Raw genomic sequence first — 115,343 nt, forward strand, 5'->3', positions numbered from 1 at the left:
TCTTTAAATAAACACCAGCTGTAAGGTACATCATATTGGAAGTCGTTAACTCACTATTTAAGAATAGTAAATAAACCAATCCCCACGCAAAAATAAACGGGAATAAGAAACGACCAGAACCTGGCAAGAAGGTGTTGAGAAGGTCTGCCCCCACAATCCCTACTGCAGTACTCATTGTCAAAAACGCACCCGCAAACATAGATCGAACCGCATAACGAGCTTTAGAAGCTGTATACAATTCTTCCTTCTTCTGACATGCTGCTTCTACCTTAAGAACAAAATTTGATTCTCCCATCTGAATCTCCTTATATATTGGATTTGTGAACTTCTTCATTATATCATAGAATGGAATTCCTGAAAAGGCTTTCAGAAAATTTAAATAAAAATACTGGGTTCCACAACAAATATAAATAAAACGATTTAAAACGATGAAATAAAAAAACAGACTATGATAGTCTGTTTATAATTCAATTTAATTCATATATTATAAGAAACGATTCGCCCAAGCGATATCCAAGTTCAAGATTTCTTGGGTCGTATATTGTTGGCGATAAGGGTTGTAAACAGTACCTTCATAGCCACCATACACACTAGGTGAATCATACTGAGTAAGGTTGTAAGTTTCAATGATATGGTTCAATTTTGCATAGTAACTAGTGTCAGTAGCATAGACACCGGTTAAAGCAGCTGTTGCATCCTGATAGCTTGTTGTATTGCTCTTCCAAGCTCCTGCAAAATGACCTTGTTTCAAAACCGCAACGTAGTCTTGCAATGATTCATAGTAGCTAGGGTATGAACGGAAAGCATCATTGATTGTATAGGCATTTCCAGCACCGTCATCTTCCCAAGTTTGCATCACTGCAGATTGACCAGCATAGCTCCCTTTAATACCAAAAAGGTTATAGTGTGGATAAGATGACAAACCAGATTGACCAGCTCCACTTTCTAAGATAGCTTGAGCAATCATAACTGATGCATACAGATCATTTTCTTGACCAAGCTGACGAGCAGATTCACCGATTTGTGAGATGAAAGCTTCTGTTGGATCTGCGTATTGAGAATAAGCCTCATCGTTAGCACCAACGTTTCCTACATGCTCGCTCATTGCTGCCGCTACTGTTCCTGCAGCAACCAGAGCCACTAAGGATCCAATCAATTTCGATTTATTTAGTATTTTTTTCAATGTGATAATCTCCTAATGTCTTAATGAAAACTCTTTAAGATGATTATAGCACAGAAAAACCTTAAAATGTTGAGTTGAATATTACATTTTAATTACAATATCGATATAAATCAAACAAAAAAATAACATCTTAGTGACAATACGATTTATTCCGAAAAACTAAAATCAAAAATTGCATTCCAAGCTTCTTCTACTCCCGTTTTATTAACGGATGAGAAGATGATAAAAGTATCTGTTTTATCAAAATCCAACTTCTTCTTGATCATGGATTCATGCTTGTTCCATTTTCCTCTTGGTATTTTGTCAGCTTTCGTGGCAACTAAGATAACAGGAATCTCGTAGTATTTTAAAAATTGGTACATTTGGACATCATCAGCTGAGGGTTCATGACGAAGATCGACTAGGCTGACAACTGCTCTTAGATTATCTCTGGTTGTCAGATACTCCTCGATCATCTTGCCCCATTTCTCACGCTCTTTTTTAGAGACACGAGCATATCCATAGCCAGGTACATCGACAAAACGAAGTTTGTCATCGATATTAAAGAAGTTTAATAACTGTGTTTTCCCTGGTTTTCCAGATGTGCGGGCCAAATTCTTACGATTTAGCATGGTATTAATAAAAGAAGACTTGCCGACATTTGATCGACCGGCAAGTGCAACTTCTGGGATATCATCTTGAGGATAATGACTTTTATTGGTAGCGCTCAACAAGATATCTGCATTATGAGTATTTACTTTCATAGAATTTCTTTCTAGGCAGTTTCTAAAATTGGTTTTTCAGTTCCGTTAACTGCTTCTTTAGTGATTCGAACCAGTTTGACGTCTTCTTGACTTGGAACTTCAAACATAACATCCAACATAGTTTCTTCGATGATAGAACGTAAGCCACGAGCACCTGTCTTGCGTTCGATAGCTTTGCTTGCAATTTCTTCAAGTGCTTCGTCATCAAATTCTAATTCAACATCATCAAAGGATAGGAGAGCTTGGTATTGTTTCACCAAGGCATTTCTTGGTTCTTTCAAAATACGAACCAGATCTTCAACTGTCAGTTGCTCCAAAGCGGCAAGAACCGGAAGACGACCAATTAACTCAGGAATAATACCGAATTTTTGGATATCTTCTGCAATGATTTCTTGCATGTAAGAGCTAGATTCATCAATGGCTTTGTTGTTTTGGCCAAACCCGATGATCTTTTCACCTAGACGTTGCTTCACAATTTCTTCAATCCCATCAAAGGCTCCACCAACGATGAAGAGGATATTTTTGGTGTCAACTTGAATCATCTCTTGTTGAGGATGCTTGCGTCCGCCTTGAGGTGGCACGCTCGCAACAGTTCCCTCGATGATCTTCAAGAGAGCTTGCTGTACTCCTTCACCAGATACATCACGGGTGATCGAGACGTTCTCGCTCTTTTTAGCAATCTTATCAATTTCATCAACATAGATGATGCCACGCTCTGCACGTTCAATATTGAAGTCAGCTGCTTGTAATAGCTTAAGAAGGATATTCTCAACGTCTTCTCCGACGTAACCTGCTTCAGTCAAGGCTGTCGCATCGGCGATAGCAAAAGGCACATTCAAACTCTTAGCAAGCGTTTGAGCCAAGAAAGTTTTTCCTGAACCTGTAGGACCGACCATCAAAATGTTTGATTTTTGTAGATCCACATCGTTGTCATCTTCACGATTTTCATGGAAGTTAATCCGTTTGTAGTGATTGTAGACAGCTACTGCTAGTGCTCGTTTCGCACGATCTTGACCGATGACATAGTGGTTAAGGATATTGAGAAGTTCGATTGGTTTTGGAACCTCTGAAAGGTCTGCCAAGACTTCCTCAGCTAATTCTTCTCGAATGATTTCTTGAGCTAACTCAACACATTCATTACAGATAAAGGCATTGTTCCCAGCGATAATCTTCTGTACTTCGTCCTGATTCTTCCCACAGAAGGAACAATAAACCATCATATCATTAGATTGATTTGTAGGCATTTTCTTCTCCCGATTCTAAATTCTGTTAATAATTTATTTAAATAAAGTCATATAAAAGGCATGAATAGAATTCACAAGATTGGTAAAGGCATTTAGCAAAAATAGAATGGCTAATCCATAGCGCTTTTTCCGAAGGGTCTGAGAAGCACATACTAGGCAAATTACGCATAAAACAGCCGTAAAAAAGCCAAAGATACTACGTTCCATGAACTAGTCTTCCTTCCTTTTAAAATGTCTAATGGTGAAATCGTAAGGGTTTTTTTCATCTTTTTCGATTGTCCGCTCGTCAAGCAACTGAAACAGATCCCAATGGAAGTCTTCTGGGAAATAGGCGTCTCCTTCCAATTCGGCATCGATGACAGTCTGATAAAGCTCCTCTAGATAAGGCTCGAAGAGACGGATGACCTTCTCACCACCGATAATAAAGAGCGACAAATCCTGATCCTTATACCAGTTTAAAACGTCTTCAACTGAGGTTTTTAATAAAACTTTTTCATTCTCTACATCATATTTTTCATCTCTAGAGAGAATGATATTGGTCCGATTTAGGAGGACGCGTTTGTTTAAACCTTCGTAGGTAACTCTTCCCATGAGAATCGCATGGCCTGTAGTCGTTTGTTTAAAGTGCTGCAATTCAGCTGGCAAATGCCAAGGCATCACCTGGTCCTTGCCGATTACCCCATTCTTTGTCTGAGCCCAAATACCAATTACTTTCTTACTCATTTTTACATCCTTTACACTGATACTTCTATTTTATCAAATTTTTCAAGAAAAGACTGTTTCCAACTATTGCTTCCTTGAGCAAAACTTCCTATTTTTTCCGTCAAAAAAACCGCGATTTCTCGCGGTTTTAATGAGGCAAATCCTAGATCTTAGTCTTCTTTTTTGCGTTTAGCAAGTCCAAATAATGAGAGACCTGTTAAAGCACTTAGAAGAGCAAGACCTGTTTTAGAAGTTTCCTCAGTACCAGTTTCAGGAAGAACTGCTGTTTCATCAGAAGGATTGATGAATTTAATTTCCTTAGTTTCTGGAACTGGTTTTGGATCTGGTGTTGGAACTGGATCCGGAGTAGGTGCCGGGGTTGGAACCGGTGTTGGAGTTGGGGTTGGTGTAGGAACCGGATCTGGTGTTGGCACTTTCTCATAAACGTGCTCTGTATCACCATTTGGAAGTTTCTTAGTCTCTACGAAGCGGTAGCCTGGAATATCTCTCTTAGGAGTTTCACCATCCTCGATTGGATAACCAGGAATCTCGTTACCTTCCTTATCCTTGTGACTTGTCTTCACTTTTTCGTAGACATGTTCTGTGTCGCCGTTTGGAAGTTTCTTAGTCTCTACAAAGCGGTAGCCTGGAATCTCTTTCTTAGGTTGTTCATTGTCCTCAGTTGGATATCCCGGAATTGCTTTACCTTCTTTGTCTACAAATGTAGTAACAGGAAGTACAGTTGGTGTGTACGTTGCAGAAGCTTTTGTTCCATTCATATCTTCACGGACAACAGTTACAGATGGTGCTTTTCCAGTAAATTCTGGTTCAGGTTTAAAGGTTACAGTTCCGTCAGGAGCTACTGTATACGTACCAACACCCGGAATTGTCTTCGTTGTTGAACCATCGTCAAATGTAGCCGGAACGGCATCGTTCATTGGAACAATTGGATCACCTTCCTTGAAGTTTGGCTTACCAGATTGTTCTTGACCTTTAGGGCCAATAGTTGTGGCTGGTTCACCTGTTGGTGTTACTGGAGTTACAGTTGGTGTGTATTTAGCTGTTACTGGTGTACCGTTCTTATCTACACGTTTAACAGTCACGCCTGTTCCTGTTCCTGTGAATGATTTTTCTGGTACGAAAGTGACTGTTCCATCTGGGGCTACTGTGTAAGTACCTTCTCCTGGAATTGTCTTCGTTGTTGAGCCATCTTCGAATGTAGCTGGCGTATCATCATCCATTGGAATGTTTGGATTGCCTTCTGTAAACTTAGGCTTACCTGTTTGGGTTTGACCTTGTTTATCTGTTGAAGTTACATCCTCTGCTGTTGGAACAACTGGAGTAATCTTAGGTGTGTATGTTGTTTCAGCTGGGGTACCGTTGGCATCCTTAGCTTGAACCTTAACTGAAACGACATCACCTGAATAGGTCTTATCTGTTGGGGTGAAGGTTACAACACCTGTTGCTTTATCAACTGTGAATGTACCGATAACCTTGCCGTCTGGTGACTTAGCATCTACTGAAGCTGCTGGTTGACCATTTTCGTCAAGAAGGGTAATCGTATCCTTGTCGATTGGCGCAACTGGATCACCTTCTGTGAAGGTTACTGTTCCAGTTTGAACTACACCTTGAGGAGCTACTGATTCAGCAGGTGACGCTGTTGGTGTTACTGGTGTTACGGTTGGTGTGTATTTACCTGTTACTGGTGTACCATTCTTATCCACACGCTTAACTGTTACACCTGTTCCTGTTCCTGTGAATGACTTCTCTGGCACGAAGGTTACACTTCCATCTGGGGCTACTGTGTAAGTACCCTCACCTGGAATTGTCTTCGTTGTTGAACCTTCTTCGAATGTAGCTGGTGTATCATCATCCATTGGAACTACTGGATCACCTTCTATAAACTTAGGCTTACCTGTTTGTGTTTGGCCCTGTTTATCAATTGAAGTCACTTCTTCAGCTGTTGGTGTTACCGGTGTTACGGTTGGTGTGTATTTAGCTGTAACTGGTGTACCATTCTTATCTACACGCTTAACTGTTACACCTGTTCCTGTTCCGATGAATGATTTTTCTGGTACAAAGGTTACACTTCCATCTGGGGCTACTGTGTAAGTACCTTCACCTGGAATTGTCTTCGTTGTTGAGCCATCTTCGAATGTAGCTGGCGTATCATCATCCATTGGAATGTTTGGATTGCCTTCTGTAAACTTAGGCTTACCTGTTTGGGTTTGGCCTTGTTTATCTGTTGAAGTTACATCCTCTGCTGTTGGAACGACTGGAGTAATCTTAGGTGTGTATGTTGTTTCAGCTGGTGTACCGTTGGCATCCTTTGCTTGAACCTTAACTGCAATGACTTCACCTGAGTATGTCTTATCAGTTGGTGTGAAGGTTACAACACCTGTTGCTTTATCAACCGTGAATGTACCGATAACCTTGCCGTCTGGTGACTTAGCATCTACTGAAGCTGCTGGTTGACCATTTTCATCAAGGAGGGTAATCGTATCCTTGTCGATTGGCGCAACTGGATCACCTTCTGTGAAGGTAACAGTACCAGTTTGAACAACACCTTGAGGTGCCACTGATTCAGCAGGTGTCGCTGTCGGTGTTACAGGAGTTACTGTTGGTGTGTACTTACCTGTTACTGGTGTACCATTCTTATCTACACGTTTCACAGTTACGCCTGTTCCTGCTCCTGTGAATGATTTTTCTGGAACAAATGTAACAGTTCCATCTGGAGCTACTGTGTAGGTTCCTTCACCTGGGATAGTCTTAGTTGTTGAACCATCTTCAAAGGTTGCAGGTGTATCATCATCCATTGGAACTACTGGATCACCTTCTGTAAACTTAGGCTTACCTGTTTGGGTTTGACCTTGTTTGTCTTTTGAAGTTACATCCTCTGCTGTTGGAACAACTGGAGTAATCTTAGGTGTGTATGTTGTTTCAGCTGGGGTACCGTTGGCATCCTTCGCTTGAACCTTAACGGCAACGACTTCACCTGAGTATGTCTTATCTGTTGGGGTGAAGGTCACAACACCTGTTGCTTTATCAACTGTAAATGTACCGATAACCTTACCGTCTGGTGACTTAGCATTTACTGAAGCTGCTGGTTGACCATTTTCATCAAGAAGAGTAATGGTATTCTTGTCGATTGGCGCAACTGGATCACCTTCTGTGAAAGTAACAGTACCAGTTTGAACTACACCTTGAGGAGCTACTGATTCAGCTGGAGCTGCTGTAGGAGTTACTGGTGTTACTGTTGGTGTGTACTTACCTGTTACTGGTGTACCATTCTTATCTACACGTTTCACAGTCACGCCTGTTCCTGTTCCTGTGAATGACTTCTCTGGTACGAAGGTTACACTTCCATCTGGGGCTACTGTGTAGGTTCCTTCACCAGGAATTGTTTTCGTTGTTGAGCCATCTTCGAATGTAGCTGGCGTATCATCATCCATTGGAATGTTTGGATTGCCTTCTGTAAACTTAGGTTTACCTGTTTGGGTTTGGCCTTGTTTGTCTTTTGAAGTTACATCTTCTGCTGTTGGAACAACCGGAGTAATCTTAGGTGTGTATGTTGTTTCAGCTGGGGTACCGTTGGCATCCTTCGCTTGAACCTTAACGGCAACAACATCACCTGAATAAGTCTTATCTGTTGGGGTGAAGGTTACAACACCTGTTGCTTTATCAACTGTGAATGTACCGATAACCTTGCCATCTGGTGACTTAGCATCTACTGAAGCTGCTGGTTGACCATTTTCATCAAGAAGGGTAATCGTATCCTTGTCGATTGGCGCAACTGGATCACCTTCTGTGAAAGTAACTGTACCAGTTTGAACTACACCTTGAGGGGCTACTGATTCAGCAGGTGACGCTGTTGGTGTCACAGGTGTTACGGTTGGCGTGTAAGTTGCAGAAGCTTTTGTTCCGTTCATGTCTTCACGAACTACAGTTACTGCAGGTGCTTTACCAACAAATGATTTTTCTGGTACAAATGTAACTGTTCCATCTGGAGCTACTGTGTAAGTACCTACTCCTTCAACCTTCTTACTTGTAGTTCCATCATCAAATTTAGCCGGAACAGCTTCGTTAATGGCTACAGTCTTTTCAACACCATCAATTTCAGCAGTACCACCTTTAAATTCTGGTTTACCTTTTTGAGTCGCACCTTGAACATTTATAGTTTCTGCTGGTGTTGCGGTTGGGGTTACTGGAACGATTTCTGGTGTGTAAGTTGTATCCACCTTGATACCGTTTGAACTTTCAGCTTGAACCTTAGCTGGGGTTACTTTACCAGTGTATGATTTGTCTGTTGGTGTGAAGGTTACTTGCCCTGTTACTGGATCAATAGAGAAAGTACCAATTTCAGTTGTACCATCTTCAGCAAAGGCTGGTGTGCTTGAAACTTCGTTACCATCTTTATCTAGCAATGTGTAGCTATTGTCTTTAATGGTAATAGCTTTATCTTCACCATTTACTTGAACAGTAGTTCCTGCAAAGGTTGGTGTCCCTATTTGTGTTGCACCTTGGATATCTTTAGAAGTTGCAGGGTTTGCAGTTGGAACTGCTGGCACAACAGTTGGTGTGTAGGTCGCATCTGAAGTAATGGTTGCAGTCTTACCATTAGCATTTGTAATAGTAGCAGTTGCCTGAACAGTTACGCCTTTTGCAGTACCAACAAAGTCTTTTTCTGGCGCAAATGTTACTGCTCCAGTCGTTGGGTCGATAGTATAGCTACCTTCACCTGCTACTGTCACTGTTGTTTCATCAGTTGGTTGACCAGTTGCGGGATCCACCAATTTCTTTCTTGTGATTTCAGCAGTCTTGTCGTTGCTCAACTCAAATGTAGGAGTTTGTGTTTGAGGAACGTTTTGAACATCCACAGAAACCTTGTCTGTAGGAGTCACTGTGATTGGAGTAACCGTTGGTGTGTATTTAGCTGTAGCAGTCTTGATGTACTCCTGTTGGATCTTACCATCTTTGTTTCGACCAACTGGCGCTGACAATGTAACATCCACACCTTTAGCTGTACCAGTAAAGCTTGGTTCTGGAGTGAAGGTTACTTCACCTGTTGAAGGATTGATCGTGTATGTCCCTTCCCCTTCAACTGTTACAGATGGCTCATCAATCGTGCGACCTGTAGCTGGATCTACCAACTTAGCAGGATATTCTGCACTTGGAGTGATTGCAATCTTGTCACCATTTGAGTTAGTCGCAGTTGTGTTAAAGGTCGGTGTTTCTTTTTGAGTTGCACCTTGAATATCTTTAGAAGTCTTGTCAACCCCTTCAATGTCAATCGGTGTTACAGTAGGAACATATTGACCATCCATAGTATTTAATTGGCCATTCACATTAGGCTCGCTGTCTGGGAATTTTGTTGACCAACCAGTATCATAGCCATTATTATCTGAACGACGGATAGAGATACCATCAGCTGTTCCTAGGAAGTTATCTTCTGGGATAAACTCAACGTCTACATCTTTGCCCTTAGCAGTAATCTTGTATTTACCTTGTCCTTGAACGACGTAGTAACCGTCTGCGTCAAGGGTTGCGCGGTTGCCATCTTTGTCAACGATGTATGGTTCTACAGTTTCATCAATAACAGCATTAGAATCACGTTCAAACTTGTGTTCTCCACGTGCTGTAAAGGCAACAGTTGCTGATTGTTTCGTACCTTGAGGGCCACTTGTTTCCTTAAATTCTCCTTTTGGTGGGTGGGTGATTTGAGTCTTGAAGTCTTCTACTTCACCTGAGAAGGCCATGCCAGTTGGGCTTTCGATCTCGTTCGCTTTCTTAGCGATACGAACACGAGCACCTAACTCTTTAACGCTTGGGTCGACGTAAGTCTTGCTGTTTGCAAAGGTCAACTCAACAGTACCATCTTGTGTGATTGTAGCGAGATTTGAGCGTTCATCTTCATCGAATTTACCATTTTGGTTAAAGTCTACCCAACCATAGATATGTGCTTCTGAAGCTCCATCCGTATGAGCTTGAATTGACATCTTGTAGTTACCTGGTTTGGTACGGTCCATTTGGATCATCTCATTGGTTGTCCCTTTGAGTTCCTCTGGAAGCAATTGGTTAATTCCTTCATCGGCCGTAGTTGCCTTATCATCACCGAACCAGTCTTGAGTGGTGTTCTCATCCATATCTGGGCTCACGTTACCAATGTACGGTTGATTTACTTTAGCTCCAGTAACACCGTCTACAGTTGCAATGGTATGGACTGCCTTACCATATGACTCAGGAGCATCCCCTTCATCAAGTGGGAAGAATCCTAGCATTGCTGACTGTTTACCAGCTGAAGCGATATAAAGTCCCACTTCAGATGCTCCACGTGTCATAACGAGTGGAACTGTTCTATTTCCTTCAGAAATGTTTGGTCCAAAGATACCGGTTCCTAGACCACCTGTAACTTGGTCAGGATTTCCAAAGTACTTCCATGCTACTGGTTTCTTATCTGGTCCAGCTTGAGTAGAATTATCACGAAGTTGTCTTAGGTTAATGTTATTATATTTAGGTTTAGAACCAAAAAGATTCTCTGTATCTTGTGGTTCATAAGGAACAGAGGTAGCTGGTCTAGTAGTTTTCTTCCATTCCCCAATGTGCTGCCAACCTTGTCCGTTGGTAGTAAACATAACAAATTCACCAGGGTTAGCAGACTCACCATCAGCCATAACAATAGCTGGCTTAACTTTCTTTCCACGGAAGGTTGCAGAGATTTCAAACTGAATTCCAATATTCCCACCATTATATGCAGAACTCATGGTCGTCTTTTTGGCTTTCGTATCAACGTTTTCATGTTTGATTTCAGTCCAACGGTTTTGGGCATCAGCGATAACGTCGGCTTCTTTGCCATCAGCAAAATATTGCCTAGCAATTGGTGAAGTAACACCCTTTACATATCCATTTTTTGCATTTGGATCATAGGTCGCTTTTTCAGCTTCTGTAGCCCCTTGTTCTTCCATCCGTTTTTTATAGATTTCAGTTGCTTGGAATGGTTTCAAAGATTTGACTTTTACAGTAACTACATAACCAGGCATGATTTCCTTGGTATAGGTTGCCCCAACTTGAAGAGCTAAGGCCTCTTCTAGTTCATTTGGTTTAACTTCCTTTTTAGCGACTTGGATTGTTTTTGCTCCTGTCCAGTTAGCTACATCTCCAAAGTCCAACCAAGAGATTTGGCTAGTCATAGATTTAGCATCAAGATCTGTTGTAAAGCCAGGTTTTTCAACTTTTGGAGTTGAAGTTGCATCTTCAACATCATCCGCGATCAAGTTAGGATCGTTGGCGTCACCAAGAGCACGACGGCTACGACGGCGAACATCCGAGGTTGCTACTGGAACAGCTGGTGTTTCTGGCGCAGGTGCTACTACAGCTGCAGAAACTGTTTCTTTATTATCAGTTGCTGTTCCTTCTGTCCCTTTGTTACTTGGGTTTGTTGATCCTTCTGCCACTGCAGGAGTTGCTACTGGAGCCTTTTCTTCAACAGGAGCTGTTGTAGTTGGGGCTGTTTCTGGTGCAGTTACAGGAGCTTCAGCTTGGTATGTTGTAGCTGAAGTTGAAACTTCACTAGTTGTTGAAACGGGTGCTTCCGTTGTAATCGCAGGTTGGCCTGCTTCTTCTTTCGTTGCAACCCCTACTTGGTTCTCTGCGTTTTCATCAGCTGCGACGCTTGAAGCTGTCCCAACCATCACTAGCGTCCCTAAAAGAACCGAGCATACTCCGACATTCAATTTTCGAATTGAAAATCTACTAATACGATCATTGAATAAATCCTTACTCACTTAAATTCCTCCAAAAATTTTAAAACTTATATTTATATTTTACGGCTAATGCCTAACCTTATTAATTCTACCAAATTAATTTAACTATTCAAAATACAATGTCTCAAAAATTGATCAATTTTTTAAAATTTGACGATATTACTAATCATTAAATTTAAAAAATAGGAAGTACGAATCATTATTTAAAAAATAACAAACGGTCTTCCTATTTTTGTCAACTAACAATAATCTCTATATAGCTAAATCAAACTTCAACTGAGGTTTGACAGGATCATAATCCTCTAGTACAAAATCTTCAGGTTTGATAGCAAAGAAATCTGTACCATCTGGCACATTCAAAACCAAACGAGGCTTGCAATCAGAAGGCTCACGCCGAAGCAATTCCTCCGCCTGTTCGAATTGGTTATCATAGATGTGCAGGTTGTTAATAAAGTAAAAGAACTTGCCAACCTTCCAGCCAAAGTGCTTGGCAATCATCATTTGAAGAGCTACGTATTGCATGGCATTGATATGGTGCGCCACCAACATATCATTGGAACGTTGGGTCAAAGTTGCATCCAGATAGATTTCACCATCGACACGACGCACATCAAACATGGTTTGAAAAGCACAAGGCAAGAGCCCTTCCGACTCTTCAAATGCTTGGTAATCCCAGAGAGAAATAATATTGCGTCGATTCCAGGGATTGGCTTCCAGCTGTTTGAGAATCTTGTTGATGATGTCGTGTTTTTTAACGACAGCACCATAGCGTTCACCAATCGTCCCTGTATCTCCCACTTCCCAATCATTCCAGTAGCGTACCTGGTACTTATCATTTAGGAGCTCTAAACTATTAGACTGATCCTGGTAGATCCAGAGCATCTCCTTGATAGCCGACTTGATGGCAATAGGACGAAGGGTCGTAATCGGAAACTCGCCCTTGGCCAGATCAAACTCCATAAAAGCTCCCGTGATGTACTTGGAATTGGCTGTTGTGCCATCCTTGTACTTGGGCCGAGCTTGCTCAGACCAGACGCCTTCTTCCATAATTCTTCGAATATTTTCTTTAAAAAGGATATCTGCTTTTGTCATTCAATCTCCTTAAATACTGTAATACCTACATTATAACACAGGATAAAAGAAAAGAGGTCCAAATGATTCGATTTGGATCTCTTTCAAATAAATTCTATTGTAGGACAAGCGATGCAGCTCCAATAACTCCTGCATCATTTCCAAGATTAGCAAGCACCAATTGGGTTGACGTACGGACTTGTGGGAAGGTATTCTCGTCAAAGACCTTTTGAACCCCATCCAAGAGGAATTGTCCTGCTGCTGATACACCACCACCGATGACAATGTTGGCTGGGTTCAAGACACTAGCGATGTTGGCGCAAGCAATACCCAAGTATTGAGAGAAATGACGGTAGACAATCAAGGCCAACTCATCTCCATCTTTAGCAAGATCAAAGACTGTCTTAGCTGTGACTTCTTCGCCATCATCAATGAGACGTTTCAAGGTCGCATCTCCTGCGTATTCATCTGCATAACGGCGGGTCAAATTGACAATACCAGTCGCTGAAGCTACTGTTTCCAAGCAACCTTTCTTCCCACAGGTACAATCAAATGGACGATCAAAATCAACTGTGATATGGCCAAGTTCACCAGCAACACCACCTGCACCGTGCAAGAGTTTTCCTTCTGCTACGATACCGCCACCAACACCAGTTCCAAGTGTCATGAAGACGACATCCGGTTGGTTTTCACCAGCACCTTTCCAACGTTCACCAAGGGCAGCTACGTTGGCATCATTATCGATGAAGAAAGGAATTCCCAAGGCAGATTCAATATCTTTCTTGATAGGCTGTACAGTTTTCCAGTTGAGGTTGTAGGCTCCAACGACAGTTCCTTCGAAGCGATCCACTGCACCAGGAGAACCCATCCCGATTCCAATAAAATCTTCTGCGGATAAGTTCAACAATTCCAAGCGGTGTTTGATGGAAGCGATGATATCAGGAACGATATGGCTTCCTTCGTCGAGGATATTGGTCTTGATAGACCACTTCTCTTGAATCTCTCCTTCTTGCGTCAAAATGGCAAATTTGACCGATGTTCCACCTAAGTCAATACCAATAATTTTTTTGGACATTTTACACTCCTTTGTTCCTATTCTCTTGACACTAGTATACCAAAATGTGAAAAGGGTTTCAATTGTTTTTCAAGAATTCTCTCAATTTCATTTACAAAAAAAGAACCTGTCTGCAAAAACACAGACAGGAGTTCATTACTCTTCGTTATGAAGTTTTAAAAAGAGCCTCAAGGATTGGACCCCAATCACGAAGAAGAACAATCCCAAAATATGTAACAAGAAGATACTAATAGATAGTGGACTGACAATGAGAAATAAACCTATAAACAGCTCAATCAGTCCCCAAAATGTAAACTTCTTGGATAATTCTTCAGATCGTTTGGATAGGTAATGGGCTTTTTTCAAACTCAAGGCAGACTTATACAAGAGCCAAATTCCAAGTGTAATCGGAAAGACAATCGGCAAGGTCTTATAGCCATATAGCAAGAGATAGACTGCAAAGACTAGCGAGACCACGCTTTGAAATAAATAGGGATCCGACAAGGTCGCTTGGGTCCGTAGACGATAGTAACGCGACAAACGCGAAACTGAAATCAAGAAAAATCCCAGAGAAATCAACCAACTAAAGGTGGCAATTTTTTCGATTGGATTCACAAAGAGAATAAAACCAATGCCACAAAATAAAAATGATGACAATAACAGACTGTATTTGCTAATATGATGCATTCTTCCTCCTTTAGTTTTCTGCCAGCTCACTCAAGTACTCATAGCGTTCGTACTTGGCTAAAAGTCGCTCGTTTTCTTCATCCATCTGACGCTGGAGACTGGACAACTTACCGAAGTCAGAACCATTCTCATTCATCTCAGCCTCGATGGTTACAATCTTGTTTTCAATCTCTTCGATCTCAGTCTCAATGGTCGCCCACTCCTGCTTTTCTTGGTAGCTCATCCGTTTCTTTTCTTCACGGACTTTGACTACCTTTTCTTTTTCAGGCTTGCTGCTTTCAGCAACCATTTCTAACTCAAACTTTTTCTCATCTAGATAGTCCGTATAATTCCCAAAGAATTCTCGAATGCTACCATTTTCAAAAGCTAGAATCTTAGAAGCAACCTTGTCTAGGAAATAACGGTCGTGACTAACCGTAATGACCGGACCGCCGAACCCTTGTAGGAAATTCTCTAACACTGTCAAGGTCGCGATATCCAAATCATTGGTCGGCTCGTCTAAAAGCAAGACATTTGGTTTTTCAATGAGGAGCTTCAAAAGATACAAGCGTTTCTTCTCACCACCAGATAGTTTTTCAATCAAGGTGCCGTGGGTCGAACGAGGGAAGAGAAATTGCTCCAGCAATTCAGCGATTGAGGTAGATCCTGCGCTGGTCTTGACTTCTTCCGCCACTTCTTGCAGGAAGTTGATCATCCGCTTGCTTTCGTCCAAGCCTTCGATCTGTTGCGAGAAGTAGGCAATCCGTACCGTTTCTCCAATAATGACCTTCCCAGCAGTTGGTTGAAGTTTCCCAGCAATGAGGTTGAGCAAGGTTGACTTCCCAACTCCATTATCCCCTACAATTCCAATCCGATCCTTGTTTTGAACCAATAGATTAAACCGCTGCAGAATCGGTCCTTGATCATAGGCGAAATCGACATCTTGAAATTCGATGACTTTCTTACCGATTCGACTGGTTTCAAAGGACATTTCTAGATCTGTTTCTATGGCCTGGTGAGATAGGTCCTTTTTGAGGTCGTGGAAACGATTGATCCGAGCCTGTTGCTTAGTAGCACGCGCCTGCGGTTGGCGACGCATCCAGGTCAATTCTTGCTTATAGAGTTGTTGCTTCTTGTGAAGTAGAGCCGCATCCCGTTCGTCCTGCTCAGCTTTTAAGCGAACGTAATCCTGATAATTTCCTTGGTATTCGATTAGACCGCCACGGTCCAATTCGAAAATACGAGTTGAAATATTGTCCAAGAAATAGCGGTCATGGGTGATAAAAAGAACAGTTTTTTTAGAGTTCTTCAAGAAGTTGGTCAACCATTCGATGGTATCAATATCCAGATGGTTGGTCGGCTCATCTAACAGCAACAAATCATGGTCTCCCAAGAGAACCTGTGCTAGCTGGACACGGCGACGCAGTCCACCAGACAAATTCCCCACCTTAGCAGATAAATCTTGAATCCCCAGCTTGGTCAGGACAGTTTTGACTTGGCTTTCGATTTCCCAAGCATTGAGAGAGTCCATCTCCGCCATGACTTTTTCCAGTTTCGCTTGCTGGCTCTCATCGTACTGGCTCGTCAACAACTCATACTGACGAATCAATCGGAGCTCTTTCACATCTTCTGACAAGACTGTATCAAGGACGGTTTTGCTATCATCAAATTGAGGTTCTTGGGTCAGATAACCAATCTTATAATCATTCTTTGCAGAAAAAGGAGAACGATCTCCATCATAGCCTGCACGACCAGACAAAACATCTAAGAGAGTGGTTTTACCTGTCCCATTGACCCCGATTAGTCCAATCCGATCCAGCTCATGAATGATAAAAGAAATATCTTTAAAGACCGTCTTATCCCCGACGGACTTGGTTAGTTTTTCAACAATAAAATCGCTCATGCTTCCCCCTTCTTGGCTTCAAGATAGCGACTCAAAAAATCACCAATGGCTTGTTTGTCATTCTCTAATTCACCATCTACAATGGCCCATTCAATAGCAGAAAGCACTTGTCCTAGACCTGGACCTGGTTTTAAGCCGTATTCCTTCATCAACATCCCACCGTTGACCACGATTTCGTGCTTATCATGAATAGCTAGAGAATCATACAATTCTTCGATGATTTGGAAATCTACGGGCAATCCATGAGCCTGACGCAGTTCTTCCGCTAACAAGAGAAGTCTACGGTCATAGCGATAGACATCCCGACGATTTAAACTAGCCTTTTCACGTAAAAGGTAGATTTCAACCAACTGCTCCACCTTCTTAGCGAAGTCACGAGAGGTTTTCCATTTCTTGAAGAAAGCAGAGACCTTATTCTCGTCTAGGGTCAAGAGTAAAGCAGCCCAAGCTTGCTCGGAACTCGTAAAGGTATAATCCATGGACAGCTGGAACAGTTTCTCTAGAGACGATTGGCTATTCTGTAAGAGAGGGAGGTACTGATAGCTTTGGCTAGCAATCACACCTTCTAAGCCCTTGCGCCAATAAGGAGCTAAGAGGAGCTTATCCAACTCAATAAAGACTCGTTCGACAGAGATTTTCTCCAACAAGGGAGCGCAATCTGTCATGGCCTTAAAGGTTGCTTCTTCTAGATCAAAACCAAGACTGGCCTGAAAGCGAAAACCACGCATGATCCGAAGGGCATCTTCGTTAAAGCGTTCTGTCGCTACACCAACGGCTCTTAGGATCCGATTCTCCAAATCTTCTAGTCCGTTGAAGAGGTCAATAATTTCCCCTTCTTCACTCAAGGCAAAGGCATTGACGGTAAAATCGCGGCGCTTGAGATCTTCTTCTAAAGAACGGACAAAATTAACCGCACTGGGTCTTCGAAAGTCGACGTAGACATCCTCTGTCCGAAAGGTGGTAATTTCATATTCTTGATGATTCTCAAGAACTAAGACCGTCCCGTGTTCAATCCCGACATCAATGGTCCGCTCGAAAATAGCCTTGGTCTCTTCCGGGTAAGAGGAGGAAGCGATGTCTACATCGTGGATGGGACGACCTAAAATGGCATCCCGTACAGAGCCCCCGACAAAATAAGCTTCATATCCAGCTTTTCGAATCTTTTCTAATATTGGCAAAGCCTCCTGAAATTCAGAAGGCAGTTTTTTTAATCTCATAATAGATGTTCTAAACCATAGACAAGCTCATGACGCTTGACTACTTCTTTTACTCCAAGATTGACCCCTGTCATGAAGGACACCCGATCGTAGGAATCGTGGCGTAAGGTCAATCCTTCTCCTTGACTACCGAAAATAACTTCTTGATGGGCTACCAGACCAGGCAAGCGAACCGAATGGATGTGCATGCCTTGGTAGTTGGCACCGCGAGCACCTGGAAGACTCTCTTCTTCATCTGGCGCTCCCTGCTCTTGTGGTTGACGGACCTGACTGATCAGCTCAGCTGTCTTCACAGCAGTCCCACTCGGTGCATCCTTCTTCTTATCATGATGCAACTCGATGATCTCTACATTCGGGAAATACTTAGCTGCCTGCGCTGCAAATTGCATGAGCAAGACTGCACCAATAGCAAAGTTTGGCGCGATGAGGCCTCCAAGATTCTTCTCACGAGACAATTCAATCAAGTCAGTGATTTCTTCTGTTGTAAATCCAGTTGTCCCAACCACAGGCGCTAGTCCATGCTCCAAAGCAAAGCGGGTATGTTCATACGCCACTTTAGGGATGGTGAAGTCAATCCACACATCCGCATCCAGCGACAAAACACCTTCTTTGTCATGAAAGACCGGAACACCTGCCAGCTCGTTTTCAGACGCATGGGGATCAATCAAGCCAACTAGTTCAAGCTCGGGGTCTTCTAACACCATGTGATAAGCTGCTTGGCCCATCTTCCCTTTAAAACCTGCAATCACTACTTTAATTGGCATGTTGTCTCCTTATACTTTCGGTACAAAACTGATAGCAACACTGTGATTTCCTAAGTGCGTACCAATGACACTGCCAAAGGTCGCAAATGGAAGCTCACCAGCAAAACCGTCTTGATGAAGAATATCGCGAAGCGTTTCTGCTTTATCCAGTGCATTCCCATGGATGATAATGATCTGATAGTCTTTATCTGCAGTTCCTTCTTTGACAATCTCAGCTAAGCGTTTGATGGCTTTTTTCTCAGTCCGGACTTTCTCGTATACCTCAATCACGCCTTCCTCGTTAAAATAGAGGATGGGCTTGATGCTGAGGAGATTCCCTAGAATCGCCGCTCCATTGGAAAGACGACCCCCTTTGACCAAGTGATTGAGATCATCAACCATGATGTAGGCAGAAGTCCCATCGATTTGTGTCTGGATGTTGGCTAGAATTTCATCAAAAGAACGGCCTTCATCAGCCCATTTAACTGCTTCTTCAGCCATCCACCCAAGAGGGGCGCTGGTAATCTTAGAATCTGGAAAAGCGATCGTAAGATTTGGAAATTCATCTTTTATATACTGGATATTGTGATAGAAACCAGAAATACCAGAAGAAAGGAAAATCCCTAAAACATGGGTATAGCCTTTAGCCTCTAGTTGCGGTAAGAGTTCTTCTAATTCCGCGATACTAGGTTGGCTCGTTTTCGGAAGTTCAGAAGAAGCTTCCATTTTTTGATAGAACTCTTCTGCTGTCAGATTTTTACCTTCTACGTAAGATACTCCATCAATGACAACTGGAATATCTAGGACAAATAAATTATCGTGTCCTCTTGATTCATCTGATAGATAGGCAGAAGAATCTGTGATGACTGCTAATTTCATGCATTAAAACTCCAAATTAATCCCTGGTAAATCAAGGGCGATTTCAGTTACCTCATAGGTCAAACGATTCAGCATATTCAAGCAAGGACGAGCTAGTTCTTCCACTTCTTCTTTGCTGAATTCGCTTGGCTCGCTGACCAAACGATTGTGAATGTGGTTGATTTGGGTAATGGTCCCGCTGATGACAAAGCCATCAAAGACAATCATATAGGTCAAAATAACGATTAAAGAGGTTGTCTTCAACTCTGTATCGCGTTGAATTAATTGAAAGTTGACGTCTACTTTTGTCTCGGGAGTTCCATTTTCTTTTTCCCATTCAAAGTTACGAGCATCATAATGATACTGGCTGACGAATTCTTTTTCACGTTGGATATCCATACTTGTTCTCCTAAAAATAAGCGTTATGAAAATTATACCATAAATTAAATCAAGATTCTATTGCAGAACCATGTCTTTTCATACTGTTTTCTATCAAAGAAAGAGAAAAAGGCTGGGGAAATTCCAACCTTTTCGTCATGATTAGTTTTTAGGTTTGCGAAGCAATCCGAACAAGATACCACTTACAACTGCACCGATCAATACGAACAAGATGTAAAGAAGTGGATTTGATGTAAGAGCGATAACGAAGATTCCTCCGTGAGGAGCCATAAGTTTCAAGCCTGCAAGACCAACAAGGGCACCTGTCAATGCAGAACCTGCAATGAAGCTAGGGATGGCACGAGCTGGGTCAGCTGCACCGAATGGAATGGCACCTTCTGTGATGAAGGAAAGACCCATAACGATGTTTGTCAAACCTGAATCACGTTCTTCTTGTGTGAATTTATCTTTGAACAAGACAGTTGCTACGAAGACTGCCAATGGTGGAACCATACCAGCCGCCATAACGGCTGCCATAACAATAGAACCACCTGAAGCAACAGATTCAGCAAGTGTACCTGTAGCGAAGACATAAGCGGCTTTGTTAACTGGTCCACCCATATCGACAGCCATCATACCGCCGACGAGAAGTCCAAGAAGGACAGCTGAGCTACCTGACAAGCTTGAAAGGAAGTTGTTAAGACCAGTATTGATAGCAGCCATTGGAATATTGATGAGGAACATCAAGAACCCTGTCAAACCAACACCAAGTAATGGCAAGAGAAGGATTGAACGGATACCATCAAGAGAGCGTGGAAGACCTGCTAGAGCTTTACGAAGAACAAGAATCACTCCACCTGCAAGGAAACCACCAACTAAGGCACCAAGGAAACCAGATGATACTGCTGCTGGCAACTCACCTTTAGCAGCGCCGTAGGCGATATTTCCAAATGCTGATCCTGAGCTAGCAATAGATCCAGCGATAAACCCTGCTACAAAACCAGGTTTTTCAGCGATTGAGAATCCGATGTACCCTGCAAGTACAGGAAGCATGAAGCCAAAGGCTGCACCACCGATTGTTTTGAATTGAGCTGCTAATTCATGGTATGAACCAAGTTGAGACAATTGATCTTGAGGCACCCCAAGGATTTGGTCGACCAAGAAGGCAAGGGCAATCAAGATACCACCACCGATAACGAATGGAAGCATTTGAGAAACCCCACTCATCAAGTGTTTGTAGAAGGCTCCACCCAAGCTCAATTTTTCTTGGCTTGCGCTAGCTTGTGCAGCATTTTCAGCGAGGAAGACTTCTGCTTTGCCATCCAAGATGGTTTGGATCAATTCTTCTGTCTGACGGATACCAGCTGCGACTGGTTTAGAGATCAATTTTTTGCCATCGAAACGTGCGGTTTCAACTGCCTTATCTGCAGCAATGATGACCCCTTCAGCTTTTGCGATTTCTTCAGCTGTCAAGCGGTTGCCGACACCTGATGCCCCGTTGGTTTCAACACGGACTGTAACACCCATTTCTTCACCTTTTTTGATGAGGGCTTCTTCCGCCATGTAAGTGTGGGCGATACCAGTTGTACATGCTGTAACAGCAACGATGAGCGGTTTGTCAGATGAAGCTGCTTCTTTGACTGATTCTGCTTTTTTCGCTTCTTCAGCTACAGCTTCTTGCTCTTCTGCATCAAAGGCTGCGATCACTTGATCAGGAGTGCTTGCTTGGCGAAGTTTGTCCGCAAATCCTGGTTTCATCAAGTACTTAGACAATTCAGCAAGAGCTGCCAAGTGGGTATCATTTGCCCCTTCTGGAGCTGCGATCATGAAGAACAAGTCTGTTGGTTGACCATCCAGTGAAGCATAGTCAACCCCCTTGTTTGATTTTGCAAACAAGACCGTTGCTTCTTTGACAGCTTCATTTTTGCTGTGGGGCATAGCGATCCCGTCACCCAAACCAGTTGAAGTTTGTGCTTCACGGTTCATGATGCCAGCCTTGAAGGTCTCAAAATCTGTCACCACACCATTGTCGACGAGCGATTGGACCATCTCATTGATCACGCCCTCTTTATCTGTTGCTTGAAGATCAAACAACATCACGTTTTTATTTAAAACGTCTTGAATTTTCATAGTTTTTCTACCTCTACTTTTTCATAAGTTTCTTTAATATATTCAGCTATCGCCAAGTCATCTGAGAAGGTGGTCGCTGTTCCACAAGCTACACCCCATTTGAAGGCTTCGATGACATCTCCTGTTGTTGCGAGTTTCCCAGTGAAACCTGCTACCATGGAATCACCAGCCCCGACAGAGTTCTTCACCTGCCCTTTGATAGGTTTCGCGAAGTAGGTACCACTTGGACTGACAAGAAGAGCTCCATCGCCCGCCATTGAAATAATGACGTTTTGTGCTCCTTTGGCCAAGATTTCTTTGGCATAGCGTTCAATTTCTGGCAACTCCGTCAAGGTCACTCCAAAAATAGCTCCCAATTCATGGTTGTTTGGTTTGACCAATTGGGGATTGAACTCCAAGGAATCAATCAAGGTTTGCCCTTCAAAGTCACAAACCACTTGCGCACCTGTCGCACGAGTTGCTGCGATCAATTGTTTGTAAACGGCATTCCCAAGTGAAGATGGAGCAGACCCTGCAAAAACTACCACATCATCCGCTGTTAAGCTTGAGAGGATGGTGAGCAATTCTTGCAACTGCGCTTCCGTCACTTCTGGGCCGTTCCCATTGATCTCGGTTTCCTCATCGGCCTTGATCTTGACATTGATCCGTGTATCTTGGTCCACTGTCACAAAGTTGGTTGAAATAGCTTCGCTGGTCAGTACGTCTTCAATGAAGCGTCCTGTGAAACCACCGATAAATCCAGTCGCTGTGTTCTCGATATCAAGACGCTTTAAGACACGACTGACATTGATTCCCTTACCACCGGCGAATTTATCTTCCGAAGCCATCCGATTGACCGCCCCTGTCTCTACATGATCGAGACGGACGATGTAATCAATCGCTGGATTTAATGTAACTGTATAAATCAAACCTCAATAACCTCCGTTTTTTCTTTTAATTTAGAAAGGATTTCCGTATCTGAAGCATTGGTAATGATGGTTGCTCTCTTCACTGGAGCTACCTTAACAAAAGATGTCCGCCCAAGTTTTGACGAGTCCAGGAGAATGTAAGTATTCTTTGCATTCTCTAAAATGGCCCGTTTGACTGCCCCCTCTTCAAGATCCGGAGTGCTGTACGACTCTAGGTCGACGCCATTCATCCCAATAAAAGCTCGATCGAAACTTAACTGACCGATTTGATTCAAGGCCATCCCTCCGATGCTAGCGTCAGTCGACGTCTTGACCATCCCTCCGATGATGACCGTCGGAATATCTCTCTCCACTAAACTCGCTGCATGGTGAATGGAATTGGTCACAACTGTAACGGTTGGATTGGCCAATTCATGAACTAATAATTCATTGGTGGTCCCTGCATCGATAAAGACAACTTCAAAATCTTTGATCAATTCTGCTGCTTTTTTTGCAATAGCAGATTTTTCTTGCACGTTTTTGATCGCTTTATCTTTATTGCTTTCTTCTTCCTGCAAGGAATGGAGACTTTCAGCCCCACCATGAATTCGTCTCAGTTTATTCTCAGCTTCTAGCTCATCTAAATCACGCCGAACCGTTGATTCTGAAGAGTTTAACTCTTGAACTAAATCCTCAATAGAGACGATTCGCTCTTTGATAACCTTTTCTAAAATGATATGTTTTCGTTCAGATTTTAACATATAACCTCCTTTCGGAAACGATTACAAGGACTATTATACTCTCTCATCTTTCAAAGTCAAGCATTAAATATCATTTTCTTTCATTTTCTATCAATTTCTTTAAAATCGTCCATTATACTTTCTTTTCATATCGCTACTTAAGTCTTGAACAAAATACCTAAAAACCTCAGCAGTAAATTTCTGACAGAATAAAAAAGAGGCTGGGACAAAAGTCCTAACCTCTCAATTGTCTTTGGATTATCGAGCAAGACTCAGTGGTTGAGTGGGCTCTACTACGCTGATTTCATCAGCTTTTACAGCCCTACTCAACTGTGCGGAGGTGGGACTACGAAATCGAATTCTAACGAATTACCGATTTCTGTCCCACTCTCACTTTAACAACTATTCATCTTTTTTAAACCCAAGCCCTCGGAACCATTTGGATAATCCCTTTTTACTTTTGTGTTCGTCTTTTCCAGTAGGTTTCTCAAGGTTAGCTTCTTCTTGCAAGTGATCTTCTGATTGAGTAACTTCTTCCTCTCCTGCTACTGCAGATTTATTTCCATCCTCATTTGAATGAATTTTCTCTATTCGACTCCTGAACTCACTAGCTTCTTTTTGGTAAGCCATAAAACTTGCAAAGGCTGTTTCAAATTCTACTTTTTTCTTTTCAAGTTCAGTTTTTGCGGAAGCCACCAAGGCTTGGGCATCAACTAGCAGTTCAGATGAATTGGTAAACAGTTTTAGATGACCTTTAGCTTGCGTTAATTGTTTTTGAGCGATTTGAAGTTGGGCATGTGCGCCTTCAAGTTTAGATGCAGTCTCTTTCGCTGCATTCTGTAAAGCTTCTAATTGCTTTTTATCTTCTTCTAATGCCAGAGTAACATTTTTCAAGGCTTCTTCTTTCGGGCTAATACTACCTTGTATACGAGCTCGTGATACTGCCAGTGAGTTTTCGGCTTCCTTGACTTCTATAGACGCAACCTGCCATTTCTTCATCAGTGAAGCTAGGTTACGTTGTGCACGCGCCAATAGTTGCTCATGACTTGCAAGAGAATTCTTAACATCGAATAAATGCCCAGAAAGGATATTGATGCGAGACTCTTGGTTAATCTTTTCAACCTTTAGGCTCTCCAATATATTTTTTACAGCCTTCACATCCGCTTTTGTCGTCCTTGCATTGGCAACTTTTCTCATCCACTTGGTCAGTTCTTCGCTGGTATAAAGCGGGCTTCCTTCTTCAAAGAAAGCTGCTTGAGATACCTCTAAATCTGGATCATAGGCAACTGAAATGGCCTTGTATTGATTTCCCATCATTTGGACATAGTGGCCAACCTTAGCAAATAGCTCCGGTCCCATTTTTCTGGAGATCTGTCTAGGATCTAGCTGACTTTCATCCGTCGGTAAATCGAATTGCTTGGCTAATTGACGATAGTGGTCTTTTTCACTATACCAGAAGGCAACCGCTTCTCTAGGTCGATAGCCCCAGGCAACATTCTCATTCTCTTGGTAACTGGACAAGCCTTTTCGATGGTTTACATAATACTCTGTTTGAAGTTGACTAGCAGGCAATTGATAAGGATCTACCAAGAGCTCCTCTAAACCAGCCTGGCGACGGTACAGATTAATCGTATCTACGATTTCTAACGCTTTTAAGACGTTATCTAATCTAGTGACCTTTCCACCTGCCAGCTGGTCCTCTTCACTCCTACGGCTATAAAGAGACAAGGCTCCGACAGCGCCTTGGTCACCCGCCTTGGCCCACTCTTTAAGTAAGGTCTCATAGCTCGCCTGTTGAAGATTGATGGGACTCAGCATTGCCGCTTCACGGACCTGTTCTAACTCCACTTCTTTTAGAGAAATTTGATGGGCTAATCGCTCAATTTTCTCCTGTGCACCAGCAATCTCACTAGAAACCTGCTTTAAGACCTGAGGCACATTGGCATGAGTTTCTGTCAGATTAACTACTAATGCTTGAGCTATTTTTAATTCGTTTTGCACCTGCTCCTCTTTTTGCTGTGCGTTGGCTAATACTGTCTCATCGTTCTGGATGGGTTGTTTGGCTTTTCTCAATTCATTACCTGCAATATCAACAAGCAACTGTTGGGCAGCAATTTTATTCTCTTGATTCTTTATGGCAGAACGGACTTGGCGATCGGCTTCTGTTGCTTGGCGTACCTTGTCTTCTTCTAAAGTAACAACTGCTTCTGCAACCGCAACTTCATTTTCAGTTTTGCTAATGGAGGTTTGATTGGAGTCTTTAATCCTTGCTTCAGTGGTATGCAAGTTCGCTTCAGCAGCTTCAAGACCAGACTTGGCTACATTGTATTCAGATTGAGCTTGATTTAAGCGCAAACGTTGGTCTTCTACTTTTTTTTCAGCTTTTAACAACTGTTCATTTAAGATATTCATATCCATAAAACTTGAATCCATTCCAGTCACATCCGTCGACTGCTGATCAGCAGCAGCCTCCTGGGAGATCTCCTCTGCTTGCGCCTTATGTCCAGCCAAACCTGAAAAGAGGGTTGTCGCAGCGACACCCGTTGTAAAGACTGATTTTCCTATTTTTTTGCTCATTGCAATCCCCACCAAAACTTTTTCATTTCTCTTCTCTCTTCATAAGAATACCACATTTTGTTACCAATAACTAGTAGGATGGGAAAGAATTTTTCTAATTTTAGAGCAAAAGAAAAACAGCTGTCGCTGTTAGTCTTCCTGTTTAATTTGCTTCAACATTTTTTCTTCTTCTGCTGACAATTCATAGTTTTCTAGCAGATCAGGGCGACGCTCCAAGGTCTTTTTCAAACTCTGATAGAGACGCCATTGACGGATATTTTCATGGTGACCACTCATGAGGACATCTGGAACCGTCATCCCTCGGTATTCATAAGGCCGTGTGTATTGGGGATACTCTAAGAGACCAGACGAAAAACTATCATCCTGGTGGCTGGACTCTTTTCCGATCACCTCTGGAATCAAGCGGACTGTCGCATCAATCATGGTCATGGCTGCTAGCTCACCGCCCGTCAGAACATAATCCCCCAAAGAAATCTCATCTGTCACCAAGGTCTTGATCCGCTCGTCATAACCCTCATAGTGGCCACAGATAAAGATCAATTCCTCTTCCTGAGCTAATTCTTCAGCATAGGCTTGGTCAAAGGTCCGACCAGCAGGATCCAGTAAGATCACGCGCGGATTCTTTTTCTCAATGGCATCAAAGGCATCAAAGATCGGCTGCGCTCGTAGAAGCATACCTTGCCCACCACCATAGGGCTCATCATCGACGTGGCGTGCCTTCTCCGCATATTCACGAAAATTATGGTAGTTTATCTCTAATAGGCCTTTCTCACGCGCTTTGCCGACGATCGAGTGCTCCAAAGGCGAAAACATCTCTGGAAAGAGGGTTAAAATATCAATCTTCATCGTCTAACCCTTCTAAGATGTCCACATCGACCCGATTACCCGGGATATCGATATTGAGCACCACTGGTGGGATATAAGGCAAGAGAAGGTCTCGTTTGCCTTTGCGTTTGACTACCCAGACATCATTAGCACCTGGTTGCAGGATTTCCTTGATCTGACCGATTAGCTGGTCATTTTCATAAACATCAAGGCCGATGATCTCATGGTAATAAAACTCGCCCTCATCCAAATCCGTCAAGTCTTCTTCCGCAACCTTGAGGCTAAAGCCCTTGAATTTTTCGATGGCATTGATATGGTACATATCCTTAAACTTGATGATGTCGAAGTTCTTGTGCTTGCGGTGGCTAGCAATGGTCACTGTTTGGACGAACTGATCCTTCTCATCAAAGAGGGCCAATTCAGCTCCTTTTTTAAAGCGCTCATCCGCAAAGTCTGTCACAGACAAGACCCGCATCTCTCCTTGTAAGCCTTGGGTATTTACAATTTTCCCAACGTTAAAATAATTCATGATTTCACTACATTCCTCTTTTAATTAATTTATCTTTACAGTTCTCTAATAAGAGTTGCAATTTTTTCCGATTCTGACCAGTGTAGATAGTGGTGGTTTCCACCTAGAATGAGTTTCGTATTTGAATTCCAATATTCTGAATCTCTGTACTCTTTTTCTCTGTACGCCTGACAAAATACGAAAACAGGAATATTATCTGCTAAGGTCAAACTATCAAAATCTTCAGCGGTAATATTTACTGATATCTGAAATCCAGGAACTTGCTTTTCCAATTCTAAGCCCTTTTCTTCCATCAATTCCCAAATCAGTCTATCAGTTTCAGGTTCAAATGTTGCATGAGTTAGTCCCTTAAAATAATTTTCCGGACCACATTCTTCAATCATCCTCATTTGCTCTTCCATTTCTGGATAAGGATTTTTTGAAAAATCAGCAAACATTATATTTTTTGTTGTTGGTTCAATTGCTATCAAAGCTTGACACTTAATTGGTTTACTCAGTAACTTTAAAGCCAAAACACCACTTAAACTATGAACACAAAGTATATAATCGGAAATTTCCAACCTTTTCAGGATTTCGAATACTGCTTCAACAAGATTGTCCAAATTAATTCCTGTTTGACTATGAATCGGACTCCTGCCTGTATTCGGAAAATCAATCGTTAAGTAACCTATTGAGGAAGGAAGTTTTTCAAGGATTGGTAGGAAATTTTCATAACTTGGTATCAAACCAGCACCATTTAAACAAACTAGTATTTTATTTCCCTTTTTATAAGTAACAGAGAGACAACCAATCTTTGTAGTTACTTCAAATCGGTTCATATCAAAATAACTCCTTCTAAACAACAATTCACTTAACATTCTTAGGTTTTATTTTATCACGTTCAATAGATTTTCTCAAATGGACTTTCTTGCTAAAAAGCCTTCCAAATCTTGTTCATGCTGATACTTGATGGCTGCCTTCTTGTCTTTTTCAAAAATGGTCTTCGTTAGGTCGATATGGTTGATAGCTGCAATTGCCACTGTGTAATGAATGATATCTGCCAACTCCTTTGCCAATACCTCGTTTGAATCTTGGACACCTTCTTTTCTACCTGAACGTCCATTTAAAACCTCAGCGACTTCTCCAACTTCTTCCACTAGTTTGATAAAAAGTCCTTCTTCTGTTCTAGATTGTTGATAATGATCAAGTAAGTATTCCTCTAGTTGTCTAACTGTTAAATCTCTCATTCCTTCTCCTTGCAACAAAAAAACGGGACAGAGTCCCGCCTTTTATTTTTCGTCAATAACGATTCTTACTTTTTTATCTTCAGTTGGGACAGAGTAGACAATCGTTCTTATCGCAGAAATGGTGCGACCTTTCCGACCGATCACTCGACCAACATCGCTAGGATCAAGGTCAAGGTGGTACTCCAAGAATTCAGGAGTATCTTCGATCTTGATGGTTAAGGCATCCGGTTGTGAAATCAAAGGTTTCACAATTGCAATAATAAGATTTTCAATCGTATCCATACATCAACCTACTTTTTGATTATTTTGAGAATTTAGAATCGTGGAATTTCTTCAAGACACCTTCTTTTGAAAGGATGTTGCGAACTGTATCTGAAGGTTGAGCTCCATCAGCCAACCATGCAAGAACGCGGTCTTCTTTCAAAGTAACTTGGTTTTCTTCAACAAGTGGATTGTAAGTTCCAACTGTTTCGATGAAACGTCCATCACGTGGTGAACGTGAATCTGCTACGTTGATACGGTAGTAAGGTTTTTTCTTAGAACCCATACGAGTCAAACGAATTTTAACTGCCATTTTTATAAGTCTCTTTTCTATATTTTAATTTTCGGTGAAATAGACAAGCTATTTAGCACATGATCTATTATAACACATTTTATAGACCTGTCAAGAAAAAAACTTGACACTATTAAAAATTTTTTAATCGATCTCAAAGTAATAAGATCCTTCATCTTTGGAATCCGATTCAATCACATAGTTCCCAGAAGGAAGACCGGATACATCCAAGTGCTTCCCTTCAAATTCTTTGGCGAGGGAAGTTACCGTAACGGTAAAGGAAAACCCCTTAATTTGGCGGTAGGTAGCATAATCCAAGGTCAGAATCCCTCGAAGATCTGTTTCTCCTATTTTTTCAGCAGCCAGTAAGTCTCTTGCCAATTGATCTTCAAAATCGGGATTTTGGTTTGGTAACTGAAGACGAACCTCGCTTACCTCGAGGCCTTGTTGATGAAATCGCTTTTTTATCTCTTGCTTTAATTGTTGAAATCCTTGAGATTCCGTAAAGGCTCTTTCAAAAAACGGGGCTACTAACCAACTGTTGTAATGTTGAGCCAGTTCTCCTGCCGTGTCATAGTTTTTCCCAGTTTCTTCTTTTGATAGATGAGTCGCATCGGGAAAGTCAAACTGGACCGTCTTTCCCTCAACCCTTTCTTGATAGCTATAGGCATATTCGGTCGACATCCCATGGAGTTTAGCTGCTTTAAAATGTAGGTCTCCTTTAAATCCCGCTTCCTGATAAAAGCCGGAAATTTGCTGTTGGATTTCTTTTTCTTCTTGATTACTAAAATAAAAAAGAAAACAAATCAAGAGAGCGCCCCCTATGAAGTATGCACGAATCAGGTAGCCGATCCATTTCTTGATCCTACCCTTTATTTGTTTTAATTTATTCATTCCTCCATGATAACAAAAAACTAGCCCGAGAGCTAGTTTGTAATGGAATGAAATTTGAACAAAGCTTATTCAGGTTGTTAAAGAGATGCTTATATTTGATGCTCCTCCACATCACCGCTACATTCAATCCAGGGATATTGCTTCATCAGATAGGTCCAAAAATGATGCCACTCCTCTTTCTGATAGCTGATAGCGAGATAGTATTCCTTGTAGTCAAAATCCCTTAACACAAGAAAATACTTAGGAGGAAGAAGTGATTTGTTTCTACCAGAGTACCTACTATAACTATACTTTTGAAATTTCTGAAGTTGGATTTTCCAAATGTCCTCATCTATTCTCAGATAGTCGAAACAAGAGCGATAGGTTATCAAATAACCCTTATATACTAGTAACTTCAACCTCGGTTCACTAAATGTTGATTCCTTCTCTATCTCCAGCAAAGAGATTGATTCGTTCCATTGCTGCGAAAACTCTCTGCCTTTTCTGCTTGTTTTACAAATCAGACGAACAAATTCGAATACTTGCCGAATGAGAATGAAAGAAACCGTGCAGCCTAGCATTATCCACGCTCGAAACCCTTTTCTTTCCTGAACAGTAGCTTGGTCCCAATCCATCCCATTCAATAAGCATAACAAATAGAAAGCTGCACCAGCTAATAGGAGGATATAAGCTAGTTGAATAAGAAATTGAAAAAATAAATTTCTTCTAATCATTTAACCCCGTTTACATCTCCTTCTTTTCAGGTCAATTCCATTTCACCTCTAACTGAAAACAACTGGTATCAGTACTAGGCTAATCTTTTCGCAAGAGAGCCAATAACGCCTCATAAGAATCCACTTCATAAGTCGGCACTGCTGGACTGGTATTTTCTTTATGATTCGGATTGTACCAGACGGTATCAATCCCCGCAGCATTGCCTCCAGCGATGTCCGCCGTCAAAGAATCCCCAATCATGAGAGCTTGTTCCTTAGCAAATCCTGGGATTAGGTTCCCAATTTTTTCGTAAAAGGCCACTTCCGGTTTTTGAGTTCCTAATTGTTCAGAGATGAAGATTTCTTTGAAATAAGGTGTGATGGCTGACTGCTTCAAGCGCCCTTGCTGAATAGCAGTAACGCCGTTGGTAGCACCGTAGATCTGGTAACCTCTTTCTACTAGCTTAGCTAACATGTCTTCTGCTCCTGGGAAAGTCTGTCCCTGTTGACTAATGTAGTCCTGGTAGCGCAAGGCCATCTCTTCACCATCTACTTGTCTTCCAAAATGGGCAAAGGCGATGGCAAACCGGCTGTTAATCAAGTCTTTCTTGCTAATCTTCTTTTGCTCCAAATCCTTCCAGAGCCCTTGGTTCATGGGTTTGTAGTAATCCTTAAAAGCTTGAATATCTTGAACCCCCTGATCTTGAAGAAATTGCGTTAAGGCAACTTCCTCCGCTGTATCAAAGTCCAACAAGGTGTGGTCTAAGTCAAAAAGTAAAAATGTATATGTCATTATAAACGATCCTTCAATTTTTCTACAAATAAATAGGCTGCTGGGCAAGTGAGGGTATTCTTGATAGTCAGATGGTTGATCTGGTAGATTTTCTTGCGATCTGTATGAGGAAATTCTCGGCAAGCCTTGGGACGCACATCGTAGATGGAGCAGAGATTGTCACCTTCAAGGAAGGGGCAAGGCATAGCTTTAAAAACCTTATCCCCATCTTCATCGACTTGAAGAAATTCCGCCTCAAAAGCGGGAAGCTTCATCTTGAAATACTTGGCGATGCGCGTGATATCTGCTTCTTTAAAATCGGGGCCTAGGGTCTTACAGCAGTTGGCGCAGGCGGTACAATCAATTTCTTGAAAGACTTCATCGTGAATCTCTTGGGCTATTTTATCTAGATTTTTAGGCGGCTTCTTTTTCAGATTTGCCAATACCTTGCGGTGCTCCTTTTGCTTTTGAACCGCTAACTGATGGTATTTTTCTAAATCAATTTCTTGAGACATAAACTACTTTCTAATTGCTAAATGAATAAGATCATTATACCATACTCAACAAAAAAGAGCAGGTTAAAACAAATGGAAGACACCACTCATTCTATCCTACCCTCAAGATCTTCGATTAAAAGAAATCAATTTCCCATAGTAGCTACTTTTCCATCGCCTCATGACTTTTATCAGACGCTTTTGAGCTTGGACATATTGGCTTATTCTTCATAAGAACTTAGGCTTTTGGACCTTTCTCATCCAAACTCCAAGTTTCCTCAATGTAAGGAATGAATTGAGCCAAGGTCTTTGGATCCCCTTCAAAAGACATCAAGTATACCTTATCATCCTTTTGGAAGACCCAAGTAATGAGGTACTGTCCAGATTTAAGGATAATATTCAGCTGCAAGGCTTCATTTCCTGAGACAGTGGTCTTCGCTCCCCACATTTTCTCTACTTCTTTATTGTCATTCCAATAGTAAGCAATTCGGTTCGCAATCAACTCTGCGTTGAAGACTTCCCCTTCACCGACATTTGCTTTCTCTTTAGTATACCCGTTCATGGTAACGATGTTGTAGGCACTTCCATCCGTAAATTGAATGCTATCTCCACCATCTATATCTGTAAATTTAATCCACTTGCTTGGGATATCGATATAACCATAATCTGCAGAACCAACCCGCTTGGTTTCGACAGAACTCTTAGTATCATCCGATGATTTTGACTCCACCTTGCTAGAAGTCTTTTTACTAGAGGATTTTTTGCTCTTTTTTACCACCTCAGTGGAACTAGATTCAGATGACAATGGTTTTCTAGACTCTTTTTTAGGTGTGCTACAAGCTACAAGGGCAACAGCTGATAAGACCGAGACAGTCGCTAGTAGGAACTTATTTTTCATCTTTCCTCTCCTTTGTGATGGATTTTGATACCTCTAGTTTATCACGTTCAATGAAGATTTGAAAGCGCTATTTGTCTAGTCCGAAAGAAAAAACGCCCCTATCGGGACGTTTGATTTGTTCGAATATTTCAGAGAGAATCTTACTCCTCATCCATTGACAGAACTGACAAGAAGGCTTCCTGCGGTACTTCTACCGAACCGATAGCTTTCATCCGTTTCTTACCAGCTTTTTGTTTTTCAAGAAGCTTACGTTTCCGTGAGACGTCCCCACCATAACACTTGGCCAAGACGTTCTTACGAAGGGCCTTGATATCTGTACGTGCAACGATCTTATGACCGATGGCTGCTTGGATAGGCACTTCAAACTGTTGCCGAGGGATAATCTTCTTGAGCTTCTCAACGATTAATTTACCACGTTCATAAGCAAAGTCCTTGTGAACGATAAAGCTGAGAGCATCGACGGTATCCCCATTAAGAAGGATATCCATTTTAACCAATTTAGAAGGACGGTATTCAGACAACTCATAGTCAAAGCTTGCATAGCCACGAGTAGAGGATTTCAATTTATCAAAGAAATCAAAGACAATTTCCGCCAGTGGGATTTGATAGATGACATTAACCCGATTTTCATCGATATAGTCCATGGTCACAAAGTCCCCACGTTTGCGTTGAGCCAATTCCATGACAGCTCCGACAAACTCTTGCGGCACCATGATTTGCGCTTTGACATAAGGTTCTTCGATCGAAGCGATCTTGGTTGGATCTGGGAACTCAGATGGGTTGGACACATCTAGCACTTCTCCGTCTGTCAAATTGACCTTATAGATTACAGACGGCGCTGTCATGATCAAGTCAATATTGAACTCGCGCTCCAAGCGTTCCTGGATAACGTCCATATGAAGGAGACCCAAGAAACCACAACGGAAACCAAAACCAAGGGCTTGAGATGTTTCAGGCTCAAATTGAAGACTAGCGTCATTTAATTGCAATTTTTCCAAGGCTTCCCGAAGATCGTTGTATTTGTTTGATTCGATTGGGTAAAGACCGGCAAAGACCATTGGGTTCATTTGCTTGTAACCATGAAGGGGCTCGCTAGCAGGATTGGACGCCAAAGTCACAGTATCACCGACACGAGTGTCCGCAACAGTCTTGATAGATGCTGCAATATAACCAACATCTCCTGTCGCAAGGAAATCACGACCAACCGCTTTAGGAGTAAAAATCCCTACCTCTGTCACATCAAAGGTCTTGCTATTGCTCATCAACTGGATGGTGTCGCCAGGCTTCACCATACCATTAACCACCCGAACTTGAAGGATAACTCCACGATATGGGTCGTATACTGAGTCAAAGATCAAGGCTTGCAATGGAGCAGCAACATCCCCAGTAGGAGCTGGAACTTTCTCGACGATTTGTTCCAAAATCTCTTCAATCCCGATACCAGCCTTGGCTGAAGCTAGGACTGCCTCACTGGCATCCAGACCAATGACGTCTTCTACTTCTGTTCGTACCCGTTCTGGATCTGCAGCTGGCAAGTCGATTTTGTTAATGACTGGAAGAATTTCCAAATCATTATCCAGCGCCAAGTAAACATTGGCTAAAGTCTGGGCTTCAATCCCTTGAGCCGCATCCACTACAAGAATGGCTCCCTCACAGGCAGCCAGCGAACGAGAAACCTCATAAGTAAAGTCCACGTGTCCCGGTGTGTCAATCAAGTGGAAGATATAGGTTTCCCCATCTTTAGCCGTGTAATTCAACTCGATGGCATTAAGCTTGATGGTAATCCCACGTTCCCGTTCTAGGTCCATGCTATCCAAAAGCTGGGCTTGCATTTCCCGACTAGAAACGGTCTCAGTTTTTTCTAAGATTCGGTCCGCCAAGGTTGACTTTCCGTGGTCAATATGGGCGATAATGGAGAAGTTCCGAATCTTCTCTTGTCGTTTCTTTAATTCTTCTAAATTCATTTTTTCATCCTTATAAAACTCTTCAGTATATTATAACAAAAAAGATAGGCCTTTGCCTATCTTAATCCATTATTTTCAAAAATCGCTTCTGTGTTTTATTTCCTTCATAACCTATATGTTCATAAAAAACATGGGCATCTTTACGATGAGAGGCAGAACTCAAACGAATAAAGGAATAGTTATGAGTTCGAGCAAGAGCTTCAACTCGCTCCATCAATTGCCGACCAATCCCACGTCCTTGAGCAGATGGGAAAACAGCAAGTCCTAAAACATTTAAACCCGGATCGCTATATATACTCTCATAGGCTTCTGCTTCGACATAGCCTAAAATATTTCCAGTTTGGTCCTCTTCGTAAACAAAGCAAAAGTGACCCGAATCTGGCTGTTTGAATTTATCGATCTGAGCTGTTACTTTCTCAAGGGTCGAATCATACCCCAATGCCTGGTGGCACAAATCACGAATTTGACCTGCATCTTTAATTTGAACGGTCCGAATCATACTTTTACCTCCATGAAGTCTTTTCCTTTATTTTAGACCTTATACCTAAAAATATCAAGTTTTAAAATATATTAATAGAATATATTGTGTTTCTATTTAATTCGAATTAAAATAATTAATGAACAATAAAGGATTTCTATTTACTTTTTCGATTTAATTCGCTATAATGAATTGTAATGTAAAAAGGAGGTGAAGCTCTTGGCAAGAGGACGTGGAAAAGCAAGCCCACAAGATAAAGAGGCTTTGCGCATTATTTCCGAAAAAATAAGAGAACTATTAAAGGTTCAGAATAAGAAACAGGTCGATTTATCTCGTACTACTGGTATCCCAGCTAGTACCTTGACTGGCTATGTAAAAGGGACTTCTCTCCCAGTCAGTGAAAACTTAGAAAAGATTGCTAGTTTCTTTGAAATCCCCATCTCTGACCTAGATCCTCGTTATGGACAACCAGATACCTTGGAGGATTCTAAGATTGAGTTTATCTATAAGCAACTGGATGAGGATTTTCAAGATTCACTCTTAGAGGAAGCCAATCGCTTGTTGGTTTTACAGGCTGAACGGAAACGTATCGAGAAAAAATACACACCATATACGGTCTTCGATAGTTATGCTGCAAGTCAAAGTGCTTCTAAGGGAGATTTGGTTTGGTTTGATCAAAAACTGGCCTATGATCTAGCACTTTGGATTCATACAGACTCGCTGGAACCTAAATATCCAAAGGGATCTGTTGCCCTAATCAAGCAAACTTTCTACGATACTGCTGGTGCCATCTATGCTATTGAGTACGATGGGCAAACCTTGATCAAGCGTGTCTTTCGTGAAGCACAAGGGATTCGTCTCGTTTCTCTCAATAAAAAGTACAGTGATAAGATTATTCCTTTAGAAGAGGAACCGAGAGTCATCGGAAAAGTCATTGCTAGCTTTCTACCAGCTAAGGAGGATGAGCTATGATTCGATTAGTTGCTATTGATTTAGATGGGACACTTTTATCACCAGACAAAACCATTAGTCCTGCTAATAAGCAGGCTCTTTTGGATGCTGAAGCTGCTGGTGTAAACGTCGTCATCTGTACAGGTCGCCCTCTCTCTGGTGTTCGTCCAATTTTTGAAGAAATCGGCTTCAAAAGTAATCACTCCTACTCTGTGATTAATAATGGTTGTACAACTGTCAAATCATCAGATTGGTCTGTTATCAGTTATGATGCCTTATCTGAAGAAGATTTGGTTTATCTCGATCAACTGACTCAGGAGATCCATCCTCAATTAAGTTTATTCGATTTAAATCGCTATATCATTTTGAATCGAAAACCTTCTGAAATAGCTAAAATGGATGCTAGCATCGTTTCTGCAGTCCCCGTGTCACTTGCCCTAGAAGAAATTCTTGAGGCACAACCGATTTTCCAAGGAATGTTTATCGATCAGAAAGAGCAGATTGATGTCTTTCAAGAAACCTATGAAGAAGTATTAGCCCAGCGCTTCCACACTATTCGCTCCCAACCGATCCTATTTGAGATCCTTCCTAAAGGGGTAAATAAAGCGACCGGCTTAAAGGCACTGGCTGAATACTTGGGAATACCAAGGCAAGAGGTCATGGCTATCGGGGATGAGAACAACGATATTGAAATGATTGAGTACGCGGGTCTTGGAGTTGCTATGGGCAATGCTCCAGCTGCTATCAAAGCCTTGGCTGATGTTACTACAACTTCTTACGAAGAAGACGGTGTCGCTACTGCTATCAAGCGTTATGTTTTACAAGCTCAGAACTAGAAAAGGAAAAACAGATGAAATACCCAACATTATTAGAACGATTTTTAACCTATGTCAAAGTCAATACTCGCTCTGATGAGACTTCAACAACAACTCCTAGTACAGCGTCTCAAGTAGAGTTTGCAAAGAAGGTACTACTCCCTGAAATGGAACGAGTTGGATTACAAAATGTCTATTATCTTCCAAACGGTTTTGCTATTGGAACTCTTCCAGCAAACGATCCAAGTCTCACACGTAAAATTGGCTTTATCTCCCATATGGATACAGCTGATTTCAATGCTGAGAATATCCGCCCACAAGTCATCGAAAACTATGATGGTGGCACTATTGCGCTTGGTGATTCTGGTTATTCGCTAGATCCTGCTGACTTTGCTAACCTTCATAACTACAAAGGTCAAACCTTGATCACTACTGACGGTATGACACTTCTTGGTGCAGATGATAAATCAGGGATTGCTGAGATTATGACAGCCATCGAGTACTTGACTGCTCACCCTGAAATCAAACACTGCGAAATCCGTGTTGGATTTGGACCGGATGAAGAAATTGGAATTGGGGCAGATAAATTTGATGCAGAAGACTTCGATGTAGACTTCGCTTATACAGTGGACGGTGGTCCTCTTGGTGAATTGCAATACGAAACCTTCTCTGCTTCAGGAGCTGAAATTACCTTCAAAGGCCGTAATGTTCACCCAGGAACTGCTAAGAACCAAATGGTGAATGCACTCCAGTTAGCCATTGACTTCCACAATCAACTCCCTGAAGAAGACCGCCCTGAAAAAACGGATGGCTACCAAGGGTTCTACCACTTGATGAATGTGGATGGAACTGTTGAGGAAGCGCATGCTAGCTACATCATTCGTGACTTCGAGACAGAGAATTTCGAAGCTCGTAAAGCCATGATGGAAGACATCGCAAACAAGATGAACCAAGAACTTGGTGCCGAACGTGTTCTTTTGACACTTAAAGACCAGTACTACAACATGAAACAAGTCATCGAGAAAGACATGACACCAGTCAACTTGGCTAAGGAAGTCATGGAAGATTTGGGCATTACGCCGATCATTGAACCTATTCGCGGTGGTACAGACGGTTCTAAGATTTCCTTCATGGGAATTCCAACTCCAAACCTTTTCGCTGGTGGCGAAAATATGCATGGTCGCTTTGAATATGTCAGCCTTCAAACCATGGAACGTGCAGTGGATACCATCATCGGAATTGTTAGCCATTCCTAATCCAGTGTTTTGTTTTTAAAATTTCTTCTGTTAAAATAACCAAAGAATTTCAGATAAAATATTTAATCTACTTGGAAACTTTCCTTAGGTGAGTACGGACGTCAGCGAACTTCCAAGAAGTTCCATGACTTAGTTTTGAGCCTAAGGTCTCAAAACTCCCGAGTGCCTGAAACAAAATTGTTTCAGGCACTTTTCTCACTGCGGAAAGTTTTAGAACTACTTAACTGTATCAAAAAATGAGCTCATGTTTTTAAATAGTCAGCTAACTATTTTATATAATAAACAGTTTGTTTTTATCCTAAAAAAGCTTCGGTTATTTTGACCGAAGCTCTTTTTCTATTCATCTAGATATACTACCTGACTAAACTGGCTGTTAATCTGGTCTTGGTAAGTCTCATAAATTGAAAGAGGGATTCGCAAGCAAGTATCTGCTGCATGTCCTGCAAAAGGACGATGTGTCAGAAGGGCTACTTTTCTTCCCTTTTCATGCTCCTGCTTCAAGCGATCTATCAGTCTAAGAATCTGGCTCGAATCTTCTGGAGCGATTCGATCAACCAATAAGCTCCATTGACTCCAATCTGGTGCCTCATTCTCGCCACAGATAGAAGTATAGTAAGAAACCCTTTCGCCAACTTGACCGAATCCAGCTGTTAAATCCAAAGGACGTAATTTTAGCTCAGGACATAGTTGCTCCTTCTCTTGTCGCTCATACAAGTAAAGATTATATAAAAACTGGAGATAAAAAGGGTCCATACGGCTCAGGTCACTCACTTCTTCCATCTCGAATCCTCTATGAAATGCCTCTAAGATAGATGAGAAACGATATGGCATTCGTTTGGCGATCCGTTGGATCAATTCATCGTCTGAAACTTCCTTCAGAATATGCTTAGGCCATTGATCCGAACCGAAGTTTTCAACAGCTTGCTGATAGGCTTCTTCTAGACTTGTACCAAACCCATGAATTGCACCAACTGAATGAATTTGTGTATTGAGAACTTTTGTCACCTTTTCCATTGGAAAGACGGGTAGTTTAAAGAAAATACGATCTAGAGTGGGTTCAAACAGGGCTGTAAGACCCTTCATCGTAGGATGAGGAAGGTCCAAAAGGTGGTCGCCTAACTTTAAGCATAAGGCTTGGTGGTAAATCGAATAACCTAAGGCCATGGACATGGTCGAGAAGGAATCCGAAGCAAAAGGATTGACCTCAAGAATATAGAATTGGTAACTCTTTGGATCTAGTGCAAACTTAATAGATGTCGCTCCAACCAGTCTCAAGTGCCGGACAATAGACAAGGCTGCCTCTCTCAAGGTCTGATGCTCGGTATCCGTCAGCGTCAGACTTGGGATGACTTGATAAGAATCGCTGGAATGGATCCCCACCGGGTCGACACTCTCAATGTTTCCCGCAAGGTAATAATTATCCTGACGATCTCGGACAACGATGTATTCCAACTCCTTGAAACCAACCGTCGAGAACTCCAACAAACACTGAGCCTGTGGCGATACTTCTAGTCCCTTTTCGACAGCATCACATAAATCATCCAAGTTATTAGCAATCCGACGACCTTGCCCATGCTTGCTGGCAAGCGGCCAAACAACAATAGGGAATTGGATCTGCTCCGAAAACTCAATAGCCTCTCGCACTGTCGAAACCAAGGATGAGGAAGGAACTTGATAACCTAAGTCCTGTAGAAATGACTTTTGGTCTGCCTGGTGGTAAAAGGTACGGTACTGCCTAAGCGAAGTTCCTAAAATACGGATCTTGTGTTCCTTGAGAAACCCAATTTCTTCTAATCGGAATAGTAGCCCAAGGACTTGCTTATCCGCAAAAGACAGCAGTAAATTTTTTGTTTTCGTCGCTAGAAGGGCTTCTTTGAGACTGTCCAACTTTAAACGAATAACCGAAAGAGCATCTCCTGCTTCTTTGGTGATGTCGTTCTCGTCTCCACAATAGAGGACTTCTGTCTGGTAACCACGTTCTTTTAATAAGGGACAAGACGTGAGTGCTCCAAGCAAACTGACATCATTGAAGGATTCTGCACACAACAGCGTTACTTGATTCATGACCATAACTCCTCCCTTCTTTCGTCTAATTTACTTTCAATCAAATCCATAAATTCATCATAGAAATAAAGACTTTCCCTTGGTCCTGGACTGGACTCAATATGGTAGAGGACACCTATCAAGGGAAGATAGCGGTGACGAAAGGCCTCAATCGAGTGATCATGAAGCTCCTCATGGGTGATCAGAAAATCACGTGGAAGAGTATCGCGTTCAATGTTGTACTGGTGATTCTGGCTAGTGATTTCGACTTTTCCGGTAGCCACCTCTTTTACAGGAATGTTAAGTCCTCGATGAGGACTTTTTAGTTTCGCGAGGCTTCCCCCGTGGGCAAGGGCCAGTAATTCCGCCCCCAAGCCGATCCCCATAATCGGAATATGAGGATCGATTTTAGCAATAACCTGGCAAATACCATCGATATGATGAGGATTCCCTGGACCACTGGATAGAATGATGCCATCTGGCTGCAAATCCTTTAATTCCTTCAATTTAACTGAATAAGGAACGACCGTGACGTTACAACCTCGTGCAATCAATTGACGCAAAACGGAATGCCGTAATCCCAAGTCGATCAAGACGATACTCTTCCCAAATCCTGGTGCAGCATAGGGGGTTTTGGTCGACACCTGGCGGACTTGGTCAAAAGGCAAGACAGTTGCCCGGAGCTGGTCTAAGATATGCTCAATCGCATCCCCTTCATTGACCACTGTAGCCTTCATACTTCCATGTTCAGTGACAATTTTAGCCAGCTTTCGAGTATCGACTCCTTGGATCCCTGGAATATTGTGTTTTTTCAGGTAAGCATCTAAGGATAACTGTTTGCGCCAATTACTGGGATGACTCGCTAATTGGTGCACTACCACTGCTAGACACCCAGGAAAAATAGATTCATAATCATCTCGGTTTATCCCAGTTGTACCAATAACTGGAAAAGTAAAGGCTAATATTTGCCCCTTATAGGACTGGTCGGTAATCAACTCCTGATAACCCGTCATGGCAGAATTTAAGACCAATTCCCCACTGACATATGTATCAGCTCCAAAACCAGTTCCTTCAAAAACCGTCCCATCTTCTAATACTAAGAGACGTTTTACCATAAATTCTCCTTACAAACTCCAAAAAGAAAAGTGAGAAAAGACCACCTTTTTGTAGACTCCCTCACTTATCCTTTCTATTTTCTTACTCTATTATTTACGTCCAGCTAAAACCGCTTCGATGATAGCCATGCGGACAAAGACACCATTGGTCATTTGCTCCACGATGCGTGATTTAGGAGCTTCTACCAAGTGGTCAGCAATCTCCACATCACGGTTTACTGGAGCTGGGTGCATCAAGATGGCTGTGTCTTTCATACGATCATAGCGTTCTTGTGTCAAGCCATGCAAACGATGGTAGTTCTCTTTTGAGAAGAGAGACTCATAATCATGACGCTCGTGTTGCACACGGAGGAACATCATAACATCAACTTCTTCGATCACTTCATCAATCGTCACAAAGGTTCCGTATTCTTCAAATTCCGCACTTCTCCATTCGTCTGGGCCTGCAAAGTAGAGGGTTGCTCCCAAACGTTTCAAGATTTGCATATTTGATTTTGCCACCCGTGAGTGATCCAAGTCACCAGCGATACAAACCTTAAGTCCATCAAAGTGACCAAACTCTTGATAGATGGTCATCAAGTCTAGTAAACTTTGGCTTGGGTGTTGACCAGATCCATCTCCCCCGTTGACAATAGAGGCTGTGATAGTTGGACTTTCAATCAATTGCTTGTAGTAGTCTACTTCTGGGTGACGGATGACGCAGATATCAACTCCGAGAGCTGACATGGTCAAAATGGTATCGTACAGAGTTTCACCCTTGTTTACAGAGCTCGTTTTCACATCAAAGTCAAGGAGGTCACAACCTAATTTCAACTCAGCCACTTCAAATGCTTTGTGCGTACGTGTTGATGACTCAAAGAAGAGGTTAGCCACGATATGTTGCTCATCATAATGAGCTTTTGCTCCATTTTTAAACTCAATACCACGCTTAATCAAGGCCATAACTTCTTCGTTTGATAAAGCTTCCATTGAGACAAGGTTTTTAAGTGCGATTTGATTTGTAGACATGTTGTAACTCCATTCCAAAGATATGCATATGTGAAAACAATACAGGAAGCTTCCTCAGTCACTCCTGTATATAGCGACGATTTGAAAACTACCTTATTCACTCACCTCGATCAAGATGCGATCTTGACCATCCAGCTCAGTCATCTCGACAATGATTTCCTCTGATCGACTTGTTGGAATGTTCTTTCCAACATAATCTGGTCGGATCGGTAATTCTCTATGACCACGATCCACTAGGACTGCCAGACTGACACGCGATGGACGTCCACGACTGACAAGATTATCGATGGCTGCTCGAATGGTCCGACCTGTATAAAGGACATCATCAATCAGGATGACATCTTTGCCAGTAATATCTACTGGTAAAACGGTTGAATCTTCTGTTACTTTGATATCATCACGGAAAGGCTTGGTATCCAATTCACAGACTGGAACTTCTATTTGTTCTAGCTGTGCTAACCTTTCTTTGATGCGATTGGCAATGAAAACGCCACGAGTTTTGATCCCTACCAAAACAATTTGGCTCAGATCCTTATTCCGTTCAATGATTTCATAAGTGATGCGTGTAATCGCTCGCTTCATGGTCAAATCATCAACGACTTCTTTGATCTTCATCTTTTCCTCCTAATTGATAGAAAAAAGCCTCCCTTTTCAAGGAGGCTTCAGAAAAATATCAAGAGATAAGACCTAGAACGCATCTAGTTCACCCCTTATTTTGATCAGACTCCTTGCCTGCCTCACGGGACAGGATTAAAGGACTATTTAATTATCCATACTATATCACAGTTTATAGTGGGATGCAAGAAAAAACTCATTATTTTCTACGAATGTTCGGATTTACATCCACAAATCTTTTATTTAATGATGATCTGTTCCTTTTTTCCCAATCTTCTTCAAGGCAAACAAGCCACATCCAGCTAGTAAATATGCAACAAAGATGATGGTCGCCATCTTAACCACATAAAGCCATCCAAAACGATTGACATTGATAAAGAAATAAGGGAAAGGACTGTCTTTGGCACCTGGAACCGGCCATTTAAGGACCAAACCGTTGAGAAGGGCAAAGACCATATAGAGCAAGGGAAGCAGGGTCCAAGCTAATGGATCCGACTTACGGTATTGTTTCGGTTTATCAATCACCAGGGTGTCAAAGAAGAACATCAAGGGAACAATGTAGTGACAGAGGAAGTTTTCCAAGCGGTAAAACTTCTCAGGTGTCGCGATGGGGGCTAGCATAAAGTGGTAGATGACACAGGTGATCATGATAGACATGGTGACACCACCTTTTAAACGAAGATAGCCCTGTGTCTGGGTCGAACGACCACGAAGCATGCGCCAGACCATGTCCCCCATAAAGAACATGACCAACATGTTGGACAAAATGGTGTAATAGAGCATCATCCCAAAGCCACCATGCTTGGTCAGTTGCAGATAAACGCCGATTACACTCAAGATAAACAATAGAAAACGATAGCTAAACAATAGTTTGAATTTCATAGTATTCTCCTGAAAGAAAAGGGCTAGGCCCTTCAGTTTAATCAGGAACTTTCCTTAAGTGAAGACGGACGTCAGCGAACTTCTTCGAAGTTCCATGACTTAGTTTTGAACCCAAAGTTTCAAAACTCCCGAGTACTTGAAACAATACTGTTTCAAGTACTTTTCTCACAGCGGAAAGTTCCTTATAAACTTAAACAACTCTATTAATTTGTATACTTTATATAGAACTATTTCTTCTTTTCTTTAGATCTTCTTCACAAATTCTGATTTGAGTTTCATTGCACCAAAGCCATCAATCTTACAATCGATGTTGTGGTCGCCTTCGACGATACGGATGTTTTTCACGCGCGTTCCTTGTTTCAAATCTTTTGGTGCACCCTTTACTTTCAAGTCTTTGATCAAGGTGACAGTATCGCCATCAGCCAATTTATTTCCATTCGCGTCGATGGCTACAACACCTTCTTCTTCCACAACTTCAGCTGGGTTCCATTCATAAGCACATTCTGGACAGACCAAGAGCGCACCATCTTCATAGACATATTCCGAATTACATTTTGGACAGTTTGGTAAGTTATTCATTTCAATCTCCTTATCAAAATTAACTCCCATAGTATACCATGAAAGGGAAATTTTGACAAATTCTGTTTAACTGTAGCATTGTCAATAAAAGAAGAGGCAACTTGGCCTCCTAAAATTGATGACCACCTTTATCTTCTTGCAATTCCTGAATGTCTTGAATCACGCGCACGCCTGCTTGACTCCTATTCTGTAATTCTTCGTCCGAGTAGGGGAAGGTATTGATCAAGATACTTTGCATGCCGATGCTTTTCGCTACAGCCACATCTGTAGTGAAGTCATTCCCTACCATGACCGTTTTATCCGGATTCAACTGGTGGTCTTTGATGACTTTCATGAGAAATTCGCGCTGAGGTTTGCGAATCCCTGCATCAGACGACAGATAAATGTCGTGGAAAATCTCTCTCAAGCCAACCAAATCAATCTCTGGGTTGGTAAAGTCCGCTTGCGCATTGGATAAGAGATAGATCCGACACCCCGCAGCTTTCATATCTTCTAAGACTTCTTTCGTGTGCGGATAGAGCTCCAATCGTTTGCGAGAGAGGACACGGAAGGTCCGAGCAATCAAGCGTCCCCACTCTTTGAGATGATGAACACTGGCTCCTGTTGGAAGACTCTCTAGATAGAGTTGAACGAAAATAACGGTCAAGTCAATCTCCGGATATGTAACCTGTTTTTCCTGAGCGATACTTTGCTCAGCTTGCTTCACCAACTCCTTATAGCGGACTTGCAAACTTTCCCCTGTATAATGAGCTCCATAGGATTGGTAGATCTGGGCCATGGTCTCCCACAAGACTGGAGTCGACTCATCGGTTTCGATATCGACCAAGGTTCCATAAAAATCAAAAATATAGTTTTTAAATGCGTACTTTTGCTGATTCATCTCTTTCTCCCGTTACAAACATGGTAAAGGTCGCCTTACAGACATTGGCACCTTCCTGATTGGTAATATCGACATCGACAACTCGAGTAGTCCGCCCACTGTGGACACATTCCCCGTGAATCGTTAGGATATCTCCTAGACGCCCTGCTTTCAAGTAATTGATGGAAGACTGCAAGGTCACACCATCTACTCCCTGTGAAATAACCACCAAGCCACTGATCTGGTCACACAGGGTAAAGAGATAGCCTCCATGTGCATTTCCATAATAATTAAGTGACGATTCGACCACCTTAGTTGTCACAATGACATGGCCATCTCTCATAGTTTCGATCTCGTAATTTTCAAATGCTGCAATGGCATCAAAGTGAAAATCCTTCATAATAAATTCTCATCCCCCTAGATCAGGTATTCCTAAACCCTTCCATCATACTACTTTTTTCCACTTCTTACAAGAATAAGAAAAGAGCTGGTCTACCCAACTCCTTAATAGCGAAATTTTTCCCAATCATCGTCTGTCCGTTTACGATAATAGTACTCAGACAAGTCCGGGTCTTCCATCACTTCCAGCAGAGGAAGCATATCGTAGGATAAGTCCAACTGATCTAATTGGTCTTTCTCAACCCAAGAAACTTCTCCTTCTTCAGATGATCTGAGCTTGCCTGTGAATTCTGTCGCTTTGTAGCAAAAGACAATATAGCGGCCTCCCTCGTCTAGTGACCAATCTTTGACTGCGACGAGTTTTGGATCTGCAATTGTCAGTCCTGTCTCTTCGTAGATTTCACGAATGACGGATTCTACAAGGCTTTCTCCTTCTTCGATATGGCCACCTGGAAAAGCATAGCCAGCCCAGTGAGTCTTTTCAGGTGAGCGGTATTGGAGGACTACTTTCCCATTTTCAAGATCTTCGACCATGCAAAGATTGCACAGTATAGTAGGCGTTGTACGTGACATATTTTTCCTTTCTATGATATTGACAATTAATCAATATAAACTTTTTTCTTTATCTCTTTTTTCATGACAAAGGGATTTACTAGCTCATGGTATTCATCGAAGGCATCTAAAAGGGAGCCTCTTTGAAAGACAATTGACTTCTCTTTTAAATAATATTCCGAGTGTATCGTTACTGAACCATGACCATCAAAACTAAAGAAAAACACAATGAATAATACTAGGATCAGGCTAGCAAAGAAACTAAACAGTAGCCCCACTACATTCTTCCAATTGACTGCGTGAGTTAGATAAAAGCGATACCAGATGTGACAAAAAATCGTCACTGCTCCTAGATACAACCAAGGGTTCCACAGGAGCGGAGTAAAGGCGTAACCATAGAAGCCTAATATGAAGTTAGCAATAACAAAAAGTAAAAGAATTAGATACAGGATCCTAAACAGATTCAAATGCTTTCTCATCATTGACCTCTCCTATGTAAACATTGGTTTGAGTTTAAGATAAAACGAATAGCGTGCTCCCCTTAAATAATAATCAACAGAATATGGACTGCTAACCGTAGCCAATGATCAATCAGAGGCGTATCCGGATCACTATTTTTACTATCTAAGAATAGACTGAGCGATAATAAAAGTAAAGCAAGGGCAATGACTATTTTCAGAGACAGCATCATACCACCAATAGCAAGAGCAGCTAGAAAGCCAAAAAATGGCAACGGGCTAAATAAAAATGACAAAAAACTGAAATAGAGCATAAACGAGGAGAGTATCAATAAGCCGTAAACAATCAACTTAGTGAAAATTGAGACTCTTTTACCTTCATTTTTCATTTTTGATAGTGAATAAATGACATAGATCATATAGATAAAAAGTAGCATATTGAATCATTCCTATGTTTTATAGATTATGTTAATAGTTTAACCAAAAGCCAATCAAAATACAACTAAAGACACTAACTTATCAGTAGTCTCCTGTCTCTGATCAAAGTTTCTTGACTTCTGCTGCTACCTTTCGGAGATGCTGTTCCCGCATGCTAGCGGTGTTCACATCCCGGCCGACTTCACCCAAGATGCAGACACGCTTTGTTTTAATCCCACAATGGTTCAAGACCGCATTCTTCAAGACAGAGATACCATAACTATCTGGAATGTTGAGAGGGCCTGAAAAGATTTTGTACCACCAAGTAGGCGCCATGGAGGTCGCATAAATACTGGCTGTTTTTCCTTTGAGTAACTTCTTAAATTGCTTGCCTCTCAGGTAATTCCAGATAAAGCTTCCCTGGTCATTGGCCGAGTAGGCAATCCCAGGTGTGAAGACCCGATCAATCCAACCTTTCATGAGGCTCGGCATACTACTCCACCAGATAGGATAGACAAAGATCAGGTGATCCGCCCACTGGATTAATTCCTGAGAACGAAGGATAAAGGGATCTTCCTCCATCCGCTTTCGATAGCCGTAGCGAAGGACCGGATCAAAGTCCTCTTCATTGAGACTGATCACTTTAAGCTCGTGGTGATTTGAGTCAATAGTTTCGACAATGGTTTGAAAAATAGCCTGACAGTAACTTTCCTTATCTGGATGCCCATTGATGACTAGAATTTTCATACTTTCCCTCCTTTTAATCCAACGCCTTGACTTCCAACATCATATCGCGGATTTGCGCTGCTAACTCAAAGTCAAGCACTTCGACGGCTTCTTGCATTTGTCCTTGCAGTTTCTTGACCAGTTCCTTGCGCTCTTGGCGGTTGAGACTAGTGATATCCACTTCCTTGTCCTCTTCCTTGGCCACCGCCTTGGTAACAGAGATCAGGTCACGGATTTCCTTCTTAATGGTTTGTGGCACAATGCCATGCTCTTCATTATAGGCCATTTGAATCTGACGACGACGGGCTGTTTCATCGATGGCTTTTTGCATAGACTGGGTCATGGTGTCCGCATACATGATGACGTGACCCTCGCTATTACGAGCAGCACGACCAATGGTCTGGATCAGCCCCCGTTCGTTACGGAGGAAACCTTCCTTATCCGCGTCGAGAATGGCAACTAGACTCACTTCCGGTACGTCAATCCCTTCCCGAAGGAGGTTGATTCCGACCAAGACATCAAAGACACCCAAACGCAAATCTCGAATAATCTCCGTCCGCTCCAAGGTCTTAATATCCGAGTGCATGTATTTGACCTTGACCCCCATTTCCTTGAAATAGTCGGTCAAGTCTTCAGCCATCTTCTTGGTCAAGGTGGTGACAAAGGTCCGCTCACCACGTTCTACACGCGCATTGATCTCACCCAAGAGATCGTCCATTTGTCCCATAGTCGGACGCACTTCGACCTCAGGATCGAGTAGACCTGTCGGACGAATGATCTGCTCAATGACAGTATCCGTTTGCTCCATCTCATAGTCGCCTGGTGTCGCAGACACATAGACAATCTGGTGGACATGGCTTTCAAACTCCTCCCGACGCAGTGGACGGTTGTCCAAGGCCGACGGCAAACGGAAGCCATAGTTGACCAACATCTCCTTGCGTGAGCGGTCACCATTGTACATACCCTTGATTTGTCCCATGGTCATGTGGCTTTCATCGATCATGATGAGGAAATCTTCTGGGAAGAAGTCAAGAAGGGTGTAGGGTGGCTCTCCTTCACTCCGTCCGTCCATATGACGAGAGTAGTTTTCCACCCCATTAGTGTAGCCCATCTCTCGCAACATTTCGATGTCATACTCTGTCCGTTGTTTCAAGCGTTGGGCTTCCAAGAGCTTACCTTCTTTTTCAAAGACTTTTAACTGCTCTTCTAGTTCCGCCTGAATCTTGGCGATGGCCACTTCCATATGGTCATCATTGGTCACGAAGTGAGTGGCTGGGAAAATTGCCAAGTGGTCCACATTTCCCAGAACCTGGCCTGTCAAAGCTTCAATCTCCCGAATCCGCTCAATCTCGTCCCCGAAAAACTCCACCCGGAAGGCATGTTCATCACGCGAAGCTGGGAAAATCTCTACCACATCTCCACGAACACGGAATTTCCCCCGTTGAAAGTCGATGTCATTGCGCTCAAACTGGATGTCCACCAGGTCATTGAGCAGTTTATCACGAGAAATCTCCAGACCTGGACGCAGGCTCACCACGCTATCGGCATATTCCTTCGGCGAACCCAAACCGTAAATACATGAAACAGATGCGACAACGATGACATCGTTACGCTCTAACAAAGCTGAGGTTGCTGAGTGACGTAGTTTATCAATCTCATCATTGACCGAGCTATCCTTTTCGATGTAGGTATCGCTAGATGGCACATAAGCCTCAGGCTGATAATAATCATAGTAGGAAACAAAATACTCGACAGCATTTTCAGGAAAAAATTCCTTGAACTCTCCATAGAGCTGCCCTGCTAGTGTCTTATTGTGGGCGATGACCAAGGTCGGTTTATTGACTTGGGCAATGACCTGGCTCATGGTATAGGTCTTCCCCGTACCAGTCGCTCCCATCAGGATTTGCGCCTTCTCACCACCCTCGATGTTATCCACCAACTGTTCAATGGCCTGCGGTTGATCCCCAGACGGTTGGTATTTCGATACTAGTTTAAATTTGTTATCTGTAATTCGATTAATCATACTTTCTTCCTTTGATTATACTTCCCTTATTTTACCATAATAGATGATATTTCTCTGACTTTTGAAGAGAGGAACCTTGTACAGAAAAAAGACAGGCTCAAGAACCTGTCTTCGTATGCATCATTATTACCTTTCAGTGATTTCCCACTTGTTCAGTAACAACTTTTGCTCTTCTTTCCCCTGAGTGTTATAAAGATATTTAGAATTGTTGAATTATCGATAGAGTTGTCACAATTATAGAATCAAAATTTTCGCGTATTTTTTAGTTATCGCTTCCTCCACCTCTTTCTTTTGATATATATATTCAAATCTCTACTTTTTTATCACTTTCATTCTTCTTTAAACTAGTAATCCTTCTAGCTTACATATTTAAGAAAGCTAATTCCTGGATAAAATGATGTTAGTCTACCTACGATAAAACGCATAATATCAATATTTTTGCGATTCTTGATATTATGTGTGTTCTGCTTTTCAAGACATTTTGTACAGACTTATCAAAACATTTTTATGTTGGATATCCAACATAAAAACTAACTTCTTAAAGTTGCCAAATGATATTCTCCATTCAATTTAATTGCTACTTTCTCGTGAATAGACTGATTTTCTAAAGAACAAATTTCTCCATATTTCCAAATTTCGTGCTCCCCTGATAATCTAGTGACTGACTTCACTTGATTATCTAGGTTAGCAACTGTTGTTCTAAGCTCATCTTTTGGAATAATTTCTTCAGTAATTGTAAATATTTGTTCCCCTATCTTAAGCACTCTTGCTTCTTGCTCATTGATAGCAAATCCTCCTACTAAGCGAACATTAAATAAGTCAGAAACTTTTAGGAGTTCTTCTTTAGAAATACTATCAAGTAATCTACATTTATAAAAAGTACTATCAATTTTTATGGCTAATTCTCTATTCTTGGTCTGATATAAGTCACCAATCTCCAACAAATCATTCTTTATACCATTATTACTTTCATCGTAAGATATTTCATAAGTATCATCATGATTGCTTACTTTACTTTCAATTTCTTCATATGTAATTAATTGATTAGTTACACCATAATGCCCTCCTTTATAATCGAATCGATTATAACTTGAGTCGAGAAATTTAACATCATACTTTTCGTATGTACATCCAGTAAATCCAAGTAAACTTAAGAAAAAAATTACGGAAAGATAAATCTTTTTGAATTTCATAGTTTTCCTCCTTGTTTTATACTTTTATGTTACATTTAATTTTTCAAAATTTGTTCAGATTTTCTAATTTTACAAATTAAAAAAATAGACATTCCTCAATTTAGAAGAATATCTATTTTTTATACATAGCTATTTCGTGGAAGCTATCTAATAACTCCCTATAGAATTATTTTTTAATAAGCAACGTCACTTGAGCACCACCACGATCTGGATTTGATAAAATCAATTCTCCAAAATGTTTATTTGCAACCTGTTTAGCAAATGCTAAACCTAAACCATAGTGGTTATTATTCCTACCTTTATTCTCAGTATAAAATAACTTATCTGCATTTAATAACGACTGTTCAGTAAAAGGCAGACCATTATTCCACACTCCAAAATTAATATACTCTGTTTCCTCAATGATAGTAAGCGTAACTTTTTTTTCTCCAGAACTATATCTTGCTGCATTTGCTAAAATGTTAATTAATGCCCGATTTAAATTAAAGCGATTTCCCTTGAAAAACATTAATTTTGTAGTATTAATAATTTTGAAATCAACCATTTCATTATCCATTACAGATTTCGCCTCTACTGATAGCTCACTTAGAAATTCAGGTAAATGTATCTGTTCTCCACAATCTTTATCTTCAATTAGTAATCTTGAATAATCAATCATTGAACTAAAGTATCTTTCAAAAATCACTATACTGTTATTCATTGACTGAGTGTATTCCTTCTGTTGAACAGTCAAGTTAGTTAATTCAAGCAACTCTAAATTTCCCTTTAGTACTGTTAAAGGAGTTTTTACATCATGGGCTAATGCACCAACTTGAAAAGATAAATCTTCCTTCTCCCTTCTCTCTGATTTGAGTAAATTAGTTAACTCGTCGTCCTTTTGATATAATACAGAAAGAATTTCATCGAACTCTTGTATTTGAGCAGGAATATTTTCATCTTTAAATGTTAACTGCCCCATGTTTAAAGCTTTTTTTTGTATAAGGAGAAAGTTTTTTGAAAATTCTTTTATTAATCTTGTAAGTGACCAAATGAGTAAAATCGTTTCGAAAACGAAGAAGAATAAATAAGAAAATAGATTAAATGAAATGTGACGCAAATTCGGATTAACAAACTCAGGTATCATGGGTTGCCTGACAGTAAGTATAATCTCTGAATTAGCGTAATACCCATAATACACTGTCTCATTACTTACAGATTCATTTTTTTCAAAAACTTCTCGATAGGCAGGCAAATCCTCTTTTTGATAATTGCCCTCTTCAATTGTACCTGTCTTGCGATTAAATACAACATAATCAAATATAGAGTTATTCATTGCTTTAACTACATCACTTAAATTGCTAGTATCACTAACTGAAATTTCAATTTTAGAGCCGTATGCATTTAATTGTCCAGTAAAAACAAGTAAATATGTAATTATAAAAAATAAAAGTATACTCAGTAACGTACCTGTTACTAGTTCTAAAACCGTCCTTATTACGCGTCCTCTAATTGTACTCTTCTTCTTAATCATGCCACTTGTATCCCATACCTCTAACTGTTTTTATAGGATTAATTCCATAAGATGAGAATTTTAATCTTATTTGATAAATATACTCAGATATTGAATGAAAGAGGGTTTCAGCATCGTCATCATAAACATTTTCATATATATCTTGTACAGTAAAAATTTTTCTTGGGTTACTAGATAACAGCTCTATGATATCATATTCCCTTCTTGTAAAAGTAAGACTATCTCCATTAATACAAACAATTTTTTCTTGTAAATAAATCGTTATTGGAGATAAGTCTCGAACAACTTGGTTACTCAATTCACCTTGTTTGTATCGTTCTTCTCGTTTTAGATTTGCAGCAACTTTGGCAACTAATTGATTGATGCTAAAAGGTTTTGTAATATAGTCATCTCCTCCTAAATTCAACCCTGATACTATATCTTCTTCAGTATCTTTTGCACTAACAAAAATAATAGGAGAGCTTACTTTATTTCTAATCTGCTTACAAATTTGCATACCATCTATATTAGGCATCATTACATCTAATAAAATCAGATCAAATCCTTTGAAATTATTAATATCGATTGGTACGGTCACTTCTTGATACGTCATTACCTGATAGTTTTTCATCTCTAGAATAGTTCGCATCAGTTTCAAAATTTCAAAATCGTCATCTACAACTAATATCTTATACATTCTATCACCTCAAAATACTTTAGAGAACTAACTGCAAAGCTTCATATTTTTAACAAAAATCAGGCTCAATACATCAATTTGTATTGTTCTTTATTTTTAAAATTAAATTTTTAGAAACTCGTACAGATCTATTTTACACTATCTTGAACAAAATTCGTAATATTAAATTATCTAATTTGAATACCATCAATGTCATTACTTATCCAGCAATTATCATTCAATAATTGAATTGCCTCATTTGATCGATCTTTAAATTGATATTGCTCTTACTTTTGAAGAGAGGATCCTGTCACAGGAAAAAGACAGGCTCAAGAACCTGTCTCCTTATTCATCATTATTTCCTTTCAGCCATTTCTTACTTGTTCAGTAACAACTCTTTCTTTCCTCTCCCCTAAGCGATAAACAATCACTAGGGATACAAGAAGAACCAGAGTGGTGATGATCGATCCTTCTGCACCAAATGCCCCTCCGGTCAGCCAGTCAGGTCCTGATCCCATAGTAAAGCTAAAGATAGACGCATCTGCGCCCGTTCCACTGACTTGAAAACCAAGGAGATTTCCTTGTACATAGTTCCAAGTACCGTGTTGGGCGACCACTAGCCAGATACTATTGGTGTAGATAAGGAGAAGACCAGCTAGCACTCCATCGAGGATGATATTCAGTACGGATAAGAAGGTCACTCCTGAATTTCCCAGATGGAGAAAGCCAAAGAGACTACTAGAAATCGCGATTGCTAAAGGTAGATTAGTTCTTGCTGCAATCCGAGTTAGGAGCCAACCCCGCGTCGCTACTTCTTCAGTCCCTCCTTGAAGAAGCCAAAAAGGGAATAAACCTAGAATAAAGAGGATGGGTTCTAAACTTAATTCATTAAGCTCAAAAGACCCGATTCCCCCCACCTGGTAGACAAGGGCAATCACACCCATTTGAAGCAGGGAGATTAAGACTCCCCAGCTAAGATATTTAAGCCAATTTCTTTTTACAAAACCTAAAGTCGATAAGGGATTCTTCTCAATGAACTTCACCCAAAAAATAAAGAGTAAAAGAATGAATACAAAACTGAAAAGCTCACAATAAAGAAAATAATGGTAGAATAATTCTTGGACACTTGCTCCCCCATTGCCTGGTGAAAAGAGCTCTGTTAAGAACTCTATGACTAGAGAAAATGGTCCAACAAACTCCCTCCCAAACCAAAGTCCACCTTCAACAAATAGGAAGGTTAAAAACACATAGAATAGTGTAGAAACAAGTACTGGCCATGAGGTGTTAGTTTTTATATCTTGAATGATCTTCCCTTTCTTCATGATATTCCTCCTTTTATCTTATAGTTTCATTGTAGCAAAGAAAATCAGAGACTGCAATATTTAATGATGTTAGAAAACCTAACATGGAATGGTTAAAATTCTTGATTTTAGGTTTCATTTGTGGTATGATAAACCTTGTAAAAAATAAATGATTGAAATTCATACTTGTTTCAGTATGAATTCTTTGTTTTTTTAAAGCCCTCTTAGGGTATCCCTTCCATTGCTCTTCTCGAGACCAGTGGATTAGATATAAAGGAGAACGAAATGAAGAAAAAACTAGTAGCATGTTTGCTTTTCTTATTTCCACTATTCGCCTTTGCGAGCCAAGCACAGGCTGAAACTGTTAAGGTCGTTTTCGATACGGCATATGCACCCTTCGAATTTAAAGACTCAGACCAAGTTTATAAAGGAATTGACGTTGAAATTTTGGACAAGGTCGCTGAAATCAACGGTTGGACATTAGACAAGTCTTTCCCAGGCTTTGATGCGGCTGTCAACATGGTCCAATCCGGCCAAGCCGATGCCATTATGGCAGGGATGACCAAGACCAAAGAGCGCGAACAAGTCTTTGCTATGTCTGATACCTACTATGATACAAAAGTCGTGATTGCGACTAAGAAAGCAAATAAAATCACTTCCTATGACCAGCTCAAAGGAAAAACGGTCGGAGTCAAAAACGGAACAGCCGCTCAACGCTTCCTTCAGAAGAACAAAGATCAGTACGGTTATACGATCAAGACATTCGATACCAGTGATTTGATGAACAATAGTTTATCAACCGGTGCAGTGGATGCCATTATGGACGACCAACCTGTTATCGAATATGCCATTAAGCAAGGCCAAGATCTTTCTATTAATATGGAAGGAGAAGCTGTTGGAAGCTTTGCTTTTGGGGTCAAAAAAGATGGGTCCCATGAAAACCTTATTAAACAATTCAATACTGCCCTTGCTCAAATGAAGAAAGATGGTACTCTAGACCAAATTATTGAAAAATGGACTGGAAGCAGCCAATCATCATCTTCAACAACGACTACCGCCAGCACTTCTGCTGTTCCTGAAACGAGCACAAAAGCTGGCCAAAAGGCGACTCCTAAGAAGAAAAAATACAAAATTTCTAGTGATTCCTCTTTTGCTCCCTTCGTCTTCCAAAATGATCAAAGTAAATACACTGGGATTGATATGGAATTGATTAAGGCCATTGCCAAAGACCAAGGCTTTACTCTAGAAATTAGCAATCCAGGTTTTGATGCTGCTGTCAGTGATGTCCAGAATGGTAATGCCGATGGAATGATTGCCGGGATGACTGTTACTGATGCGCGTAAGGCGACTTTTGACTTCTCAGATCCATACTACACAACGAATTCAATCCTAGCAGTTCAAGAAAGTAGTAACATTGCTTCCTACGAAGATCTAAAAGGAAAAACAGTTGGTGTCAAAAATGGTACTGCTTCTCAAACTTTCCTCGAGGAAAACAAGAGCAAGTATGGCTATAAAATCAAAACCTTCTCAGATGGGGCTTCTATGTATGACAGCTTGAACTCTGGTTCTGTAGCTGCTATCATGGATGACGAACCTGTCATCAAATATGCCATTAAACAAGGACGTAAATTCAAAACACCTATCGAAGGAACTCCAAGTGGGCAAGTTGCCTTCGCTGTCCAAAAGGATTCGAACCCTGAATTGATTGAAATGTTCAACAACGGTTTGGCCAACTTAAAAGAAAGTGGCGAATACCAAAAGATCTTGGATAAGTACCTTTCAAGCGATAGCGAAGAATCCACAGAATCTACTTCAGTGGATGAAACGACTATCTGGGGCTTGCTCCAAAACAACTACAAACAATTGTTAAGTGGACTTGGGGTCACTATTGCACTAGCACTTCTATCATTTGCGATCGCTATGGTGATTGGGATCATCTTTGGAATGTTCAGTGTCAGTCCTTATAAATGGCTTCGTTGGACAGCAGAGATCTTCGTCGATGTCATCCGTGGTATCCCACTGATGATCCTTGCTGCCTTCATCTTCTGGGGAATTCCCAATTTGATCGAGTCCATGACGGGTCACCAATCCCCAATCAATGACTTCCTTGCAGGTACCATCGCTCTCTCCCTCAATGCTGCTGCTTATATTGCTGAGATTGTTCGAGGAGGGATTCAAGCAGTCCCTGCCGGACAGATGGAAGCTAGTCGAAGCCTCGGGATTTCTTATAGCAAGACCATGCGCAAGATCATATTGCCTCAAGCGACTAAACTGATGCTTCCAAACTTCGTCAACCAATTCGTTATTGCACTGAAAGATACGACTATCGTGTCTGCGATCGGTTTGGTCGAGCTCTTCCAAACTGGTAAGATTATCATCGCTCGAAACTACCAAAGTTTCAAGATGTATGCAATCCTTGCGGTCTTTTACCTCGTCATCATTACCTTATTGACACGCTTTGCAAAACAATTAGAAAAGAGGGCTAACTAATGGCTAAATTAAAAATTGATGTCCATGACCTCCACAAATATTACGGTGAAAATGAGGTCCTAAAAGGCATCTCAACAAAATTCTACGAAGGAGATGTGGTTTGTATCATCGGACCATCTGGTTCAGGTAAATCAACCTTCCTACGCAGTCTCAATCTTCTCGAAGAAGTAACCAAGGGACAGATTACCGTGAACGGCTATGATCTTACTGATCCAAAAACAAACATTGATATCGTTCGTGAAAATGTCGGGATGGTCTTCCAGCACTTCAACCTTTTCCCTCATATGAGTGTTATCGAAAACATCATGTTTGCTCCTTTAGAGCACAAACGTATGAGTCGGGAAGAAGCTAAGGAATTAGCAATGGAACTCTTGGAAAAGGTTGGACTGGCTGACAAAGCTGATGTCTCTCCTGATAGCTTGTCAGGTGGTCAGAAACAGCGGGTGGCCATTGCGCGTGGTTTGGCAATGAAGCCAGATGTCATGCTCTTTGACGAACCGACTTCTGCCCTTGACCCTGAAATGGTAGGGGACGTACTGAACGTTATGAAGGACTTGGCTAAACAAGGCATGACCATGATTATCGTTACCCACGAGATGGGATTTGCTCGTCAAGTAGCCAATCGTGTCATCTTTACCGCTGATGGGGAATTCCTCGAAGACGGCAAACCAGACCAAATCTTCGACAACCCACAACACCCACGATTGAAAGAATTCTTGGATAAAGTCTTAAACGTTTAATAGAAATAAAAACTGGAGTTAAACCTCCAGTTTTTTTCTTCTTCCAAATATGAAAAATATTAAGAAATTTCATCTAAATAACTTGCTAAATGAATCAAAAAACTATACCATAGTAGAGTGTCAAAAGACGTAATAAAAGAATGTAGGTAAATATGAAAAAATTATTAGAAAAAGTTAGTATCCTTTCTTTATCTCTGGTACTAACAACTTCTTTCTCTATCTCAAGCGCACTTCCTTCCATGTTTAATTATTATAAGGATTTACCTAAAGGCCAGATTGAACTCTTGGTATCTCTTCCATCTGCTGGTATCATGGTCACCTTATTTTTAAATACTCTTATCGAGAAGTTTTTAGATGAAAGAAAGATGATTGTTACCGGTCTCTTGATTCTTTCCTTTTTTGGAATGATTCCCTTCATCAACCAAGCTTATCCGATTCTTTTTCTCTCACGTTTAATTTTTGGGATGGGAGTCGGATTGATCAATGCAAAGGCAATCTCCATCATTAGCGAACGCTACCATGGTCGCGAAAGAATCCAAACACTTGGATTTCGTGGTTCTGCTGAAGTAGTCGGAACTGCCTTAGTCACCTTATTAGTTGGTTTTCTATTACAATTTGGTTGGACTGCAAGTTTCTTAGCTTATGGAGCTGGTTTAATTGTTCTCTTCCTTTTCTTAACCTTCGTTCCTTATGAAAAACACGAAGAAGAACATCATGCTTCTGCTAACCATAAAGAGCCGCTAAAAAAAGAAGAGTGGAAATTAACCATTATCTTAGCTCTTGTAGCCGCAATGATTGTCTTATGTAATGTCGGTGTTACTCTTCGCATACCAAGTATTGTTGCTTATACTTTCAAAGAATCATACAACTCAGCTAGTCTCATCCTAAGCGGTATGCAACTAATTGGTATCCTCGCAGGTCTCACATTCTCTGGACTTGTCCATACCTTTAAGAATAAGCTCATTACATTTGCGGGTATTGCTTTCGGCCTTTCATTAATTGCGATAGCTCTTTCTCCTAGCATTCCTTTACTTGGAATTTCTGCTCTCTTCTCAGGTTATACCTATAGTACATCCCTCACAATGGTTTTTCAGATTATTTCAGAGAAGATCCCTGCTAAACGCTTGAATCATGTTACTTCTGTTGCCGTTTTAGGTTGTAGCTTTGGAGCAGCCATTACACCTTTTGCTCTTAGTACCATCGGATTCATCTCCGAAAGCAATGCTTTTATTTTTACAGTATTAGGTATTGCTATGGCTCTCCTGGCCTTCTCTCTTCTCTATCTTTTAAAAGATCAGCAGGATTAAATACAAAAGACTGGACAAAGATCCAGTCTTTTTCTGTCTTAATTACTAGAAAGTTGGGCAGTTTGCATTTTGTAATATACGCCTTTTTGAGCCATCAACTCCGTATGATTCCCGTATTCGACAATATTTCCATCTACCATAACTAGGATGAGATCCGCATTTTCAATTGTAGATAGACGATGGGCAATCACAAAGCTCGTTCGACCCATCATCAACTTATGAAAGGCCTCCTGAATGAGCAACTCTGTCCGCGTGTCAATGGAAGAGGTCGCCTCATCTAGGATCAGAATCTTAGGTACTGCAAGAAAGACCCGAGCAATGGTCAGAAGCTGTCTTTGTCCTTGAGAGAGGGAGTCTCCCGCATCCGCTAGATAGGTATCATAGCCATCTGGAAGCTGTTGAATGAAGAAATCAGCATTGGCAGCTTTTGCTGCTTGAACCACTTCTTCCCGACTAGCATCTGGTCGACCAAATGCGATATTCTCATGAACCGTTCCAACTTTGAGCCAAGTCTCTTGTAGAACCATTCCAAACTGCTTGCGGTAGCTTTCTAGACTATAGCTATCTACAGCTTCATGATCTAAGCTCAACTGCCCCTGATCCACATCATAGAATCGCATGAGAAGGTTAATTAGTGTAGATTTCCCAGCCCCAGTTGGACCAACAATAGCTACCTTACTAGCTGGCGGGATGGAAATGGAGAGGTCCTTTATGAGGGTCTGATCAGGGCGATAACCAAAGCTGACATGATCAAATTGGACAGCTCCTTTGACAGTCTCTTCTTGCAAGTCTCTCTTGCCACTTTCTTTCACTTCCTCTTGATCCAAGACACTGTAGAGACGTTCCGCACAAGCCAAGGCACTTTGCAACTCAGCAAGGACAGATGAGATGTCATTGAAGGGTTTGGTATACTGATTGACATAGTTGAGGAAGGTCACCAACTGGCCAACAGTAAAGCCCGTTCCAGATAGGATTCGGAAGGCTCCAAATCCTGTCACCAACGCATAAATCAGGGCATTGACAAAGCGCGTCGCAGGATTAACGGTAGAGGAATAAAAAATCGCCTCTTGAGAATAACCAGCATAGTCGCCATTGATCTCAATAAACTTGTCTTTAAACTGACCCTGCGCATTAAAAGCTTGGAGCAAGCTTTCTTGACTGAGAGATTCTTCAATCATCTGCGTCTGAGCCCCACGAGCTTGGGTCTGCATCCGAAAGAGATGGTAGGAACGCTTGGCAATAAAACGAGCGATAAAGAGTGATAAAGGAGTCAGGATCAAAACCATCCCCATCATCATCCAATCCAATCGGGCCATACTAGCGATGGTCACTAAGATTGTAAGAAGACCAACAAAGAACTGACTGAAGACCATGAATAAACCATTGTTCAGTTGTTCAACGTCCGTGGTCAAGCGACTGACCAAATCCCCAGTACCTTGACGATCCAGGAAAGATAAAGGAAGGACATGTACTTTCTGGATGACCTTCTCCCTTAAGTCCTCACTGTATCGATAGATCATCTGATTGTAAATTAAAGGATTCAACCATTGAATCAAGGTTGCAAAGAGGATCACTAGACCCATTTGCAGGATAAGTGGGAGTATGAGGTGAGCTGCATCAGGGAGGACCACTAAGTCTATTGCCCGCCCGATTAGGATAGGGATATAGACGGTCAACAAGACTTGTAAGATGGTTCCCAGACTGGCTAAGATTAGCCAAATGGGCTGTTTGGCTATATCAGCAAGCAAGCGCCGTAAATAAGTCTTCTGTTTCATTCTGCCCCCTCCTCTCTCTTCTGTTGGGAGAAATGAATCTCTTGGTATAAAGGATTGGTTGCCACCAAGTCTTCATGACTTCCTAGGCCGACTTGACGACCTTTATCTAAGATGAGAATTTGCTCAGCACTTCGTAGACTATTGGTCCGCTGCGAGATGAGGATGAGGCTTGTTTCCGTCAACTCCTCTTTTAGAGCCTGTAATAGTCTTGCTTCTGTCAAATAGTCCAAGGCAGATGTAGAATCATCCAAGACCAAAAATGGTGCTTGGCGAAGGACAGCCCGAGCGATGGTTAAACGTTGCCGTTGACCACCAGAAAAATTCCGTCCAAAAGCTTCTACGGGAGCCTCTAGTCCTCCCTCTTTCTCACGGACGAAATCAGCTGCTTGCGCAACTCCCAAGGCCCACCACAACTGCTCTTCGTTCTGTTCCTCATTTAATCCTAATGTTAGGTTTGAACGAATACTCCCTTTAAAGAGCTCAGCCTTTTGTGGAACTACTGCTACCCAGTCACGCCATTGACGAAGAGTCTTTGGATTTTCTCCATCTTTAAAAATAGTTAGACTTCCTTTACTTGCTTCATACAGATGACCTAACAATTGAACCAAAGTAGATTTACCAGCACCTGTCCCTCCTATGATTCCCAAAGTTTGGCCCTTGTTCAGGGATAAGTGAATCCCTTCTAAGGATGGTTTTGCAGCTAAAGGATAGGTAAAGACAAGGTCTTGGATCTGGAGGGCCAGTTGAGGGTCAGAAACAGATACATCATCCAACTCTTGATCCAGCTCTTCACTTTTTTCTTCAAAGACCTGGACTATCCGACCAGCAGCAATATAGCTTTGGTTGAGCGATGTCACCAACATGGCTAACTTCAGCAATTCCGTCAAAATTTGAAGCAGGTAATTGACCAAAGCAACCAACATTCCTTGACTGAGGGTCCCCATTTGAATAGAGGCTTGCCCTTGCCAAAGAATACAAATCAAGGTTCCATTCACGACGAGAAAAGTTAAGGGACTGATTAAACTAGACCATTTAGAGACCACTAATTGCCACTTCGTATAGTCTTGGTTAACCTCATTAAACTCTGCTTCTTCGTGAGATGCCTGCCCAAAGGCGCGGATAACCCTCATCCCTTGTAACTGCTGACGCGTAATGGTAACCATTCGGTCCGTAATTTTCCTTATGCGCGCATAAAGAGGATTGACCAGACGAGACATAAGGACAATGATTAAGGTCAAGAGGGCAACCATACCAATAAACCATAAGGTCAGTTGCGGACTAATGGTGAAGGCCATAAAAATCGATCCGAAAACGACAATCGGCGCACGGAGAAATAGACGTAAAAATAAATTAATCCCCGTTTGAATCTGATAGGTATCACTGGTTAAGCGCGTCACGAGACTTGAGGTGGTTAAACGGTCTCTTTGCTCCTTAGACAAGCTGAGAATCTTCTCATATAGGTCATTAGTCAATTCCTTGGTATAGCCAACCGCTGCTTTTGACGAATAATATTGGGCCGTTATCGCTACAAGAACCCCAAAACCAGCAAAAACAAATAAGAGACCAACCAGTCCAAATATCCCCCCTTGATCCTGACGGGGGATGAGCTGATCGACCAGATGGGCAATTAAAAGTGGAACCAGTAATTCAAAAGTTGCTTCTAACAACTTGAAAAACGGTCCCAGTATGGATTCTTTTTTATAATTCCTGAAGTATTTCAATAAGTCTTTCATACTACTAGTTTCTCTTTCTAATGGATGTACTTATTTTACCACAATTTAGAAAGAGAGAAAAACTCTCCCTGCAAAGCAGAGAGAGTTGAAAAACGACCCAATGTACGTCAGGAATATTATTCCATCTTTGTCCCCTTATTTAATAGATTGCCCATTTTCCCTAATCCAATCAGTAAGAGAGGGAAAGATAGGAGGATCACAAGGCCTAGTACAAGGAAAACAGCTACAAATCCACAAGTGTCAATCAACCAACCAGTCAGTGGGAAGATCACAATCATAGACAAACTAAACATCATCGAATTGATACTAAGCATGGTTGCTCGTACACTAGAAGGCAAATAAGCTTGTAAATCATTGTAGTAAATGGGTTGATACACTGCATAAAGGGCATTGGTCAAGAGATAGACACTCAGATAGGCGAATGGAGTCCTCCACCCTACCAACAGCAAGGCCAAACCTGTCAGTGCAACCAGGATTGGAAAGACTTGATTACTGTTCCATTTTTTCCCGATTTGACTAGCTAGATAAACTGCTAGAAGATTAAATCCACTTCCAATCAACATGATGAGCGATACTTGCCAACTAGCTAGGTCACTGATTTTCTGTTGGTAGTAAAAATAAAACATACACATGATGGTTCCTACCAGCTGATAGGTGAACATCCAGTAAAACAAGACTGGTTTTTCCTGCCACTCTTGTTTCACTACCTCCAATATACGCTTTATGGTCAAGTGATTTCTTTCACCGCTCTTACTCTCTGGCTCTTTCATTAGAAAAATCAAGAGGATGGATAGCAAGGATAGTCCAATAGCAATCAGATAGGTCCAGGCCAATGCTCCGTGAATAAAGAAGCCTGCCACAACTGTACCTAAGGTTCGGGTGACTTCTGCCACACCAGATAAAAAGCTAGAAATCTGAAGATATCGGTCCTTTTGATCAGCTTCAACAGCAGAATCATATAAGAAAGCGGTACTGGTCCCTGAGTCAAAATTGTAGGACCAAGCATTGACCATCATAGCAATCGCATAAATCCAAAAAATCCCCTGACCAAACAAAATCAAGATAGAGGACACAATACTGGCCAAGCGAGCCAAATAGAGATTGGTCTTGTAGCTAAATCGATCGGCCAACATACCAGATGGGATTTCACATAAGAGACTTGTCCCATGAAAGATACTCTCTAATAGACCGATTTGAAGCAAGGAAAGACCATTTTGGATAAAAAATAAAATCCAAAAACTAGTAATTCCAAAATAAGAAGTGAATTCCAGACCTGCCAGGAGTGGAATATTGCCTTTGTAAGTTCTTTTAAACATTTTTTTCTCTCTTTCAATATATAATATGAGTTTTTCTAAAAGACTTACTTAGAGTTGCCTACATTTTCCCCACCTCTTTCGTTTAAAGTAAAAACGCCAACTGACGTTTTATATAGTTCTTAAGGTTTGATACGGTGCAACATACGTGGGAATGGAATGGCTTCACGGATGTGTTTTGTACCAGCTGCGAAGGTTACCATACGCTCGATACCGATACCAAATCCACCGTGTGGGACTGTACCGTATTTACGGAGGTCAAGGTAGAATTCATACTCTGTACGATCCATACCAAGTGATTCCATCTTCGCAACAAGAGCGTCGTAGTCTTCCTCACGCATGGAGCCACCGATGATTTCTCCGTAGCCTTCTGGTGCAAGCAAGTCGGCACAAAGCACGCGGTCTGGGTTACCAGGAACTGGCTTCATGTAGAAGGCCTTGATATCTGCTGGGTAGTTAATGACAAAGGTTGGTACACCAAAGTGGTTTGAAATCCACGTTTCGTGTGGTGAACCGAAGTCATCTCCATGTTCCAAATGTTCGTAGTCAGCGTCTTCATCGTTTTCATGCTCTTGCAAGAGATCAATCGCTTCATCGTAAGTGATGCGTTTGAATGGCTCTGCAATGTAGCGTTTCAAGAGCTCAGTATCACGTTCCAATGTTTCCAAGGCTTGAGGAGCACGGTCCAAAACACCTTGAAGCAAAGCTTTAACATAAGCTTCTTGCAAGTCAAGTGATTCATCATGTGTCAAGTATGAATACTCAGCATCCATCATCCAGAACTCAGTCAAGTGACGACGAGTCTTAGATTTTTCAGCACGGAATACTGGACCAAAGTCAAAGACGCGACCAAGAGCCATAGCACCCGCTTCAAGATAAAGCTGACCAGATTGACTCAAGTAGGCTGGTGTTCCAAAGTAGTCAGTTTCAAACAGTTCAGTTGAATCTTCTGCCGCATTACCTGAAAGAATTGGGCTATCAAACTTCATGAAGCCATTCTTATCAAAAAACTCATAAGTTGCATAGATGATCGCATTACGGATTTGCATGACAGCTACTTGTTTGCGTGAACGAAGCCACAAGTGACGGTTGTCCATCAAGAAGTCTGTTCCATGTTCTTTTGGAGTGATTGGGTAATCTTGAGATTCACCGATCACTTCGATGTCTGTAATATCGAGCTCGTAACCAAATTTAGAACGCTCGTCTTCTTTGACAATCCCTGTCACGAAAACAGATGTTTCTTGGCTTAGACGTTTGATGGTGTCAAATTTTTCAAGACCTACTTCTTCGCCGAATTTTTCGATAAAGTTTGGTTTGAAAGCAACACCTTGGAAGAAGGCCGTTCCGTCACGCAATTGCAAGAATGCGATCTTCCCTTTTCCTGATTTATTCGCCACCCAAGCACCGATGGTCACTTCTTGACCGACATAGTCTTTTACTTCGATGATGGTAATCCGTTTTGTCATAATACATCTTCCTTTTCTCATTGTACTTGTCCGAAGACATGGTCACCTTTCATTTTACCACAATTAGGACTTGATAGCTATCTCTCACAAGCTAAAATGCGTCTTTTTTTAACGAAAGCTGACTTTTTAAAGAAAAGTCAATCAACTTTTCAAATTCTTGAACCGATATAAAAATTTTTTCCTATATTTTGATTTTTCAAAGGGAATTCCAGTCTTTTTTAGTCTTTCTAGCAACCGTTTTTGACAAGTAAAAAGCTTACAAGTTATACTAACAGTATGTATAAGGAGGAAAAAATGAAAAAGAAAATTCAACTCACTACGGGATTGTGTGCAGCTGTTTTAGCCCTCAGTCTCGCAACAACCACTTTTGCTGATGAGCAGACAGGCCCTGTCACTGAATGACAAGATAGGCTTGCTCCTGTTTCAGGAAGTTCAGAGAGTTCAGCTACTACAGCTACAAACGAAGAAACAGCACCACTTCCTAGCGAAGAAACAGCTATCCCAACAGTTGAGGAACCAACCCCAGCTCCTGCTGAAACACCAGTAGATCCACGAATCTCCGAAATTCGTGTCATCCATCGTCGTCGGACTTTGAAACCAGACTTTTCTCCAATTGCATCTTCTACAGATGTCGTCTACAAGACAGTTGAAGCCCGTGCTTTCACCAAATATGACGTTTCTGGAAATGGGCCAGCAACCGTTACAGACGAAAATGGAAAAACATGGTATCGAGTACGATATTCTGAGCTTGATATTAAAGATGGCTTCCATTACAAGAGCGCTCCTGAAAAAGGAACTGCAAACGCGCCCGTCATTGAAGTCATTCATCTCTATGACGATATCGATTTGAATCCTGAAGTTGTAAAACGTGCTCGTTTTGTAGACGATAAGGGACAAGAAATTGTTCCTTCCCAAGAAAATAGCGTCGAGCGGAGCCTTGATTTGGCTTATGAAGCTGGTCTCCCAACAGCACCCGCACAGATTCAAGCCAATGGAAAAACTTATACCTTCCAATCTGCTGACAAAGGAGAATTGACCTCTCATAAACTCCACATTTCTAACCTAGTTACTGTAACCTATTTCTATAAAGAAGTGACAAGCCCAGTTGTTGAAAAACCTGTGATTCCTTCTACTCCAGAAAAACCTGTTCAGAAACTTCGTCTTCCAAAAGGAAATAATGGAGCCAAAACACGCGTACCTGTTAGCAAGAAGGCTCCAGCAAAACCATCTAGTCCAGAAGTGAAAAAATTCCGCCTTCCAAAAGGAAACAATGGGGCTAAGACCCGTGTCCCTGTGAAAAAGGCGAATACTATTCTATCTGTCGATTACTTATAATTCTATAGAAAAGAGGCTAAGACAAAAGTCCTAGCCTCTCAATTATTTTTGGATTGTCGAGCAATACGCAGTGGTTGAGTGGGCTCTACTACGCTGATTTCATCAGCTTTTACAGCCCTACTCAACTGTGCGGAGGTGGGACGACGAAATCGAATTCTGACGAATTACCGATTTCTGTCCCACTCTCTTATTTTAATTCTCCATAAATTGATGCAAGCGGCGAACAGCTTCTTTCAACGTTTCCAGGTCAGTAGCATAGCTAAGACGGACATTTTCTGGGGCTCCAAATCCAGCACCTGTAATAAGGGCAACACCCACTTCTTCCAGGATGGCAGTTGCAAACTCTGTCACATCTGTATAACCTTTCATCTCCATGGCTTTTTTGACATTTGGGAAGAGATAGAAAGCTCCCTGTGGCTTGATGACATCAAAACCTGGAACTTCGCACAAAAGAGGATAGATGGTATTCAAACGCTCCTCAAAGGCTTGACGCATCACCTCTACCGAGTCTTGTGGACCTGTCAAGGCTTCAATCGTAGCATACTGCGATACGGCCGTCAGGTTGGAAGTTGTTTGACCAGTCAGTTTACTCATAGCTGCGATGATTTCGGGATCACCAACCGCATAACCAACCCGCCAACCTGTCATAGCATAGGCTTTTGAAACACCGTTAATGACAACCGTTTGTTTGCGGATGGCTTCCGATAAGCTTGAAATCGGAACAAACTCATTGCCGTTATAGACCAGACGACCATAGATATCATCCGCTAAAATAATAATGTCATGTTCGACAGCCCAATTTCCAATGGCTAGGAGTTCGTCCTTGCTATAAATCATCCCCGTCGGATTAGAAGGAGAGTTTAAGACCAAGACCTTAGTTTTCTCCGTCCGAGCTTCTTCCAATTGCTCAACGGATACCTTAAAATCATTGGCTTGGTGTCCTTTGACATAGACGGGAACCCCTTCTGCCATCAGGACCTGGTCTCCATAGCTGACCCAGTATGGTGTCGGGATAATAACCTCATCACCTGGATTGAGCACAGCCATAAAGAAGGTATAGAGCGAAAACTTGGCACCTGTCGCAAAGGTGACTTGATTTGGTGAAACGGAATATCCATAGTAGCGTTCGAAATAGGTATTGACGGCAGCCTTTAATGCTGGAAGGCCAGAAGCAACCGTATAAAAGGAAGCCCGTCCATCCCGAATAGCTTGAACTGCAGCATCTTGAATATTCTCAGGAGTGTGAAAATCAGGCTGGCCCAAGGTTAGAAAGAGGATATCTTTTCCTTCTGCCTTTAGTTTTTTTGCCTTGGCATCACTTGCCAGGGTGACACTTTCTTCCATCTTTAATACACGATCAGAAATTTTCATACCTTACCTACTTTCTATCTGGGACCAGTTACAGACGAACCAATTTAAACAAAGATTCTACCAGAAGCTGGCTACAATACCTATATTATACACCATAAATCTGACTTGGAGCAAGATTTTGCTAAAGATTCCACATAAACTTTACTCCTTCTAACTATTCGAATTGTAAATAATTTGAAAGTGAAGTTAACAGACCTATTTCTTGTGTTGATAATTCCATTATCTTGTCACCCACCTGTAATGTATTTGATATTAAGGCTTAATAGCGTCTAATACTATTTATTGATAAAATAATAGTATGAAGAATTTAGAAAAACTATTTGAAGAAGCCCAAACAGAATTAAAAACGATGATTGTCTTTCACAAGGCGGAACGGACTTTTCGTGCATCAGAGTCTCATGTCTTTAAGGACCATCAGTTGACCCCTACTCAGTTTTCCGTTTTAGAAACCTTGTACAGTAAGGGGGATCTCCGTATTCAGAACCTGATTGACAGTATTTTAGCGACCTCTGGAAATATGACTGTCGTGATTCGAAATATGGTGCGTGATGGATGGATCAAGCGCGAAACGGATCCAGATGACCGTCGTGCCTGCATTGTTTCTTTGACAGAAAAGGGACGTAAAAAAATTATCGAAGTACTTCCTGATCATATACGAAATGTTCAAAAAGTTATGAATGTCTTTAGCGAAGAAGAGCAAAAACAACTGCAAACTCTTCTGAAAAAACTAAAGGGCTCCCACTAAATTCTAATCATTCAATCAGTCGTGTTCATGGCCAGCTGACTTGTGTTGCTAGCTATGAACGCGTTTTTTTTATTCTCAAGAACAAAATGTACTAGTCGCTGTTAACTAGTACCTTAAAAAGATTTTTTGAGTCATTAAGCAGAGTTAAAACTTTCCGCTGTGAGAAAAGTGCCTGAAACAATTATATTTCAGGCACCCGGATTATTGAGAGTAAAACAGTTTGGGGAACTGTTTTAGCCTGAGCCAAGAAATTAAAGAGCGAAGAGGCTCAATAATTAGTCATGGAACTTTGAATAAGTTCGCCGACTTCCGTACTCACCTAAGGAAAGTTTTTAAGAGTGCTTTGCCTCCAATCTGATGTACTAGTAGTTGCTGACTAGTACCTTTTATTTACTCATATTTCACAAAGACTAATTGTTTGTCAGTCGATAAATCATCCTGGTAGGCAAAGCCATTAAAGCTTAACTGCTTCATCTCTTCGACCTTCGTGATCTGCTTCTCTAGTAAGGCTGTCACAAAAGCCCCACGCGCTTTCTTAGATATAGTCGAATGCACCTTCAACTGACCATTTTTCTCTTCTAGAAATTTAAAGGTCACCATTCGATCTTGAATCTCCTTAGAAAAGACAGTTTCAAACTCACTGGAAAGCAAAGATATAATCAGATCTTCCTCCTCAAGAGCTTTATCATAGACAGCCTTCCAAAAAGTCTTTAAGGATTTCCCCTGGACCTTGAGCTTCATGAGAAAGTCCAAACGATGAGGAGCAATCGGAGTAAGGGCTGGAATCACCCCATAAAGAGCTGAGGTGATCAAGAGATGGTCTTGTACATAAGCAGCTTCTGCTTCTGTCCAGTCCGTACGGCGGATATTCCGATACATGAGGCCGTCGAAGAGATTCAAAGCTGGATAGGTCTTAGCTGTACCAGACTTGAGCGCTTGGATCCGTTGCTCTTCTTCACTTGCTCGTTCTTCAGAAATCTTATAAAGCGATGCTAACTCTTCTAGAGATAATGAAGCTAAGGCATCGATGACCGCTTGTGGCTCATTTGATACAGGATGACCCGTTTTTTCTGGGGTATCCAGATTCATTTCTTTTGCAGTTGGAATTAATAGTTTCATAGAATTATTGTACCATATTTCATTTTCGCTTGACATAAAATCCCCATCATGTTATTATCTAGTTATTAAAACTAGATAATAAAGAGGTGAAAACTATTTTATTCAACTACACTTATCCCAAGTGGGAAGAAATTCCTGACATTGACCTTTATTTGGACCAGGTCCTCCTCTATGTCAATAAGGTATGTGCGCCTTTTATCTCAGAAACAGACAAGGGCTTGACAGCCTCCATGGTCAATAATTACGTTAAACACGGCTACCTGCCAAAACCAGATAAGAAGAAATACAAGCGACAGCAGGTTGCCCGTCTCATTGCTATTACGACCTTAAAGACGGTTTTTTCGATTCAAGAGATCGCAGCTACCTTGAACCTCTTGCAGAGTCAAGCCAACTCCGCAGACCTCTATAATAGTTTTGTGGACTTTCTTCATGAAGAGAAAGAACCTTTAGCACCTATTATCGGATCTGCCTGTCGTACCGTGCTACTCTACCAAGAAACACTATCCTATATCCATGTTCATTCTGAGGAGGTAAAATAAAAGTGAATTATGCTAGTAAATTAAGTAAACGATTATCCTTTGGGGAAGAAATCGCAAATAGTGTCACCCATGCAGTCGGGGCTGTTTTGATGCTCTTTCTTCTTCCAACTTCAGCTATTTATAGTTATGAAACACATGGAACTTTAGCAACTGTCGGGACTTCGATTTTTGTTATCAGTCTCTTTCTCATGTTTCTCTCATCGACCATCTACCATGCTATGGCCTATGACTCACCTCAGAAGTATGTCCTTCGGATCATCGATCACTCCATGATCTATATTGCCATTGCAGGTAGCTATACACCCGTCGTCCTTTCTCTCATGAACAACTGGTTCGGCTATGCCATTATCCTGATTCAATGGGGGACGACCATCTTCGGAATTCTTTATAAGATTTTTGCTAAGAAGGTAAATGAAAAATTCAGCTTGGCCCTCTATTTGATTATGGGATGGTTGGTGATTTTCATTATCCCACAGATCATCAGCCAGACAAGTCCAACCTTCTGGGGCTTGATGCTGATGGGTGGCCTATGTTACACAGTTGGAGCTGGATTTTACGCCAAAAAGAAACCTTATTTCCACATGATTTGGCATCTCTTCATCTTAGCCGCTTCTGCCCTCCAATATATCGCGATTGTTTATGTCATGTAAGAATCTTAGACTCCAAAAAATGGGAGTCTAAGAATGTTGACCTACATTTTTTATTAATACATATCAACTAATGCTGAAAAAGTTAAAATGAATGACTAGTAACTTCATTTAAATAGTTAGTGAATCTTTCCGCTGTGAGAAAGGTGCTAGAAACACTATTGTTTCTAGCACTCGGGAGTTTTGGAACCATAGATCCAAAACTAAGTCATGGAACTTCGTAGAAGTTCGCTGACGTCCGTACTCACCTAAGGAAAGTTTCTAAGATAACTTTATCATCAATCAGGGACTCTCAAAATGGGAGTCTTTTTTCATATTCTTTACTTGCAATTTTAACTCCAATTGACTACAATAAAGAAAAATTGTACGGGGACAGTTATGACGACCAAATACCAAAAAATTTTTACAACATTAAAAAACCAGATTGACCAGGGGATCCTAAAAACTGGAGACCGCCTGCCTTCCGTTCGCCAACTAGCCAGTCAGTATGTCTGCAGTAAGGATACCGTCCAGCGCGCCCTGCTCGAGCTCAGCTACAAGAACTATATCTATGCCAAGCCCCAAAGTGGCTACTATGTCCTGGAGGAAGAGTGTGGAAAGCATACTGATCTGCCTTTACGACTCAAGGAAGATCGCTTCCAGGCCTTTGAAGACTTTCGGACTTGTATCAACGAAACCCTTGTCGGTCGTGATAATTACCTCTTCAACTACTATGAAAAACAGGAAGGTCTAGTCGATCTCCGTCAATCTATTTCTTCTCTCCTTCGAGAAGATGCCATTTATACCCAGGAGAAACAAATCGTTATCACCTCAGGAACCCAGCAAGCCCTCTACCTTTTAAGTCAGGTCGCCTTTCCTAACCAAAAAGAACAAATCCTAGTAGAGCAACCAACCTACTACCGTATCAACAAGTTAATTCAGGAGCAAGACTTACCTTATCAAAGCATCAATCGCTTGCCTCAAGGAATTGACTTTGACCAACTGGAAGCCATCTTCAAAAGTGGCAAAATCAAATTTTTCTATACCATTCCCCGCTACCATTACCCTCTGGGACATACTTATAGCAAACAAGAAAAGGAACAGATATTGGCCTTAGCAGAACTCTATGATGTCTATATTGTCGAGGACGATTACTTGGGAGACTATGATCCACATTTTTCTCCTAGCTTTCATTATCTGGATGCATCTGACCGGGTCATCTACATCAAGTCTTTTTCTACTAGCCTCTTTTCTGCCCTCCGCATCACTTCTATGGTCCTCCCCCAAGCGCTTCTTTCCCCTGTCTTAAAACTCAAGGGTACACTCGACTACGAAAGTAACTTGGTTATGCAGAAGGCCTTGAGCCTCTATATTGACAATGGCATGTTTGCAAAAAACAAAGGGCTCCTTCACCAACAACAAGTCATCCAAAAAGAGCAAGCTGCTTCCCTACTCCAGCAACATTCCCTGTCCGTCCCCGTGTGGCCAGTCATTGGAGGAGTCTTACTAGATTTGAGACAGGTCCCTTCGGTCGCTCGTCTGAAACATAGCGGTCTCCCTCTCCACTTCTTCGAATCTGCCTATATTCAAAGCTGTCCCTATGTCTTTGCCCGTATCAATCAGGACAAACTGGAAGAGGTATTACCCCAAATTATCGCTTATCTATAATTCATCCTATCCTTTCTATTTCTTGAGTTATTTTATATATAAAACTATGTTACAAAAAAATTACATTTATTACAAATATCACTTGACATCTGTAACAATAGGAGTATAATCTAAGTCAGAAAGATAAAGAGGTGATATTATGAAACGATCTTTGATTCGTTGGACTGCAGCCTCTCTTGTGGCTGCATCACTTGGACTTGCTTTGGGAGGGTGTGGCTCAAAAGATAAAACAACTTCCTCATCCGAAAAAGCTTCTAGCTCGAAAGTTGAGAAAAAACCAAAAGCTAGCTTGAATAAAAAAGCTACAGTTTCTTCTTCTCAAGCAAAAGAAAATACTACTCCTTCAAGTCAGGCAAGTAACCCATCAGCTTCAACTGAAGCGAACAAGACAGAAGATACATCTTCAACTGATCAAGCAGTTGTTCCTGCAGGACTTGTCGGTACTTGGGTAGGATCTAGCCCTCAGGCAGATAGCATCAAAATGACTATTGAAGCCAATGGAGATATTACAACTGTCGTTAGCTTTAAAAATGATAGTGAACCAACCCGCACAGCCACCTATACTGCAAGAGCTATTCAAGCATCTGGTAATGTTTATTACTGGGAGTCAGAAGGTCTTAATGGCGCAGATGCACTACTTCCTGGTATTACTGGATTAGGAGTAGCAAATTTCCGCTTCAAACCAGGATTTATCCTTGAGGAAGGTCATTATACTCCGATAGCCTTTACAACAGATATCAATACAGAGTTTGACTATAGCAATTACAGAGATTTCCACTTCTCATTGACCAAAGAGCAATAAGGCCAGGAAATTTACCACTCAAAAAGAATGTTGACCCCTCAACATTCTTTTTTATGTTTCATTCACTCTTACGAATCTATTGGGTGAAACCCTTACTTCTTGGTCAAAGCCCAACTCTTGGCCACAAGCTCAAAAAGATGATCATCCTCAACTCGTTCATCCAAGGGAATGCTGATCCAGTACTTCTTGTTCATATGGTAGGCCGGATAGAACGGAGACTCTTCTAATAGTTGGCTGACATAGTCCAGTTTAAGATTTAAGACCTCAATCTTCCCTTCCTGTCTCGCATCTAGCTTGGACCAGTCAATCTTCATGAGAACGCCAAACCATTTGAGATCTTTTTGATGACGAAAGACACCCGAGTCCGGTGAGCGGTCCCAGAGATATTCGAGGGGACGATCATACTGCTGGCTGATCCAATCCACCAAGCGCTTGGTCTGTGGATACATAAAAACTTTGACAGCAAAACAGGAGCTTCTGATATCTTCTAAGGCCTGCTGACAGGCTTCTCTGACTTGACCCACATATTGACCAACCATCTGGTCCATATGGAGTTGCACATAGTCGTCGCCTGTCTCTTGATCCACTAACCAAAAACAAACTTGTTTTCCTTGAACAGTCACATAGAGCTCGAAGTCTCCATCGAGGAGTAGTTGCTCATAGCGAAACACCTCTCCCTGCTTTGAAAACCCATAAGCCAGGGCTTTTTCTTTATCTATACTATATTTCTCAAAATAATCTGGTAAAAACACTGGTCTACTCCTTCTCCTCCAGTATACCAAAAAGAAGCAAAAAATGAGTTAAGAATGGTCCTCAACTCATATAGATTTAAAAGACAACGCGGGTCCCATGTACCTGATCCACTCCTGGAACGTCAAGGAAAAGCTGACGATTCTCCAAGGAGATACCGCCACCTGCCAAGACTTCTACTTGGCCATCCGCTAACTTGGCATACTCTTCGTAGCGTTCCAACCGTTGTTCTATGTCTGTTTCTGGACTGCCGGCTCTTGTTAATAGTCGGGTCACCCCCACTTCCTTAATCCACTCGATCGTCGACGCTTGATCTTCTAAAGGAATCTGGTCAAATGCCATATGCATGGTCAATTCAAATCCTTGGCTAGCTTGGATGAAACGAAGCATGGCGTCTTTATCAAGCTGATTGTAAACAGTCAAGACACCTACCGCCAAGCCATCAACACCCAAATCACGAGCAACTTTCCAGTCTTCTAACATGATGTCTAGCTCTTGCTCAGAGTATACAAAATCTCCACCTCGAGGTCGAATCATGACGATAACCTTGGCCTGATACTCCTTAGCAAGCTTTGTAGCCTCTTTGATCACAGCATAGCTAGGAGTCGTACCTCCTACCGCTAAGTTATCACATAGTTCTACTCGTCGCGCTCCTGCTTGAAAAGCTTTTTCTAAAAGAGTTATGTTTTCTGCACAAAATTCATATAGTGGCATTTTAAATCTCCCTGTTTCTGAAATCGTTTTCTTGTTCTACCATACTCTTTTTTCTGGGCTTTGTCAAACTGAAAAACCTTCGGCCTCATCAGAAACCAATGGTTGATGCTTAATAGGAAATTGGAACGATAATTTGTAATACCATGTTCCCTTTTTCGACCTTCGCAGAATGGATTTGATAGCCACTTGTCGGCATGGTCAATTGGATTTGATTTCCTGTCATGGTAGCTCCTGTTCCCTCTTGGTTAACTTTCTCAGCAATTTTCGAAGCGACCAAGGATCGTGGAATTGGGAGATGCCCAAGACGGGCCCGTTCTAGGTTTAAAGTCAATTGTTGATCCGTCACACTCGCTGTATAGTCCATGCTCACCATGGTTTCTACCGGTCCAAGTTCAATCGGCACCTGAACATTGATGTAGTCTCCATTCATAGCAACTGCTGTATTGAGGAGAGTTTCATCCGACACCTCTCCGAGCATTCCTTTAATAACTTGGCGCAATTGAGGAGAATTCAGCTGAATCTCTGTTTGGAGGCCTGATGAGGTTACGTCTGCTGTAGAAAGACCTTCTTGGGCCAGATCTACCAGCGAAGTATTTACTGTTACATTTTTAAATTGTTCTTGAGTCGAAACTTTTGCCGGAATCAAGAAAACTGCTAAGACAATCACTAGGAGGAAGGTCAGTCCGATAAGTCGTTTGATCCATTTCCACATATGGTCACCTCTTTTCATTTTGTTGGATAGAAGAGAATTCTTCTCTATCACTATTGATCTATTCTTTTTCAAAATATGACTTCTATTCTACCCTAATTTTTCAAAAAAAGCGAACGAGAGGAATAAGGTGCACATAAGAAAAGAGGCTGTACAAGGTCCCAACCTCTAGTTTTATCTTAATGGAATTGCATCCCCCATTCGTCATCTTTACCAACATTCTTACCAACCTCATGAGCGATTTTAAATTAAATAAGATGACTGGTGAATAACTAGGAGTATTTTCTTAACAAAAACACTTATTTTGCCTATTGTTTTGGGGATTATTTCATGCTACACTAATCATAAGAGAATCAAACAATAAGGAGATCAAACAATGAAAGAATTCATGGATAAATTGAATAACCTACCTAAGCCGGTTCAATACATTATTGCCATCATTATTTTCTTTATCGCTTTTTACATTTCTTATAGCTTGTTTTAAGTTAGAACGTACAAAGCTCTCTTTAGCTGATACAGTATTTTAAAAGAGGCTGGGACAAAAGTCCTAGCCTCTCAATTGTCTTTCGATTATCGAGCAAGACGCAGTGGTTGAGTGGGCTCTACTACGCTGATTTTATCAGCTTTTACAGCCCTACTCAACTGTGCGGAGGTGGGACGACGAAATCAAATTCTAACGAATTACCGATTTCTGTCCCACTCTCTTTCTTTTTTTAAAACATTTTAAAGACTGCTACTGCTAGTACTGATCCAATGATTGGCCCAACTACTGGGATCCAAGCGTAACCCCAGTCGCCATCTCCTTTGTTAGGAATAGGAAGGAGGCTGTGCATGATACGAGGTCCTAAGTCACGAGCTGGGTTGAGAGCGTAACCTGTGGTTCCACCAAGAGACAAACCAATCCCCACAATCAAGGTACCAACAGCAAAGGTACCAAGCCCTGCTTGAAGGTCATAAAGACCAAGCGCAAAGATCGTTAGTAGCAAGACAAAGGTTCCAAGAATTTCACTGATGAGGTTTGAAGTAGTGTCCTTAATTGCTGGACCTGTACTGAAAGTTCCAAGGATATTTCCAGGATTTTCTTCTGCTAAGTAATGCGGTTTGAACTGTAACCAGACAAGGACTTGCCCTACCATGGCTCCGGCAAATTGAGCAAGGATATAAGGAATGACAGATGCCCAAGCTAGGCCACCATTAAGAGCAACCCCAATTGTTACTGCAGGGTTCAAATGGGCCGGACTTAACTTACCAGAGATGAAGGCTGCGACAGCAACCGCAATCCCCCAACCAAGGGTAATGACGATCCAACCTGAGTTGTGGCTTTTCGTTTTTGGAAGAACCACTCCTGCTACAACCCCATTTCCCAGAAGAATGAGGATTAAGGTTCCTAAAAATTCACCAAATAATTCTTTCATATGATTTAATTCTCCATTATAAAGAGGGGAAGGTTAGACAGTCTTCTTTCCAACCCCTTTTTTGTTTTTCTTAGTTTTTTAATGTTGCCAAGTCATTGTTTTCCAAAGCGACTTGCAAGTCTTTGCGGTAGCCAACTTTTTCTTCTTCTGACCATTCATAGAAGCGGCCCATTTCATCCAAAACAGGTTCGATCATCGCATCTAAGCTATCCCGCATAAAGAGCATGTGGTTGGTACGACGAAGAAGGAAATCAACTGGGCTGAGTGCCAATTCATTGCGCATTGCATAGTGAAGTGACAAGGTATCAGCCAAGCTCAATCCAGGTGCCTGTTCCACGCTATGAGCAAGGGCGAAGACCTTAGGTGCATTGGAACCATATAGGTTAGCTAGGTAGTGAGCTTCCTTGCTGTCCAAGCCACGAGATACTCCTAGTTGAGCAAAAGCTTCAATTTCAGAATCCACGTTTGTTGGGTTAATTTCGCCACCAGATACTGGGTAGGTCTTAGAATTGATTAGCTTAAACTGACGGTCGAACTCTTCCTTAAGAATGTTCAAGACACGCTCCATAGCCCCTTCAGCCATCTTGCGGTAGTCTGTAATCTTCCCACCAGCAAGGGTCAAAAGACCATTGTCATCGCGATCGAGGCTTGATCCACGTGAGACAGCAGATGGATCCAAGTGTTTTTCAGAAGTGCTACCTTCCAAGTGGCTGATTGCTGATTCAACATCTTCACGAGATTTTTCTTTAGAAAGATAGCCTTCAACTGTTGCAATCAAAGTATTAAAGCTTTCATCACTGATGGTTCCGTTGTTTCCACCATTGTAGTCAGAAGCACTATTTCCTGAGATCAAAGGACGGAGACCAGCCCAGCTACTTTCGATGTCATCGATGGTGATGTGAGCTTCTGGGAAGCGGTTATTTACGATACCTAACAAGTAGTCGACATCTTCTTGGGTCACTTTTGGATGCTCTAAGTCACCAGTGTAGTCTGTATCAGTCGTTCCAAAGTAGGTTTTGTTTTCCCGTGGCAAGACGAAGACCATCCGACCGTCTCCAAGACCAGTGTCAAAGTAAACTGGTTGAGAAACCTTGATCTTGCTTGTGTCTACGACCAAATGCACACCCTTGGTTGGACGCATTTGTGAATGCTGCTCTCCATTATTTGAGAGATTACGCACTTTATCGCTCCAAGGACCAGTTGTATTAATCACCAAACGAGCCTTGATTTCAAAGACCTCGTCTGTCAAGAGATCACGCGCCACTACACCTGTGATCTTACCAGATTCATCAAAGAGGAATCCTTCTGCTTTTACGTGGTTGGCAATAAGTGCACCATCTTGGTTGGCACGTTTGATATTTTCAATCACCAAACGAGCATCATTGTTGCGGAAGTCTAGGTAAACCCCACCACCGACAAGACCTTCTTGTTTCAACTCAGGCTCCCGAGCCAACACTTCCTCCTTGGTCAAAACCTTGTTGGCAGCTGGTGTATTGCTGACACCTGCCAAGAGGTCATAGAGGTCCATGGCTACCTTGAGACGGAAGAGGCTGAAAGTTGCCCCATCTTCATCATAGACTGGTAAGAGCATTGGGTCTGGTTTTGGAATATGAGGAGCAATTTGTTGCACCACTGCACGTTCTGAAACCGTATCTGATACCACTTCTACGTCAAATTGTTTGAGGTAACGAAGTCCACCGTGGACCAATTTTGTTGAACGACTGGAGGTTCCTTCCGCAAAGTCCTGCATTTCGATCAAACCTGTTTCAAGACCACTGGCTGCTGCCTGCAAGGCTACACCAGCACCTGTGATCCCACCTCCGATGATCAAAAGATCAAGGGTGCGTTCTTGCATTTTCTTAATCGATAATTCACGTGTTTTCTTTGAAAATTCCATAATTCTTCACTTTCTATCCTTCTGGAGGCTGGACTAGTCTTCTGTTTCTGCAAAGACTTGGGTTGCTTTAACAGCTTTCTTCCATCCCTTGTAGAGTTGTTCTTTACGAGATTCGTTCATAGAAGGCTCAAATAGTTCACCAGTTGCATTGAGTTCTTTCAATTCATCTAGGTCTTTCCAGTAGCCGACTGATAGACCTGCAAGGAAGGCTGCCCCCAAAGCTGTTGTTTCCAAGTTTTTAGCACGAGCGATATCAATACCAAGAATATCCGCTTGGAACTGCATCAAGAAGTTATTCATAGCTGCTCCACCGTCCACTTTAAGGACTTGAATAGCCGTCTTAGCATCAACCTGCATAGTATCAATGATATCCCGTACTTGGTAAGCAATGGATTGAAGAGTCGCCTTAATAAAGTCTTCTTTGGTTGTTCCACGAGTCAAACCAAAGACAGAACCACGAGCATTTTGATTCCAGTATGGTGCCCCTAGACCTGTGAAGGCCGGTACCACATAAACTTCATCGTTGTTGTGAGAATCACGTGCATATTGTTCAGATTCAGGTGAGCTTTCCACCATGCGTAGACCATCACGAAGCCATTGAATGGCACTACCAGCGATAAAGATGGAACCTTCCAAAGCGTAGTAGACTTTACCATTGATTCCATATCCAATGGTAGTCAACAAGTTATTTTCAGATAACTGCATCTCTTCACCAGTATTCATGATGATGAAAGATCCAGTACCGTAAGTATTTTTAACCATACCAGGTTCAAAGGCCAACTGTCCAAAGAGGGCTGCTTGTTGGTCACCTGCCATACCAGAGATAGGCACTTCTCCTCCGTAGAAATGGAAAGGAGCTGTTTTCCCATAGATTTCAGAGTTTGAACGCACTTCTGGAAGCATTGCCTTAGGAATATTAAGGATTTCCAAAATCTCATCGTCCCATTTTAGGTCTTTGATATTATAGAGCATGGTACGAGCAGCATTTGAATAGTCTGTTACGTGAGAAGCTCCGTCTGTCAACTTCCAAACCAACCAAGTATCGATGGTTCCGAAGAGCAATTCTCCTTTTTCAGCCCGTTCTTGAGCTCCTTCTACATGGTCCAAAATCCAGCGAATCTTAGTTGCTGAGAAGTAGGCATCAATGACCAAACCTGTTTTTTGGTGGAATTTTTCTACATAACCTTGGCTCTTGAGCTGTTCAGCTAAAGGAGCTGTTTGGCGAGACTGCCAGACAATGGCATTGTAAATTGGAAGGCCAGTATTCTTATCCCAAACAACAGTTGTTTCCCGTTGATTGGTAATTCCGATAGCTTCGATTTGTCCTGGTTTGATACCACTTTCGATAAAGGCACCAGCGATAACAGACTGAACAGAGTTCCAGATTTCATTTGGATTGTGTTCAACCCAACCAGCTTGAGGGAAAATTTGAGTAAACTCTTTTTGGCTAGAGCTTACTTTTTCTCCTTTTTTATTAAAAATGATGGCTCTAGAACTAGTTGTTCCTTGGTCAATGGCCATAATGTATTTTTCTTGTGACATGAACTGTCCTCCTGGAAAAAGAAATATTCTTTAGGAGACGTACTCCTTACATTGTCTAGTATACAAAATAAACCGCTTTCATGTTCATCAATTTTTTTTTAATTTTTAAAAAATATGAGGGGCGTCTCTTGAATCGCTTGAGACAGAAGAGATTTCCACACTTCTGTTCTATTAAATTTTCAGACAAATCTAAGCATTTTCCAACAAAAAAAGAAGACCCAAGTCTTCTTTGTAATCTACTAAGAATTGGCATCCCCATAAATCATCTGACGAATATTGGCTAAATCTGTCAGATCCAAGTCATATTTCAAATAATAGACAGGAATTCGCTTGCTATGGCTAATAGGATTGTTGGTCACAATCAAATCATAATCCGTAGCTGGATCAAAGGCTTCAATGGTAATAAAACGATTGTACTCCAAGTAGCGCTTGAGGACCTCTGTCATCCGTGTATAGCCTAGATAGCCCACTGTTAAGTCCAGGCCAATCTTAATTTGACGCCCACTATTCTCCACGATATAATCCATTAATTGAAGCCACTCCCACCTAATTTTTTTATCCAGGGCAGTCGCTTGGGAAAAGAGAGGCAGTTTGCTAAAGATGGAATCTGCTACTTCTCTATAGTCATGGCTACTAAATCCATAGGGAGGATGCGTTTCAAGCTGGTATTTATGCTTGTCTTGTAGCAGATAGCCAGAAAATAGATAAACTTGGCCACAAATTTGACTCAATTCATAGGTCACTGGGCCCTCTATATACTCTCCTAAAAGCTTTTTCGTTTTCATCTCTTGAATGAGTTGCGTAGTCAAAGCCCCAATCTCCCCTCCAAATCCTAAGATATACTCCATGGTATGAAGGGGGAGGATCCGATGGGTGACTAGAAAAGCAAAGAGGATCAACATCTCTCCATCCTCATAGCTAAGAGCAATGTGTTTCCCTGAAAAGAGCTGGTCTACCCTATGAAACAAACGTTGATAAAATATATTGTCCGTATAGCCCTTCATCTTCTGTTCAATTTCTCGGAATTGACAGGCATTAACCTTGAGTCGTTGCTGGGTAATATGGGACCAGAGAACAAAATCCAAGCGTTGTCCTTGAGACAATTTTGCTCCACAGAGCTCTTCTAAGGTTGCAATTTCGGTTTGTCTTTCTTTCTTGTCCAGTTCTTGTTTCCAGTCTGCACTAGCCCAGATCTTTCGTAGCAAGCCAAAATAAAAATAGCGAATCTTATGTTCAGGCCCTTTCAAGCGCCCATTGTGGATGGAAAATTGAAACTCAGCTAATAATTTGTTTAAGCCCGAAATATGACGCCCTAATGTCGCTTCACTAATCAAGAGTTCCTGAGCTAGTTGCTGAGCTTGAAACTGGCCATGATACAGCAAATAGATCAATAGTTGGTACTTGATGGCATTGTCCAAAAAAGCCCGCCGAATGTCCCGCCCCTTGGTATCCGAATCCACAAGAAGGCGAAGATTTTCATCTACTACCTCAATGGAAAGGGCCAGCTGATTTTCTTGGGCCTTGTCATTGATCAGTGCAAGATATTTGTTCAAGGTTGCTTTGGAAAATTCCGTCTCAGCCATCACTTCTGACAGACTGCTTGGAGAATGCTTTTGCAGATGAGACAGGATTAAAAACTGCCCACCCTCACTTTTTTCCATTAAATCAGCTAAATGCATTTTCAGAAAACCCTTCCATGATATTAGTTTTAGCATAACACAAAACTTATGAAAGTCGAAATATAATGCTTACCAGCTCTATCTAAATATCACAAATCTCTAAATTATAAAACCTCCCACCGAAATTAGATGAGAGGTGCAACTCTATTTCTATGATTTTCGCATAGTCACTAGCCAAGTGGCTACTAGGATTTTGAAAATAATTTGCTCATTTTACCTCCGTAACAGGATGATAAATCAGATAGTCCCCCCTAATCCGCGTCAACCCAAAGATGGTATTGTTCACAATGGAGACATCGAAAGAGATAGCCACACATAGAACCATCCTTGACTAAGTATTCAGCTACATCCTGAAATTCATTACGTGCCTCGTATTCTGCTAAGACTTGCTCTGCAATGCCCATCTCTTCCAGTTCACGAGTGCCAACTGTCCCCAGATAGACACAGTAGTCTTGGCAACAAGAGAGCCAATATTCGCCCTGCCAGCTACTATAGCCTGGAGTTTGACAGAATAGGACCTGGTCTTTTTCCTTATCCATGACCCCTTGCCAATCAGCATCTTGGATAAACTCTGCTTCAAACTTCTGGGCAGCACGACCTGTAGCAATACAAGTCGGACAGAGATGACTTAGCTCTTCTTCACAATAGGGTCTCAACGCATAATAAATGGTGTGGGCTTCCCCACACGAAGGACAGGTCTTAGGCTCTCCTTCCTTAAAGGCACCCGTTGCTAGTGGGTCCGGATGATAGCGGAAGGTTGGCAATTCATTGATTTTCTCTTTATGAGCCTCTTTTTCTTTTTCAGTCAAGGGACGCGGGAGAGCAAAGCGATCTCCATGACTATGACTCATCTTTTCTAAGATGAAAAGTTTCTTAACTTGCTTACGATCAGACTTGTCTACTAGCTCTGTGAAGAGGGCAAAGGCACTGGCATACAAGCCCAACTCTTGGTAAACATCCACCAAGACCTGCTTAGCTTCTGGAGTTTCCAGTAAAGCTAGACGATCTGCAAATTCATAGAGAGCTAGCACGCTGGATGAATCCTTATCTTGCGCTTGGAACTGCTTTTTAAGCCGGATATATTCTTTCATCGAATCGATCATAGGACTACTCGCTTTCATTTTTAAAGGAAACAATTCGTAAATTCTATTTCTACAGATGATTGTATTCTAACGTGAATCATGTACTTTAAACCCATACCTACCAGCATTTCGCTTGAGTTTCGCAACTAACACTTCATTGCGCTTGCTTTTCCCGAAAAAGAGGGGAATGGTCTTACCATTTCTGAGTTCGGTATAGAAAGCATAGCGACTCCCACCACCAGCGCGACCACGGAGTAGCAAGTAGGTAATTTGCTTAATCTCTTTCAGTGGGATCATTCGCCGACTGAAACACAAAGGCACATGAATGTAGAAGATGCCACTGTTAATATGGAAGGGTGCAAAGAAGGGACCACCACTACGTCGGCTAGCCAACCAGCGACGAACGAATAACGTAATGCTGAAGAAGCCAATAAAACCAACACTTAATAATACTGGTCCTGATCCTAAACTTGCCATTCCATTTCTCCCTCCATAAATTCTAAATACACAGTACAATTGTTGACTCGGCCTTAATCAGTATGCTTTTTAGTCTTGGTTAATAAGATGATGACAGCCACTAAGAGAAAAATTCCAAATCCGAAAGCAACTTGTTCTAAATCTTTTAATCCTTCAATGTAGGGTAGGAAATACATACTTGATTCTACTAATAGAAAACCAATAAGAATAAGGGCTAGAGCAAAGTAGCTCCATTTTTTACTCATCTTTAGCTCCTTTCCTTAGCTGGAATTCCATCAAACTTAACTAGCTGGAAATTCTATTTGGTTTCAACCCATTTTTCATTGTCCATGATAAAGGGCTTAGCTAGACCTTCACCGGTGTAATCTTGGTATTTGGTCTCCAAGTATTTGTAGACATCTTCTTTAGTCGCAAACTTGATGGCTTGATATGGTTCTTCAAAAGTAAGTTTTTCGACAAAGAGATAGCCTTCCTTGGCAGGTACCAAAACGCCCACGTGACCAACAAAAAGGGTATTACCGTCTAAATTGTCATGAACGATGACAGAAAGCATACGCGCGTTTTCATTGAATTTGAAATTAGAAAAATACTCTTCCATCTTCTTAGCATGGACCTTGACATCCGTTGTAGCTTCTGTTGAAACTCGTGAGTAGAGAATGTTAAAGGCTTCCTTGTCTGCCTCATCAAAGACTTTTCCTTTGTCAATAGCATCATTGTCCACAAACAAGAGTTCACTATCCGCCTGCTGCTTAGGAATCTCGATGCGGTTCTTCAGCAAAGTATAACTATTGATCCGGCAGTTGGTCCCGACGAAATCGCCCTTCTGCTTGGTCCACAAGTCACTGATCTTCTCCACATCGTATTCCGTCTTTTTGAAGGTGCTGAAGTCACCTATCAAGCCGACCGAGCCAACAATGCTATCGTAGTCGGTTACTAGACCCAGAAACTTGTCTACACTTTCCTGATCCAAATAAGCAGATAAGAGAGCCCGCACTTCTTCGACGCTTTCCTTGCTATTAAGGTTGCTATAGGTTCCCTTGTAGTGCTCCTTGTCTGAATGGGACTGCTGCACTGTGGAGCTTGCCTGTTTTTCATTGGATTGCTTTTGGTTGCTACCACAAGCCGCTAAAGCAAAGATTGCCAAGGCACAGCTAGTAAGGAGAATAATTTTTTTTGATGGTTTCATAAAGTAGTTCCTTTTCTATATACTAAGATGTTTTGTACCATGATTCATTTCTTTTTCCTATCGAATCTCCTTATCCTATATTATAGTTTAAAACTGACTTAGCTCCAACTATTTTTTACGAATTAAGGAAACTTTATAAGTAGCAAAAAAGAGCTGGAAGCTGTCCAGCTCTTCAAAGAATAATGAAACTTATTTAATTTTGTGTTTGTTCATCTTTTCTTCAAAGACTTCCGTCATAATGACACGCAATTCTTCCCGTTCTTTTTCAGGAAGGTCTCCTTGGCGCTTGGCCACGGCATAGAGTTCAGGATAGCGCATAGCCACACGTTCAATCGTCTTTGTTGTCGCATGCCCTCTGACAAAGAAAGGAATACGCTTGATCCATTCTTGCGGTACAAGAGCAAGCAACTTCTTCGCCGCTTCTTTATCAGAAATCTCAGCTGTACTCAAACCTTGGTTGATTTGTTCTTGTTCTTTTTCTGTAAAATCTTTTAATTCCATTCAGAACCCTCATTATCTATTTGTATCTAATAGTACATTATACACATAAGAAATCAAAAGTACAATTATAACCTTTCCTTAGCTGAAAGGAAAAATTAATAGCACAACAGTATTATCCGCATAAAAAAGCCTCAAGAATTATATTCTTGAGACTTTCTTGTTAAATCAAATGCGCTAATACACTATAGTTAGTTATATATTAGTTATTTGAAATTTTACGTTTCAACAACACTGCTCCTGAAAGAACAATTGCTCCTGAAAGGATCAATCCGCTTGCTACGACTTCACCTGTACTTGGGAGAAGGACTTTGCGTCCGCCACCGTTACCATCTCCATTTCCGCCAGGGTTTCCTGGTGCTGGAGTTGTTTTCTCTGGAGTTGTTGTGGTTCCACCATCACCATTACCTGAACCATGGTTATCTGGTTTATCCGGAGTTGTTACAGTTGTATCTTCACTTACTGTAGTAGTTGTTGTAGTTGTATCCTCACTTACTGTAGTAGTTGTTGTGGTTGTATCTTCACTTACTGTAGTAGTTGTTGTGGTTGTAGGTTCCTCAGTTGTTGTAGTGGTTGTTGTTGTAGGTTCCTCGGTTGTTGTGGTTGTTGTTGTGGTTGTTTCACCACCACCTTCACCATGGTTATCTGGATTTTCCGGAGTTGGTGTGGTGGTTGTAGTTGTGGTAGGTTCCTCAGTTGTTGTAGTTGTGGTTGTTGTAGGTTCCTCAGTTGTTGTAGTTGTAGTTGTGGTAGGTTCCTCAGTTGTTGTAGTTGTAGTTGTTGTAGGTTCCTCAGTTGTTGTAGTTGTGGTTGTTGTAGGTTCCTCAGTTGTTGTAGTTGTGGTTGTTGTAGGTTCCTCAGTTGTTGTAGTTGTGGTTGTTGTAGGTTCCTCAGTTGTTGTAGTTGTAGTTGTGGTAGGTTCCTCAGTTGTTGTAGTCGTGGTTGTTGTAGTTGTTGTCGTAGTTGTAGTTACATAAGTATTTGTAAACTTACGTGGAGAATCTGCTTCTTGAACAGTTGCAACAAGCTTACCTTCACCATTATCTACTACTGAAACATGGACAGTGTAGCTTTCTTCTGAATAAGTAACACCTTCTTCAGAACCAGCTTTCTCTGTAATCACATATTCATGCTCACCTGGTTCAGTGTATGAAAGTTTGAAGGCTACTTCATTTGTTGCTACTTCAACACCTTCAACTTCTTTACCGTTTGATGATGTTGCAATAACATTTCCGCCTTCGCTCAATTCAAACTCAAATTGTTCTTTAGCAAGTTCTTTACCAACTAATTCTTTAGTTGCTTTGATAACAGCTTCTGCTGGTGTTGCTTTATATTTGTTTGTAAACTTACGAGTTGAATCTTCTTCTTTAACAGTAGCAACTAATTTACCTTCACCATTATCTACTACTGAGACATGGATTGTGTGGCTTGCTTTAGAGTATTCAACTCCTGCTACTGATCCAGCTTTTTCTGTCAACACATATTCGTGTTCACCTGGTTCAGTGTATGAAAGTTTGAAGGCTACTTCATTTGTCGCTACGTCAACACCTTCAACTTCTTTACCGTTTGATGATGTTGCAATAACATTTCCGCCTTCGCTCAATTCGAATTCGAATTGTTCTTTAGTAAGTTCTTTACCAACCAATTCTTTAGTTGCTTTAATGACAGCTTCTGTTGGAGAAACTTTATAAGTATTTGTAAACTTACGAGTTGAATCTGGTTCTGTGACAGTCGCTACAAGTTTACCTTCACCATTATCTACTACTGAGACATGGATTGTGTGGCTTGCTTTAGAGTATTCAACTCCTGCTACTGATCCAGCTTTTTCTGTCAACACATATTCGTGCTCACCTGGTTCAGTGTATGAAAGTTTGAAGGCTACTTCATTTGTCGCTACGTCAACACCTTCAACTTCTTTACCGTTTGATGATGTTGCGATGACGTTTCCGCCTTCACTCAATTCGAATTCGAATTGTTCTTTAGTAAGTTCTTTACCTACTAATTCCTTAGTTGCTTTAATGACAGCTTCTGCTGGAGTAGCTTTATAGGTATTTGTAAACTCACGAGCTTCGTCAGCTTCTGTGACAGTCGCTACGAGTTTACCTTCACCATTATCTACAACTTTAACATGAACTGTATAGCTTTCCTTAGAGTAAGTAATTCCTTCTGCTGTACCAGCTTTTTCTGTAATTGTATATTCGTGGTCTCCAGCTTCAGTATAGAGAACTGAGAAGACTACTTCATTTGTTGCTGCTTCAACACCATTGACTGTCTTACCATTTGAAGACGTTGCAATGACTTTACCACCTTCGCTCAATTCAAACTCAAATTGTTCGTTAGCAAGTTCTTTACCTACTAAATTTTTAGTTGCTTTGAATGTAGCACGAGCTGGTGATGGTTCATATGTGTTTGTAAAAGTTGGTGCTTGAGTTGTAACCTCAGCTTTAAGTGTTCCACCTTCAGCTTTAACAACAACTGTTACTTCATATGAGTTTTCATCAAATGTGATTCCTGGAACTTTCGTTTCGGTATTTTCTTTGATGACATAGTTGTAGGTACCAGGACCTTTAGCTTTCAAACCTTCAAATGTGATGCTTCCATCTGCTTTGTTTGTTGTTGAAGCAATTGGAGTAGTCAAGTTATTTGCATTGTACAAATCAAACTTGAACTCACCATCTTTTAAGGCTACTGGACGATTTCCAGCAAGTACTTTCTTAGCAGTAATTGAGAAATCTGCTGCGATTGGTTCATCTTGAAGGTTGATCTTAGAACCTTCAGCTCCAAGAGTTACCTTGTATTCTTTTTCATCAAGAGTATATCCAGCAGGAGCTGTTTTCTCTTTGATGATGAATGTCTTACCGACATATTTTTGATCAAACTCATCAGAGATTGCTACACCTTTTTCATTTGTAGTCAATTCTGTAGTGATAGTTCCATCTTCTGACTTCACTGTATAAACAGCGCCTGCAACTGGAACCAATGTGAAGGCATTTGTCTTGTTGATCTTAATCTTGAATGCTGTAGAAGCTTCGATTTGTCCTTTTACAAGAGATACACGTTCAACTTTGAAATCTAAATTTGTACGATTACTACGTTGAGTAAGTGCAGTTCCATCTGCTGTAGTCAACTGGATAACGTTTTGAACTTTTCTTCCATCACCTGGTGTTGTTGTGTGGTATTCTACCCAATACGATTTAGATCCATCAGCAAAGATGATTTTGAACTGAGTATAGTTCTCATTCCAAGCTACAGTATAGTCAGTACCTTCCACCATCTTCTTAGCATCAGAAGGAACTTGAGAAGTACCATCGTTCAATGTAGCAGAAGAATAAACGACCAATGACTCTGGGATATACTGGATAGGAGCAAACTCAGATGTATTTGGAAGGAAGTCATTCAAAACTAAGTTCTTACCATAGTCTTGTCTTCCTGTGTTAACACGAATTCTCCATGGAGAGTATACATCTCCTTTACCTACTGAACCGATAGCTGCTAACTTAGCTGAAGTCCATTCTTTACTTACAACATCGTTACCGACCTTAGCATAGTTTTCGAAACCTTCTTGTTTGCTGTCAACAGTCTTAGAAGTAAAGGTGTGTGTGATGGTCTTCCCAACACCTTTATTTTCAAAGGTAAGCGGTGTTGCTGTTTGGTCACTCTTAAATAGGAAAGTAATTGCATAATTACCTTTCACACCCTTGACGGTGTCTCCACCAGTTTTGGCTTGAAACTCATCTAGGTTTTTCAAAGTAACACGAGCCTTACCGCCTTGGTTATCACCATTAGCAGTAACAACCACAGTACCGATATTAACTTTTGTTTCCTTATCATACAATTCAGTTGTTCCGTTATAGACGGTTACTGGAGTTGGAATATCCACATCAAAGTAATCACCATTAGCCAATTTGCCATCATATTTTTTCAGGTCAAATTGAACGAAGAACTGATTTGAACGATTAGTAATAATCTGATAAGTACCATCACTATTCGGTTCCAATTTGGAATCCGACATATTGAGGACACTGATGTCAGTTACTACACCTGTCAATTCTTTCCCATCTGCAAAAGCAACATTATTTGATGCAAATAATGTACCCAAGACGGTCAGAATCGAGACAAAAAATATTAAAAACGGCTTAATTTTAAACTTTTTCACCATTAAATATTTCCTTCTTCCTACACTTTTTTAATAATCATATTTAAAAAACCAACACCGTTTCTTAAATACGTTGAATTATTTAGAATAATTCAAAAATATAGTACTACTTTTAACAATTAAAGTCAATATTTTAAACTAAATTATACCAAATATTTATGCTATTTTTATTTCCCTTAAAATTTTAAATTTTAGCAAAAAAATTAGAGGGATTTTTCACCAAAAAAATCCCTCTTGTATAACTATACGTTTTAACTCGAATCAAGAAAACTGTCCTGGAAATATTTATCTGCTAAATTCGGTTTAATACGAACCTGAATTTGATTTTCTTTAGGATTAGTTTTATTGATAACAATTGTATGATTGAGTTTCTCTTAGATATTTATCATTCATCAATTCATTATTAAGTAATAACCCAATGTCTTCATTTTAAATCGTACTTCTAGACTTCTCCATCTTGGTAGTAGAAGAATTCAGACAGGTCTTCTTCAAGGAAAATACGAAGCATGTCTTCCATTTCTAATGAAAGATTTCTGTTTGGCAATTCTTTCAGGTCCTCCCACCAGACTTCCCCCTCTTCAGAGGATATTAAGTCTCCTTCAAACTTTTCTGTCTTATAAAAGAGAACTACATAACGAATCCCATCTTCCACCCAATCTTTCATTCCACAAATCTGGGGAGAAGCAATTCTTAAACCAGTTTCTTCTTCACTTCACGGATTACTGCTTCCGTAAATGATTCTCCCGCTTCGACATGACCACCCGGAAAGGTAATGCCTGGCCAGTCCTCTTTTTTGCGATTAATAACAAGAACTCTATCGCCATTTTTTACCATACAAAGATTCGTAAACTCAACACTCTCATTCATATAGATACCTCCTAACGATGTGTTTTTTCTTTGAGGACAGGATAAATAATCTGTATTCTATTCTTCTTTTAGTTGTACTTGTGTACAGGCTAGTAGGTCTCCAAGTTGCCTCTTATCTTTCCTAAACAGCGTCATTGCCAGTAAGGAAGCTGCGAGGAGAGTCGCCGAAATAGAGAGGCTAATGGATAACATATCAAAATTACTATAGAAACCATGAATCGTGCCCATATGACCGAGTTGCCAAGGTAAAAATTTGATGACGTTTCTAATCAAGCTAGCCTGCACTGTTTTTTTCTGGTAGACCAGTTCCAGTCCCGCTTTTGCCTTTCCAAAACTGCCATCATTTTTATAATCCAAGAATGTGAACAGGAGAGTGATTGGCAAAACAGAGGTGAAAAATACAAGGCACTGCGACTGAATTTCTGTAAACTCTGGGACGCCATTAAAAAAAATAATGTAAATAAGCATCGAACCTAAAAACAGAAGTACTAAATAAGCTAGAATGAAAAGATAATCAAACAGAAATTCTGTCATTCTTTTTTTTAACGAAATAGGATTGATTGCTAACATCTTCATCACCGTCTTCCCTTTCTCATCTCCAATTATAATATAAGGTTACGAATAAAGAAACTATTAATAAAATTAAAAGGCTTTAGTCCTGTGCAATATAGGACTAAAGCCTCTAGATAAATTAGTTGTTTAACCTTTTTTGGTAGTAATAATACTAGTCTGCTTTTTTCTTTCTTGACAAAGCATAACCGGCAGTAGCTAAACCAATAAGGGCTGAATAAGTCATGAATGATTGTTCAACTGAGCCAGTATTTGGCAATGATTTCTTAGATGGCTCTGGCTTAGGCTCTGGCTTAGGCTCTGGCTTAGGTTCTGGCTTAGGTTGTGGTTTTTCATTTTTCTTGATAAGCACAACATTTTTATTCCATTCAACAACTGGTTTTTCTGTTTCTTTCTTAACAGGATCCTTCAGCAACTCAGGTGCTTCTGGTTTAACCGGTTCACTTGGTAAGAAAGGTACAGTTTTATATTCTGGTTCTGTCGGTGGAACTGGTTTTTCTTTAACAGTTGGTACTTCTGTCAATTCTGGTTTTTCAGGTTTAACTGGAGGCGTTGGTTCTGTTGGTTTAACTGGCTCTTCACCTGGATCTTGAGGGAACCCAACGTTTGAGTTGATAGAGAACCAATAGAGAGTTGCTTCGCCTGTTGCGTTAGCACCTTTTGCTGTAAATTCAAGATGACCATCTTTCAAAATAACAGCAGCACCACCATAGTAAAGGTAAGGACTCTTAGGATCATCCCAGCCCTTAGTTTCACTTGAAGAGTCTGCATTAAATGTAGCACCTTGAGCCATGTATTGGTTTTGTTCTTTAGCAGATACTTCTTTTGTCGATGAATCTTGGTCTACACTTGAATTTGGAAGTTTAATAAACTCTTTGTCACCAATGTTTACAGACTCAACGTGAGGAGTATCTTGGTGTTTCATTTTTGGTGTGTACCTCAAAACACCTGATGTAGCGTCTACAGTGTAAGAACCGATAACGTCTGATTTATCACCGAATGTGTAATCTTCAGTACCAACTGAGTGACCATTTCCGCCACCAGATGCGTTCACTGTTGTAGCATCAACTGCTGTTTCTTCAGTTACTTTGAAGGCATCATCAACCCATGTTGCTTTTTGAGCAACAATTTTCAAAGGATTATCAGCATTGATGTCAACTTCTGCACTACCGAAGTCAGCTTTACCGCTTTTCACAACAACATCTGCACCATCAAGTTTTGGTTCACTTCCATCTGAATATGGATTCCAAGTTCCACGAACTGTATTACCTTCGCTATCTTTAGCTTCAACAACTAGAGTACGAGGTTTGTCATTTTCAACATAAGATGCACCATTCCAGTGGTTAAGTGAGTTAAGGGCAAGGATTGCATTGTGTTGTGACAAATCAATCAATTGGTCATTTTCATCATAAAACTCAATGTCAACACCAACTGTAACTGGGTTTTCAGTATCAGTTGAGCTACCAATTGTCATTGTAACCGCTGGATCGTTATAAATTTGAACGATTCCTTTTCCATCTGATGATGGAAGGCTCTTCACTTCGTATTTATAAACAACTTTTGCAATACGTTTTTCTTCGCTACCTTTTACAATTTTAGCTTGAGTAAGTCCTGTGTATGTCACATCAAATTTATCTCCGACTTTTACAACTACCCACTCGATTTCATTGTTAGCATATGGGTTTGTAGTTGTCACATCAGAATCTTGAAGATTCTTAGTTTCATACATCTTAGTAGCTTTACCATCACCGTACATACGAGCTTGACCTTCTTTTGTCAAGTAAGTTATTAATCCAGTTGTTTGGTGTGTGATTTTAGTTGTTTCACCATCAGCAAGTTCTTCAGAGAGGAATGTCAAATCTTGTTTGTATTTTGCAGGATTTCCACCACGCTCTGCAACCATCTTATTGAAGGCATCTTTAGCATCATCGTATTGTGCTTTTTTCTTGTTGTAAATTTCGAGTTCAATCAAGTAAGCAGCTTGTGCTTCATCATAAGCAGCTTTTTTAGTTTTGTATTCGGCTAATTTAGCTTCATACTCTGCTTGAGCTAATTTATTGCTTTCAGTAGCTTCTTGATTTGCTTTTAGAGATGCATTGTATGCTGCAAGAGCTGTATTATATTCTTCAAGCGCTTTTTCATAAGCAACACGTGCTTCTTCATTGCTTTTCTCTACAGCTGTTTTTTCTGCTGTTTTTTCAGTTAATTCCTTTTGATAAGCAGTAAGTTTTTCGTTGTAGACTGCAAGCTCTTTGTCGTAATTTGCTTGTGCAGCAGCATTTTTTGAATCAACTTCAGCTTTTTCTTTTTCGTAAGCTTTTTGATTTGCTGCTACTTCAGCTTTATAATCAGCTACAGTTTTATTAATTTCAGTAACTTGTTTTTCGTAATCTTTAGCAGCAGCTTCCTCTGAATCTTGCTTTTTAGTCTCTGTTTCTTTTACTTCAAGACCTTCATTTGTTGCAGCAGTTTTAGCTTCTTCCAACTTCTCTGGAACAGCAACCTCTTTTGTTTCCTCACCAGTTACTGTTGTAGTCGAAGTAACGGATGTTGATGCTGATGAAATTTCATCGGCAGATACAGTTGCAATACCTGCAGTTGCAATCATTGTTGCGACAGCAACAGAACCAAAAGCAACTGAGGTTTTTCTCAAGGCATACTTAATCGTTTTATTATTCTTGAACGATAACATAACAAGCTCCTTTTAAAATTTTTTTATTATTCTTCTCAAGCAAAAAGAATTTTTGTTCTTCGAAGTCAGAATGATAGTATCAAAATAAAAATGTAATGTCAAGGTTTTTCCATAAATTTTCAGAAAGTTTCAATCTATTTTCATTTTTTATAAGCAATTTCGTTTTGTAAACATTCCCTTATGAAGTATCTTATTATTTCAACTAATTATTCAAAATAAAAAACTGCAATCTACTCGTTGCAGTTACACACAAATTTTCTTCTATTTCTTTTAGAAAATTTATAAATTCATTTTACTCGTTAAAAGGGGTTACCTCGATAAACTGGGATTTACTGAATTGAAATCCACTCTGCCTTTGATAGACAGGTTATGTGTTCTGTGCGAAGAACTCCTTCCAATGCACATGGAACCTTCTCTTTTGTATGATGATAACGGAACCCACATTTTTCCTGAACTCTCTGCGACTTTGTATTGCCATCAAAATAACCGCACCACAATTTCTCCAGATTCAAGTAATAAAATCCATGTCTCATTATCTCACGAACTGCTTCTGGTATCAGACCCTGACCCCAATAAGGAACTCCAATCCAGTAACCAATCTCGGCATCAGTATCCGGAATCCTTTTATCACTTGCAGATCCAATCATCAATCCGATGCTACCCACTGGCTGCATCGTTTCTTTTAAAACTACAGCGTATGTCTCAGGTGAGGAAAAAACACTTTTTATAATCTCTCTACTGTTTTCAACACTAGTATGTACAGGCCAACCTGCATTTGGACCAACCTCTGGATCACTGGCATATTGAAATAAATCATTGGCATCTCTTTCTTCCCATGGGCGAAGAATCAATCTTTCCGTTTCTATAATCATTTTTTCTCCTCAAATTCCAATTTAATTATTTATTTTTCTTTGGTTTGGGTGCAGGTAATTCATCATACATTGAATTGAATAAGCCAGTTAAAAAATCTTTGTTATCAACTTCATCTACCAACAGCATTTCCTTTGCTCCATCATATGGTAACTCATACTTTGCATTTGGCATATATGCTATTGCAGAGTTAACAGGCTTCACTAAAAATCTATCATCATAGATTCCACCCACAATTTTTCCGCGATAATAAACAATATATTCGCCCATCATTGATCTATATGTTATTTCTTCCAAATCGGATAGTTGTTCTAAAATGAAATTTAAATATTCTTTACTTGAAGCCATTTTTTCTACCTGCTTTACTTACTAATTTTATTACTCGCCAATATCGTATAAATCAAATAACCAATAAAAATGATAATAAAAATAACATTAATTTTTAACACAAAATAGAGATTTAACAAATTTGCGAACGCATGAAATAATATACAGTACCCAACAGATTTCGTTTGACGGTAAAGAAGCCCTAAAACAAAACTTAAAAATAATGTATATATAAAAAATAAAATAAAAGGAAATCCTTGATGACTTTCTCCAACTATAAACCATAAAGGCAGATGCCAAATCCCCCAAATTGATCCTACAATCAAATTAGATTGCCAATAAGTATATTTTTTATCAAGTAATGGTTGTAATATTCCTCTCCATCCCAATTCTTCATGTCCACCACCAAAAAAAATTAGTTGTATAAAGAGTAATGGCATCAGATAAATTGATACTCCGTTTAATTCTAAGGAAGATACAGAAAATAGTATCAAAATTGCCAACAAATGAATAATGAAATAAATACTACTATTTTCTTTCTTACTAAATACAAAATGTTTAAATTTTATATTATTTCTTTTCAAATATAAGCCACTTGCAATTGCTGGTCCAAGTGCACCTACTATGTGTAACATTCTCCCTATAATTGTTTCTAATCCCAAAATATGAGATTGAGTAAAGATGGCAAGAATCCCCCAAGCTATATAAGTAATTCCAAATGTAATATAAAGATAATTTTTTAAATTCCTTTTATCAATTTCTGTCATTTTATCTTCCTTATTTTTATTATTCTATGTATAATATTTTTTTCTGCTTCTTAGTTGCTCTCGATTATAACTACCTATATTCTATCACAAAAATGCAAAAAAAAGCCCTATAATCAAGGCTTTTCATTATTCATTTTGTTAATACTTTAGTTTCGTAGATTCAGATTCGCATGATTAAAACTAGTCAATTTTCTCTATGATATTTCCAAGTTTATCCAATACAAGACAGGAATGATCATTTAGTGGAATTATGGGAACATTAACGAGTTCTTCAGCTCTATCCTTATTAGCTTTATCATTCCATGAATCATAATGGACACTAATTAAAAACTGACTAAAGAGTCCTAATCCATTCTTTATCTTTATCTGATGATCTGAATGATCATTAGGTGAGATATAGACCTTTTCTCCTAATAATAGGGCTCCTGCAGAAAATCCTATAACTTTAGCCCCTTTATTCAGCATACGTTCGATATAATTTTTGAACTCCTGATTGACATAAGTAGCTAGATACTTTTCCGTATTTCCACCACCGATGATGATGACATCAGCATCTAGATAGCTATCAAAATCAATCTGCTCAGTGTCCAAGAGTAAGTAATCAGTGTTTAGGTTAGGAAAATGACTTTGAAAAACTTCCGTGTACTTTTTCATGTACGGTTCCCAATTTTCTCGATAAACTGTAAAAATGACAATTCTTTCGATCTTCCTTGATGACACAATTTTATTAACAATCGTGTGGTTCTTTATCGGCGGATTTCCACCCATCAAAAAAATTTGTTCGTCCAATCTTTCACGCTTTCTAAAGATACATAAAGTTTAAACAAGTTTATTCACGTTTCTAAATTATAATTTTTTCTTAAAATGAATAATTCTATTTGCCTCCTGAAATCCAATATTGAGATGAAATCTTATAGAATCCGTATTCGTTAAAGTACAGTCACTTGCAAATTCCTTACATCCTTTATTTTTCGCCCATTCCTCACATTTTGTACAGAGATTTTTAGCAATATCCTTTAAACGATATTCCTCGTCGACAATAATCCCTTCTAAGAATCCAACAGGACTATATTTACATCCTTCAACATAATCAAATCTGAGTGAACATAGTGCTAGACCTACGATTGTGTCACCTTCAACTTCAGTAAAGATTGCAGTATTTTTGCCATTCGTATATCTTTTTACTTCATCAATAGCTTCTTTATCGGTCAATTGGGGCCATAATTGTTTCATTTGTTTAGCCATTTTTATAGAATCTTTTGTTATTCCATCCATATTGATGTTCCTCCTCAAATTACAAGCAAATGTTTCGAATCACGCTGTTACTTTGTTACTCATTGGTTGATACCAATACCATCCCTTTCTACTTTTCGACTGTCTCAGATTGGAAGAGCAGATCCACATACTCAGCGGTTCGGACTTACCGTATCATTTCGTCGGTTTCCCTCCTCATTCTACGAGTCCTATGCCCAGGGCACCTTCTCAACCTTCAGTCTCACCTTGTCGCATGGGCCAAACATCTACTTCTACTTCGCTGATGACTCAGCTTGTACAAGCAGTGATTTACTTAAATGAAATCCATTCTTCTTTTGATAGACAGGTTACGTGTTCTGTACGAAGAACACCTTCCCATGCACACGGAACGTTCTCTTTTGTATGACGATAACGGAACCCGCATTTTTCCTGAACTCTCTGCGACTTTGTATTGCCGTCAAAATAACCGCACCATAATTTCTCCAGATTCAGGTCATCAAATCCATGTCTCATCATCTCACGAACTGCTTCTGGTATCAGGCCTTGACCCCAATAGGGAACTCCTATCCAGTAACCAATCTCCGCCTCAGTATCCGGAATCCCTTTATCACTTGCAGAGCCAATCATCAGTCCTATGCTACCCACTGGCTGCATCGTTTCTTTTAAAACAATGGCGTATGTCTCAGGTGCTGAAAGATAACTTTTTATAATCTCCCTACTATTTTCAACGCTTGTATGTACTGGCCAACCTGCAATCGGACCCACCTCGGGATTACTGGCATATTGAAATAAATCATTGGCGTCTTTTTCTTCCCATGGGCGAAGAATCAATCTTTCCGTTTCTAAAATCATTTTTCTCTCCTTAAATTCCAACTGTTTATACAATCATTTCAAATGAAGGATTTTTCATGATTTGACTCTTTGTATCAACGCTATACACTCCACATGTGCTGAGAGCTTTCTTCTATACTAATAGACGAAAGGGTGTGAAAATGATTTTTAAATGATACTGTGGAACGGAACAGTAGCCCTAGTATTGACTACTGTCGTTTCTATTCATATTGGCTATTCTAGGACTGAGATGAAAAAATCTATAAATGCTCAGAATAAAATTGAACCCGCAAATCTCCCCAAAACAATGGTGAGTCATGTACTTGTATTATTCCGAAAAAATACACCTCTGGTGCAGTGAGACAAATTGGTGTATCTTATAGTGGCTTCGTAGATGAAAGCTATACTCTACTATCACTCTTTGATGATGTAGAACAAATTGAAAAAGATAATAGACTTCAGACAGCTATTGATGTTGTCAGAGAACAGTTTGGTTTTTTAGCCATACAAAAAGGAACCGTCCTAACTGAAGGTTCCAGAAATATTGAACGCAGTAAACTTATCGGTGGTCATTCCGCGGGTGGATTGGAGGGATTAAAATGAAACAAGAAAAAAATACAGTACAATTTTCAGAAATCCGTAGCAAAGGATGTAATGATATTGAAATGCTTGAAAGATTTTTACATGGAATCGTTGAAACAGCAACTTCAAAACTTCGTCAGAGAAAACTCAAAACAACTGAAATATCGATACGACTAGTACATGCTAAATCTGAAAACCGATTACCATTGGAATTTACATTTAGCATTAAGCCAACAAGCTCATCTGTGATAATCTATACTGAGGTAATCAATCGCTTTAAAGAATGTTACACAGGTGGGGGAATTCAAGGTTTTACGATTCAATTTGATAAAAATACCCTTGCCTCTGCATAGAAAGGATTTGATATGATTGACCGTTCATATTTACCATTTCAATCAGCAAGAGAGTACCAGGATACAAAGATGCAAAAATGGATGGGCTTTTTCCTATCTGAACATGCATCAGCACTCTCTGATGATACAAACAAAGTAACGTACATGTCTGACTTATCACTAGAGAAGAAATTATTACTCCTCAGTCAAGTATACGCCGGGCAGCTACGCACACGCATTCAAGTGATTGAAAAAAACAAGCGTGTTTCCTACACTGGAACAATACCAAGTCTGACCAAAGATTTCATTTTGATAAAAACTACAACAGGTCACATCAATTTGAAATTAAAAGACATTATTAGTATTGAACTTGTCGAGGAGGTGCTCTATGAATCAGCTTGAGTTTCAGCGTAATCACCTACAAATGGACTATTATAGCGAGAGCTACCAAGATTTTGAACGTGACTTCTACCGCTACTCTAACATGAATATTCCATTGACCTTCCTAACTGATGATATCCTAAAAACAATGGCGACTTCACGTAAGAATTACTTTGTCCTCAATAAGGAAAAGTCCAGAGATAACCGCGATCACTTCTTCATATTTGAAGTAAGTACCGTAGATGAGAATCCGCTAATCTATCATTATACATATAAGAAAACTACAATATATTTAGCAGAAAAATAGGAGCAGTTCAATTGACTGTTCCTATTTTTAATATTCATAAAATCTAAAGTCTTTATACTCTTTAACAATGGAGTCGCCAACCAGAACAGACTATACTGACCAGCGACTACCTTAAATTTAATGTTTCAGATTTATTTTCTTATCTCTAATTTCATAAACTACATCTGCTACATTTTCGAGTAATCGTTTATCGTGGGTGATAAACACGATAGTTCCGGTGTACTCCTTCATTAGTATTTCCAAAGCCTCTAAACTTGGTATGTCAAGGAAGTTACTGGGTTCATCCATTATTAGGATGTTATATCTACCCATGAGCATTTTAGCAAGCAACAATTTTATAATTTCTCCACCGCTTAAAACAGATAAACTTTTTCCAATATCGTTCTGTTTGAACCCCATAGATGCTAGCACTGAACGAATTTCTGATATATTGTAGTCACAATCCTTCTGCATAAACTCCATAACATTCTGATTACTGTTGTACTTGTAACCATTCTGTGCAAAGTAACCTATTTTTGCCTTAGGCGAAATAGAAATTCCTTCTTCATGGTTTAAGATCATTTGGATTAAAGTTGTTTTTCCGATTCCATTACCACCAGTTAACGCCACTTTTGCTCCTAACGGAATTTGAAAAGATGCATTTTCAAACAGAGCCTTATCCCCAAATACTTTATTAATTTCTGCACCGACTATAGGGTATGGATTATGGAGCTCCAATGCTTTACTTTGCCTGAAACGAATTCTGCGAATGCCTTCCGGAGCTTCTACTTTTCCTAAGGCCGCAATCCTGTGCTCTAGGGTTTTAGCAGCATTATACATCTTTTTTTCCTTACTTCCTATTGATTTTTGATGAGCTAAACGCCCTCCGTCTTCAGTACTTTTTTTCTTTGAAGAACCTTTTGCCTTCTGTTCTATTTTACGAGCCTGTTTTCGCTTTTCCTCCGCAGCCCTTTCCAATCGGGCACGTTCCGCAATAAATTGTTCGTATTCTGCAGCTTGGCTCTTACGTTCTTCCTCTTTCTGACGAAGATAATCAGAATAGTTTCCCCAATACTCAGTGATTTTGCCATCTTTCAGTTCCCATATTTTATCTACTATTTCATCAAGAAAATAGCGGTCATGGCTAATAACTAACAGTGCACCTGTAAAATATTTTAGCTGTCCTATTAGAAAATCAATTCCTTCACGGTCTAAATGGCTCGTAGGTTCATCCGCTAAAATACCATGAACCTGTGCCGATAAGGCCTGTGCTATTTTAAGCCTTGTTTCTTCACCACCGCTCATAGTCTGTATATTTAATTGCTCAACACCTAGCTTGCCTACAAGTGCAAAATCTTTTTCCTCCTGCAGAGTTACTTCGTCCAACTGGGGAATATAGGCAAGTTCACCCAGACGATTCATTTTACATCCTGGGGGAGTTAATTCTCCTAAAAGTACCCTGAGTAAAGTGCTTTTTCCAGCACCATTTGCTCCTACTAAACCAATACGGTCATAATCATATACTTCTAATTCATTTATATCTAAAACATCGCGTCCTTTGAATTCCACACGAATGTCTTTTGCTTTTAATATTAATTCCATAACATTTCCTCCTGTCTATAATCGCATGCTTTCATTTGCTTGTATGCAGGGAAAACCCTGCGATTTTAGCAGGAAGAGTTACATGAAAATAAGATACATAAATATTCCTCCAATATTGTTTATTTTAAATCTAATTTTCTAACCTCAGTTATCATTTGGCAAACTATAGCAATGCCAATAATTAAAATACCTGATAGTAAAAACCAATGATTTACACCGATTTTATCAGCAAAGAATCCAGAAAGAATTAACCCAATTGGCATAGCAAGTGACATGATACTTCCGATCAAAGAAAATACACGTCCTAAATATTCAGGCTTAATTTTCTCCTGAAAAAGAGCTGTTTGCACACCGCTATAAAATGGCACCGAAAGCCCCATTATTGCACAGCAAACTACGAATATTACAAATCCATTTGGAGGAAGTATTCCCGAAACGGCTAAACTGGTCCCCATTATAAAAAATGAACTTGTTATTAGTAATACATGCTTTTCGAAGCCCCCTAATCTTCCTAATAATAAGCCTCCTGCTAGCATCCCAAATGCAAAGGAAATTTCCGTAATAGAAATATGCACAGGCGTTCCATTAAAGTGTTCCATGCTTATTAAAGGAAATAGTGCATTGATTGGCATATAAACAAAAGTATATAGTGTTCCTAAGAGTAATAAGGCAAACAATCCTTTGTTTTGTCTCAGAACCACAACTCCTTCTTTCATCTCCCTTATGAAATTTGGTTCTAAACTTTGCACTTGATTACCCAGCTTAGGTATACGTACAATTGCTACCGTAATAGATGCAATCACAGCACCCAATACGTCGATGGCAATAATAGCATTTAAATCCCAAACGGAGTATAAGAGTGCTGCAACTGCCGGACTAACAATATAGCTTATAGACTGCAAAGACTGACTATAGCCTGCGCATTTCGTTAGCTGTTCTTCTGGTACTAAAAGTGGTGTAACCGCATTGAGTGCTGGGGTATGAAAAGCTGTTCCAATGCTACGGATAAACAATACTATCATAATCATCCAGACAGGTAGCTCCATACAGAATGCAACAATAGCAAGCACTGCACCAGCTGCTGCGATAATTAAATCGGCACCAATCATTATCTTCTTCCTATCATGACGATCCACTAGCACACCAATGGCAGGTCCCAAAATCGCATAGGGTAAAAAACCTACTAATGAAGCCATAGACAAGACCATCGCAGATCCTGTTTTTTCTGTAAGGTAAAAAATAATCGCCATTTGCAGGATGGCACTAGTGATTAATGATACTGCTTGCCCTGCCCATATTGCATAAAATTTTCGTTTCCAATTGTTGTATTTTTCCATTTATATTATCTCCTGCATATTATTTTGCTTGAATTTCTATTTTGAATAGCATTCTAGGCAATAAAAAATGCAGGCCAAACCCCACAATGTGGCTTTTGGTCTGCATACATACAATTTGGAAACATTCATATTAAAGACATAGTTAAATAAAGGTATAGTTAAATAACCAATATCCTCACCGTAACTAATGAATGCTCAATATCGTATAAATAAGCACAACAAAAAAGCCTATCATCGGGTATAGATTCTGCTTTTTTTATTGCCAGCTTATCTTAAACGCATTGAGGCTGTCATAGTTTCGGTTCCTCCTACATCTTTGTTTATATCAATTTATAGTATAACACAACAAGATGATATGTTCAATATAAAAGTTATGGAATGAGACTCATACTTCCAATTCGATGCCAGATTTAAAGGATATGACGAAGTTTTCTTCATAGACTGTAACGCTCTGGATTATCTTCCTTAGTAGCAAGCGATTAGCTTTCACAAAATCTTCTGTTTGTAGTTTTAAAAATTCATCAGGATTTTCTAACTCAACCTCAAAATATTTCATTTTACATTCCCTCATTTCATTTATTGATAAATTGAGTTTGCAAAAAAGAGTGGACAATTTTTGTCTACTCTTAACCTTTAAAATAGTTTTTTTTAATCGATTTGAAGTTGCCTAAATTATTACTTATTCGGTAAAATGAAGTATTGCTTTCAACAGATTTCCTTCAACTACACTTCACTTGATTCAAACAAGGTGGGTACATTTCTATTCCCACAAACTCCTTGTCAATGGAAACAAACACGTACCCACAGGGTAAATGGAAATAGAAACTGATAATTTCTAGCTATCACTTCTACTCATTCCAAAAATTTTCTCACTCTGATACTTACCCACCATAAAGCAAAAAGCCTTGCAATCAAGGCTTTCATTATCCCTTTCGTTCAAAGGTTTCTAAGCTTTTACGAGCAGAGCGACACACTCAGCGGTTCGCTATCTCCGTTCTGTCTGCGTGCTAGCACTTGTCAATCACGGACAGCTATCGCATGGGCGGAAGTAAATGCTAATCTTCGTCGTTTTACTCCTTGACTAGCAAACTTACCGCCTCAACATGCGCAGTCATTGGAAACATATCCACATCCTTAGCATTTCCCGTCTTCGAAATAAGTAAGTGTCTTAAACAGTTTAATATTCAGTTAGACAAACTGGGATTTAGAAAGATCTCCGCAAATAAACCATGTCTACCAACTGAATGCCACCTTCATATATTGGATGGTCATAATTGTCTGTAAAGAAGTTCGGGGCGATATGTGATCGCACAAACCCACACTTTTCATAAAACGGAATCGTCATTGGACTATCGCCCGTTCCTACCTGCAGAGTAGAATACTCTTCTCTGTATTTCGTGATAATAAAATCAATCATGGCTTTCGCGTAACCTTTGCCTTGATATTCCGGCACTGTCGCAATATTCTTAATTTCAAGTACGCCATTTCCCACATCGATTACAACACACTCACATTTAATACCATTATCATCAAGTACATACATTTTACCCTTATCAATATAACGGTCTATCATATCCTCCTGCTCATCTGCCAATAATAGCAACTCAATATAATTTTTCCTGTTTTCCATAACCTCTAGTATTTCCATCAACAACCCACTTCTTAAAATATTTATTGTTATTATTGTTTCGCAAATAATTTATAAACTCGATTTTAGCATCCCACGGGTTCAATGATTTGTAATCAAATCCAATGATTTCAAAGCTGTCATCAAAAATTGTTTATAGTGATTAGCTTCTTCTGCATTACCACCCTTACCATGAACATATATAACGGCATTTTTCATTCAAATCCTCTCCACAAATTCGAATTTGATTATTTCTTTTTCTTCGGTTTTGGTGCAGGTAACTCATCATAAATTGAATTGAATAAGCCGGTTAAAAATTCTTTGTTGTCAACATCATCTACCAATAGCATTTCCTTTGCTCCATCATACGGCAACTCATATTTTGCATTTGGCATATATGCTATTGCAGATTTAACAGGCTTCACTAAAAACCTATCATCATAAATCCCACCAACAATTTTCCCGCGATAATAAATAATATATTCACCCATCATTGCTTTATATGTTATTTCTTCCAACTCAGATAGTTGTTCTAAAATGAAATCTAAATACTCTTTACTTGAAGCCATAATCTATACCTCCAAAATTTGCATTTGTCTACACCGTTTTAATACTTATATTAGATTAATATGTTGGGCATTCCTTTTGCACTAGCACGCAGCTAATCACACTTCACCTTACTCGTTTTCTTGGGTGTACAATTCATGGGCCGAACATCTATTTCTACTTCGCTGATGCCTCAGCTCTCACAAGCAATGCCACACACTCAACGTGTGGTAATATTCTGCTTTTATACTAATAAACAAAAGGCAATGAAAATCATTTTAAAATGATACTGTAGAATGGAAAGATTATCACCACTTCCAAAAGAAACGACATCCATTCTATAATTTAAATTCCTTTTCTTTACTAATTCTATTACTCGCCAATATAGTATAAATTAAATAACCAATAAAAATAAAAAAGCAACCAGTCTTACAACTTACTACTTTTCATATGATAATTTACAAATGTCTTTCCAGCCACTCGATCTTTTTAAAATCCTTATTGTTATTGTGATCATTTCGATAGGAGTCTTGAGAAGAAGCTTTGTAAATACTCAGATACTGCTCCAGACTTGGAAGACGAAAAGCGATGCCTTCAATGTGAATAAGCTCTATATCCGATTCCGAAACTCCTGCAAAATCAAGTAAGGAATCGATACTTCCAAATTCAACACTCACTCTATCCTTTTGGAATTCATGCTCATGAATATCTATTAAGACGTAGCCTAAGTCTTTCATCACTTTCATTATCTTGTCCCATTCATAAATTCTGAGATGATCAGGTGCTTCCCAACCTCTAGGGTCACCAGGCACATGAATGTCAATGTCAGACGGCCCCCAATTTTCTTTCGTTCTAAACTCCAATCCCAAAGAACCCATCAGTGTCGGTGTAATTCCGACTCGATTTAAATGTAAACAAATGGTTTTAAATTCTTCAAATAAGAGACTCATGTTTACTCTAAACCTTTCATCTAAATGTTCGTTATTTCTACTTTATTACCTTGAACAAAATCATTTTCTAGAGTATATCCAGTTATTTTAGATACAAAGTCTTTTCCATCTTCTAAAGAATCAAACACGACTAAATCTTTAGAATAATCATTTTGGTACAATTCCAATAGATACATCTTTCATTCTTCCAATATTTGAAAAACTAACCAATATTTTAAGCAATTTACAATTAAATTATTTATCCTTAATATACGTATTTATCATATAACGAAGATAATTAAGTTTGGTTTATCCAGGATCTACATCTACAGAAGTTATTTTGTAACCATCATTATTGTATAAAAATTCTAATTGTAGGGTTAAATCTACTAATTCAGAATCGGAGGTCATCGCATATTCAACAACAAAGCCGGTTTGATCATTAAATTCATAAACTTGTAGTTGGGAGTACTCATAATTCGGATGAAAATTACATTCTACACCATATTCATCAATTTTATCAAAATCATTTAATTGTAATGAATCGTCAATATATTCAAGTAACTCTCTTACATCATCAACTTCTGAACCATCAACACAATCCATAATATCTCGATAGTTATTTTGATGAATTGCTCTTAAAATCTTTTTAAGTACTTCAATTACTTTTTCTTCATTTTGGTAGTTTTCTTTGTACTCAAAATCATCGAACATTCCCATGATAATAGTTCCTTTTTATTGTAGTTAATTTTAAATCTTATGAAGATTAAAAATGTTTTTCTAACAAACTTACACACTCGACGGTTCGGACTTACCGTATCATTTCGTCAGATTCCCTCCTCATTCTACGAGTCCTATCGCATGGGCAGATCATCTACTTCTACTTCGCTGATGCCTCAGCTCGTACAAGCAGTGATACTGCCTCAACATGTGATGCGTTTGTAGGACTCAAAATGGAATTCTGTCAATATTTCTTTTTCTTTGGTTTTGGTGCAGGTAACTCATCATACATTGAATTAAATAAGCCAGTTAAATATTCTTTGTTGTCAACATTATCTACCAATAGCATTTCCTTTGCACCTTCATACGGCAATTCGTATTCTACATTCGGCATATACGCTATTGCAGATTTAACAGGCTTCACTAAAAATCTATCATCATAAATTCCACCTATGATTTTCCCTCGATAATAAATTATATACTCACCCATCATTGCTCTATATGATATCTCTTCCAACTCGGACAATTGTTCTAAAATGAAATCTAAATATTCTTTACTTGAAGCCATAATCTACACCTCCAAAATTTGCATTGGTCTACTGGATTTTTAATACTTATATTAGTTCAATATGGTGGGCCTTCCGTTTCTACTATGCTACTTCGTAGCTCGTACAAGCAGTGATACCGCCTCAACGTGGTGCGTCTGTGGGACTCAAAAGGTTCAGTGAACCTTTTGAGGATTAGTTGCGTTTTACTAACAAGCTTACACATTCGACATGGTGCGTTTGAGGGAATAAGTCCACCGGCTGGACTTTCTTCAATTCATAACCTAACTCTTGATAGAGTTTGATATCACGCGCCATGGTGGCGACGTTACAGGAGATATAGGCGATGCGGTCAGCGCCTGTTTGGGCACTTGCTTTGATAAAGCTTTCGGTCAAGCCCTTGCGTGGTGGGTCGACTAGGATGGCGGTTGGTTGGATGCCTTCCTTGAGCCAATTCTTCATAGCATTTTCTGCTGTATCGCAGACATAATGGGCATTGGTGATGCCATTTAGACTAGCATTCTTCTGGCTATTCTCCACAGCTTCAGGGATGACTTCTACGCCATAGACTTCCTTGACGTGCTTGGCAACGGATAAGCCAATGGTCCCAATTCCGGAGTAGGCATCAATCACGACATCATCTTCTCTTAACTCCGCAAAGTCAATGGCTGTCTGATAGAGCTTCTCTGCCATTTCGGTATTGACCTGGTAAAAGGCTGGCCCAGAGATTTGGAAGCTATTGCCCAACATTTGATCGGTAATGTAATCTTGGCCATAAAGCGTACGCCATTCTTTCCCAAAAATAGCATTGGTATTCTGGTCGTTGATATTTTGCATAACGGATTTGATGGCTGGAAATTGCTTGATCAACTGCTCGATCAACTGGTCCACACGGAAAACCTTGGGACGAGTAGTGACCAAAATGACCATGATTTCTCCTGAATGATGCCCTCGGCGAACCACGAGATTGCGAATCAAGCCAGATTGTTCCCTTTCATCATAAGGCTTGAGGTCAAACCGACGAATCAAATCTCGAAGAGCCAAGACCACTTGGTCAATGACTGGATCTTGGATATAGAAATCTTCAATCGGCATCAAATTATGAGAGTTCTTGCGAAAGAAGCCTGTCTCCACCTGACCATTGACACGACGAACAGGCACTTGGGCCTTGTTACGATACTGGACGGGATGGTCCATCCCCAAGGTCAGGGGCACTTCGATATCAGAGATTCCTGCCATCTTGTAGAGACTATCCTTGACCTGTTTGGCCTTGAATTTCAGCTGCTCCGAATAAGCCAGGTGGCCCAAGTCAGCAATGCCGCTTCGCAAGTAAGCCAGGTCCAGTTCCTCATTGCGGTGAGGAGATTTTTCCAAGTACTCCTCTACTTTTCCGTAGCCGATCTTCTTATTGACCTTGAGCACGCGCATGCGGATGACTTCTCCTGGCAAGGCATTTTCCACAAAAAAGACCAAGCCATCGACCTTAGCCACTCCTGCTCCTTCGTGGGTCAAATCGACAATCTCAACGTCTACAATTTCATTTTTCTTTAACATGGTATTCAATCTTTCTACAAATTAAAAGGGATGGAGTTTTCAAAACTCCTATCCCTTAATTATATCATCTTAAGCCCATTTGGGACAATTTCTTTTTATAAGCATCGAAATCGACCAGCAAGCCTTGACCACCATACATATCGTAGGCATCGACCCAATCCCCATTTTCTGGAATGGTGATGCGTTCAATCCCCTTGCTGGCACTTCCGACTAAGCCAATCCCGTTGGTCAATAGGAAGGAGAAGGGTACATTGGTAGAGGTCATAGCGAAGACCTTTCCTAGTGCTTCAGATCCAGTAAAGAGCTTGGTTGGATCCTTGATTTGGTGCACAATGGCAGACATGACTTCTTGTTGGCGTCTTGTCCGTCCAAAGTCGCCCTCATCATCTTTACGGAAACGAGCATAGTTGAGGAGGGTCCGGCCATCCATCCGTTGTTTTCCGACCTTAATGGTCTGATTCGGAACGACCCCATCCTTCATATTCAAGTCATCAGGGACTTCAACCTCAGAGACGGTTTCACCATCAATAGTAGAGAACTGAGCATTCATCTCCACCCCATTCGGGAAAAGGGTATCAATCGCTGTCGCAAAGGTTTGGAAATCGACCATGGCATAGTATTGGATATCAATATCAAAGTTATCTTTAAGCATTTGACGGACCAACTCTGCCCCTTGGTTGTTATTCTGCTCTCCAATGGTGAAGGCCGTATTCAACTTCTGGTCATAATAATCTTGATATTCTGGATCCGTTTGTTGGCTTACGCCATCGATATGTACCAAAGTATCTCGCATAAAGCTAACCATTTTCACCTTGCCGTCCTTGTTGTTGACATTGACCACCATGATGGAGTCTGTTCGCGTCTCAGACGAGCTTTCCCCGATTCGACCATCTGTTCCCAAGATCAGGATATTGACTCCGTCTTTGGTCTTCTGGCCGTTAAAATACTCTTTAACAGCTGGTTGGGCATTGGTACCACCAGGTTTGCTATTCAAGCCTTTGAGAAACATAAAGACCATCCCACCAAGGACCAACAAGAAGAAGATAGCTATCCATTTTAAAATACGTTTGAAGCGAATTTTGCTTCCTTTCTTCCGTTTGGGAAGGGGTGCTACTTCCTCTCGGTTCTTTTTATTGGTTTTGGATTTGTCCTTCCGGCTACGTGATGGATAGACTGGTAATTCGTCATAATTGTCTTCCCCTCTACTTGAAGGAGCAACAAACTCCTCTGCTCTTGCTGAAACGGTGTTTTCTTGGAAATGTCCCTCTGATTTATTTTTTAGGTACTTATATTCCAACCGCTCCTTTTCATTCAGGTAATGGTAGTTGGAATAAAGATAATCCAATCTTTTTTGTTCATGATAGGACAAGTTTTCTGATACTCTACTCATACGTTCTCCGTTTCATTGTCATTTAGCTCATAGACCCAATAGTGGCCTAAGGTTTTGATAGATACCCCCAGGGACTCCAGTTCTTGATAAGCGGATGCAAACAGTGATTCGTCAGCATCCACCACATCGATGATAAAAAAATACTCCCCTAGGGCCGTTTTTAAAGGACGACTTTCAATTTTTGTTAAATTTAATTCTCTTGAAGCAAATGTAGATAGTGCCTGGCATAAGGAGCCCGCAATATTACTTGGTAAGGTAATCGCCAAACTATCCTTACTAGCAGCTTTCTTCAGCGAGCGACTGCCTTCAAAAGGTCGCTGACCAAGAATCCAAAAGCGGGTGAAATTTTGATCCATTTCCTGAATATTACTAGCTACCACTTCCAAACCATATTCATCCTTGGCCTCCAAAGGCGCAATGGCTGCAATAGGAAGTTCCGGATGTTGAGAGACATATCGAGCCGCATAGGAAGTCGAAGTTGTCATCTCTAATCTGGCTTGAGGGAAATGCTCCTGTACATAGGCTTTCCCTTGGGCTAATGCTTGAGGATGCGAATAGATCACTTCAATGGCTTGATACTGCTTAACTGCTAAGAGTTGTTGCTTAATAGGATAGACCACTTCTGCAATAGCCTGGAAACGAGCCTGGTGAAAGAGGTAGTCAATCGTCTCATGGACACTACCTTCGATAGAGTTCTCAACAGGGATAACCGCATAATCTACTTGGTCGGACTCATAAGCTTTGATCACTTCTGTGATAGACCCGTAAGGGCATAAGGTAGCCTCTTCAAAACTTTCAAGGGCTACATGGTGGGTAAAGGATCCCTTAGGACCGAGATAAGCTACAAGCATCGGATGATCTCCACAATTTCTTCTGGTGTCTTATCAGCAACATCAATCACATGTGTGGCTACTTCTTCATAAAGGGGCAGGCGTTGCTCATACAAGGCACGAAACTCTTCTGGTTTTTTATTAAGAAAGAGGGGGCGCTTAGTTGCAGGATCCGCAGCCAGTCTTTGATAAAGCCGCTCAAAATCAATCCGTAAATAAATATTACAAGGATTCTTCTTGAGAAGCTTGCGATTTTCTGGTTTCAGGACGATGCCTCCACCAGTTGAAATAACCGAGCTCTCTTGATTGAGTAACTCATGCAACAAAAGCGACTCTTGCTGGCGAAAACTGTCTTCTCCATAGCGAGCAAAATAGTCAGAAATCGGCATTTCTAAGCTTTGGACCAAGAGTGCATCCATATCTGCAAAAGCTGGATCCAATAAAGAGCCAATGGTCGTTTTCCCTGCTCCCATAAAGCCGAGTAGTACTTTAGGCATGAGACACCTTTTCTAAATCTGCAAAGAAGGTAGGATAGCTGGTATTAATAGCTTCAGCACGCGTAAGTTCCACTTCACCTTCTCTTACAAGCAGGGCTGCAATAGCTCCCAACATGCCGATCCGGTGGTCACCAAAGGTTTGCAGGCTAGCACCATGTAAGGGCGTTTTCCCCTCAATAATCATCCCGTCCTCTGTTGGGGTGATGTTAGCCCCCATGGCATTTAGACTCTCTGCCACTACTTGGATGCGATCTGTTTCCTTGACTTTCAATTCTTCAGCATCTTTGATAATGGTTTGGCTAGAAGCCTGGGTAGCCAAAAGGGCAATGATTGGAAGCTCATCAATCAAGCGAGGAATCAAATCACCCGAAATTTCTGTTCCATGGAGGTCGGAAGTCTCTACGACAAGCGTCGCAGCCTTAGCAAGGGGATCAACATCCAATATTTGAAGCTTGCCACCCATTTTTTCAATAACCTCTAGGATACCTGTACGAGTCTCATTGATCCCGACATTCTCTAGACGAATCTGACTATTAGGGACAATCAAACCAGCTACCAACCAAAAGGCTGCACTGGAAATATCACCTGGTACCGTCACCTCACAGGCTTGGAAGCTTTGAGGCCCACGTAGGCGAATTTCTTTGCCCTTCACGCTGATATGGCCACCGAACTGCTGGATCATATCTTCGGTGTGATTCCGCGTTAGCTCCTTCTCCAAAATAACCGACTCCCCTTCTGCTTGCATGGCAGCAAATAGAAGAGCTGACTTGACCTGAGCAGAGGCTACCGGTAATGAATAGTGGATTGGTTGTAAGTCTTTTGTTCCATGAAGGCGAAGGGGCAACATGTCTCGATCTGTTTGACCCTGGACAGTGACTCCCATCTCTCGAAGGGGGATCGCCACTCGATCCATTGGTCGTTTGGACAAGCTGTCATCTCCAACCATGGTGACTGGAAAAGGACTTCCTGCTAAGACACCCGCTATCAATCGAGTGGAGGTGCCTGAGTTCCCCATATCCAGATTATTCTTAGGTTGTTGAAAAGCTTCGAAGCCTTTTCCCTCGATGGTGATCACTTGACCATCATCTTGGATAGAGACGCCTAGGTCTCTAAATACTTGAATAGTGGATAAGACATCTTCACCACGTAGGATATCATAGACCTTAGTGGTTCCATGCGCAAGGCTACCAAAGATAATCGAACGATGACTGATCGATTTATCACCTGGAACACGAATGATTCCATTTAAACCCTTACAATTCGTTTGTAATTTCATGGCTTACCCCTTCAAGCTTTTCTAAAAATTCTACCATAAAAAACAGCCATTTTCAACGTTCACTTGGAAGGACCCGCAAGAGGGGAGAGAAAAGAGGCTGGGACAAAAGTCCTAGCCTCTCAATTGTCTTTGGATTGTCGAGCAAGACGCAGTGGTTGAGTGGGCTCTACTACGCTGATTTTATCAGCTTATACAGCTCTACTCAACTGTGCGGAGGTGGGACGACGAAATCGAATTCTAACGAATTAACGATTTCTGTCCCACTCTCTCTCCCTTATTTAAATAAATCTTGAACTGGATCAAAAATAATCCGTTCGATATCTCCTAGATAAACAGATAGTTGCTGTTGTTTGGTGAAAAACTCGTTTACAATTGGGTTTCCTTGTAACTTCCCAGCAAAGTCCTGCATTTTCTTTTGTTGGTCTTCAGTTGGCATTTGTCCAGACTGGATGACTCCATGAATTTCTTGTTGGAAAGCCAGGTAGTCTCCGAATAACGCTTTTGCATCGGCATCGGCATCAATGGCTTCCTTACTAGCAAGAACAGCCTTGTATTCTGGTAAGTCACGAATTCCGCGTGACAACTCATTGGCTAGATCATAAATATTTGACATGTGATTTCTCCTTAACAATTTGGTTTTGTTCTATTATACAAAGATTCTGGTAGATCTTGTGGTAGAAACTGCTATTTTTGTAAAAATCCTACTTGGGACCTATTTGATCACCACACTATAATCCGTTTGCTCGGTGATCAAGGCTTCAGCCCGCGCTTGATCTGCAGCCGTCTTAAAGGAAATCTGAAGAATTCCGTAGACATCTTCCCGGTTTTCCTCATTGATATGAATATTGACCAAGGAGGTACCACGAAGCAATTCGAGGATCCGAAGGATGACATCTTCTTCGTCTGGAACATCCACAAAAATATCGAAGGTGCTTTCCACCCCTCCTCTTTTATGGATCTGCATATGTTGCCGTTGCTCTCGACTATGGTCAAAGAAGGCCCAAATGGCATCTTCTTGTCCTTGGCGAATCATATCAGCAACTTGCTCAAGACGATCCTTAAAATCCGCTATCCGATCAAGAACCGAAGCTGGATTAGATAGCAGAATGGAGGTCCACATACTGGGCTCACTCTCCGCAATCCGCGTCATATCACGAAATCCTCCTGCAGCAAAGCGACCTGCTAGGCTGTGCTCCTCTGTATAAGCAGCTGCTTGTCCCATCAGGGTAGCTGCCAATACGTGAGGAAAGTGGCTGATTTGAGAAGTGACCCGATCGTGTTCTATTGGATCTACCTCGATGAAACGGGCTTTAAGCCCTGAGAGGAGATCCTTCAATTCCAAGACCGCACTTGGGTCTGTCGTAGCTGTTGGGGTAAAAATATAGTAGGCATTTTCAAAGAGCGTGGAGTCAGCTGAGGCAGCTCCTGTCTTGTGACTTCCCGCCATGGGATGCCCGCCGACAAAACGGACTGGCAGATGATTAAAAACTTCTTGACCAGCTTCTACAATGGCCCCCTTGGTAGAGCCCACATCTGTCACAATGACTCCTTCTTTCAGTGGCATTCTCGCCAGTTGCTGAAAGGTTTGAATGGTTTGCTTGACAGGTAATGAGACGATAATGACATCAGCTCGACTAGCAAATGCTTCAAGATCAGCCGTCACCTCATCCACTATGCCATTCTTAAGTGCAATATCCCGTGAGGCCTGACTGCGATTATAGCCTAGTAAAGTCACTTGCGGATGAGCTTTCCGGATCCCCATGGCTAACGAAGCACCAATCAGTCCTAGACCGACGATATAAACAACCTTTTCTTCCATCTATTTCTCCAGTTAGAAAGCTTTGGTATAGGCCCGATGACTCTCGACAGCCTCCTTCAATTCTTCCAGATTATCAGAAGAGAACTTGTCCAAGACTTCTGTGGCTAAAACCGTTGCCACCACAGCTTCCATGACAACCCCTGCAGCCGGAAGTGCTGTTGGATCACTCCGCTCCACCGTTGCCTTATACGGTTCGTGCGTTTCAGTATCGACACTCATGAGGGGTTTATAAAGGGTTGGGATTGGTTTCATAACACCACGAACGATAATCGGCTCTCCATTGGTCATACCGCCTTCAAATCCACCCAAATGATTGGTTCGACGAGTATACCCATCTTGCTCAGACCAGAGAATTTCGTCCATGACTTGACTGCCTTTTCGACGGCCTGCTTCAAAGCCTAGCCCGAACTCTACACCTTTAAAAGCATTGATAGAGACAACCCCTTGAGCGATCTTAGCATCCAATTTCTTGTCCCATTGGACAAAAGATCCCAGACCGACAGGCACACCACCTACAATCGTTTCGACGATCCCTCCGATGGTTTCCCCTTCTTTCTTCACACTATCGATATAGGCCTTGATTTCCTCTTCTCGCTCTCGATTGACGATGGAAACTTCTGACTGAGCAACCGCTTCCTTGATTTGGGAAACTGTTAGATTTTCCGGAACCTCTACTTCGATGCCACCGAAATTGACGATGTGGCTGGCTACTTGAACCCCAATCTCTTCCAATAAACGTTTGGCTACTGCACCTACTGCTACCCGCATGGTTGTTTCCCGAGCCGATGACCGTTCCAAAGAATTTCGCAAGTCATCGAAACGGTACTTGATGCCACCGACCAAATCGGCGTGGCCTGGACGAGGCTTGGTAATTTTCCGGAGCCCCTTCTTCTTTTCCTCCACATCACTAACAGACATGATTTCTAGCCATTTTTGATGGTCTAGATTGGTGACATTCAAGGTGATAGGACCTCCCATGGTCAAGCCATGGCGAACACCAGAGGTGATCTCGACCTGATCGCTTTCAATCTTCATCCGTGCTCCACGACCGTAGCCTCCTTGGCGGCGTTTTAATTCGACGTTGATATAATCAGCTGTCAAAGGGAGACCTGCTGGCACTCCTTCGATAATAGCTGTAAGTCGTGGTCCGTGTGATTCTCCTGCTGTTAAATAACGCATGGTATCTCCTTTGTCGCTTTCTAGTTTAAGAAGTCTCTCATTTCTTCCAATGGGACTGGAT

At 40.7% G+C, this 115,343-nt stretch carries 108 protein-coding genes and 1 pseudogene (2 of these 109 cut by a window edge); 16 read left to right on the top strand and 93 right to left on the bottom strand.

Going from position 1 to position 115,343, the window contains the following annotated elements:
- The 30 genes from FJR71_RS02690 to FJR71_RS02845 all read right to left on the bottom strand — a co-directional run.
- Positions 1-295, bottom strand: the 5' end (the start) of a protein-coding gene (locus tag FJR71_RS02690) for a formate/nitrite transporter family protein (protein ID WP_140814026.1). Its footprint begins 503 nt before the window's first position; only the first 295 of its 798 coding nucleotides appear in the window; it begins with the start codon at positions 293-295; its stop codon lies beyond the left edge, outside the window.
- Positions 296-484: 189 nt separating this feature from the next.
- Complete coding sequence (locus FJR71_RS02695) at positions 485-1,183, bottom strand: glucosaminidase domain-containing protein (protein ID WP_140814027.1); 699 nt, start codon at positions 1,181-1,183, stop codon at positions 485-487.
- A gap of 146 nt (positions 1,184-1,329) precedes the next feature.
- The gene (gene yihA / locus FJR71_RS02700) at positions 1,330-1,926 is read right to left on the bottom strand and encodes a ribosome biogenesis GTP-binding protein YihA/YsxC (protein WP_140814028.1); all 597 of its coding nucleotides are present in this window, start codon (positions 1,924-1,926) and stop codon (positions 1,330-1,332) included.
- A gap of 11 nt (positions 1,927-1,937) precedes the next feature.
- A complete protein-coding gene (gene clpX, locus FJR71_RS02705; protein ID WP_125336251.1) occupies positions 1,938-3,170 on the bottom strand; it encodes an ATP-dependent Clp protease ATP-binding subunit ClpX in 1,233 nt (410 codons plus the stop codon).
- 210 nt (positions 3,171-3,380) lie between these two features.
- On the bottom strand, positions 3,381-3,893 hold the full coding sequence (locus FJR71_RS02715) for a dihydrofolate reductase (protein ID WP_140814029.1): 513 nt from the start codon (positions 3,891-3,893) through the stop codon (positions 3,381-3,383).
- A gap of 149 nt (positions 3,894-4,042) precedes the next feature.
- Positions 4,043-11,653, bottom strand: coding sequence for a CshA/CshB family fibrillar adhesin-related protein (locus FJR71_RS02720; RefSeq protein WP_140814030.1), 7,611 nt, complete (start codon positions 11,651-11,653; stop codon positions 4,043-4,045).
- Between the two features lie 231 nt (positions 11,654-11,884).
- A complete protein-coding gene (locus FJR71_RS02725; RefSeq protein ID WP_140814031.1) occupies positions 11,885-12,724 on the bottom strand; it encodes a thymidylate synthase in 840 nt (279 codons plus the stop codon).
- Positions 12,725-12,818: 94 nt separating this feature from the next.
- On the bottom strand, positions 12,819-13,778 hold the full coding sequence (locus FJR71_RS02730) for an ROK family glucokinase (RefSeq protein ID WP_048716086.1): 960 nt from the start codon (positions 13,776-13,778) through the stop codon (positions 12,819-12,821).
- Positions 13,779-13,913: 135 nt separating this feature from the next.
- The gene (locus FJR71_RS02735; RefSeq protein ID WP_140814032.1) at positions 13,914-14,444 is read right to left on the bottom strand and encodes a DUF308 domain-containing protein; all 531 of its coding nucleotides are present in this window, start codon (positions 14,442-14,444) and stop codon (positions 13,914-13,916) included.
- A gap of 10 nt (positions 14,445-14,454) precedes the next feature.
- Complete coding sequence (locus FJR71_RS02740) at positions 14,455-16,326, bottom strand: ABC-F family ATP-binding cassette domain-containing protein (RefSeq protein WP_140814033.1); 1,872 nt, start codon at positions 16,324-16,326, stop codon at positions 14,455-14,457.
- Complete coding sequence (locus FJR71_RS02745) at positions 16,323-17,543, bottom strand: CCA tRNA nucleotidyltransferase (protein WP_140814034.1); 1,221 nt, start codon at positions 17,541-17,543, stop codon at positions 16,323-16,325. Before FJR71_RS02745 ends, FJR71_RS02740 begins: the two co-directional genes overlap by 4 nt.
- Positions 17,540-18,307 (bottom strand): 4-hydroxy-tetrahydrodipicolinate reductase, encoded by a 768-nt coding sequence (gene dapB / locus FJR71_RS02750; RefSeq protein ID WP_048716094.1) that lies wholly within the window; start codon positions 18,305-18,307, stop codon positions 17,540-17,542. Before dapB ends, FJR71_RS02745 begins: the two co-directional genes overlap by 4 nt.
- Before the next feature lie 9 nt (positions 18,308-18,316).
- The gene (locus FJR71_RS02755; protein WP_140814035.1) at positions 18,317-19,165 is read right to left on the bottom strand and encodes a DegV family protein; all 849 of its coding nucleotides are present in this window, start codon (positions 19,163-19,165) and stop codon (positions 18,317-18,319) included.
- 3 nt (positions 19,166-19,168) lie between these two features.
- Positions 19,169-19,543, bottom strand: a complete 375-nt coding sequence (locus FJR71_RS02760) for a DUF1149 family protein (RefSeq protein ID WP_006596301.1) — start codon at positions 19,541-19,543, stop codon at positions 19,169-19,171.
- A gap of 141 nt (positions 19,544-19,684) precedes the next feature.
- Positions 19,685-21,652 (bottom strand): PTS fructose transporter subunit IIABC, encoded by a 1,968-nt coding sequence (locus FJR71_RS02765; RefSeq protein ID WP_140814036.1) that lies wholly within the window; start codon positions 21,650-21,652, stop codon positions 19,685-19,687.
- The gene (gene pfkB, locus FJR71_RS02770) at positions 21,649-22,560 is read right to left on the bottom strand and encodes a 1-phosphofructokinase (protein ID WP_140814037.1); all 912 of its coding nucleotides are present in this window, start codon (positions 22,558-22,560) and stop codon (positions 21,649-21,651) included. Before pfkB ends, FJR71_RS02765 begins: the two co-directional genes overlap by 4 nt.
- Entirely contained in the window at positions 22,557-23,300 is a 744-nt protein-coding gene (locus FJR71_RS02775; protein ID WP_048716102.1) for a DeoR/GlpR family DNA-binding transcription regulator, read from the bottom strand. Before FJR71_RS02775 ends, pfkB begins: the two co-directional genes overlap by 4 nt.
- 381 nt (positions 23,301-23,681) lie before the next feature.
- Positions 23,682-25,856 (bottom strand): coiled-coil domain-containing protein, encoded by a 2,175-nt coding sequence (locus FJR71_RS02785; protein WP_140814038.1) that lies wholly within the window; start codon positions 25,854-25,856, stop codon positions 23,682-23,684.
- 129 nt (positions 25,857-25,985) lie between these two features.
- The gene (gene trmD / locus FJR71_RS02790) at positions 25,986-26,702 is read right to left on the bottom strand and encodes a tRNA (guanosine(37)-N1)-methyltransferase TrmD (RefSeq protein ID WP_140814039.1); all 717 of its coding nucleotides are present in this window, start codon (positions 26,700-26,702) and stop codon (positions 25,986-25,988) included.
- On the bottom strand, positions 26,692-27,210 hold the full coding sequence (gene rimM / locus FJR71_RS02795) for a ribosome maturation factor RimM (protein WP_037615386.1): 519 nt from the start codon (positions 27,208-27,210) through the stop codon (positions 26,692-26,694). The genes trmD and rimM overlap by 11 nt, the downstream gene beginning before the upstream one ends.
- Positions 27,211-27,245: 35 nt before the next feature.
- On the bottom strand, positions 27,246-28,028 hold the full coding sequence (locus tag FJR71_RS02800; RefSeq protein WP_140814040.1) for an alpha/beta fold hydrolase: 783 nt from the start codon (positions 28,026-28,028) through the stop codon (positions 27,246-27,248).
- A 75-nt stretch (positions 28,029-28,103) separates the two neighbouring features.
- Positions 28,104-28,436, bottom strand: coding sequence for a MazG nucleotide pyrophosphohydrolase domain-containing protein (locus tag FJR71_RS02805; protein WP_107849268.1), 333 nt, complete (start codon positions 28,434-28,436; stop codon positions 28,104-28,106).
- Positions 28,437-28,478: 42 nt separating this feature from the next.
- Complete coding sequence (gene kphA, locus FJR71_RS02810) at positions 28,479-28,718, bottom strand: RNA-binding protein KphA (RefSeq protein ID WP_003001620.1); 240 nt, start codon at positions 28,716-28,718, stop codon at positions 28,479-28,481.
- A gap of 19 nt (positions 28,719-28,737) precedes the next feature.
- Entirely contained in the window at positions 28,738-29,010 is a 273-nt protein-coding gene (gene rpsP / locus FJR71_RS02815; RefSeq protein ID WP_006596292.1) for a 30S ribosomal protein S16, read from the bottom strand.
- A gap of 123 nt (positions 29,011-29,133) precedes the next feature.
- Entirely contained in the window at positions 29,134-29,883 is a 750-nt protein-coding gene (locus tag FJR71_RS02820; RefSeq protein ID WP_140814041.1) for a hypothetical protein, read from the bottom strand.
- Between the two features lie 792 nt (positions 29,884-30,675).
- Entirely contained in the window at positions 30,676-31,368 is a 693-nt protein-coding gene (pynA, locus tag FJR71_RS02825; protein WP_125336092.1) for a pyrimidine 5'-nucleotidase PynA, read from the bottom strand.
- Positions 31,368-31,862, bottom strand: coding sequence for a YkgJ family cysteine cluster protein (locus FJR71_RS02830; protein WP_048690661.1), 495 nt, complete (start codon positions 31,860-31,862; stop codon positions 31,368-31,370). Before FJR71_RS02830 ends, pynA begins: the two co-directional genes overlap by 1 nt.
- A 217-nt stretch (positions 31,863-32,079) precedes the next feature.
- Positions 32,080-32,739: a hypothetical protein gene (locus FJR71_RS02835; RefSeq protein ID WP_140814042.1), complete on the bottom strand. Its 660-nt coding sequence runs from the start codon at positions 32,737-32,739 to the stop codon at positions 32,080-32,082.
- A 140-nt stretch (positions 32,740-32,879) separates the two neighbouring features.
- The gene (gene lepA / locus FJR71_RS02840) at positions 32,880-34,703 is read right to left on the bottom strand and encodes a translation elongation factor 4 (RefSeq protein WP_140814043.1); all 1,824 of its coding nucleotides are present in this window, start codon (positions 34,701-34,703) and stop codon (positions 32,880-32,882) included.
- Between the two features lie 61 nt (positions 34,704-34,764).
- Positions 34,765-35,202, bottom strand: coding sequence for a GNAT family N-acetyltransferase (locus tag FJR71_RS02845; RefSeq protein WP_140814044.1), 438 nt, complete (start codon positions 35,200-35,202; stop codon positions 34,765-34,767).
- A 198-nt stretch (positions 35,203-35,400) separates the two neighbouring features.
- Here FJR71_RS02845 and FJR71_RS02850 point away from each other — a divergent pair, with 198 nt between their 5' ends.
- The 3 genes from FJR71_RS02850 to pepT are packed head-to-tail and all read left to right on the top strand — an operon-like array spanning position 35,401 to position 38,203.
- Positions 35,401-36,153 carry a LexA family transcriptional regulator gene (locus tag FJR71_RS02850; protein WP_048788868.1) on the top strand — a complete coding sequence of 251 codons (753 nt, stop codon included), beginning with the start codon at positions 35,401-35,403 and terminating at the stop codon, positions 36,151-36,153.
- Entirely contained in the window at positions 36,150-36,968 is an 819-nt protein-coding gene (locus FJR71_RS02855) for a Cof-type HAD-IIB family hydrolase (protein ID WP_140814045.1), read from the top strand. The genes FJR71_RS02850 and FJR71_RS02855 overlap by 4 nt, the downstream gene beginning before the upstream one ends.
- A gap of 14 nt (positions 36,969-36,982) precedes the next feature.
- Complete coding sequence (gene pepT, locus FJR71_RS02860; RefSeq protein ID WP_140814046.1) at positions 36,983-38,203, top strand: peptidase T; 1,221 nt, start codon at positions 36,983-36,985, stop codon at positions 38,201-38,203.
- A 336-nt stretch (positions 38,204-38,539) separates the two neighbouring features.
- Here the strand turns inward: pepT and FJR71_RS02865 are convergent, their stop codons facing one another.
- From FJR71_RS02865 to FJR71_RS02945, 17 genes are all read right to left on the bottom strand, one after another.
- Positions 38,540-40,267 carry an ATP-binding protein gene (locus FJR71_RS02865; protein ID WP_246040089.1) on the bottom strand — a complete coding sequence of 576 codons (1,728 nt, stop codon included), beginning with the start codon at positions 40,265-40,267 and terminating at the stop codon, positions 38,540-38,542.
- On the bottom strand, positions 40,264-41,361 hold the full coding sequence (locus tag FJR71_RS02870) for a carbamoyl phosphate synthase small subunit (RefSeq protein ID WP_126404309.1): 1,098 nt from the start codon (positions 41,359-41,361) through the stop codon (positions 40,264-40,266). The genes FJR71_RS02865 and FJR71_RS02870 overlap by 4 nt, the downstream gene beginning before the upstream one ends.
- A gap of 90 nt (positions 41,362-41,451) precedes the next feature.
- A complete protein-coding gene (locus FJR71_RS02875; protein WP_048690641.1) occupies positions 41,452-42,369 on the bottom strand; it encodes an aspartate carbamoyltransferase catalytic subunit in 918 nt (305 codons plus the stop codon).
- Between the two features lie 93 nt (positions 42,370-42,462).
- The gene (gene pyrR, locus FJR71_RS02880) at positions 42,463-42,984 is read right to left on the bottom strand and encodes a bifunctional pyr operon transcriptional regulator/uracil phosphoribosyltransferase PyrR (protein WP_006596278.1); all 522 of its coding nucleotides are present in this window, start codon (positions 42,982-42,984) and stop codon (positions 42,463-42,465) included.
- Between the two features lie 243 nt (positions 42,985-43,227).
- Entirely contained in the window at positions 43,228-43,866 is a 639-nt protein-coding gene (locus FJR71_RS02885) for a Pr6Pr family membrane protein (protein ID WP_140814048.1), read from the bottom strand.
- 243 nt (positions 43,867-44,109) lie between these two features.
- Complete coding sequence (locus FJR71_RS02890) at positions 44,110-44,445, bottom strand: zinc ribbon domain-containing protein YjdM (RefSeq protein WP_009731127.1); 336 nt, start codon at positions 44,443-44,445, stop codon at positions 44,110-44,112.
- Positions 44,446-44,554: 109 nt separating this feature from the next.
- A complete protein-coding gene (locus tag FJR71_RS02895; protein WP_140814049.1) occupies positions 44,555-45,325 on the bottom strand; it encodes an HAD family hydrolase in 771 nt (256 codons plus the stop codon).
- Positions 45,300-45,704: a PaaI family thioesterase gene (locus FJR71_RS02900; protein WP_140814050.1), complete on the bottom strand. Its 405-nt coding sequence runs from the start codon at positions 45,702-45,704 to the stop codon at positions 45,300-45,302. The genes FJR71_RS02895 and FJR71_RS02900 overlap by 26 nt, the downstream gene beginning before the upstream one ends.
- 104 nt (positions 45,705-45,808) lie before the next feature.
- Positions 45,809-46,276, bottom strand: a complete 468-nt coding sequence (locus FJR71_RS02905) for an 8-oxo-dGTP diphosphatase (protein WP_172605090.1) — start codon at positions 46,274-46,276, stop codon at positions 45,809-45,811.
- Positions 46,277-46,302: 26 nt separating this feature from the next.
- A complete protein-coding gene (locus FJR71_RS02910) occupies positions 46,303-46,737 on the bottom strand; it encodes a hypothetical protein (RefSeq protein WP_048788840.1) in 435 nt (144 codons plus the stop codon).
- A 59-nt stretch (positions 46,738-46,796) separates the two neighbouring features.
- On the bottom strand, positions 46,797-47,150 hold the full coding sequence (locus FJR71_RS02915) for a diacylglyceryl transferase (protein ID WP_140814051.1): 354 nt from the start codon (positions 47,148-47,150) through the stop codon (positions 46,797-46,799).
- Positions 47,151-47,253: 103 nt separating this feature from the next.
- On the bottom strand, positions 47,254-47,877 hold the full coding sequence (locus FJR71_RS02920; RefSeq protein WP_140814052.1) for an NAD(P)H-dependent oxidoreductase: 624 nt from the start codon (positions 47,875-47,877) through the stop codon (positions 47,254-47,256).
- Positions 47,878-47,890: 13 nt separating this feature from the next.
- Complete coding sequence (gene uvrB / locus FJR71_RS02925; RefSeq protein ID WP_140814053.1) at positions 47,891-49,879, bottom strand: excinuclease ABC subunit UvrB; 1,989 nt, start codon at positions 49,877-49,879, stop codon at positions 47,891-47,893.
- Between the two features lie 530 nt (positions 49,880-50,409).
- Positions 50,410-51,072, bottom strand: a complete 663-nt coding sequence (locus FJR71_RS02930; RefSeq protein WP_140814054.1) for a NisI/SpaI family lantibiotic immunity lipoprotein — start codon at positions 51,070-51,072, stop codon at positions 50,410-50,412.
- Between the two features lie 166 nt (positions 51,073-51,238).
- Positions 51,239-52,582 (bottom strand): sensor histidine kinase, encoded by a 1,344-nt coding sequence (locus FJR71_RS02935; protein WP_140814055.1) that lies wholly within the window; start codon positions 52,580-52,582, stop codon positions 51,239-51,241.
- The gene (locus FJR71_RS02940) at positions 52,575-53,258 is read right to left on the bottom strand and encodes a response regulator transcription factor (RefSeq protein ID WP_125336074.1); all 684 of its coding nucleotides are present in this window, start codon (positions 53,256-53,258) and stop codon (positions 52,575-52,577) included. Before FJR71_RS02940 ends, FJR71_RS02935 begins: the two co-directional genes overlap by 8 nt.
- A 344-nt stretch (positions 53,259-53,602) precedes the next feature.
- On the bottom strand, positions 53,603-54,559 hold the full coding sequence (locus FJR71_RS02945; RefSeq protein WP_140814056.1) for a CPBP family intramembrane glutamic endopeptidase: 957 nt from the start codon (positions 54,557-54,559) through the stop codon (positions 53,603-53,605).
- A 264-nt stretch (positions 54,560-54,823) separates the two neighbouring features.
- Between FJR71_RS02945 and FJR71_RS02950 the strand changes: the two genes are divergently transcribed.
- From FJR71_RS02950 to FJR71_RS02960, 3 genes are all read left to right on the top strand, one after another.
- Entirely contained in the window at positions 54,824-57,028 is a 2,205-nt protein-coding gene (locus tag FJR71_RS02950; RefSeq protein ID WP_140814057.1) for an ABC transporter substrate-binding protein/permease, read from the top strand.
- On the top strand, positions 57,028-57,768 hold the full coding sequence (locus FJR71_RS02955) for an amino acid ABC transporter ATP-binding protein (protein WP_048690604.1): 741 nt from the start codon (positions 57,028-57,030) through the stop codon (positions 57,766-57,768). Before FJR71_RS02950 ends, FJR71_RS02955 begins: the two co-directional genes overlap by 1 nt.
- A gap of 152 nt (positions 57,769-57,920) precedes the next feature.
- The gene (locus FJR71_RS02960; RefSeq protein WP_140814058.1) at positions 57,921-59,075 is read left to right on the top strand and encodes an MFS transporter; all 1,155 of its coding nucleotides are present in this window, start codon (positions 57,921-57,923) and stop codon (positions 59,073-59,075) included.
- A gap of 38 nt (positions 59,076-59,113) precedes the next feature.
- Here FJR71_RS02960 and FJR71_RS02965 read toward each other — a convergent pair whose 3' ends face one another.
- The 5 genes from FJR71_RS02965 to FJR71_RS10075 all read right to left on the bottom strand — a co-directional run bounded on the left by FJR71_RS02965 (position 59,114) and on the right by FJR71_RS10075 (position 65,937).
- Positions 59,114-60,850, bottom strand: coding sequence for an ABC transporter ATP-binding protein (locus FJR71_RS02965; protein WP_140814059.1), 1,737 nt, complete (start codon positions 60,848-60,850; stop codon positions 59,114-59,116).
- Complete coding sequence (locus tag FJR71_RS02970) at positions 60,847-62,583, bottom strand: ABC transporter ATP-binding protein (RefSeq protein ID WP_140814060.1); 1,737 nt, start codon at positions 62,581-62,583, stop codon at positions 60,847-60,849. The genes FJR71_RS02965 and FJR71_RS02970 overlap by 4 nt, the downstream gene beginning before the upstream one ends.
- Positions 62,584-62,699: 116 nt before the next feature.
- Positions 62,700-63,899 carry an MFS transporter gene (locus FJR71_RS02975; protein ID WP_140814061.1) on the bottom strand — a complete coding sequence of 400 codons (1,200 nt, stop codon included), beginning with the start codon at positions 63,897-63,899 and terminating at the stop codon, positions 62,700-62,702.
- A gap of 119 nt (positions 63,900-64,018) precedes the next feature.
- Complete coding sequence (asnS, locus tag FJR71_RS02980) at positions 64,019-65,362, bottom strand: asparagine--tRNA ligase (RefSeq protein WP_037616614.1); 1,344 nt, start codon at positions 65,360-65,362, stop codon at positions 64,019-64,021.
- Positions 65,363-65,670: 308 nt separating this feature from the next.
- Positions 65,671-65,937: a hypothetical protein gene (locus FJR71_RS10075; RefSeq protein ID WP_246040090.1), complete on the bottom strand. Its 267-nt coding sequence runs from the start codon at positions 65,935-65,937 to the stop codon at positions 65,671-65,673.
- Positions 65,938-65,953: 16 nt separating this feature from the next.
- Between FJR71_RS10075 and FJR71_RS02985 the strand changes: the two genes are divergently transcribed.
- Positions 65,954-66,697 carry a cell surface protein gene (locus FJR71_RS02985; RefSeq protein WP_246040091.1) on the top strand — a complete coding sequence of 248 codons (744 nt, stop codon included), beginning with the start codon at positions 65,954-65,956 and terminating at the stop codon, positions 66,695-66,697.
- Positions 66,698-66,889: 192 nt separating this feature from the next.
- Here the strand turns inward: FJR71_RS02985 and FJR71_RS02995 are convergent, their stop codons facing one another.
- Positions 66,890-68,068, bottom strand: coding sequence for a pyridoxal phosphate-dependent aminotransferase (locus tag FJR71_RS02995; RefSeq protein ID WP_140814062.1), 1,179 nt, complete (start codon positions 68,066-68,068; stop codon positions 66,890-66,892).
- Between the two features lie 298 nt (positions 68,069-68,366).
- Here FJR71_RS02995 and FJR71_RS03000 point away from each other — a divergent pair, with 298 nt between their 5' ends.
- Positions 68,367-68,813, top strand: coding sequence for a MarR family winged helix-turn-helix transcriptional regulator (locus tag FJR71_RS03000; RefSeq protein ID WP_140814063.1), 447 nt, complete (start codon positions 68,367-68,369; stop codon positions 68,811-68,813).
- Between the two features lie 390 nt (positions 68,814-69,203).
- Here FJR71_RS03000 and yaaA read toward each other — a convergent pair whose 3' ends face one another.
- The gene (yaaA, locus tag FJR71_RS03005) at positions 69,204-69,932 is read right to left on the bottom strand and encodes a peroxide stress protein YaaA (protein WP_140814440.1); all 729 of its coding nucleotides are present in this window, start codon (positions 69,930-69,932) and stop codon (positions 69,204-69,206) included.
- Between the two features lie 95 nt (positions 69,933-70,027).
- On the opposite strand from yaaA, the gene FJR71_RS03010 reads away from it, so the two are divergent.
- The 4 genes from FJR71_RS03010 (at position 70,028) to FJR71_RS03025 (ending at position 73,567) form a co-directional block, all read left to right on the top strand.
- The gene (locus tag FJR71_RS03010; protein WP_425471120.1) at positions 70,028-70,471 is read left to right on the top strand and encodes a DUF1836 domain-containing protein; all 444 of its coding nucleotides are present in this window, start codon (positions 70,028-70,030) and stop codon (positions 70,469-70,471) included.
- A 2-nt stretch (positions 70,472-70,473) separates the two neighbouring features.
- Entirely contained in the window at positions 70,474-71,121 is a 648-nt protein-coding gene (gene trhA / locus FJR71_RS03015) for a PAQR family membrane homeostasis protein TrhA (RefSeq protein WP_140814065.1), read from the top strand.
- Between the two features lie 375 nt (positions 71,122-71,496).
- The gene (locus tag FJR71_RS03020; protein ID WP_140814066.1) at positions 71,497-72,765 is read left to right on the top strand and encodes an aminotransferase-like domain-containing protein; all 1,269 of its coding nucleotides are present in this window, start codon (positions 71,497-71,499) and stop codon (positions 72,763-72,765) included.
- 139 nt (positions 72,766-72,904) lie between these two features.
- Positions 72,905-73,567, top strand: a complete 663-nt coding sequence (locus tag FJR71_RS03025; protein WP_140814067.1) for a hypothetical protein — start codon at positions 72,905-72,907, stop codon at positions 73,565-73,567.
- A 92-nt stretch (positions 73,568-73,659) separates the two neighbouring features.
- On the opposite strand, the gene FJR71_RS03030 is transcribed toward FJR71_RS03025, so the two are convergent.
- The 22 genes and pseudogenes from FJR71_RS03030 to FJR71_RS03145 form a co-directional block, all read right to left on the bottom strand.
- Positions 73,660-74,319 carry an MmcQ/YjbR family DNA-binding protein gene (locus FJR71_RS03030; RefSeq protein WP_140814068.1) on the bottom strand — a complete coding sequence of 220 codons (660 nt, stop codon included), beginning with the start codon at positions 74,317-74,319 and terminating at the stop codon, positions 73,660-73,662.
- A gap of 76 nt (positions 74,320-74,395) precedes the next feature.
- Entirely contained in the window at positions 74,396-75,031 is a 636-nt protein-coding gene (locus FJR71_RS03035) for a copper homeostasis protein CutC (RefSeq protein ID WP_140814069.1), read from the bottom strand.
- A gap of 109 nt (positions 75,032-75,140) precedes the next feature.
- Positions 75,141-75,743, bottom strand: a complete 603-nt coding sequence (locus FJR71_RS03040; RefSeq protein ID WP_140814070.1) for a hypothetical protein — start codon at positions 75,741-75,743, stop codon at positions 75,141-75,143.
- Between the two features lie 710 nt (positions 75,744-76,453).
- Complete coding sequence (locus tag FJR71_RS03050) at positions 76,454-77,155, bottom strand: MIP/aquaporin family protein (RefSeq protein ID WP_140814071.1); 702 nt, start codon at positions 77,153-77,155, stop codon at positions 76,454-76,456.
- A 70-nt stretch (positions 77,156-77,225) separates the two neighbouring features.
- Positions 77,226-79,052, bottom strand: coding sequence for a type 1 glycerol-3-phosphate oxidase (glpO, locus tag FJR71_RS03055; RefSeq protein ID WP_140814072.1), 1,827 nt, complete (start codon positions 79,050-79,052; stop codon positions 77,226-77,228).
- Between the two features lie 33 nt (positions 79,053-79,085).
- Positions 79,086-80,594, bottom strand: a complete 1,509-nt coding sequence (gene glpK, locus FJR71_RS03060) for a glycerol kinase GlpK (RefSeq protein WP_048788803.1) — start codon at positions 80,592-80,594, stop codon at positions 79,086-79,088.
- A gap of 239 nt (positions 80,595-80,833) precedes the next feature.
- Positions 80,834-82,273: an AcpB/EbpR/MafR family transcriptional regulator gene (locus FJR71_RS03065; protein ID WP_140814073.1), complete on the bottom strand. Its 1,440-nt coding sequence runs from the start codon at positions 82,271-82,273 to the stop codon at positions 80,834-80,836.
- Positions 82,274-82,524: 251 nt separating this feature from the next.
- Positions 82,525-83,376 carry a CbrC family protein gene (locus FJR71_RS03070; protein ID WP_048788811.1) on the bottom strand — a complete coding sequence of 284 codons (852 nt, stop codon included), beginning with the start codon at positions 83,374-83,376 and terminating at the stop codon, positions 82,525-82,527.
- A gap of 66 nt (positions 83,377-83,442) precedes the next feature.
- The gene (locus FJR71_RS03075; protein WP_048788805.1) at positions 83,443-83,832 is read right to left on the bottom strand and encodes a hypothetical protein; all 390 of its coding nucleotides are present in this window, start codon (positions 83,830-83,832) and stop codon (positions 83,443-83,445) included.
- 53 nt (positions 83,833-83,885) lie between these two features.
- On the bottom strand, positions 83,886-84,077 hold the full coding sequence (locus FJR71_RS03080; RefSeq protein WP_140814074.1) for a hypothetical protein: 192 nt from the start codon (positions 84,075-84,077) through the stop codon (positions 83,886-83,888).
- A 53-nt stretch (positions 84,078-84,130) separates the two neighbouring features.
- A complete protein-coding gene (locus tag FJR71_RS03085) occupies positions 84,131-85,018 on the bottom strand; it encodes a DUF4300 family protein (protein ID WP_140814075.1) in 888 nt (295 codons plus the stop codon).
- Between the two features lie 189 nt (positions 85,019-85,207).
- Entirely contained in the window at positions 85,208-85,519 is a 312-nt protein-coding gene (locus tag FJR71_RS03090; RefSeq protein WP_006597213.1) for a hypothetical protein, read from the bottom strand.
- A gap of 199 nt (positions 85,520-85,718) precedes the next feature.
- Positions 85,719-89,675, bottom strand: a complete 3,957-nt coding sequence (locus FJR71_RS03095) for a Spy0128 family protein (protein ID WP_140814076.1) — start codon at positions 89,673-89,675, stop codon at positions 85,719-85,721.
- A 439-nt stretch (positions 89,676-90,114) separates the two neighbouring features.
- A pseudogene (locus tag FJR71_RS03100) lies at positions 90,115-90,539 on the bottom strand (NUDIX domain-containing protein).
- Positions 90,540-90,596: 57 nt separating this feature from the next.
- The gene (locus tag FJR71_RS03105; protein ID WP_140814077.1) at positions 90,597-91,115 is read right to left on the bottom strand and encodes an RDD family protein; all 519 of its coding nucleotides are present in this window, start codon (positions 91,113-91,115) and stop codon (positions 90,597-90,599) included.
- 148 nt (positions 91,116-91,263) lie between these two features.
- Positions 91,264-93,801 (bottom strand): GbpC/Spa domain-containing protein, encoded by a 2,538-nt coding sequence (locus FJR71_RS03110; RefSeq protein ID WP_140814078.1) that lies wholly within the window; start codon positions 93,799-93,801, stop codon positions 91,264-91,266.
- 329 nt (positions 93,802-94,130) lie between these two features.
- Positions 94,131-94,673 carry a GNAT family N-acetyltransferase gene (locus FJR71_RS03115; protein ID WP_125336051.1) on the bottom strand — a complete coding sequence of 181 codons (543 nt, stop codon included), beginning with the start codon at positions 94,671-94,673 and terminating at the stop codon, positions 94,131-94,133.
- A 25-nt stretch (positions 94,674-94,698) separates the two neighbouring features.
- Positions 94,699-95,019: a TfoX/Sxy family protein gene (locus FJR71_RS03120; protein WP_125330117.1), complete on the bottom strand. Its 321-nt coding sequence runs from the start codon at positions 95,017-95,019 to the stop codon at positions 94,699-94,701.
- Between the two features lie 14 nt (positions 95,020-95,033).
- Positions 95,034-95,765: a CPBP family intramembrane glutamic endopeptidase gene (locus FJR71_RS03125; protein WP_125330118.1), complete on the bottom strand. Its 732-nt coding sequence runs from the start codon at positions 95,763-95,765 to the stop codon at positions 95,034-95,036.
- 180 nt (positions 95,766-95,945) lie between these two features.
- The gene (locus FJR71_RS03130) at positions 95,946-96,554 is read right to left on the bottom strand and encodes a Type 1 glutamine amidotransferase-like domain-containing protein (RefSeq protein WP_125330119.1); all 609 of its coding nucleotides are present in this window, start codon (positions 96,552-96,554) and stop codon (positions 95,946-95,948) included.
- A gap of 57 nt (positions 96,555-96,611) precedes the next feature.
- Positions 96,612-97,040 carry an aminoglycoside 6'-N-acetyltransferase gene (gene aac(6') / locus FJR71_RS03135; protein WP_070460559.1) on the bottom strand — a complete coding sequence of 143 codons (429 nt, stop codon included), beginning with the start codon at positions 97,038-97,040 and terminating at the stop codon, positions 96,612-96,614.
- Positions 97,041-97,328: 288 nt separating this feature from the next.
- Complete coding sequence (locus FJR71_RS03145; RefSeq protein WP_070460561.1) at positions 97,329-97,871, bottom strand: GNAT family N-acetyltransferase; 543 nt, start codon at positions 97,869-97,871, stop codon at positions 97,329-97,331.
- Between the two features lie 336 nt (positions 97,872-98,207).
- On the opposite strand from FJR71_RS03145, the gene FJR71_RS03155 reads away from it, so the two are divergent.
- From FJR71_RS03155 to FJR71_RS03170, 4 genes are read left to right on the top strand one after another with little or no spacing between them, the layout of a single operon-like run.
- Entirely contained in the window at positions 98,208-98,453 is a 246-nt protein-coding gene (locus FJR71_RS03155; RefSeq protein ID WP_001813542.1) for a hypothetical protein, read from the top strand.
- Entirely contained in the window at positions 98,450-98,785 is a 336-nt protein-coding gene (locus FJR71_RS03160; protein WP_000806926.1) for a DinB/UmuC family translesion DNA polymerase, read from the top strand. Before FJR71_RS03155 ends, FJR71_RS03160 begins: the two co-directional genes overlap by 4 nt.
- A 12-nt stretch (positions 98,786-98,797) precedes the next feature.
- Positions 98,798-99,166 (top strand): hypothetical protein, encoded by a 369-nt coding sequence (locus tag FJR71_RS03165; RefSeq protein ID WP_000567222.1) that lies wholly within the window; start codon positions 98,798-98,800, stop codon positions 99,164-99,166.
- Positions 99,153-99,452: a DUF5960 family protein gene (locus FJR71_RS03170; protein ID WP_001072467.1), complete on the top strand. Its 300-nt coding sequence runs from the start codon at positions 99,153-99,155 to the stop codon at positions 99,450-99,452. The genes FJR71_RS03165 and FJR71_RS03170 overlap by 14 nt, the downstream gene beginning before the upstream one ends.
- Positions 99,453-99,569: 117 nt before the next feature.
- On the opposite strand, the gene msr(D) is transcribed toward FJR71_RS03170, so the two are convergent.
- From msr(D) to aroB, 17 genes are all read right to left on the bottom strand, one after another.
- Entirely contained in the window at positions 99,570-101,033 is a 1,464-nt protein-coding gene (msr(D), locus tag FJR71_RS03175; RefSeq protein WP_000420313.1) for an ABC-F type ribosomal protection protein Msr(D), read from the bottom strand.
- A gap of 119 nt (positions 101,034-101,152) precedes the next feature.
- Positions 101,153-102,370, bottom strand: coding sequence for a macrolide efflux MFS transporter Mef(A) (gene mef(A) / locus FJR71_RS03180; protein ID WP_000417519.1), 1,218 nt, complete (start codon positions 102,368-102,370; stop codon positions 101,153-101,155).
- 385 nt (positions 102,371-102,755) lie between these two features.
- Positions 102,756-102,926, bottom strand: a complete 171-nt coding sequence (locus tag FJR71_RS03185; RefSeq protein WP_000873143.1) for a hypothetical protein — start codon at positions 102,924-102,926, stop codon at positions 102,756-102,758.
- Between the two features lie 648 nt (positions 102,927-103,574).
- A complete protein-coding gene (locus tag FJR71_RS03190; RefSeq protein WP_049514508.1) occupies positions 103,575-104,018 on the bottom strand; it encodes a GNAT family N-acetyltransferase in 444 nt (147 codons plus the stop codon).
- 227 nt (positions 104,019-104,245) lie between these two features.
- Complete coding sequence (locus FJR71_RS03200) at positions 104,246-104,566, bottom strand: TfoX/Sxy family protein (RefSeq protein WP_070439264.1); 321 nt, start codon at positions 104,564-104,566, stop codon at positions 104,246-104,248.
- Positions 104,567-105,001: 435 nt separating this feature from the next.
- Positions 105,002-105,493: a nucleotidyltransferase gene (locus FJR71_RS03205; RefSeq protein ID WP_140814079.1), complete on the bottom strand. Its 492-nt coding sequence runs from the start codon at positions 105,491-105,493 to the stop codon at positions 105,002-105,004.
- Between the two features lie 288 nt (positions 105,494-105,781).
- Positions 105,782-106,192 (bottom strand): DUF7668 domain-containing protein, encoded by a 411-nt coding sequence (locus FJR71_RS03210; protein WP_048789076.1) that lies wholly within the window; start codon positions 106,190-106,192, stop codon positions 105,782-105,784.
- 244 nt (positions 106,193-106,436) lie between these two features.
- Positions 106,437-106,760: a TfoX/Sxy family protein gene (locus FJR71_RS03215; RefSeq protein WP_140814080.1), complete on the bottom strand. Its 324-nt coding sequence runs from the start codon at positions 106,758-106,760 to the stop codon at positions 106,437-106,439.
- A 172-nt stretch (positions 106,761-106,932) separates the two neighbouring features.
- Positions 106,933-108,291 carry a 23S rRNA (uracil(1939)-C(5))-methyltransferase RlmD gene (gene rlmD, locus FJR71_RS03220; protein WP_140814081.1) on the bottom strand — a complete coding sequence of 453 codons (1,359 nt, stop codon included), beginning with the start codon at positions 108,289-108,291 and terminating at the stop codon, positions 106,933-106,935.
- Between the two features lie 64 nt (positions 108,292-108,355).
- Positions 108,356-109,681, bottom strand: coding sequence for an LCP family protein (locus tag FJR71_RS03225; RefSeq protein WP_048789109.1), 1,326 nt, complete (start codon positions 109,679-109,681; stop codon positions 108,356-108,358).
- On the bottom strand, positions 109,678-110,532 hold the full coding sequence (pheA, locus tag FJR71_RS03230; protein WP_140814082.1) for a prephenate dehydratase: 855 nt from the start codon (positions 110,530-110,532) through the stop codon (positions 109,678-109,680). The genes FJR71_RS03225 and pheA overlap by 4 nt, the downstream gene beginning before the upstream one ends.
- Positions 110,523-111,008, bottom strand: a complete 486-nt coding sequence (locus FJR71_RS03235; protein ID WP_048789111.1) for a shikimate kinase — start codon at positions 111,006-111,008, stop codon at positions 110,523-110,525. Before FJR71_RS03235 ends, pheA begins: the two co-directional genes overlap by 10 nt.
- Positions 111,001-112,284 carry a 3-phosphoshikimate 1-carboxyvinyltransferase gene (gene aroA / locus FJR71_RS03240; RefSeq protein WP_140814083.1) on the bottom strand — a complete coding sequence of 428 codons (1,284 nt, stop codon included), beginning with the start codon at positions 112,282-112,284 and terminating at the stop codon, positions 111,001-111,003. Before aroA ends, FJR71_RS03235 begins: the two co-directional genes overlap by 8 nt.
- A gap of 274 nt (positions 112,285-112,558) precedes the next feature.
- A complete protein-coding gene (locus FJR71_RS03250) occupies positions 112,559-112,897 on the bottom strand; it encodes a YlbF/YmcA family competence regulator (protein WP_061564079.1) in 339 nt (112 codons plus the stop codon).
- A gap of 99 nt (positions 112,898-112,996) precedes the next feature.
- Positions 112,997-114,103, bottom strand: coding sequence for a prephenate dehydrogenase (locus FJR71_RS03255; protein ID WP_140814084.1), 1,107 nt, complete (start codon positions 114,101-114,103; stop codon positions 112,997-112,999).
- A 12-nt stretch (positions 114,104-114,115) separates the two neighbouring features.
- Positions 114,116-115,282 carry a chorismate synthase gene (gene aroC, locus FJR71_RS03260; protein WP_048688143.1) on the bottom strand — a complete coding sequence of 389 codons (1,167 nt, stop codon included), beginning with the start codon at positions 115,280-115,282 and terminating at the stop codon, positions 114,116-114,118.
- Positions 115,283-115,302: 20 nt separating this feature from the next.
- Positions 115,303-115,343: the 3' portion of a 3-dehydroquinate synthase gene (aroB, locus tag FJR71_RS03265; protein ID WP_048688136.1), read on the bottom strand. It continues 1,024 nt past the right edge of the window; only the last 41 of its 1,065 coding nucleotides appear in the window; its start codon lies off the right edge, out of view; it ends in the stop codon at positions 115,303-115,305.

The sequence above is a fragment of the Streptococcus xiaochunlingii genome (assembly GCF_006385805.1).
GTDB classification, from domain to species: Bacteria; Bacillota; Bacilli; order Lactobacillales; family Streptococcaceae; genus Streptococcus; species Streptococcus xiaochunlingii.

Bases quoted from the DNA above. Each gene is read 5' to 3' on its own strand.
- FJR71_RS03065 (WP_140814073.1), bottom strand. From the start codon at position 82,273: ATGCATTTAGCTGATTTAATGGAAAAAAGTGAGGGTGGGCAGTTTTTA.
- kphA (WP_003001620.1), bottom strand. From the start codon at position 28,718: ATGGATACGATTGAAAATCTTATTATTGCAATTGTGAAACCTTTGATT.
- aroC (WP_048688143.1), bottom strand. From the start codon at position 115,282: ATGCGTTATTTAACAGCAGGAGAATCACACGGACCACGACTTACAGCT.
- FJR71_RS02965 (WP_140814059.1), bottom strand. From the start codon at position 60,850: ATGAAACAGAAGACTTATTTACGGCGCTTGCTTGCTGATATAGCCAAA.
- asnS (WP_037616614.1), bottom strand. From the start codon at position 65,362: ATGACAAAACGGATTACCATCATCGAAGTAAAAGACTATGTCGGTCAA.
- FJR71_RS03205 (WP_140814079.1), bottom strand. From the start codon at position 105,493: ATGAGTCTCTTATTTGAAGAATTTAAAACCATTTGTTTACATTTAAAT.
- clpX (WP_125336251.1), bottom strand. From the start codon at position 3,170: ATGCCTACAAATCAATCTAATGATATGATGGTTTATTGTTCCTTCTGT.
- FJR71_RS03185 (WP_000873143.1), bottom strand. From the start codon at position 102,926: ATGAAATATTTTGAGGTTGAGTTAGAAAATCCTGATGAATTTTTAAAA.
- FJR71_RS03090 (WP_006597213.1), bottom strand. From the start codon at position 85,519: ATGGAATTAAAAGATTTTACAGAAAAAGAACAAGAACAAATCAACCAA.
- FJR71_RS03210 (WP_048789076.1), bottom strand. From the start codon at position 106,192: ATGGGAATGTTCGATGATTTTGAGTACAAAGAAAACTACCAAAATGAA.
- FJR71_RS02725 (WP_140814031.1), bottom strand. From the start codon at position 12,724: ATGACAAAAGCAGATATCCTTTTTAAAGAAAATATTCGAAGAATTATG.
- FJR71_RS03160 (WP_000806926.1), top strand. From the start codon at position 98,450: ATGAAACAAGAAAAAAATACAGTACAATTTTCAGAAATCCGTAGCAAA.
- FJR71_RS03115 (WP_125336051.1), bottom strand. From the start codon at position 94,673: ATGATTATAGAAACGGAAAGATTGATTCTTCGCCCATGGGAAGAAAGA.
- FJR71_RS03070 (WP_048788811.1), bottom strand. From the start codon at position 83,376: ATGATCGATTCGATGAAAGAATATATCCGGCTTAAAAAGCAGTTCCAA.
- FJR71_RS02910 (WP_048788840.1), bottom strand. From the start codon at position 46,737: ATGATGAGAAAGCATTTGAATCTGTTTAGGATCCTGTATCTAATTCTT.
- FJR71_RS02975 (WP_140814061.1), bottom strand. From the start codon at position 63,899: ATGTTTAAAAGAACTTACAAAGGCAATATTCCACTCCTGGCAGGTCTG.
- aroA (WP_140814083.1), bottom strand. From the start codon at position 112,284: ATGAAATTACAAACGAATTGTAAGGGTTTAAATGGAATCATTCGTGTT.
- uvrB (WP_140814053.1), bottom strand. From the start codon at position 49,879: ATGATTAATCGAATTACAGATAACAAATTTAAACTAGTATCGAAATAC.
- FJR71_RS02905 (WP_172605090.1), bottom strand. From the start codon at position 46,276: ATGTCACGTACAACGCCTACTATACTGTGCAATCTTTGCATGGTCGAA.
- pepT (WP_140814046.1), top strand. From the start codon at position 36,983: ATGAAATACCCAACATTATTAGAACGATTTTTAACCTATGTCAAAGTC.
- FJR71_RS03025 (WP_140814067.1), top strand. From the start codon at position 72,905: ATGAAACGATCTTTGATTCGTTGGACTGCAGCCTCTCTTGTGGCTGCA.
- FJR71_RS02835 (WP_140814042.1), bottom strand. From the start codon at position 32,739: ATGAAAAATAAGTTCCTACTAGCGACTGTCTCGGTCTTATCAGCTGTT.
- FJR71_RS02895 (WP_140814049.1), bottom strand. From the start codon at position 45,325: ATGAATCAGCAAAAGTACGCATTTAAAAACTATATTTTTGATTTTTAT.
- FJR71_RS03125 (WP_125330118.1), bottom strand. From the start codon at position 95,765: ATGACAGAAATTGATAAAAGGAATTTAAAAAATTATCTTTATATTACA.
- glpK (WP_048788803.1), bottom strand. From the start codon at position 80,594: ATGTCACAAGAAAAATACATTATGGCCATTGACCAAGGAACAACTAGT.
- FJR71_RS02970 (WP_140814060.1), bottom strand. From the start codon at position 62,583: ATGAAAGACTTATTGAAATACTTCAGGAATTATAAAAAAGAATCCATA.
- pheA (WP_140814082.1), bottom strand. From the start codon at position 110,532: ATGCTTGTAGCTTATCTCGGTCCTAAGGGATCCTTTACCCACCATGTA.
- FJR71_RS03120 (WP_125330117.1), bottom strand. From the start codon at position 95,019: ATGGCTTCAAGTAAAGAATATTTAAATTTCATTTTAGAACAACTATCC.
- FJR71_RS02865 (WP_246040089.1), bottom strand. From the start codon at position 40,267: ATGAATCAAGTAACGCTGTTGTGTGCAGAATCCTTCAATGATGTCAGT.
- FJR71_RS03200 (WP_070439264.1), bottom strand. From the start codon at position 104,566: ATGGCTTCAAGTAAAGAGTATTTAGATTTCATTTTAGAACAACTATCT.
- FJR71_RS02800 (WP_140814040.1), bottom strand. From the start codon at position 28,028: ATGAACCGATTTGAAGTAACTACAAAGATTGGTTGTCTCTCTGTTACT.
- FJR71_RS03110 (WP_140814078.1), bottom strand. From the start codon at position 93,801: ATGTTATCGTTCAAGAATAATAAAACGATTAAGTATGCCTTGAGAAAA.
- pynA (WP_125336092.1), bottom strand. From the start codon at position 31,368: ATGACATATACATTTTTACTTTTTGACTTAGACCACACCTTGTTGGAC.
- FJR71_RS02745 (WP_140814034.1), bottom strand. From the start codon at position 17,543: ATGAGATTAAAAAAACTGCCTTCTGAATTTCAGGAGGCTTTGCCAATA.
- FJR71_RS02995 (WP_140814062.1), bottom strand. From the start codon at position 68,068: ATGAAAATTTCTGATCGTGTATTAAAGATGGAAGAAAGTGTCACCCTG.
- rimM (WP_037615386.1), bottom strand. From the start codon at position 27,210: ATGAATTATTTTAACGTTGGGAAAATTGTAAATACCCAAGGCTTACAA.
- FJR71_RS02820 (WP_140814041.1), bottom strand. From the start codon at position 29,883: ATGAATAAATTAAAACAAATAAAGGGTAGGATCAAGAAATGGATCGGC.
- FJR71_RS03170 (WP_001072467.1), top strand. From the start codon at position 99,153: ATGAATCAGCTTGAGTTTCAGCGTAATCACCTACAAATGGACTATTAT.
- FJR71_RS03225 (WP_048789109.1), bottom strand. From the start codon at position 109,681: ATGAGTAGAGTATCAGAAAACTTGTCCTATCATGAACAAAAAAGATTG.
- FJR71_RS03075 (WP_048788805.1), bottom strand. From the start codon at position 83,832: ATGGCAAGTTTAGGATCAGGACCAGTATTATTAAGTGTTGGTTTTATT.
- FJR71_RS03165 (WP_000567222.1), top strand. From the start codon at position 98,798: ATGATTGACCGTTCATATTTACCATTTCAATCAGCAAGAGAGTACCAG.
- FJR71_RS02775 (WP_048716102.1), bottom strand. From the start codon at position 23,300: ATGTTAAAATCTGAACGAAAACATATCATTTTAGAAAAGGTTATCAAA.
- FJR71_RS02740 (WP_140814033.1), bottom strand. From the start codon at position 16,326: ATGAGCGATTTTATTGTTGAAAAACTAACCAAGTCCGTCGGGGATAAG.
- FJR71_RS02755 (WP_140814035.1), bottom strand. From the start codon at position 19,165: ATGAAATTAGCAGTCATCACAGATTCTTCTGCCTATCTATCAGATGAA.
- pyrR (WP_006596278.1), bottom strand. From the start codon at position 42,984: ATGAAGATCAAAGAAGTCGTTGATGATTTGACCATGAAGCGAGCGATT.
- FJR71_RS03190 (WP_049514508.1), bottom strand. From the start codon at position 104,018: ATGGAAATACTAGAGGTTATGGAAAACAGGAAAAATTATATTGAGTTG.
- FJR71_RS02950 (WP_140814057.1), top strand. From the start codon at position 54,824: ATGAAGAAAAAACTAGTAGCATGTTTGCTTTTCTTATTTCCACTATTC.
- FJR71_RS02730 (WP_048716086.1), bottom strand. From the start codon at position 13,778: ATGTCCAAAAAAATTATTGGTATTGACTTAGGTGGAACATCGGTCAAA.
- trmD (WP_140814039.1), bottom strand. From the start codon at position 26,702: ATGAAGATTGATATTTTAACCCTCTTTCCAGAGATGTTTTCGCCTTTG.
- FJR71_RS03215 (WP_140814080.1), bottom strand. From the start codon at position 106,760: ATGGCTTCAAGTAAAGAATATTTAGATTTCATTTTAGAACAATTGTCC.
- FJR71_RS03040 (WP_140814070.1), bottom strand. From the start codon at position 75,743: ATGTGGAAATGGATCAAACGACTTATCGGACTGACCTTCCTCCTAGTG.
- FJR71_RS02760 (WP_006596301.1), bottom strand. From the start codon at position 19,543: ATGGATATCCAACGTGAAAAAGAATTCGTCAGCCAGTATCATTATGAT.
- FJR71_RS10075 (WP_246040090.1), bottom strand. From the start codon at position 65,937: ATGACACGAATTTCGGAGATTCGTGGATCTACTGGTGTTTCAGCAGGA.
- FJR71_RS02945 (WP_140814056.1), bottom strand. From the start codon at position 54,559: ATGAAGAAAGGGAAGATCATTCAAGATATAAAAACTAACACCTCATGG.
- FJR71_RS03020 (WP_140814066.1), top strand. From the start codon at position 71,497: ATGACGACCAAATACCAAAAAATTTTTACAACATTAAAAAACCAGATT.
- yihA (WP_140814028.1), bottom strand. From the start codon at position 1,926: ATGAAAGTAAATACTCATAATGCAGATATCTTGTTGAGCGCTACCAAT.
- FJR71_RS02845 (WP_140814044.1), bottom strand. From the start codon at position 35,202: ATGATTCGGACCGTTCAAATTAAAGATGCAGGTCAAATTCGTGATTTG.
- FJR71_RS03050 (WP_140814071.1), bottom strand. From the start codon at position 77,155: ATGAAAGAATTATTTGGTGAATTTTTAGGAACCTTAATCCTCATTCTT.
- FJR71_RS02935 (WP_140814055.1), bottom strand. From the start codon at position 52,582: ATGATTAAGAAGAAGAGTACAATTAGAGGACGCGTAATAAGGACGGTT.
- FJR71_RS02765 (WP_140814036.1), bottom strand. From the start codon at position 21,652: ATGAAAATTCAAGACGTTTTAAATAAAAACGTGATGTTGTTTGATCTT.
- FJR71_RS02955 (WP_048690604.1), top strand. From the start codon at position 57,028: ATGGCTAAATTAAAAATTGATGTCCATGACCTCCACAAATATTACGGT.
- FJR71_RS02870 (WP_126404309.1), bottom strand. From the start codon at position 41,361: ATGGTAAAACGTCTCTTAGTATTAGAAGATGGGACGGTTTTTGAAGGA.
- FJR71_RS03235 (WP_048789111.1), bottom strand. From the start codon at position 111,008: ATGCCTAAAGTACTACTCGGCTTTATGGGAGCAGGGAAAACGACCATT.
- FJR71_RS03095 (WP_140814076.1), bottom strand. From the start codon at position 89,675: ATGGTGAAAAAGTTTAAAATTAAGCCGTTTTTAATATTTTTTGTCTCG.
- FJR71_RS02890 (WP_009731127.1), bottom strand. From the start codon at position 44,445: ATGAATAACTTACCAAACTGTCCAAAATGTAATTCGGAATATGTCTAT.
- FJR71_RS03080 (WP_140814074.1), bottom strand. From the start codon at position 84,077: ATGAGTAAAAAATGGAGCTACTTTGCTCTAGCCCTTATTCTTATTGGT.
- FJR71_RS02715 (WP_140814029.1), bottom strand. From the start codon at position 3,893: ATGAGTAAGAAAGTAATTGGTATTTGGGCTCAGACAAAGAATGGGGTA.
- FJR71_RS02915 (WP_140814051.1), bottom strand. From the start codon at position 47,150: ATGCTACTTTTTATCTATATGATCTATGTCATTTATTCACTATCAAAA.
- FJR71_RS02830 (WP_048690661.1), bottom strand. From the start codon at position 31,862: ATGTCTCAAGAAATTGATTTAGAAAAATACCATCAGTTAGCGGTTCAA.
- FJR71_RS02900 (WP_140814050.1), bottom strand. From the start codon at position 45,704: ATGAAGGATTTTCACTTTGATGCCATTGCAGCATTTGAAAATTACGAG.
- FJR71_RS02785 (WP_140814038.1), bottom strand. From the start codon at position 25,856: ATGAGCAAAAAAATAGGAAAATCAGTCTTTACAACGGGTGTCGCTGCG.
- glpO (WP_140814072.1), bottom strand. From the start codon at position 79,052: ATGGAATTTTCAAAGAAAACACGTGAATTATCGATTAAGAAAATGCAA.
- FJR71_RS02855 (WP_140814045.1), top strand. From the start codon at position 36,150: ATGATTCGATTAGTTGCTATTGATTTAGATGGGACACTTTTATCACCA.
- FJR71_RS03000 (WP_140814063.1), top strand. From the start codon at position 68,367: ATGAAGAATTTAGAAAAACTATTTGAAGAAGCCCAAACAGAATTAAAA.
- FJR71_RS02960 (WP_140814058.1), top strand. From the start codon at position 57,921: ATGAAAAAATTATTAGAAAAAGTTAGTATCCTTTCTTTATCTCTGGTA.
- FJR71_RS02875 (WP_048690641.1), bottom strand. From the start codon at position 42,369: ATGTCTACAAATCAAATCGCACTTAAAAACCTTGTCTCAATGGAAGCT.
- dapB (WP_048716094.1), bottom strand. From the start codon at position 18,307: ATGCCAATTAAAGTAGTGATTGCAGGTTTTAAAGGGAAGATGGGCCAA.
- rpsP (WP_006596292.1), bottom strand. From the start codon at position 29,010: ATGGCAGTTAAAATTCGTTTGACTCGTATGGGTTCTAAGAAAAAACCT.
- FJR71_RS02805 (WP_107849268.1), bottom strand. From the start codon at position 28,436: ATGAGAGATTTAACAGTTAGACAACTAGAGGAATACTTACTTGATCAT.
- FJR71_RS02930 (WP_140814054.1), bottom strand. From the start codon at position 51,072: ATGAAATTCAAAAAGATTTATCTTTCCGTAATTTTTTTCTTAAGTTTA.
- FJR71_RS03145 (WP_070460561.1), bottom strand. From the start codon at position 97,871: ATGATTTTAGAAACGGAAAGATTGATTCTTCGCCCATGGGAAGAAAAA.
- FJR71_RS02885 (WP_140814048.1), bottom strand. From the start codon at position 43,866: ATGAAATTCAAACTATTGTTTAGCTATCGTTTTCTATTGTTTATCTTG.
- FJR71_RS03105 (WP_140814077.1), bottom strand. From the start codon at position 91,115: ATGAAGATGTTAGCAATCAATCCTATTTCGTTAAAAAAAAGAATGACA.
- FJR71_RS03085 (WP_140814075.1), bottom strand. From the start codon at position 85,018: ATGAAACCATCAAAAAAAATTATTCTCCTTACTAGCTGTGCCTTGGCA.
- FJR71_RS02735 (WP_140814032.1), bottom strand. From the start codon at position 14,444: ATGCATCATATTAGCAAATACAGTCTGTTATTGTCATCATTTTTATTT.
- FJR71_RS03255 (WP_140814084.1), bottom strand. From the start codon at position 114,103: ATGGAAGAAAAGGTTGTTTATATCGTCGGTCTAGGACTGATTGGTGCT.
- FJR71_RS02940 (WP_125336074.1), bottom strand. From the start codon at position 53,258: ATGTATAAGATATTAGTTGTAGATGACGATTTTGAAATTTTGAAACTG.
- yaaA (WP_140814440.1), bottom strand. From the start codon at position 69,932: ATGAAACTATTAATTCCAACTGCAAAAGAAATGAATCTGGATACCCCA.
- FJR71_RS03250 (WP_061564079.1), bottom strand. From the start codon at position 112,897: ATGTCAAATATTTATGATCTAGCCAATGAGTTGTCACGCGGAATTCGT.
- FJR71_RS03035 (WP_140814069.1), bottom strand. From the start codon at position 75,031: ATGCCACTATATGAATTTTGTGCAGAAAACATAACTCTTTTAGAAAAA.
- lepA (WP_140814043.1), bottom strand. From the start codon at position 34,703: ATGAATTTAGAAGAATTAAAGAAACGACAAGAGAAGATTCGGAACTTC.
- rlmD (WP_140814081.1), bottom strand. From the start codon at position 108,291: ATGTTAAAGAAAAATGAAATTGTAGACGTTGAGATTGTCGATTTGACC.
- FJR71_RS02920 (WP_140814052.1), bottom strand. From the start codon at position 47,877: ATGAAAATTCTAGTCATCAATGGGCATCCAGATAAGGAAAGTTACTGT.